96 protein-coding genes, 5 tRNA genes and 5 pseudogenes (1 of these 106 cut by a window edge) are annotated in these 114,349 nt (G+C 66.0%); 54 read left to right on the forward strand and 52 right to left on the reverse strand.

Features of this window, described 5'->3' with window-relative positions; translation table 11 throughout:
• On the reverse strand, positions 1–450 hold a 450-nt coding region (locus tag G369_RS0123090; RefSeq protein WP_019656417.1), incomplete at its 3' end, for an ABC transporter permease.
• A gap of 103 nt (positions 451–553) precedes the next feature.
• Here G369_RS0123090 and G369_RS0123095 point away from each other — a divergent pair.
• Positions 554–841: a YfhL family 4Fe-4S dicluster ferredoxin gene (locus G369_RS0123095; protein ID WP_019656418.1), complete on the forward strand. Its 288-nt coding sequence runs from the start codon at positions 554–556 to the stop codon at positions 839–841.
• Here G369_RS0123095 and G369_RS0123100 read toward each other — a convergent pair.
• The 8 genes from G369_RS0123100 to G369_RS0123135 form a co-directional block, all read right to left on the reverse strand.
• Positions 838–1,323, reverse strand: a complete 486-nt coding sequence (locus G369_RS0123100; protein ID WP_019656419.1) for a hypothetical protein — start codon at positions 1,321–1,323, stop codon at positions 838–840. The genes G369_RS0123095 and G369_RS0123100 overlap by 4 nt on opposite strands.
• Before the next feature lie 36 nt (positions 1,324–1,359).
• A complete protein-coding gene (pth, locus tag G369_RS0123105; protein ID WP_019656420.1) occupies positions 1,360–1,992 on the reverse strand; it encodes an aminoacyl-tRNA hydrolase in 633 nt (210 codons plus the stop codon).
• An 87-nt stretch (positions 1,993–2,079) separates the two neighbouring features.
• Positions 2,080–2,757: a 50S ribosomal protein L25/general stress protein Ctc gene (locus tag G369_RS0123110; protein ID WP_019656421.1), complete on the reverse strand. Its 678-nt coding sequence runs from the start codon at positions 2,755–2,757 to the stop codon at positions 2,080–2,082.
• A gap of 84 nt (positions 2,758–2,841) precedes the next feature.
• Positions 2,842–3,816: a ribose-phosphate pyrophosphokinase gene (locus G369_RS0123115; protein ID WP_019656422.1), complete on the reverse strand. Its 975-nt coding sequence runs from the start codon at positions 3,814–3,816 to the stop codon at positions 2,842–2,844.
• Positions 3,817–3,954: 138 nt separating this feature from the next.
• Positions 3,955–4,031 (reverse strand) — tRNA-Gln (locus G369_RS0123120).
• A 70-nt stretch (positions 4,032–4,101) separates the two neighbouring features.
• Positions 4,102–4,983 carry a 4-(cytidine 5'-diphospho)-2-C-methyl-D-erythritol kinase gene (gene ispE / locus G369_RS0123125; protein WP_019656423.1) on the reverse strand — a complete coding sequence of 294 codons (882 nt, stop codon included), beginning with the start codon at positions 4,981–4,983 and terminating at the stop codon, positions 4,102–4,104.
• On the reverse strand, positions 4,980–5,507 hold the full coding sequence (locus G369_RS0123130) for a lipoprotein insertase outer membrane protein LolB (protein WP_019656424.1): 528 nt from the start codon (positions 5,505–5,507) through the stop codon (positions 4,980–4,982). The genes ispE and G369_RS0123130 overlap by 4 nt, the downstream gene beginning before the upstream one ends.
• A gap of 1 nt (position 5,508) precedes the next feature.
• A complete protein-coding gene (locus G369_RS0123135) occupies positions 5,509–7,368 on the reverse strand; it encodes a tetratricopeptide repeat protein (protein ID WP_019656425.1) in 1,860 nt (619 codons plus the stop codon).
• 81 nt (positions 7,369–7,449) lie between these two features.
• On the opposite strand from G369_RS0123135, the gene mutM reads away from it, so the two are divergent.
• The 3 genes from mutM (at position 7,450) to mutY (ending at position 11,397) form a co-directional block, all read left to right on the forward strand.
• Positions 7,450–8,262 (forward strand): bifunctional DNA-formamidopyrimidine glycosylase/DNA-(apurinic or apyrimidinic site) lyase, encoded by an 813-nt coding sequence (mutM, locus tag G369_RS0123140; protein WP_019656426.1) that lies wholly within the window; start codon positions 7,450–7,452, stop codon positions 8,260–8,262.
• A 101-nt stretch (positions 8,263–8,363) separates the two neighbouring features.
• Entirely contained in the window at positions 8,364–10,325 is a 1,962-nt protein-coding gene (locus G369_RS0123145; protein ID WP_019656427.1) for a dynamin family protein, read from the forward strand.
• A 37-nt stretch (positions 10,326–10,362) separates the two neighbouring features.
• Positions 10,363–11,397, forward strand: coding sequence for an A/G-specific adenine glycosylase (gene mutY, locus G369_RS0123150; protein WP_019656428.1), 1,035 nt, complete (start codon positions 10,363–10,365; stop codon positions 11,395–11,397).
• A gap of 12 nt (positions 11,398–11,409) precedes the next feature.
• Here the strand turns inward: mutY and rapZ are convergent, their stop codons facing one another.
• The 3 genes from rapZ to G369_RS0123165 all read right to left on the reverse strand — a co-directional run bounded on the left by rapZ (position 11,410) and on the right by G369_RS0123165 (position 15,048).
• On the reverse strand, positions 11,410–12,288 hold the full coding sequence (gene rapZ / locus G369_RS0123155; protein ID WP_019656429.1) for an RNase adapter RapZ: 879 nt from the start codon (positions 12,286–12,288) through the stop codon (positions 11,410–11,412).
• On the reverse strand, positions 12,285–13,967 hold the full coding sequence (recN, locus tag G369_RS0123160; protein WP_019656430.1) for a DNA repair protein RecN: 1,683 nt from the start codon (positions 13,965–13,967) through the stop codon (positions 12,285–12,287). Before recN ends, rapZ begins: the two co-directional genes overlap by 4 nt.
• A 166-nt stretch (positions 13,968–14,133) precedes the next feature.
• Positions 14,134–15,048, reverse strand: coding sequence for an NAD kinase (locus tag G369_RS0123165; protein WP_019656431.1), 915 nt, complete (start codon positions 15,046–15,048; stop codon positions 14,134–14,136).
• Positions 15,049–15,079: 31 nt separating this feature from the next.
• Here G369_RS0123165 and hrcA point away from each other — a divergent pair, with 31 nt between their 5' ends.
• The 5 genes from hrcA to greB all read left to right on the forward strand — a co-directional run bounded on the left by hrcA (position 15,080) and on the right by greB (position 17,195).
• Positions 15,080–16,087: a heat-inducible transcriptional repressor HrcA gene (hrcA, locus tag G369_RS0123170; protein WP_019656432.1), complete on the forward strand. Its 1,008-nt coding sequence runs from the start codon at positions 15,080–15,082 to the stop codon at positions 16,085–16,087.
• Positions 16,088–16,118: 31 nt separating this feature from the next.
• Positions 16,119–16,195 (forward strand) — tRNA-Ile (locus tag G369_RS0123175).
• 81 nt (positions 16,196–16,276) lie between these two features.
• Positions 16,277–16,353 (forward strand) — tRNA-Arg (locus G369_RS0123180).
• 130 nt (positions 16,354–16,483) lie between these two features.
• Positions 16,484–16,560 (forward strand) — tRNA-Arg (locus G369_RS0123185).
• Between the two features lie 56 nt (positions 16,561–16,616).
• Complete coding sequence (greB, locus tag G369_RS0123190; RefSeq protein WP_019656433.1) at positions 16,617–17,195, forward strand: transcription elongation factor GreB; 579 nt, start codon at positions 16,617–16,619, stop codon at positions 17,193–17,195.
• A 6-nt stretch (positions 17,196–17,201) separates the two neighbouring features.
• On the opposite strand, the gene G369_RS0123195 is transcribed toward greB, so the two are convergent.
• From G369_RS0123195 to G369_RS0123210, 4 genes are all read right to left on the reverse strand, one after another.
• On the reverse strand, positions 17,202–19,457 hold the full coding sequence (locus tag G369_RS0123195) for a RelA/SpoT family protein (RefSeq protein ID WP_019656434.1): 2,256 nt from the start codon (positions 19,455–19,457) through the stop codon (positions 17,202–17,204).
• 93 nt (positions 19,458–19,550) lie between these two features.
• Positions 19,551–19,754, reverse strand: a complete 204-nt coding sequence (gene rpoZ, locus G369_RS0123200) for a DNA-directed RNA polymerase subunit omega (protein WP_019656435.1) — start codon at positions 19,752–19,754, stop codon at positions 19,551–19,553.
• 43 nt (positions 19,755–19,797) lie between these two features.
• A complete protein-coding gene (gene gmk, locus G369_RS0123205) occupies positions 19,798–20,418 on the reverse strand; it encodes a guanylate kinase (protein WP_019656436.1) in 621 nt (206 codons plus the stop codon).
• Between the two features lie 20 nt (positions 20,419–20,438).
• The gene (locus G369_RS0123210; protein WP_019656437.1) at positions 20,439–21,362 is read right to left on the reverse strand and encodes a YicC/YloC family endoribonuclease; all 924 of its coding nucleotides are present in this window, start codon (positions 21,360–21,362) and stop codon (positions 20,439–20,441) included.
• 91 nt (positions 21,363–21,453) lie between these two features.
• On the opposite strand from G369_RS0123210, the gene G369_RS0123215 reads away from it, so the two are divergent.
• The 7 genes from G369_RS0123215 (at position 21,454) to G369_RS0123245 (ending at position 27,092) form a co-directional block, all read left to right on the forward strand.
• On the forward strand, positions 21,454–22,461 hold the full coding sequence (locus tag G369_RS0123215) for a serine/threonine protein kinase (protein WP_019656438.1): 1,008 nt from the start codon (positions 21,454–21,456) through the stop codon (positions 22,459–22,461).
• Positions 22,462–22,465: 4 nt separating this feature from the next.
• Complete coding sequence (locus G369_RS0123220) at positions 22,466–23,371, forward strand: PP2C family protein-serine/threonine phosphatase (RefSeq protein WP_019656439.1); 906 nt, start codon at positions 22,466–22,468, stop codon at positions 23,369–23,371.
• A 41-nt stretch (positions 23,372–23,412) separates the two neighbouring features.
• On the forward strand, positions 23,413–24,144 hold the full coding sequence (rph, locus tag G369_RS0123225; RefSeq protein WP_019656440.1) for a ribonuclease PH: 732 nt from the start codon (positions 23,413–23,415) through the stop codon (positions 24,142–24,144).
• A gap of 19 nt (positions 24,145–24,163) precedes the next feature.
• Positions 24,164–24,763: a non-canonical purine NTP pyrophosphatase gene (locus G369_RS0123230; protein ID WP_019656441.1), complete on the forward strand. Its 600-nt coding sequence runs from the start codon at positions 24,164–24,166 to the stop codon at positions 24,761–24,763.
• Positions 24,764–24,777: 14 nt separating this feature from the next.
• On the forward strand, positions 24,778–26,040 hold the full coding sequence (gene hemW / locus G369_RS0123235; protein WP_019656442.1) for a radical SAM family heme chaperone HemW: 1,263 nt from the start codon (positions 24,778–24,780) through the stop codon (positions 26,038–26,040).
• Between the two features lie 32 nt (positions 26,041–26,072).
• Positions 26,073–26,160: transfer RNA gene (locus G369_RS0123240), tRNA-Ser, on the forward strand.
• Between the two features lie 560 nt (positions 26,161–26,720).
• Positions 26,721–27,092, forward strand: coding sequence for a hypothetical protein (locus G369_RS0123245; RefSeq protein ID WP_038115620.1), 372 nt, complete (start codon positions 26,721–26,723; stop codon positions 27,090–27,092).
• Positions 27,093–27,117: 25 nt separating this feature from the next.
• Here the strand turns inward: G369_RS0123245 and G369_RS37745 are convergent, their stop codons facing one another.
• Complete coding sequence (locus tag G369_RS37745) at positions 27,118–27,516, reverse strand: helix-turn-helix transcriptional regulator (RefSeq protein WP_019656444.1); 399 nt, start codon at positions 27,514–27,516, stop codon at positions 27,118–27,120.
• A 119-nt stretch (positions 27,517–27,635) separates the two neighbouring features.
• On the opposite strand from G369_RS37745, the gene G369_RS0123250 reads away from it, so the two are divergent.
• From G369_RS0123250 to G369_RS39920, 7 genes and pseudogenes are all read left to right on the forward strand, one after another.
• Positions 27,636–28,772, forward strand: coding sequence for a hypothetical protein (locus G369_RS0123250; protein ID WP_157773765.1), 1,137 nt, complete (start codon positions 27,636–27,638; stop codon positions 28,770–28,772).
• Between the two features lie 138 nt (positions 28,773–28,910).
• Positions 28,911–29,801, forward strand: coding sequence for a hypothetical protein (locus G369_RS0123255; protein ID WP_019656446.1), 891 nt, complete (start codon positions 28,911–28,913; stop codon positions 29,799–29,801).
• Positions 29,802–30,427: 626 nt separating this feature from the next.
• Positions 30,428–30,649: a hypothetical protein gene (locus G369_RS0123260; protein ID WP_019656447.1), complete on the forward strand. Its 222-nt coding sequence runs from the start codon at positions 30,428–30,430 to the stop codon at positions 30,647–30,649.
• Between the two features lie 110 nt (positions 30,650–30,759).
• Positions 30,760–31,029, forward strand: coding sequence for a hypothetical protein (locus G369_RS39255; RefSeq protein ID WP_099047486.1), 270 nt, complete (start codon positions 30,760–30,762; stop codon positions 31,027–31,029).
• A 94-nt stretch (positions 31,030–31,123) separates the two neighbouring features.
• The gene (locus G369_RS38695; RefSeq protein WP_157773766.1) at positions 31,124–32,068 is read left to right on the forward strand and encodes a hypothetical protein; all 945 of its coding nucleotides are present in this window, start codon (positions 31,124–31,126) and stop codon (positions 32,066–32,068) included.
• 193 nt (positions 32,069–32,261) lie between these two features.
• Positions 32,262–33,809 (forward strand): annotated as a pseudogene (locus G369_RS36195) (IS3 family transposase).
• A gap of 79 nt (positions 33,810–33,888) precedes the next feature.
• A pseudogene (locus tag G369_RS39920) lies at positions 33,889–34,044 on the forward strand (hypothetical protein); the annotation flags it as partial.
• Between the two features lie 144 nt (positions 34,045–34,188).
• Here G369_RS39920 and G369_RS37370 read toward each other — a convergent pair.
• The 5 genes from G369_RS37370 to G369_RS38705 form a co-directional block, all read right to left on the reverse strand.
• Positions 34,189–37,071 (reverse strand): TrlF family AAA-like ATPase, encoded by a 2,883-nt coding sequence (locus G369_RS37370; protein ID WP_038115623.1) that lies wholly within the window; start codon positions 37,069–37,071, stop codon positions 34,189–34,191.
• A 221-nt stretch (positions 37,072–37,292) separates the two neighbouring features.
• Positions 37,293–38,849 (reverse strand): 3'-5' exonuclease, encoded by a 1,557-nt coding sequence (locus G369_RS0123280; RefSeq protein ID WP_019656455.1) that lies wholly within the window; start codon positions 38,847–38,849, stop codon positions 37,293–37,295.
• A gap of 314 nt (positions 38,850–39,163) precedes the next feature.
• Positions 39,164–39,988, reverse strand: coding sequence for a hypothetical protein (locus G369_RS0123285; RefSeq protein ID WP_019656456.1), 825 nt, complete (start codon positions 39,986–39,988; stop codon positions 39,164–39,166).
• 205 nt (positions 39,989–40,193) lie between these two features.
• Positions 40,194–41,129 (reverse strand): hypothetical protein, encoded by a 936-nt coding sequence (locus G369_RS0123290; protein WP_157773768.1) that lies wholly within the window; start codon positions 41,127–41,129, stop codon positions 40,194–40,196.
• 277 nt (positions 41,130–41,406) lie between these two features.
• A complete protein-coding gene (locus tag G369_RS38705) occupies positions 41,407–41,709 on the reverse strand; it encodes a helix-turn-helix transcriptional regulator (protein ID WP_167333975.1) in 303 nt (100 codons plus the stop codon).
• A 252-nt stretch (positions 41,710–41,961) separates the two neighbouring features.
• Between G369_RS38705 and G369_RS37750 the strand changes: the two are divergent.
• Positions 41,962–42,687, forward strand: a pseudogene (locus G369_RS37750) (ShlB/FhaC/HecB family hemolysin secretion/activation protein); the annotation flags it as partial.
• On the opposite strand, the gene G369_RS39925 reads toward G369_RS37750, so the two are convergent.
• From G369_RS39925 to G369_RS36205, 7 genes and pseudogenes are all read right to left on the reverse strand, one after another.
• Positions 42,673–44,025 (reverse strand): phospholipase D family protein, encoded by a 1,353-nt coding sequence (locus G369_RS39925; protein ID WP_026346566.1) that lies wholly within the window; start codon positions 44,023–44,025, stop codon positions 42,673–42,675. The pseudogene G369_RS37750 and the gene G369_RS39925 overlap by 15 nt on opposite strands.
• Positions 44,026–44,122: 97 nt before the next feature.
• Positions 44,123–47,515 carry a DEAD/DEAH box helicase family protein gene (locus tag G369_RS0123305; RefSeq protein WP_019656459.1) on the reverse strand — a complete coding sequence of 1,131 codons (3,393 nt, stop codon included), beginning with the start codon at positions 47,513–47,515 and terminating at the stop codon, positions 44,123–44,125.
• Positions 47,515–50,661: a site-specific DNA-methyltransferase gene (locus G369_RS39545; protein ID WP_019656460.1), complete on the reverse strand. Its 3,147-nt coding sequence runs from the start codon at positions 50,659–50,661 to the stop codon at positions 47,515–47,517. The genes G369_RS0123305 and G369_RS39545 overlap by 1 nt, the downstream gene beginning before the upstream one ends.
• Positions 50,662–50,697: 36 nt before the next feature.
• Positions 50,698–53,613, reverse strand: coding sequence for an SNF2-related protein (locus G369_RS0123315; RefSeq protein WP_019656461.1), 2,916 nt, complete (start codon positions 53,611–53,613; stop codon positions 50,698–50,700).
• Positions 53,610–53,813 (reverse strand): methylation-associated defense system helix-turn-helix domain-containing protein MAD1, encoded by a 204-nt coding sequence (mads1, locus tag G369_RS0123320; RefSeq protein WP_019656462.1) that lies wholly within the window; start codon positions 53,811–53,813, stop codon positions 53,610–53,612. The genes G369_RS0123315 and mads1 overlap by 4 nt, the downstream gene beginning before the upstream one ends.
• Before the next feature lie 395 nt (positions 53,814–54,208).
• Positions 54,209–54,607: pseudogene (locus G369_RS0123325) on the reverse strand (transposase); the annotation flags it as partial.
• A gap of 305 nt (positions 54,608–54,912) precedes the next feature.
• Complete coding sequence (locus tag G369_RS36205; protein ID WP_019656464.1) at positions 54,913–56,190, reverse strand: tyrosine-type recombinase/integrase; 1,278 nt, start codon at positions 56,188–56,190, stop codon at positions 54,913–54,915.
• Positions 56,191–57,247: 1,057 nt separating this feature from the next.
• On the opposite strand from G369_RS36205, the gene G369_RS0123335 reads away from it, so the two are divergent.
• The 5 genes from G369_RS0123335 to G369_RS38710 all read left to right on the forward strand — a co-directional run bounded on the left by G369_RS0123335 (position 57,248) and on the right by G369_RS38710 (position 60,964).
• Positions 57,248–58,027: a hypothetical protein gene (locus G369_RS0123335; RefSeq protein ID WP_157773770.1), complete on the forward strand. Its 780-nt coding sequence runs from the start codon at positions 57,248–57,250 to the stop codon at positions 58,025–58,027.
• A 5-nt stretch (positions 58,028–58,032) separates the two neighbouring features.
• Positions 58,033–58,551 (forward strand): GTP-binding protein, encoded by a 519-nt coding sequence (locus G369_RS0123340; RefSeq protein WP_019656466.1) that lies wholly within the window; start codon positions 58,033–58,035, stop codon positions 58,549–58,551.
• Between the two features lie 53 nt (positions 58,552–58,604).
• Positions 58,605–58,988, forward strand: coding sequence for a roadblock/LC7 domain-containing protein (locus G369_RS0123345; protein WP_019656467.1), 384 nt, complete (start codon positions 58,605–58,607; stop codon positions 58,986–58,988).
• Between the two features lie 84 nt (positions 58,989–59,072).
• Complete coding sequence (locus G369_RS0123350; protein ID WP_019656468.1) at positions 59,073–59,432, forward strand: hypothetical protein; 360 nt, start codon at positions 59,073–59,075, stop codon at positions 59,430–59,432.
• 311 nt (positions 59,433–59,743) lie between these two features.
• Positions 59,744–60,964 (forward strand): hypothetical protein, encoded by a 1,221-nt coding sequence (locus tag G369_RS38710; RefSeq protein ID WP_157773771.1) that lies wholly within the window; start codon positions 59,744–59,746, stop codon positions 60,962–60,964.
• Between the two features lie 46 nt (positions 60,965–61,010).
• On the opposite strand, the gene G369_RS0123360 is transcribed toward G369_RS38710, so the two are convergent.
• Positions 61,011–62,042 carry an AraC family transcriptional regulator gene (locus G369_RS0123360; RefSeq protein WP_019656469.1) on the reverse strand — a complete coding sequence of 344 codons (1,032 nt, stop codon included), beginning with the start codon at positions 62,040–62,042 and terminating at the stop codon, positions 61,011–61,013.
• A 238-nt stretch (positions 62,043–62,280) separates the two neighbouring features.
• Here G369_RS0123360 and G369_RS0123365 point away from each other — a divergent pair, with 238 nt between their 5' ends.
• The 5 genes and pseudogenes from G369_RS0123365 to G369_RS0123380 all read left to right on the forward strand — a co-directional run bounded on the left by G369_RS0123365 (position 62,281) and on the right by G369_RS0123380 (position 67,382).
• On the forward strand, positions 62,281–63,072 hold the full coding sequence (locus tag G369_RS0123365) for an SDR family oxidoreductase (protein ID WP_019656470.1): 792 nt from the start codon (positions 62,281–62,283) through the stop codon (positions 63,070–63,072).
• A 30-nt stretch (positions 63,073–63,102) separates the two neighbouring features.
• On the forward strand, positions 63,103–64,341 hold the full coding sequence (locus G369_RS0123370; RefSeq protein ID WP_019656471.1) for a styrene monooxygenase/indole monooxygenase family protein: 1,239 nt from the start codon (positions 63,103–63,105) through the stop codon (positions 64,339–64,341).
• A gap of 13 nt (positions 64,342–64,354) precedes the next feature.
• Positions 64,355–65,593, forward strand: a pseudogene (locus G369_RS39800) (styrene monooxygenase/indole monooxygenase family protein); the annotation flags it as partial.
• Positions 65,588–66,088 (forward strand): flavin reductase family protein, encoded by a 501-nt coding sequence (locus tag G369_RS39555; RefSeq protein ID WP_244164377.1) that lies wholly within the window; start codon positions 65,588–65,590, stop codon positions 66,086–66,088. The pseudogene G369_RS39800 and the gene G369_RS39555, both read left to right, overlap by 6 nt.
• Before the next feature lie 55 nt (positions 66,089–66,143).
• The gene (locus G369_RS0123380; protein WP_019656473.1) at positions 66,144–67,382 is read left to right on the forward strand and encodes a dienelactone hydrolase family protein; all 1,239 of its coding nucleotides are present in this window, start codon (positions 66,144–66,146) and stop codon (positions 67,380–67,382) included.
• 19 nt (positions 67,383–67,401) lie between these two features.
• Here the strand turns inward: G369_RS0123380 and G369_RS0123385 are convergent, their stop codons facing one another.
• Positions 67,402–68,316, reverse strand: a complete 915-nt coding sequence (locus G369_RS0123385) for a LysR family transcriptional regulator (protein ID WP_019656474.1) — start codon at positions 68,314–68,316, stop codon at positions 67,402–67,404.
• 159 nt (positions 68,317–68,475) lie between these two features.
• Here G369_RS0123385 and G369_RS0123390 point away from each other — a divergent pair, with 159 nt between their 5' ends.
• On the forward strand, positions 68,476–69,468 hold the full coding sequence (locus G369_RS0123390) for a Bug family tripartite tricarboxylate transporter substrate binding protein (protein WP_019656475.1): 993 nt from the start codon (positions 68,476–68,478) through the stop codon (positions 69,466–69,468).
• A gap of 138 nt (positions 69,469–69,606) precedes the next feature.
• Entirely contained in the window at positions 69,607–71,157 is a 1,551-nt protein-coding gene (locus G369_RS0123395; protein WP_019656476.1) for an amidase, read from the forward strand.
• Here G369_RS0123395 and G369_RS0123400 read toward each other — a convergent pair.
• Positions 71,154–72,578, reverse strand: coding sequence for a short-chain fatty acyl-CoA regulator family protein (locus G369_RS0123400; protein ID WP_019656477.1), 1,425 nt, complete (start codon positions 72,576–72,578; stop codon positions 71,154–71,156). The genes G369_RS0123395 and G369_RS0123400 overlap by 4 nt on opposite strands.
• 121 nt (positions 72,579–72,699) lie before the next feature.
• On the opposite strand from G369_RS0123400, the gene G369_RS0123405 reads away from it, so the two are divergent.
• The 7 genes from G369_RS0123405 (at position 72,700) to G369_RS0123435 (ending at position 80,716) form a co-directional block, all read left to right on the forward strand.
• The gene (locus G369_RS0123405; RefSeq protein ID WP_019656478.1) at positions 72,700–73,125 is read left to right on the forward strand and encodes an acyl-CoA thioesterase; all 426 of its coding nucleotides are present in this window, start codon (positions 72,700–72,702) and stop codon (positions 73,123–73,125) included.
• Positions 73,122–74,291, forward strand: coding sequence for a bifunctional 2-methylcitrate synthase/citrate synthase (gene prpC, locus G369_RS0123410; RefSeq protein ID WP_019656479.1), 1,170 nt, complete (start codon positions 73,122–73,124; stop codon positions 74,289–74,291). The genes G369_RS0123405 and prpC overlap by 4 nt, the downstream gene beginning before the upstream one ends.
• A gap of 140 nt (positions 74,292–74,431) precedes the next feature.
• The gene (locus tag G369_RS0123415) at positions 74,432–75,415 is read left to right on the forward strand and encodes a tripartite tricarboxylate transporter substrate binding protein (protein WP_019656480.1); all 984 of its coding nucleotides are present in this window, start codon (positions 74,432–74,434) and stop codon (positions 75,413–75,415) included.
• Positions 75,416–75,506: 91 nt separating this feature from the next.
• Positions 75,507–78,146, forward strand: coding sequence for a Fe/S-dependent 2-methylisocitrate dehydratase AcnD (acnD, locus tag G369_RS0123420; protein WP_019656481.1), 2,640 nt, complete (start codon positions 75,507–75,509; stop codon positions 78,144–78,146).
• A gap of 27 nt (positions 78,147–78,173) precedes the next feature.
• On the forward strand, positions 78,174–79,364 hold the full coding sequence (gene prpF, locus G369_RS0123425) for a 2-methylaconitate cis-trans isomerase PrpF (RefSeq protein WP_019656482.1): 1,191 nt from the start codon (positions 78,174–78,176) through the stop codon (positions 79,362–79,364).
• Positions 79,365–79,414: 50 nt separating this feature from the next.
• On the forward strand, positions 79,415–80,278 hold the full coding sequence (locus G369_RS0123430) for an isocitrate lyase/PEP mutase family protein (RefSeq protein WP_019656483.1): 864 nt from the start codon (positions 79,415–79,417) through the stop codon (positions 80,276–80,278).
• A gap of 87 nt (positions 80,279–80,365) precedes the next feature.
• A complete protein-coding gene (locus G369_RS0123435) occupies positions 80,366–80,716 on the forward strand; it encodes a FlxA-like family protein (RefSeq protein WP_019656484.1) in 351 nt (116 codons plus the stop codon).
• Between the two features lie 13 nt (positions 80,717–80,729).
• On the opposite strand, the gene G369_RS0123440 is transcribed toward G369_RS0123435, so the two are convergent.
• A complete protein-coding gene (locus G369_RS0123440; protein ID WP_019656485.1) occupies positions 80,730–81,278 on the reverse strand; it encodes a MarR family winged helix-turn-helix transcriptional regulator in 549 nt (182 codons plus the stop codon).
• A gap of 225 nt (positions 81,279–81,503) precedes the next feature.
• On the opposite strand from G369_RS0123440, the gene G369_RS0123445 reads away from it, so the two are divergent.
• Positions 81,504–82,490, forward strand: a complete 987-nt coding sequence (locus G369_RS0123445; RefSeq protein WP_019656486.1) for a tripartite tricarboxylate transporter substrate-binding protein — start codon at positions 81,504–81,506, stop codon at positions 82,488–82,490.
• Between the two features lie 123 nt (positions 82,491–82,613).
• Here the strand turns inward: G369_RS0123445 and G369_RS0123450 are convergent, their stop codons facing one another.
• The 4 genes from G369_RS0123450 to G369_RS0123465 are packed head-to-tail and all read right to left on the reverse strand — an operon-like array spanning position 82,614 to position 86,482.
• Positions 82,614–83,780, reverse strand: coding sequence for a mandelate racemase/muconate lactonizing enzyme family protein (locus G369_RS0123450; RefSeq protein WP_019656487.1), 1,167 nt, complete (start codon positions 83,778–83,780; stop codon positions 82,614–82,616).
• Positions 83,781–83,819: 39 nt separating this feature from the next.
• On the reverse strand, positions 83,820–84,530 hold the full coding sequence (locus G369_RS0123455; protein WP_019656488.1) for an SDR family NAD(P)-dependent oxidoreductase: 711 nt from the start codon (positions 84,528–84,530) through the stop codon (positions 83,820–83,822).
• Positions 84,520–85,491, reverse strand: coding sequence for a Bug family tripartite tricarboxylate transporter substrate binding protein (locus G369_RS0123460; protein ID WP_019656489.1), 972 nt, complete (start codon positions 85,489–85,491; stop codon positions 84,520–84,522). Before G369_RS0123460 ends, G369_RS0123455 begins: the two co-directional genes overlap by 11 nt.
• A gap of 52 nt (positions 85,492–85,543) precedes the next feature.
• The gene (locus G369_RS0123465; RefSeq protein ID WP_019656490.1) at positions 85,544–86,482 is read right to left on the reverse strand and encodes a dihydrodipicolinate synthase family protein; all 939 of its coding nucleotides are present in this window, start codon (positions 86,480–86,482) and stop codon (positions 85,544–85,546) included.
• Positions 86,483–86,601: 119 nt separating this feature from the next.
• Between G369_RS0123465 and G369_RS0123470 the strand changes: the two genes are divergently transcribed.
• Entirely contained in the window at positions 86,602–87,537 is a 936-nt protein-coding gene (locus G369_RS0123470) for a LysR family transcriptional regulator (protein ID WP_019656491.1), read from the forward strand.
• A gap of 39 nt (positions 87,538–87,576) precedes the next feature.
• On the opposite strand, the gene G369_RS0123475 is transcribed toward G369_RS0123470, so the two are convergent.
• Together G369_RS0123475 and G369_RS0123480 are read right to left on the reverse strand one after the other, a co-directional pair.
• Entirely contained in the window at positions 87,577–88,368 is a 792-nt protein-coding gene (locus G369_RS0123475; protein ID WP_026346568.1) for a fumarylacetoacetate hydrolase family protein, read from the reverse strand.
• Between the two features lie 155 nt (positions 88,369–88,523).
• Positions 88,524–88,967, reverse strand: a complete 444-nt coding sequence (locus tag G369_RS0123480) for an Lrp/AsnC family transcriptional regulator (protein ID WP_026346569.1) — start codon at positions 88,965–88,967, stop codon at positions 88,524–88,526.
• A gap of 139 nt (positions 88,968–89,106) precedes the next feature.
• On the opposite strand from G369_RS0123480, the gene G369_RS0123485 reads away from it, so the two are divergent.
• Positions 89,107–90,009, forward strand: a complete 903-nt coding sequence (locus G369_RS0123485) for a DMT family transporter (RefSeq protein ID WP_026346570.1) — start codon at positions 89,107–89,109, stop codon at positions 90,007–90,009.
• 13 nt (positions 90,010–90,022) lie between these two features.
• Here G369_RS0123485 and G369_RS0123490 read toward each other — a convergent pair whose 3' ends face one another.
• The 7 genes from G369_RS0123490 to G369_RS0123520 form a co-directional block, all read right to left on the reverse strand.
• The gene (locus G369_RS0123490; protein WP_026346571.1) at positions 90,023–93,148 is read right to left on the reverse strand and encodes an efflux RND transporter permease subunit; all 3,126 of its coding nucleotides are present in this window, start codon (positions 93,146–93,148) and stop codon (positions 90,023–90,025) included.
• A gap of 10 nt (positions 93,149–93,158) precedes the next feature.
• Positions 93,159–94,298: an efflux RND transporter periplasmic adaptor subunit gene (locus tag G369_RS0123495; protein ID WP_019656493.1), complete on the reverse strand. Its 1,140-nt coding sequence runs from the start codon at positions 94,296–94,298 to the stop codon at positions 93,159–93,161.
• A 239-nt stretch (positions 94,299–94,537) separates the two neighbouring features.
• Positions 94,538–95,080 (reverse strand): Rrf2 family transcriptional regulator, encoded by a 543-nt coding sequence (locus tag G369_RS0123500; protein ID WP_019656494.1) that lies wholly within the window; start codon positions 95,078–95,080, stop codon positions 94,538–94,540.
• Positions 95,081–95,114: 34 nt separating this feature from the next.
• Entirely contained in the window at positions 95,115–95,813 is a 699-nt protein-coding gene (locus tag G369_RS0123505; RefSeq protein ID WP_019656495.1) for a Bax inhibitor-1/YccA family protein, read from the reverse strand.
• Positions 95,814–96,003: 190 nt separating this feature from the next.
• Complete coding sequence (locus tag G369_RS0123510; protein WP_244164373.1) at positions 96,004–96,432, reverse strand: hypothetical protein; 429 nt, start codon at positions 96,430–96,432, stop codon at positions 96,004–96,006.
• An 84-nt stretch (positions 96,433–96,516) separates the two neighbouring features.
• On the reverse strand, positions 96,517–98,736 hold the full coding sequence (gene yccS, locus G369_RS0123515; protein WP_020723230.1) for a YccS family putative transporter: 2,220 nt from the start codon (positions 98,734–98,736) through the stop codon (positions 96,517–96,519).
• 63 nt (positions 98,737–98,799) lie between these two features.
• The gene (locus G369_RS0123520) at positions 98,800–100,122 is read right to left on the reverse strand and encodes an NUDIX hydrolase (RefSeq protein WP_019656498.1); all 1,323 of its coding nucleotides are present in this window, start codon (positions 100,120–100,122) and stop codon (positions 98,800–98,802) included.
• Positions 100,123–100,261: 139 nt separating this feature from the next.
• On the opposite strand from G369_RS0123520, the gene G369_RS0123525 reads away from it, so the two are divergent.
• Positions 100,262–101,479 (forward strand): acyl-CoA dehydrogenase family protein, encoded by a 1,218-nt coding sequence (locus G369_RS0123525; protein ID WP_019656499.1) that lies wholly within the window; start codon positions 100,262–100,264, stop codon positions 101,477–101,479.
• A 26-nt stretch (positions 101,480–101,505) separates the two neighbouring features.
• On the opposite strand, the gene G369_RS37375 is transcribed toward G369_RS0123525, so the two are convergent.
• Together G369_RS37375 and G369_RS0123535 are read right to left on the reverse strand one after the other, a co-directional pair.
• Entirely contained in the window at positions 101,506–102,834 is a 1,329-nt protein-coding gene (locus G369_RS37375; RefSeq protein ID WP_157773772.1) for a PhzF family phenazine biosynthesis isomerase, read from the reverse strand.
• A gap of 2 nt (positions 102,835–102,836) precedes the next feature.
• Positions 102,837–103,826, reverse strand: coding sequence for a Bug family tripartite tricarboxylate transporter substrate binding protein (locus tag G369_RS0123535; protein WP_019656501.1), 990 nt, complete (start codon positions 103,824–103,826; stop codon positions 102,837–102,839).
• 103 nt (positions 103,827–103,929) lie between these two features.
• Between G369_RS0123535 and G369_RS37195 the strand changes: the two genes are divergently transcribed.
• From G369_RS37195 to G369_RS0123565, 6 genes are all read left to right on the forward strand, one after another.
• Positions 103,930–104,778 (forward strand): AraC family transcriptional regulator, encoded by an 849-nt coding sequence (locus G369_RS37195; RefSeq protein ID WP_019656502.1) that lies wholly within the window; start codon positions 103,930–103,932, stop codon positions 104,776–104,778.
• Positions 104,779–105,048: 270 nt separating this feature from the next.
• On the forward strand, positions 105,049–105,732 hold the full coding sequence (locus G369_RS0123545) for a response regulator transcription factor (RefSeq protein ID WP_020723231.1): 684 nt from the start codon (positions 105,049–105,051) through the stop codon (positions 105,730–105,732).
• The gene (locus G369_RS0123550; RefSeq protein WP_019656504.1) at positions 105,729–107,096 is read left to right on the forward strand and encodes a sensor histidine kinase; all 1,368 of its coding nucleotides are present in this window, start codon (positions 105,729–105,731) and stop codon (positions 107,094–107,096) included. Before G369_RS0123545 ends, G369_RS0123550 begins: the two co-directional genes overlap by 4 nt.
• A gap of 117 nt (positions 107,097–107,213) precedes the next feature.
• Entirely contained in the window at positions 107,214–107,702 is a 489-nt protein-coding gene (locus G369_RS0123555) for a tripartite tricarboxylate transporter TctB family protein (protein WP_019656505.1), read from the forward strand.
• 37 nt (positions 107,703–107,739) lie between these two features.
• Positions 107,740–109,251: a tripartite tricarboxylate transporter permease gene (locus tag G369_RS0123560; RefSeq protein WP_019656506.1), complete on the forward strand. Its 1,512-nt coding sequence runs from the start codon at positions 107,740–107,742 to the stop codon at positions 109,249–109,251.
• Between the two features lie 148 nt (positions 109,252–109,399).
• Positions 109,400–109,879 (forward strand): hypothetical protein, encoded by a 480-nt coding sequence (locus tag G369_RS0123565; protein WP_244164374.1) that lies wholly within the window; start codon positions 109,400–109,402, stop codon positions 109,877–109,879.
• Positions 109,880–109,922: 43 nt separating this feature from the next.
• Here G369_RS0123565 and G369_RS0123570 read toward each other — a convergent pair whose 3' ends face one another.
• Both G369_RS0123570 and G369_RS0123575 read right to left on the reverse strand, forming a co-directional pair.
• Complete coding sequence (locus G369_RS0123570; protein ID WP_019656508.1) at positions 109,923–111,503, reverse strand: hybrid sensor histidine kinase/response regulator; 1,581 nt, start codon at positions 111,501–111,503, stop codon at positions 109,923–109,925.
• Positions 111,500–112,981 carry an ATPase domain-containing protein gene (locus G369_RS0123575; RefSeq protein ID WP_019656509.1) on the reverse strand — a complete coding sequence of 494 codons (1,482 nt, stop codon included), beginning with the start codon at positions 112,979–112,981 and terminating at the stop codon, positions 111,500–111,502. Before G369_RS0123575 ends, G369_RS0123570 begins: the two co-directional genes overlap by 4 nt.
• A 270-nt stretch (positions 112,982–113,251) precedes the next feature.
• Between G369_RS0123575 and G369_RS0123580 the strand changes: the two genes are divergently transcribed.
• Positions 113,252–113,431, forward strand: coding sequence for a DUF3606 domain-containing protein (locus G369_RS0123580; protein ID WP_019656510.1), 180 nt, complete (start codon positions 113,252–113,254; stop codon positions 113,429–113,431).
• 78 nt (positions 113,432–113,509) lie between these two features.
• Here G369_RS0123580 and ureG read toward each other — a convergent pair whose 3' ends face one another.
• Positions 113,510–114,160 carry an urease accessory protein UreG gene (gene ureG, locus G369_RS0123585; RefSeq protein ID WP_019656511.1) on the reverse strand — a complete coding sequence of 217 codons (651 nt, stop codon included), beginning with the start codon at positions 114,158–114,160 and terminating at the stop codon, positions 113,510–113,512.
• A 16-nt stretch (positions 114,161–114,176) separates the two neighbouring features.
• Positions 114,177–114,349, reverse strand: partial view of an urease accessory protein UreF gene (locus G369_RS0123590; RefSeq protein ID WP_019656512.1) — the final stretch only. 496 nt of this gene lie beyond the right edge of the window; only the last 173 of its 669 coding nucleotides appear in the window; the start codon falls outside the window, past its right edge; its stop codon occupies positions 114,177–114,179.

Consider the following 114,349-nt stretch of genomic DNA (forward strand, 5'->3'; position numbering starts at 1 on the left):
CAGGATGGCGAACCAGAAGTTCGGAATGGCGATGCCGACCTGGGCCATGCCCATGAGGCCGACGTCGCCGAGCTTGTTGTGGCGGGCCGCGGCGGTCACGCCCACCAGCAGCGCGATCACGACGGTGAAGGCCATCGCCAGCACGGCCAGGGGCACGGTCAGGGCGAGGCGTTCGAGGATCAGGTCGAGCACCGGCGAGCTGTAGGCGTAGCTGTCGCCGAGGTTGCCGGTGAGCAGGCCGCCGATCCAGTGCCAGTAGCGCGTCCATGCGGGCTGGTCGAGGCCGAGCTTGGTGGCCAGGGCGGCGACGGCCTCGGGCGAGGCGTCGGGGCCCATGAGCATCTGCGCGGCGTTGCCGGGCAGGATCTCGAGCACGAGGAAGACGATGACCGAGGCGCCGATCAGGGTGCCGATCAGCGTGGCGAGGCGCTTGACTAGGAACAGGCTCATGGGGCGGGGCGCAGCATAACTGACTCCCGCAACAAATGTGCCGCGAATGTGGCCTTTGTCATTCACCGCCGGCCCGTTCCGCCCGAGCCGCGATAATCGGGGGATGGCCCTCATGATCACCGACGAATGCATCAACTGCGATGTCTGCGAGCCCGAGTGCCCGAACGACGCGATCTACATGGGCGCGGAGTTCTATGAGATCGATCCGCACAAGTGCACCGAGTGCGTGGGCCATTTCGATGAGCCGCAATGCGTGCAGATCTGCCCGGTGGCCTGCATTCCGGTGAACCCCGAGCATGTGGAAAGCCGGGAGACGCTGATGCAGAAATACCAGCGTCTCACGGCGATCAAGGTGACGGCTACCGCAGCAGCAGCTTCGTCCGGCGCCTAGTCGGCAGACTTCCGCTTCTTTTTCCTGCGCTCCGGTGCGTCGGCACCCGGCCCGCTGCTGAAGCTCAGGCTCGATTTCCGCGGCGTATTGGCTTCCTTGCGGGCGCGATCGCGCTCCCTCTGTTCGGCCATGGCGAGCCGCCTTTCCGCCAGGGCCGCGCTTCTTGCCTCCCGCGCTGCGCGCTGGTCGCGGTCGTACGCAGCCTTTTCCAGCGACAGGCGGCTGCGTTCCATGCGGTCGGCCTGGGTTTGGGCGCTGCGGATGCCGGCCTCGGCGGCCCGGCGGTCCTCGTCGCTGCGGCGATCGTCCACCTTCACCGTCCTGCCGCCTTCGCAGGGCTGGTCGGAATAGGTGTTGCCGCAACGCCAGGTGCCTGTGCCCTGGGCGGCAGCGCCCGTCGAGCATGCACCGATCGCTACTGAAAGGATAGCGGCTGCGGCTTTCGAAACCGTCTTTCCGTCCTTCTTTCTCTTCTCGCTCATTCTTGTTTCTCTCCCTCCCTGCACTTCAATGGCCGGCTAGGTGGCGGCAGGCGTGCCCCCTTCGCCGGGCTCCCTCCGCGGCGGCTTGGGCCGGGGCGGTTTGCTCGTGTGAATGACCAGCGTCGCCTTTTCCATTTCGCCCGCGATCAGCGCGGGAATCGCATGCAGCGTGCGGGTGATGGCGTCGTCGATCGCTTCGCGCTGTTCCTTGAGCGGCTTCTTGAGCACCCAGTTGACGACCTCCGACTTCACGCCGGGATGCCCGATGCCCAGGCGCAGCCGCCAGTAGTCGCCGGTGCCCAGTTGCGCATGGATGTCGCGCAGGCCGTTGTGGCCCGCATGGCTGCCGCCGAACTTGAGCTTGACCTGGCCCGGGACCACGTCGAGTTCGTCGTGCACGACGAGAATTTCCGCGGGCGCGATCTTGAAGAAGCGCGCCAGCGCAGCCACGGACTTGCCCGACAGGTTCATGAAGGTCTGCGGCTCCAGCAGCCAGATGCTCTGGCCGCCGATGTTCGTGCGCGCGGCCAGGCCGTGGTAGCTGCGCTCGGGCACGAGGTTGAGCTTCCATTCGCGCGCAAGGGCGTCGATCCACCAGAAGCCGGCGTTGTGCCGCGTGGCTTCGTACTCGGGGCCCGGGTTTCCGAGGCCGACAAACAGCTTGATCATGGTCGTGGATTATCCGGTCGCCGTAAAAGCAAAAAGGCCCGCACGAGGCGGGCCTTCATCGAGAAGCAACGGATGCGAAGAAGCGGATTACTTCTTGGCAGGTGCCTTGGCAGCGGGCGTCTTGGCCGCGGCCTTGCCACCCTTGCCAGCCGGAGCGGCGGCTGCGTCGGCAGCTGCTGCGCCTTCGGCGGGAGCTTCTTCTTCGGCAGCCGGGGTCACGGCCGAAGCCAGCACCGGGTTCGGCTTGCCGTGGCTGACCCACTTCACGCCGCGGGGCAGCTTGATGTCCTTCAGCGTGACAGTGCCGTTCTTCTTCAGGCCCGACAGGTCGACTTCGATGAACTCGGGCAGGTCGGTCGGCAGGCAGTTCACTTCCAGTTCGGTCGTGACGTGGTTGACCAGGTTGTGGTCGAGCTTGACGGCTTCGGACTCTTCCTCGCCCTTGAAGTGCACCGGCACCTTCAGGGTCATGCGGGTCTTGGCGTCCACGCGCTGGAAGTCGATGTGCTGCACCAGCTGGCGGAAGGGGTGGTATTGCACGTCACGCAGCAGAACCTTGCTGACGTTGCCGCCCAGTTCCATCTCGAGAACGCTGGAGTGGAAGGCTTCCTTCTTCAGGGCGTGCCACAGTGCGTTGTGATCGAGTTCGATCAGCTGGGGTTCGACGCCACCGCCGTAGACGATGCCGGGGGTCTTGCCCGTGATGCGGAGACGGCGGCTCGCACCCGTGCCCTGCTTTGCGCGCTCAAAAGCGACGAATTTCATAACTAGCTCCTGTAAGAGTCCACCGCGACCAGTGCGACTCCGGTTCAAAAAGGCTTCAGGGGTGAAGCCCGCTTTTTGCCCAGGTCAGAACAGGTTGTCCTGATCCGAGAACAAACTCATCACCGACTCGCCCTTGGCAATGCGCTGGATCGTCTCGGCGATCAGCGGTGCCACGGAGAGCTGGCGGATCTTTCCGCAGGCATTGGCGCCGTCGGAAAGGGGGATGGTGTTGGTCACGACCACTTCATCAAGGGCCGAGCCCTTGGTGATGCGCTCGATGGCCGGGCCCGAGAAGATCGGGTGCGTGCAGTAGGCGTACACGCTCTTGGCGCCGCGCTCCTTCAGCACCTCGGCCGCTTTGACCAGCGTGCCGGCGGTGTCGATCATGTCGTCCATGATCACGCAGTTGCGGCCGTCGATCTCGCCGATCACGTTCATGACTTCGCTGACGTTGGCCTTGGGGCGGCGCTTGTCGATGATGGCGAGGTCGCAGTTCAGCTGCTTGGCCAGCGCACGGGCGCGAACCACGCCGCCCACGTCGGGCGAGACCACGATCAGGTCTTCGTAGTTCTTGGCGCGCAGGTCGCCCAGCAGCACCGGCGAGGCGTAGATGTTGTCGACGGGAATGTCGAAGAAGCCCTGGATCTGGTCAGCGTGCAGGTCCATGGTGAGCACGCGCTCGACGCCGACGGTTTCCAGCAGGTTGGCCACGACCTTGGCGGAGATCGGCACGCGGCTGGAGCGCGGGCGGCGGTCCTGGCGGGCATAGCCAAAGTAGGGGATCACGGCGCTGATGCGTTCGGCCGAGGCGCGCTTGAGCGCGTCGACCATGATCAGCAGCTCCATCAGATTCTCGTTCGTCGGAGCGCAGGTCGACTGGACCACGAACACATCGCGTGCGCGGACGTTCTGGTTGATCTCGACGGTGACTTCGCCGTCGGAGAAGCGGCCGACGCGGGCGGCACCCAGCGAGGTGCCGAGGTTGTGCGCGATTTCCGCGGCAAGGCCCGGATTGGCGTTGCCGGTGAAAACCATGAAATCAGGGTGATTAGCCTGCATGAGCGCGTCCCGGCAGTGCAAGTGGGCTTAGGAAGCCGCCAAAAGGTTCGTGTGCATGGCGGCCGGTGAGCCGCCGATTATTGCAGCGGGTGGGCTGCAAATGAAGACTGCGGCCATCGGGCCGCAGTCGTGAAGATTTGGCAGGGGAGAAAGGATTCGAACCTTTGCATGCTGGAATCAAAATCCAGTGCCTTAACCAGCTTGGCGACTCCCCTACACGGGTCGACGGCTTTCGCCATCAACCGATATATGTCGCATCGAACCGAATGAACGATCCGATTATCTTCAGGTTGCCCATCCCCAGAGTGGATGAACTTCCAGATTGCTGCATTGACGAACCTGCCAGCCCTCGGGGGCGTCGAGCAGTTCCGCTTCATGCGGCGATTGCGGCAGCCTTGCGAACACCGAGCTTCCGGAGCCGGTCATCCGGGCTTTCAATCCTTGGGTGCCGAGCCATTCGATGGCGTCGGTGACCGCGGGACAAAGTCGCTGGGCAACCGGCTGCAGGTCGTTGTGGCCGAACTCGAAAACCCGGTTTCCCAAGTTTGTCGCTTCCGACGATTCGCTGTCTGCAGCAAAGCCTGAGATTATAGCAACAGGCGTAGCGCGTTGAAGGCCTGAGTCCGAAAAAATTAATCGGGTATCGAGTCCTTCGGGTGGTTTGACCACCACGAAGCGCGCGGACGAGAGTGTAACCGGTGTGATCTCCTCTCCGACGCCTTCCACCCACGCATTGCGCCCGCCAAGGAAGAAAGGAACGTCGGCACCCAGCTTCAGGCCGATGTGGGCCAGGCGGGACAGCGGCAGGTTCAACCCCCACAGGCGGTTCAGCGCGAGCAGGCAGGTGGCGGCATCCGACGAGCCTCCGCCCATGCCCGCCTGCGCCGGCACGTGCTTGGCGACGCCGATGTGCGCGCCCTGTCCGGGCGCGGCGAACGGCTGCAGGGCACGCGCGGCGCGCAGGATCAGATCGTCCGCCGGCAGCTCCGTGGTCAGGTCCTCGCGGCTGAGCTGGCCGTCGCGCCGCAGTTCGACGTGCAGCATGTCGCACCAGTCGATCAGCATGAACACCGACTGCAACAGGTGATAGCCGTCGTCGCGCCGGCCGGTGATGTGGAGAAAGAGATTGAGCTTGGCCGGCGCTGGAAGGTCGTAGATCGCCTTCATGACCGCTCGAACACGATGCGCAGGTCGGCGCGCGGGCTGGGCGACTCGCGCACGGCGTTCAGCCGCCCGGCGCCGAGTTGCGCGAGGTCGGCCTTCCAGCCAGGCACGGCCTCGTTGCGGCCGTCCAGCCAGCCGAACAGGGCGCCGACCGGAATGGCCGCGCCGGTGGCGGCCTCGATCAGCTCGTCGACGGAGTCGAAGCGCCGCGTCCTGCTGCCGTCCTTCAGCAGCGCCTCGCCCGGTGCCCAGTGCAGCTGGGCGAGCGTGCTGCCGATGGGCGTGGTGAGCGTCAGGTCGCCCGTCTCGGCCGAGCCGCGCAGTTCGAACAGCGCGGCGAAGGTCTGCACGGGCTCGCTCTCGATGCGCAGCGACATGCGGCCGCTCCAGCTGCCCGTGGGCTTCGGTGCCGAAGAGCCGCCGGACAGCTGCGCGCAGCCGGCAAGCAGCAACACCGCGGCACCGCCCGCCGCCAGAAGGGCTCGCCGGCCGGCCTGCATCGGCGCGAGTGCTCCTGCGTGCGCCATCTCAGGGCTTCACTCGCAGGCGCTTGAGCGTTTCCTGCAGCGTCTCGTTCTCGGCGTCGCTCAGCAGGGCTTCCTTCCAGATCGTGACCGCGCGGTCCTTCTGGCCGGAGGTCCAGAGGACTTCACCGAAGTGCGCGCCGATCTCGGGATCGGGCCGCGTCTTGTAGGCCGCCTCGAGGATGCGGATGGCCTCCGCCGTGTTGCCGAGCCTGAACTCGACCCAGCCCAGGCTGTCTGCGATGAACGGGTCTTCCGGTGCCAGCTGCACCGCCTTCTGGATCAGCGTGCGTGCCTCCTCGAGCCTGATCTTGCGATCGGCCAGCGAGTAGCCCAGCGCGTTGTACGCGTTCTGGTTGTCGGGCTTGAGTTCGATGAGACGGCGCAGCAGGCGCTCCATGTCGTCGAGGCGGTTGAGCTTCTCTGCGACCATGGCCTGGTCGTACACAAGGTCGCCGTCGTCCGGCGACGCCGCAGAAGCCTGCGCAAGCATGTCGTAGGCCGCCTGGAACTGCTTCGCGTCGCGCAGCAGCTGCACTTCGGCGAGGAATTTCTGCTTCTTGTCGTCGGCCGTGCGCTCGGGCAGGCCGCGGATGATCTCGCGGGCCTGCGGCAGCTTGCCCTGGCGCGCCAGCAGCGTGGCGCGGCGGGTCTGCGCGGCCACCAGTTCGTCGGCGCCGTCGACGCGGGAGAGCCAGCGCTCTGCGGCCGCATAGTCCTTGCGCCGTTCCGCCAGCTGCGACAGCGCGAAGTAGGCCTGCGAGATGCCGCGCTTGCGGTCGGCGGCATCGTCGGCATCCTTGCCGGCGCCGCTCTTCGGGCTGCTCGACAGCTCGATGAAGCGCTTGATCGAGGCTTCGGCCGCAGCGTCCTGCCGCGCCTGCATCTGCAGGCTGCCGAGCAGCAGCCAAGGCTCCGCGAGTTCGGGGCGCGAGGTGGTCAGCGTCTGCAGCTGGGCGGAGGCATCGCTGAAGCGGCGGTTCTCGACCAGCGCGCGCGCATAGGCGACGCGCAGGTCGGGCGAGGCCTTCGGGTTGTTGTTCAGGAAGCGCGTGACGATCGGCTCGGCCAGCGGCTGGCCGGGGTCGATCATCTCGAGCGCCAGCGCGGCGGGGGCCTCCGAGGCCGGATCGATCTCCTGGCCCTTGCGTGCCGCTTCCAGCGCACCGGAAGCATCGCCCGCATTCAGGCGCATCCGGCCGACGGTGGCCCAGGCCAGCCCGCCGGTCGTCGGGCTCTTCAGTTCGTCGACAAGCGCCTGCTCGACCACCGAGGCGGCCAGCTTCTTGTCGGAGGCGCGCGAGTAGTTGCGCACGATCACGGCCATGAGCAGCGGTCGCTCGATCTGCGAGGTGGCCGCCACTTCGGCGCGCAGCGGCTCGACGGTTTCGCTGATGCGGTTGAGCGCGATCAGGATCTGCAGTTCGATGCGGCGTGCGTCCCGCGAATTAGGCAGGGTCTCCTGCCAGGCACGTGCCGCGGCGAGCGCCGCATCGCCCGAGCGCGACTGCAGCGCGATCTCGACCGCGCGCTGGAACAGCTTGCCGTCGCGCAGCCGGCGGGCGGCGTCGAGCACGAGCGCATAGCCGGAGCCGGGGTCGCCGGAACGGGCGGTCATCTCGCCCATCAGGATCTCGTAGAACAGGTCGGCCGTGAGTGCGGACTGCAGCGGCGCGGGCTCGGCGGCCTCCTTGGCCGCGGCCGGCCGTGGCCTGGCTGCGGGCTTCGACTGCGCCGGCCGTTCGATGGCGGGAGTGGGGCTGACGGGAGCTGCCGGATCGGAAGATTGCGCGTGGGTGGCGCAGGCCAGCAAGGCGAGAGACGCGGCCGCCGCAAGGCGGTGTCGGCGGGGCGAAAAGTTCATGCAACCATAATAATCCAGCCTTTTGTACGAGCATCGCGTGGGGCTTCGCCGCCGCGGGCGTTTGCCGAAGATTTACCTTTCATGCCCGAGCTACCCGAAGTCGAAGTCACCCGCCGCGGATTCGCAGAGCGCATTGCGGGAGGCCGCATCGAGGCGGTGCGCATCGGCAAGCCGCTGCGATGGGCGCTGATGGTGCTGCCGGAGGCGTTGGTCGGCCGGCAGGTGCGCGAGGTGCGCCGCCGCGGCAAGTACCTGCTGATCGACCTCGACCGCGGCATCCTGCTGCTTCACCTGGGCATGTCGGGCAGCCTGCGCTTCGATGCCGCACTGCCGCCACCCGGGCCGCACGATCACTTCGATCTTGTTACCAACCTGGGCACCCTCAGGCTCAATGACCCGCGCCGTTTCGGCGCAGTTGTTTACGTGGAGGACGAATCTGCTCCATGGGCGATCAAGCTCCTGGGCGGCCTGGGCATGGAGCCGCTGGACGAAGGCTTCGACCTCGACGCCTTCCACGCCGGCCTGAAGAAGCGCAGGACGGCGGTCAAGCAGGTGCTGCTGGCGGGCGACGTGGTGGTGGGCGTGGGCAACATCTATGCGTCGGAGGCGCTGTTCCAGGCGGGCATCCGGCCGACGCTGTCGGCGGCGCGCATCAGCCGGCCGCGGGCGGCCAGGCTGCATGCGGCGGTTCGGGAGATCCTCGCGAGGGCGGTGGAGAAGGGCGGCAGCACGCTGCGCGACTTCTCCAACATCGACGGGCAGAACGGCTACTTCCAGCTCGAGGCGACCGTCTACGGCCGGGCGGGCGAGCCCTGTCGGGTTTGTGCAACGCCGATCCGGCTGCTGCGACAGGGGCAGCGTTCCACCTATTACTGCCCCAATTGCCAGAAGTAGGTGCAGGCTCGCCTGCCGGGGCGGAAAAATAGAAACAATCCGGAAACGTCAGTGGCGCGCATGCCGATGTATATTTGTAAATTGTTTCTTACACATTCCCCTTGAGCCGCTCCTTCAATCAACAACTCGATCAGCACGGTGCGTGGCGGAGCAATTTCGCCCACCGGCTGCAGTGGCTGTCCCGCTGGCTGACCGAGAACGAACTGCTCGACCAGGCGGTGGCTGAGCGCCTGCGCGGCCTCGAGACGCAGATCCGCACCAGCAAGGTCATGGTCGCCTTCGTGGCCGAGTTCTCGCGCGGCAAGTCGGAACTGATCAACGCCATCTTCTTCGCCGGCTACGGGCGGCGCATCATGCCCGCCAGCGCCGGCCGCACCACGATGTGCCCGACCGAGCTGGGCTACGACGCCGCGCATGCGCCCAAGCTGCGCCTGCTGCCCATCGAGACCCGGCTGGAGCCCCATTCCCTGGCCCACTGGCGCGACAAGCCCACCCGCTGGACCGAGATCGCCATCGACGTCGGCAATGCCGAACAGCTGGCGCAGGCCATGGGCAAGGTGGCCGAGGTGCGCTGGGTCGGCAAGGACGAGGCCCGCACGCTGGGCTTCTGGAACGACGAAACGCCCGACGACAACCCGGTGCAGGACGCCGAAGGCCGCGTGGAAATTCCGCGCTGGCGCCATGCGGTGCTGAACATGCCGCACCCGCTGCTTGAGCAGGGGCTGGTGATCCTCGACACGCCGGGCCTGAACGCGATCGGCGCCGAGCCCGAACTCACGGTGAGCCTGATCCCGCAGGCGCACGCGGTGGTCTTCATCCTGGGCGCCGAGACCGGCGTGACGCGCTCCGACCTGTCCATCTGGCGCGAGCACCTGATCACCGAGGACGAAGGCAACGACACGCGCTTCGTGGTGCTCAACAAGATCGACACCATGTGGGACACGCTCAGCACGCCCGCGCAGATCGAACTGCAGATCGAGCGCCAGCGCGAAGGCGCGGCCCGCCTGCTCGATGTGCCGCTGGCACAGGTGCTGCCCGTGTCGGCGCAGAAGGGCCTGCAGGCCAAGATCCAGCGTGACGGCCAGCTGCTGCAGGCCAGCCGCCTGCCGGCGCTCGAATCGCTGCTGGCCGAAGGGGTTCTGGGCAAGCGCGAGACCATGCTGCGGCTCGCGGTCGATGCCGGCATGACCGCGCTGCGCGCCGAGGCCGAGCGCATCCTGAAGGTGCGCCAGCGCGACCTGGCCGAACAGGCGCTCGAGCTGCAGGGCCTGCGCGGCAAGAACGTCTCGGTGATCCGCCACATGCGCGCGCGCATCGACCAGGAGCATGCCGAGTTCGAAGGCAGCAACACGCGCATCCTGGCGCTGCGATCGGTGCAGGGCAAGCTGCTGCGCGAGGTGTATGCCGTGCTGGGGCGCACCGCGCTGAAGGCCGACATGGTGAAGCTGTCGGCCGCGCTCAAGCGCCCCGGCGTCAAGTTCAACGTGCGCAAGGTGTACGCCGAGACTTTCGACTCGCTGCGCAACAACCTGCGCGAGGTGCAGGCGACCACGGCCGAGATCCAGTCGATGCTGCACGCCACCTTCCGCCAGCTCAATGCCGAGCAGGGCTTCACCCTGCAGGCGCCGGCCGAGCCCGATCTCACCGGTTTCGAGCAGGAGCTCGCGCAGATCGAGCGCAGCCACATCCACTACCTGGGCGTGGGCAACCTTCTGAAGCTCGCGCAGGCCGACTTCTGCGACAAGCTGGTCCGCGCGCTCGCCAGCCGGCTGCGGCTGGTGAACGAGGCCGCGATGACCGAGGTCGAGCGCTGGAGCAAGGGCGCGAGCGCGCAGATCGATGCCCAGCTCAGGGAGCGCCGCCGCAACTTCAGCAAGCGCATCGAGGCGATCGAGCGCATCCAGAGCGCGGCGGGCAATCTCGACGAGCGCCTCGTCGAACTGGCCGCGCAGGAGAGCAACCTCGCGGAGCTCCATGTGCAGCTGCGCGAGTTCACCTCGCTGATCGCGCAGCACGGACGGCCGCAGCCTGCGGCCACCATCGGCGAACTGCGTGCGGCCTGAACGAAGCGCTTCCAAGGCGGCGACTGCAACCCTGTCATTGCCTCCGGACTTCGCAGCGCAGATCGTGAGCTGGCAGCGCAGCCACGGCCGCAGCCAGCTGCCGTGGCAGAACACGCGCGACCCCTACCGCGTGTGGCTGTCGGAGGTGATGCTGCAGCAGACGCAGGTGTCGACGGTGCTCGGCTACTTCGCGCGCTTCCTCGAACGCTTTCCCGATGTGAAGGCCCTGGCCGCCGGCACCGAGGACGAGGTGTTCGGCCTGTGGAGCGGGCTGGGCTACTACAGCCGCGCCCGCAACATGCATCGTTGCGCGCAGGAGGTCGTCGCGCGATTCGGCGGCGAGTTTCCGCGCACCGCTGCGGAGCTTGTCACGCTGCCGGGCATCGGACGCTCGACATCGGCGGCTATTGCGGCCTTCTGCTTCGGCGAGCGTGTCGCGATCCTCGACGGGAACGTCAAGCGCGTGCTGACGCGCGTGCTCGGTTTCGCGGGCGACATGTCCTCCGCGGCGCAGGAGCGCGCGCTGTGGGATCTGGCAACGCAGCTGCTCCCGCCCGCCGACGACAAGGAAGCCATCGCGTCCTACACGCAGGGCGTGATGGACATGGGCGCCACCGTGTGCCTGCCGCGCAAGCCGAGCTGCATGATCTGCCCGGTGCAGCAGAGCTGTGTCGCCCTGCGCGAAGGTGCGCCCGAGCGCTATCCGGTCAAGACGCGCAAGCTCAAGCGCAGCGCGCAGTCGCTGTGGGTGCTGCTGGCGCGCGACGAGCAAGGCCGCGTGTGGCTGGAGAAGCGGCCGGCGAAGGGCATCTGGGCCGGTCTCTACTGCCTGCCGGTGTTCGACAGCCGCGAGCAGCTTCTCGAAGCCTTGCCCCCAGCTGCGCGGCGCGGCGCCCATGACCTGCCGGCCTTCGTGCACGTGCTGACCCACAAGGACCTGCACCTGCATCCGGTGCAGATCGACGGCGGCCAGCCGCAAGGCGATGCCGCGCGCTGGTTCGATGCGGAGGAATGGAGCAGGCTGGGCCTGCCGGCCCCGATGCGCAAGATGCTGGAAGACGGCGAGGCCTGAGCCGCCGGCCGGTCAGATCGCGTCGAGCTCGCGGTGCCGCTTCAGCGCGCCCCAGCGCGCACCGAACGAGCGCGCCAGCTGCTCGACCAGGAATACCGAGCGGTGCTGCCCGCCCGTGCATCCGATGGCCACCGTCACGTAGCTGCGATGGTCGCGCGCCAGAGCGTCGAGCCAGTGCGTCAGGAACTGCTCGATGTCGTCGTACATGCGCGCCACGTCGTCGTGCTCGCGCAGCCATTCGATCACCGGCTCGTCGCGGCCCGTCAGCGGGCGCAGCGCCGGCACGTAGTGCGGATTGGGCAGCATGCGCACGTCGAAGACATAGTCGGCATCCAGCGGCACGCCGCGCTTGAAGGCGAAGGATTCGAACACCAGCGTGAGCGGCGTCTGCGGCGCGGAGATCAGCGACTTGATGTAGCTCTGCAGCTGCGCCGGGCGGATCAGGCTGGTGTCTATCACGTCGGCGCCGTCGCGCAGGTCGGCCAGCAGCTCGCGCTCGAGCTCGATCGCCTGGGTCAGCACGCGGTGCTGCTCGGGCACGTCGGTGCGGCCTTCCTGGCGCGAAAGCGGGTGGCGGCGGCGGGTTTCCGAATAGCGGCGCAGCAGGGCATCGGTGGTCGCGTCGAGGAACAGCGAGCGCAGCGAGATGCCGCCGTCGCGGCGCAGTGCCTCCAGCTGCTGCGGAACGATGGGCAGCGAGACGCCGCTGCGCACGTCCATGGCAATGGCCACGCGCGTGGCCTGCTGCTCGTGCTGCAGCGCGATGAACGAGGTCAGCAGCTCGGGCGGCAGGTTGTCGACGCAGTAGTAGCCCGCGTCTTCCAGCGCATGCAGGGCCACCGACTTGCCGGAGCCCGACATGCCCGTGATGAGCACGAGGTCGAGATTCATTGCGCGGTCGCCGAGGTCTTGTGGCCGAGCATCTCGCGCGCGTGGGCGAGCGAGGTCTGTGAAACCTTTTCGCCGCCCAGCATGCGGGCGATCTCCCGGGCGCGGCTGTCGTCGTCGAGGCGCGACACGCCGCTTTCGGTGCGCGGGCCGTCGCTGTCGGTCGCTGCCGTCTGGCGCTTGGCCACCACCAGGTGGTGGTCGGCGCACGCTGCAACCTGCGGCAGGTGGGTCACGGCAAGCACCTGACGATCGCGGCCGAGCTGCTTCATCAGGCGGCCGACCGTCTCGGCGACCGCGCCGCCCACGCCGGAATCGACCTCGTCGAAGATCAGCGTCTGCGCCGCGCCGAGCTGGCTGGTGGTGACCGCGATGGCCAGCGCGATGCGCGAAAGTTCGCCGCCCGAAGCCACCTTGCCGATGGCCCGCGGCGTGCTGCCGGTATGGCCCGCCACGAGGAAGGCCACGTCTTCGAGGCCAGCGCGGCTCGGCTGCGCGAGCGGCTGCAGCTCGACCTCGAAGCGCCCGCCCTGCATGCCCAGGCCCTGCATGGCCTCTGTGACGGCCTGCGAGAGGCGGGGCGCCGCCTGCTTGCGGACCTTGCCCAGCGCCTTGGCTTCCTTCATGTAGGCCTGCTGGGCGGCCTGCTCCGCACGTTCCAGGCCTTCGAGATCGCTCTGTGCGTCGAGCGCCTGCAGCTCGGCCTGCCAGCCGGCCAGCAGCGCCGGCAGCTCGGCCGGCGGTCGCTTGTAGCGGCGCGCGAGCGACATCCACAGGCCCATGCGCTCGTCGAGTTCGGCGAGGCTCTGCGGGTCGGTGTCGGCATCGCGAAGGTAGCCGTGCAGCGTGTGCGCCGCGTCGGAGGCTTGCGCCACACAGGAGGCGAGCACCTCGCCCAGCGAGCGGAACTCGGGCTCGATGTGCTCGCAGTTCTGCAGCAGCGTGGCCGCGCGCTGGAGCGCGGAGAGGGCGCCGTTGTCGTCGTCTTCCAGTGCCTGGCTGGCGCCCTGGGCCGCGTCGATCAGCGCCTGCGCATTGGAGATGCGCGAGTGGTTGGTCGAAAGTTCTTCCCACTCGTCGACGCCCGGCGCCAGCTTGGCCACTTCGGAAATCTGCCACTGCAGCCGTTCGCGTTCGCGCTGCAGCGAGTCTTGCGCGGAGCGGGCGTGCTCGAGCGCGGAAAGCGCCTGCCGCCACGCCTGCCATGCGGCATCGAGCGCGTCGGTGCGCACGCCCGCGTAGGCGTCGAGCAGGCCGCGCACCGCCTCGGGCCGCGTCAGGCTCTGCCAGGCGTGCTGGCCGTGGATGTCGAGCAGGCGGTCGCCGAGTTCGCGCAGCTGGGTCGCGGTGGCGGGGCTGCCGTTGATCCAGCCGCGGCTGCGGCCCTGCAGGTCGACGGTGCGGCGCAGCAGCAGCGCGTCGCCGGCCTCGAAGCCGCCTTCGTCGAGCCAGCTGTCCAGGGCCGGGTCGGCATCGAACTCGGCGCTCACGTCCAGGCGCTCGGCGCCTTCGCGCACCGCGCCGGCGTCGGCCCGGTTGCCCAGTGCCAGCTGCAGCGCGTCGATCAGGATGGATTTGCCCGCGCCCGTTTCACCGGTCAGCACCGTGAAACCGCCGGACAGGTCGAGTTCGAGTGATCGCACGATCACGAAGTCGCGCAGTGCGATGCGTCGCAATGCCATCTCAGTTGTTCCTCAAGTTTCCGGACACGGGGCGTTGTTGTGCGAAGTCGTGGCAGGCAGGCCGCGAAACACCGCGGAACCGGCTTCGCCGGGCCGCCGGTGTTGCCCCCTGCAAGGGGATTGGCGAAGCGACACGAAGTGCGCGCAGCCTGGGGGTGTGCTTCATTCAGGAGCCCCCTTCGTTCCAGTGAAGTTTCTTGCGCAGCGTGTCGAAATAGCTCCAGCCGCGTGGATGCAGGAAGCGCACGCGGAAGTCGGAGCGCCGTACCACCACGCGGTCGCCGATGGCGAGCGAGGCGAGCGACTGCATGTCGAAATTGGCGCTGGCGTCGCGTCCGCCGACCAGCTCGATGACGATCTCGTCCGCATCAGGCAGCAGCACGGGCCGGTTCGACAGCGTGTGCGGCGCGATCGGCACCAGGACCCAGCCCGGCACCGCGGGGTGCAGCAGCGGCCCGCCGGCGGAGAGCGCATAGGCGGTCGAGCCCGTGGGCGTGGCGATGATCAGTCCGTCGGCGCGCTGGTTGGCCACGAAGTGCCGGCCCACCGAGACGCGAAGCTCGACCATGCCCGAGGTGGCGCCGCGGTTGACGACCACGTCGTTCATGGCGAAGGCGTCGAACACCGAGGCGCCGTCGCGCATGACCCTGGCCTGCATCAGGCTGCGATGGTCTTCCTCGTATTCGCCGGCCAGCATGGGGATCAGCGTGGACTGGTAGTTGTCGAGCGGAATGTCGGTGATGAAGCCGAGCCGGCCGCGGTTGATGCCGATCAGCGGAATGCCGTAGCTCGCGAGCTGCCGGCCGATGCCCAGCATCGTGCCGTCGCCGCCGACCACCAGGCCGAGGTCGCAGCGCTGTCCTATTTCCTCGACGCTGAGAGCCTGGTAGCGTGGGTTGGCGGGTGCGTCGGCAGCGGCGTCGTCTTCGCATGTCGGGCGCTCGACGTAGACTGCGCATCCTTGCGATTCGAGGAAGGCGCCGATGCCTTCCATGACGCCGTCGCGCGCATCCGCCTGCGACCTGGCGCCGGAAGCCTGGTATTTGCCGATCAGGGCGACGTGACGAAAGCGAGAGGTCATATCTCACAAATTACAACACTAAAATCTTGCAATGCTGGACGACCGTGCCAAGTTGCTGCTCAAGACGCTCGTTGAGCGCTACATAGCCGACGGGCAGCCCGTCGGGTCCCGGACTCTGTCGCGCTCCTCGGGGCTCGACCTGTCGCCCGCGACCATCCGCAACGTCATGTCCGACCTCGAGGCGCTGGGGTTGATCGCCAGCCCGCACACTTCGGCCGGCCGCATTCCCACGCATCGCGGCTATCGCCTTTTCGTCGACACCATGCTGACGGCCAAGCGCGAGCAGATGACCGCGCCCAGCCTCCCGCCCGACCAGCCCCAGAAAGTGATCGCCAACGCGGCGCACCTGCTGTCGAACATGTCGCAGTTCGTGGGCGTGGTGATGGCGCCGCGGCGCGCGTCGGTGTTCAAGCAGATCGAGTTCCTGCGGCTGTCGGAGCGCAGGCTGCTGGTGATCATCGTTTCGCCCGACGGCGACGTGCAGAACCGGGTGATCTTCCCCGAGGCCGACTATTCGCAGTCGCAGCTGGTCGAGGCCTCGAACTACATCAACGCGAACTACGCCGGGCTGACCATCGAGCAGGTGCGCGACCGGCTGCAGTCCGAGATCGAGAAGCTGCGCGGCGAGATCGCCACGCTGATGCAGGCCGCGGTGCAGGTCAGCTCGGAAGTGCTGACCGAGGCACAGGAGGACGACGTCGTCATCTCCGGCGAGCGCAACCTGCTGTCGGTGAGCGATTTCTCCAGCGACATGGGTCAGCTGCGCCGCGCCTTCGAGCTCTTCGAGCAGAAGGCGCAGCTGATGCGGCTGCTCGACGTGTCGAGCAAGGCGGATGGCGTGCGCATCTTCATCGGCGGCGAAAGCCAGGTGGTGCCATTCGAGGAACTCTCGATCGTCAGCGCGAACTACGAGGTCGACGGGGAAGTCGTGGGCACCCTCGGCGTGATCGGGCCGACGCGCATGCCCTACGAACGCATGATCCAGATCGTCGACATCACCTCGCGCCTCGTGACCAACGCGCTGAGCCATCGCAAGTAGGCTCGTCGGCGCGCATAGAATCGTGCCGCGTGGGCCGTTAGCTCAGTTGGTTAGAGCAGCGGACTCATAATCCGTTGGTCGCTGGTTCAAGCCCAGCACGGCCTACCACCCTCCCTTGGCGATTCAATCCTTCGATGTGTTGCCGTGCTTTCGGGGGCAGCCAAAAATCAGGCTATAATCGAGAGCTTAGCGGCTGTAGCTCAGCTGGATAGAGTACTTGGCTACGAACCAAGGGGTCGTGGGTTCGATTCCTGCCAGCCGCACCATCTTGAAATGCCCGGGAGATTCGTCTCTCGGGCATTTTCTTTTTCGGGTCTCTATTTATCTTTCGATTTATTCAATCTGCCCGAATAGTTCGAAAGATGGCTTCGAAAGCGGTCTATAATCGCAAGCTGTGCGGCTGTAGCTCAGCTGGATAGAGTACTTGGCTACGAACCAAGGGGTCGTGGGTTCGATTCCTGCCAGCCGCACCACTATAAAGAAAGCCCGCAACGCAAGTTGCGGGCTTTTTTCTTTTCGGAGGATCAGCGTGAACAAGGCATTCACCAAGGAAACGGATTCCGACGGAGACGACGATGGCGCAGATGGCGCCTCGCCACCGATTCCCGCGGGCGGCAAGAACTACATCACCCCCCAAGGCTACGCACGCCTGCGCGACGAGCTGTTGCACCTGATGGACGAGGAGCGCCCGAAGATCGTCGAGACCGTCCACTGGGCCGCCAAGAACGGCGACCGATCGGAAAACGGCGACTACCTCTACGGCAAGAAGCGCCTGCGCGAGATCGATCGACGCATCCGCTTCCTCACCAAGCGCCTCGAGATCGCCGAGGTCACCGATCCATCGGTGCATCACGGCCGCGACCAGGTCTTCTTCGGTGCCACGGTCCTCTATGCCGACGAGGCAGGCGAGGAGCGCAGCGTCACCATCCTCGGCATCGACGAGGCGGAGAGCGCGAAGTCGCAGGTCAGCTGGATCTCTCCGATCGCGCGGGCGCTGCTGAAGGCGCGCGAGGGCGACGTCGTGAAGCTCGTAACCCCGGGCGGGGCGCATGAGGTCGAGATTCTGTCGGTGAGTTACCCGGCGCCAGGCTCGGCCGGCACGGCGTAGCCCCGCTCAGGGCGCCGGAACCGTCCTCGAGGCGGTCAGCACCGATGCCGTGCGCCGCGCCGCGCGCAACACAGCATCCAGATGGGCACGGTCGCGCACCGCGATCACGAAGCGCAGGTCGGTCGAGTCCTGCGGGGTCTCGTCGGCCATCTCCACGTGCGTGATGTCGGCTTCGGCATCGGCCAGTGTGGCCGCGACGCGCGCCAGCACGCCCTTGTCGTTGCGCACGGTAATGACCACGCCAGTCTCGAAGGCGCGCGTGGGCTCGTCGGCCCATTCGACGGCGAAGAAGCGCTCGCTGTCCTTGTGGCGCAGCCGCTGGCCGACGCCGCATTCCTCCGTGTGGACCACCAGGCCTTCGCCGTGGCCGAGATAGCCGACGATCGGGTCGCCGGGAATCGGGCGGCAGCACAGCGCGAAGCGCACCGACGAGTTCTCGCTGCCGTCCAGCGTCACGGCGCCTTGCGACACCGTCTCGTGCGAAATGAAGCGCTCGCGGCTCAGAAGCAGCGCGTCGGGCCGCTCGCCGAGTTCGGTGAGCATCGCCACCAGCCGCTTCGCGACGATGCTCGCGATGCGCTTGCCCAGACCGATGTCGGTCAGCAGCTCCGAGCGGGTGCGGTTGCCGGTGAAGCGCAGCAGTTTTTCCCACAGCGCCTGGTGCTCTTCGTCGTTCTCCGGCAGCTTGCTCAGGCCTTCGGCACGCAGCGCCTGCGCGAGCAGCTTCTCGCCCAGGCCCTCGGACTCGGCGTGCGCAAGGGTCTTGAGGTAATGGCGGATCTTGGAGCGCGCACGGCCGGTGCGCACGAAGCCGAGCCAGGCCGGATTGGGCGTCGACACCGGCGCGGTGATCACCTCGACAACGTCGCCGTTCTTGAGCTCGGTGCGCAGCGGCACCTGGTCGCCGTTGATGCGCGCGGCCGAGGTGTGGTCGCCGATGTTGCTGTGGATGGCGTAGGCGAAATCGACCACCGTGGCGCCGCGCGGCAGAGCCATGATCTGGCTCTTGGGCGTGAACACGTAGACCGCGTCGGGAAACAGGTCGACCTTGACATGGTCCCAGAACTCGGCGGCGTCGCGGGTCTCGTCCTGGATGTCGAGCAGCGACTGCAGCCACTTGGTACCCAGGCGGTCGTTGCTGGCGGCGTTCGGCTCGGCGGCCTTGTAGAGCCAGTGCGCAGCCACGCCTGATTCGGCCACCACGTGCATGGCCTCGGTCCGCAGCTGGAACTCGACGCTCACGCCAGCCGGCCCCACGAGCGTGGTGTGCAGCGACTGGTAGCCGTTGAGCTTGGCGATCGCGATGTGGTCCTTGAACTTGCCCGGCAGGGGCTTGTACATCTGGTGCAGGATGCCGAGCCCGGTGTAGCAGGCGATCACGTTCGGCACGATCAGGCGGAAACCGTAGATGTCGGTCACCTGGGCGAAGCTCAGGTGCTTTTCCTCCATCTTGCGGTAGATGGAATAGAGCGTCTTCTCGCGCCCGGCGATGCGCAGTGTCATGCCGGCGGCGGAGAAGGCGGCTTCGACTTCCTTCTGAACCTTCTGGATCAGGTCGCGCCGTCGGCCGCGCGCCTTGGCGACGGCTTTCGAGAGCGTGGCATAGCGCCACGGTTTCAGATGACGGAACGACAGCTCCTGGAGCTCGCGGTAGGTCTGGTTCAGCCCCAGCCGGTGGGCGATGGGCGCGTAGATGTCCAGCGTCTCGCGCGAGATCCGGCCCCATTTCTCACGGGGCGCGTCGGCCAGCGTGCGCATGTTGTGCGTGCGGTCCGCCAGCTTGACGAGGATGACGCGCACGTCGCGCGCCATGGCCAGCAGCATCTTGCGGAACGACTCGGCCTGATTCTCCTCGCGGGTATTGAACTGCAGCTTGTCGAGCTTGGTGAGCCCGTCGACCAGTTCAGCCACCGGGGCGCCGAAGCGCTCGATGAGTTCTGGCTTGGTGACGCCGCAATCCTCGATGGCGTCGTGAAGCAGGGCGGCCATCAGCGCCTGCGCATCGAGCTTCCATTCGGCGCACTGCGCCGCCACGGCAATGGGGTGGGTGATGTACGGCTCGCCGCTGTTGCGCAGCTGCCCGAGGTGCGCTTCGTCGGCGAAGCGGTAGGCGCGGCGGACCAGCTCGGTGTCTTCGGGGCTCAGGTAGTCCAGCCGCGCGGTCAGTGCGGCAAAGCTCGCGGCGGCCGCATTCAGCGCCGCCGGGCTCGGCTTCGGCGTGCCTTTGGGGGCATGGGACTGAGATTTGGCGACCGCGCTCATGCCTATCACTTTAGCGTGACCGATGTGTGGACGCCTCCGGCCATAAAAAAAGCACCGCTTTGCGGTGCCTTTTCGTTGCAGGGCTGCGTCAGATCAGCCCGGCACCTTCTTGAGCATTTCGAGGCCGATCTTGCCTTCGGCGATCTCGCGCAGCGCGGTCACGGCGGGCTTATTCTTGCTCTCGATCTTGGGGGCGTGGCCCTGGCTCAGCATGCGCGCACGGTAGGTGGCGGCCAGGACGAGCTGGAAGCGGTTCGGAATGTGGACGAGACAATCTTCGACGGTGATGCGGGCCATGATAAGGATCTTTCGGTCGGTCTGGAGCGGGTGGGCTCGGAAATCAGGGGATGTTCAGTGCGGCGAAGGTATCGGCACGCGCTCGGCGTTGCGCGGAGTACCGAAGCCGCTGAGCGTGGACGATCGCCTTGAGATCGAAAAGTGCCCGCTCAAATAACTCGTTGATTATAACGAAGTCGAATTGTCCGGCCTGGGACATCTCTTCCGCGGCGTTCTTCAGGCGCAGCTCGATGACCGCGGCGCTGTCTTCCCCGCGCCGTTCGAGGCGGGAGCGCAGCTCTTCCCAACTGGGCGGCAGGATGAAGATCATGACCGCGTTGGCGAAGGTCTTGCGGATCTGCAGCGCGCCCTGGAAGTCGATCTCGAGGATGACGTCGGCTCCCTGGGCGATACGTTCTTCCACGGCCTTCTTCGAGGTGCCGTAGCGGTGGCCGTGCACATGGGCCCATTCCACGAAGCCGTCTGCGGCGATCATGGCGTCGAACTCGCTCGGCGAGGCGAAGAAGTATTCGCGGCCGTGCTTTTCCTGCCCGCGCGGCGAGCGGGTCGTGTGCGACACCGAGGGCTGCACCGCCGAATCGAGTTCCATCAGCGCCTTGACCAGGCTCGACTTGCCCGCGCCGCTGGGCGCCGCCACCACGAAGATATTGCCGGGGTAATCCATTCTTTCGCTCGTCTTCGTCGTCATTCGATGTTCTGGACCTGCTCGCGCATCTGCTCGATCAGCACCTTCATGTCCACGCCGATGCGCGTGAGTTCCAGCGCCGCCGACTTCGAGCCCAGTGTGTTGGCCTCGCGGTGCAGTTCCTGGATCAGGAAGTCCAGGCGCTTGCCGATCTCGCCGCCCTTCTTGAGCAGGCGCTCGATCTCGTCGAGGTGCGAAGCCAGCCGGGTGAGTTCCTCGGCCACGTCGATGCGGATCGCGAAGGCGGTGGCTTCGGTCAGCGCGCGGTCCTGTGCGGCTTCGGGCGGCGTGCCGCCGGCTCCCGCGCCCAGGCCCATGGCCTCCTGCCAGCGTTCCAGGAAGCGGGTGCGCTGCTGCTCGACCAGTTGCGGCACCAGCGGGCCGGCCTGCTGTGCCAGTGCGCGCAGTTGCTCCAGATGGCCTTCGAGCATCTTGGCCAGCCGGGCGCCTTCGCGCTGGCGGGCGGATACCAGGCCTTCGAGCGCCTTGCCCGCAACTTCGAGCAGGTCGGGGCCCCAGTCGCCGCGGACGGCGCTTTCGCCGCCGGCCAGGCGCAGCACGTCGGCCACGCTGAGTTCGCGCGCGCCCGGCAGCCAGGCCCGGATGCTGTCCTGCACGCCGTTGAGGCGCTGCAGCAGCTTGACGGAGGGCTCGACCACGCCGGAGGACGAGGTGCTTTCGATGGCCGCGCGCACCTCGACCTTGCCACGCTTGAGCTTAGCGGTGAGCAGTTCGCGCAGGGCGGTTTCGTGCTGGCGGAGTTCTTCCGGCAGCTTGAAGGTCAGATCGAGGAAGCGACTGTTGACCGAGCGGATTTCAACCCCGAGCCGGCCCGCGGCGGAAGGCCGTGCATCGGCTTCGGAGTGGCTGCCTGCGGGCCCGTTCTGGCCGCTGGCGTAGCCGGTCATGCTGTAAACTGGCATTGCGCCTCACTGTGGTTTTGCTTGCATGCTCCGAGGCGTCGGCACGGCGTTCGCTTGCCGCACCATCGCCTTCGGGCGAAACTCCCGGATTATGTCAAAGGTCAAGCCTACGCCCCTGCCGCCCGATACGGTCATTGGTGGTTACCGTGTTGTACGCCGGCTTTCCGCGGGCGGATTCGGCGTGGTCTACCTTGCGATCGATTCCAGCGGGCAGCAGGTGGCCATCAAGGAATACCTGCCGTCGTCGCTCGCCACGCGGGGCCCGGGTGAGCTCGCTCCGCAGGTGCCGCCGGAGAAGCTGTCGCTGTACCGGCTCGGCCTGAAGAGCTTCTTCGAGGAAGGGCGTTCGCTGGCGCAGATCTCGCACGCATCGGTGGTCAGCGTGCTCAACTTCTTCCGCGAGAACGAGACCGTCTACATGGTGATGAACTACCTGGAGGGCGCGACCCTGCAGGACTTCGTGGTCACCGCGCGCGACCTGAAGAAGCAGAAGGTGTTCCGCGAGTCGACCATCCGCTCGCTCTTCGACGAGATCCTGCGTGGCCTGCGCATCGTCCACCAGTACAAGATGCTGCACCTGGACATCAAGCCGGCCAACATCTTCGTCACCGACGACGACCGCGCCGTGCTGATCGACTTCGGCGCCGCGCGCGAAGTGCTCAGCAAGGAAGGCATCTTCATCCGCCCGATGTACACCCCCGGCTTCGCGGCGCCTGAAATGTACCGGCGCGATTCGTCCATGGGCCCGTGGACCGACATCTACGCCATCGGCGCCTGCATCTATGCCTGCATGCAGGGCTATCCGCCCAACGACGCGCCCCGGCGCATCGAGAAGGACCGCCTCAGCCTGTCGCTCTCGCGGCTGCGCGGCGTCTATTCCGACAACCTGATCGAAGTGGTCGAGTGGTGCATGTCGCTCGATCCGCTGTCGCGTCCGCAGTCGGTCTTCGCGCTGCAGAAGGAACTCAGCCGCGAAGGCGAGCGCCGCTATACCAAGCTCACGGTGGGCGAGAAAGTGCGCCTGTCGATCGACAACATCCGCTCCTTCGACAAGAAGGGTCTGCCCAAGGCTGCCGCGCCCACCACGCGCCCTGCATGACATCATGAAATTCTCCGTCTTCCAGGTCAGCCGCAAGGGCGGGCGTCTCAAGAACGAAGACCGCATGGGCTATTGCTACACGCGGGAATCGGGGTTGTTCGTGCTCGCCGACGGCATGGGCGGCCATCCGGAAGGCGAAGTGGCGGCGCAGCTCGCACTGCAGACCATCGCCGCGCTCTACCAGCGCGAGGCACGCCCGATGGTCAAGGACGTGAAGTCCTTCCTCGCCGAATCGGCCATGGCCGCGCACCAGCAGATCATGCGCTACGCGAGCCACAAGGCCATGCTCGACACGCCGCGCACCACCGTCGTCGCGGCCGTGCTGCAGAACAACACCGCCACCTGGATGCACTGCGGCGACTCGCGCCTGTACGTCGTGCGCGATGGCCGCCTGCTGGTGCGCACGCGCGACCACTCGCATGCCGAGCGCCCGAAGCCGAACGGCTCCGACATGCCCGTCAACCGCAACCTGCTGCTCACCTGCCTGGGCTCGCCGACGACGCCGCTCTTCGATGTCTCGGCACCGCTGCAGCTGCAGCGCGGCGATCGCATCATGCTGTGCTCCGACGGCGTCTGGGGCGTGCTGGACGACGAACTCATCGTGCACACGCTGTCCTCCGGCAAGCCCGTGTCCGACGCCGCTCCCGACCTCGCCGAGATGGCGCTGCGCAAGGGCGGTTCCCACAGCGACAACGTCACGCTCATCGCGCTCGAATGGGAAATGCCCGACAGCGCGGACGACCGCAGCGGCGTTTCCACCGAGACCATCGAGGACGGTGTCTTCGCCTCCACCATCCAGGCCGGCATGCCCTCCGACAACGAGATCGACGACCTCGACGAAGATGCCATCGAGCGCTCCATCGCCGAGATCAACGAGGCCATCCGCAGATCGGCGGCGCGCAAGACCTGAGCGCAGCCTTCTTTCCTTTTTCCTTTTCCGGTTCTCGAACAATGACTGCTTTCACACGAAGCGGCGGCCGTGCCGCCGACCAGCTGCGCCCGGTGCGCATCACCCGCGGTTTCACCATCCATGCCGAAGGCTCCGTGCTCATCGAGTTCGGCCAGACCCGCGTGCTGTGCACCGCCTCCGTCGAGGAGAAAGTGCCGCCGCACAAGAAGGGCAGCGGCGAGGGCTGGGTCACCGCCGAATACGGCATGCTGCCGCGCGCCACCCACACCCGCAGCAGCCGCGAGGCCGCCAAGGGCAAGCAGACCGGCCGCACGCAGGAAATCCAGCGCCTCATCGGCCGCTCGATGCGCGCCGTGTTCGACCTCGCCGCGCTCGGCGAACGCACCATCCACCTCGACTGCGACGTGCTGCAGGCCGACGGCGGCACGCGCACCGCGGCCATCACCGGCGCCTTCGTCGCCGCGCAGGACGCCGTCAACAAGCTGCTGGCGTCCGGCGCCATCGCCGCCTCGCCCATCAAGGGCCACGTGGCGGCGATCTCGGTCGGCATCGTCGGCGGCACGCCGCTGCTCGACCTCGAATACACCGAAGACTCCGCCTGCGACACCGACATGAACGTCGTCATGACGGGCGCCGGCCATTTCGTCGAAGTGCAGGGCACGGCCGAAGGCGTGGCCTTCACCCGGGAAGAAATGAACATCCTGCTCGGCCTGGCCGAGAAGGGCATCGGCGAGCTCGTGGACCTGCAGAAGCAGGCGCTGCTCTCCAACTGACGCATCCACTGGCGAATTCATGAAACTGGTCCTGGCTTCCAACAACGCAGGCAAGCTCGCCGAGCTCCAGCAGCTGTTCGCCGAGCTCGCCGTCACCCTGGTGCCGCAGTCGGCGCTGGGTGTGAGCGAGGCCGAGGAGCCTTTCCGCACCTTCGTCGAGAACGCGCTGGCCAAGGCGCGCCACGCGAGCGCAGCCACCGGTCTGCCCGCCATCGCCGACGACGCCGGCCTGTGCGTCGACGCCTTCGGCGGCCTGCCCGGCGTGGACACCGCCTTCTACGCCACGCAGTTCGGCTACACCAAGGGCGATGCCAACAACGTGAAGGCCCTGCTCGAGCAGCTCGACGGCGTCGTCAACCGCCGCGCCGCGCTCGTCAGCACGCTGGTCGCGCTGCGCAGCCACGACGACCCCGAGCCGCTCATCGCGGTGGGCCGCGTGGTCGGCGAGATCGCGCCTGCACCCGTCGGCGACAGCGGCTTCGGCTTCGACCCCGTCATGTACCTGCCGTCCTTCGGCAAGACCTTCGCGCAGCTGCCGCCCGAGGTGAAGAACGCCAACAGCCACCGCGGCCGTGCGGCGCAGGCCATGCTGGCGCTGATGCGCGAGCGCTGGTTCTGAGCGGTACGCGATCGATGGCCACGACCTTCCCCATCCTGCCGGCGCAGGCTGCCGGCGCGCCGCACGCCAACGACGTGCTGCACTGGATGCGTCCCGGTCCGCTGCAGCTCAGCGCGCTGCCCCCGCTGTCGCTGTACATCCACCTGCCCTGGTGCCTGCGCAAGTGCCCGTACTGCGACTTCAACTCGCATGAATGGCGCGCCGCCAGCGAGGCCGACATCGACGGTATTCCCGAAGCGGCCTATATCGACGCGCTGGTGGCAGACCTCGACGCCGCGCTGCCGCTCATCTGGGGCCGCAGCGTCCACACCATCTTCATCGGCGGCGGCACGCCCAGCCTGTTTTCACCGCAGGCCATCGACCGCCTGCTGAGCGACGTGCGCGCACGCCTGAAGCTCACGCCCGACTGCGAGATCACGCTCGAAGCCAACCCCGGCACCTTCGAGCGCAACCGCTTCCGCGCCTACCGCTCGGCCGGCGTCACGCGCCTGTCGGTGGGCGTGCAGAGCTTCAACGACGAGCATCTCAAGGCGCTGGGCCGCGTCCACGACCGCGCGCAGGCCATTGCCGCGCTCGAGGAAGCCGCGAGCAACTTCGACACCTTCAACCTCGACCTGATGTACGCGCTGCCGGGCCAGACCCTGGAAGACCTCGAGGCCGACCTCTCGCAGGCCCTCGCGCTCGCGCCGCCGCACCTCTCGGTTTACCACCTGACCATCGAGCCCAACACCTGGTTCGCCAAGTTTCCGCCCACGCTGCCCGAGGACGACATCGCCTATGCCATGCTCGACCGCATCACCGAGCGCACCGGCGCCAGCGGCATGTCGCGCTACGAGGTGTCCGCCTATGCGCGCGAAGGGCACCAGTGCGCGCACAACCTCAACTACTGGCAGTTCGGCGACTACCTCGGCATCGGCGCGGGCGCGCACAGCAAGCTGAGCTTCGCCCACCGCATCGTGCGGCAGGTGCGCTTTCGCGAGCCGCGCCTGTACATGGAGAACGCACGCGCCGGCGCGGCCGTGTCGCAGAGCGACGAAGTGGCCCTGGCCGACCTGCCGTTCGAATTCATGCTCAATGCATTGCGGCTGAAGCAGGGCTTCACGCTGCCGCAGTTCAGCGAACGCACCGGGCTTGCGATGACGTCGATCCAGCGCGGCCTCGAAGAAGCCGAGCGCAAGGGCCTTGTCGAGCGCGACCTGTTCCGCGTATGGCCGACCGAACGCGGCCTCGACTTCCTGAGCGACCTGCAGTCGATGTTCCTGCCCGACGAGGAGTAGGGCGCCGCCGTCGGCATAAAATCGTTGGTTCCGGAGAGTTGGGTGAGTGGTTTAAACCAGCAGTCTTGAAAACTGCCGACGTGAAAGCGTCCGTGAGTTCGAATCTCACACTCTCCGCCAAACTCAAGCCCCTGTAGCAGCCCCTGCCATAGGGGCTTTTTGCTGGGCGCGGGGCTTGTGGTGCCGGTGGGCAGGCTGCTTGCCATGGGTTTGCCCATGTTTTGGTTTGGCCCGGGGCGCGATGGGCGGCAATGGGCGGCAGTGGCCTTTGCTGGGCAAGCTGCTTGGCTGTCCCGCGCTGCTACCGGCCTTTCTGAGCCCTGCCAACGGCCGTGCGGGCTACCTTTGACAACGTGGCCATGCACCCCTGCGCGGCACGCCAAAAAGCCGTCAAAAACAGGGCTTTTCGGTCCGGCAAAGAGGCCGGCGCTGCGCCTGATTTTGTTGCTTTTATGCTACAATATACCACGGGTAGAAACCTGCTGTGCGTAAGCTAGGCAAGACCATGCCCGTGTGCAAGCGCCTGCCGCTTGCATGTCGCAGCCGCAGTAGGAGCCGGACCAACCGGTAGCCCCTGCGGCTGTTTTTCTTTCTCCAACCCCTTCGCCCTCCGTCAGTGCGCCTTGCCTTCCGGATCTAGGCGCGCCGCCGCATGGGCGTTTCACTTTGAGCAATCAACCATGAAGAACCCTCTCTCCGGCAACATCGGGCGCGATGGTGCACCGCGTTTCGATCTCGGTCGTATCGTTGCCACGCCAGGTGCCCTCGAACTCATGCAACGCACGGACACCCATCCGCTGACTCTGCTGGCGCGGCACGTCTCGGGTGACTGGGGCGAATGCTGCCCTGAGGATGCACAGACCAATGAGGACGCTCTTGTGCACGGCTCGCGCGTGATGTCGGTCTATCGACTGCCGCTCCGAAGCGCGTCGGAAGGCAGCGAGAACGCGGAGCAGGCATCAACTCAACAGGACGTGGGCGACGACCGAATCTGGTTGATCACTGAAGCGGATCGCAGTGTCACGACGCTGCTGTTGCCCGAAGAGTACTGAGCGTCGCGGCCGCAAATGGACGCATTCAGCGCAGTCGCGACTTCCTAGCGACGCGAGGCGGGGTGGCGCCGTTCTTTCGCCTCACAGGCGTCTTCGGATCAACCCAGCTTGGTTTGACGTTCTTCTTGACCGGCTCAAGCAGCTCGGAAAGGGTGATCTTCAAGCAGTAGCAGATGACTGAAAGCGTTAGGAGCGAAGGATTCGAAACGCCTCGTTCGATGCGGCTGAGCAGTGTGCGGTCCACCTCGGCCTCACCCGCGAGTTGTTCCTGTGAGAGATCGCGGGCTATTCGCAAAGCCTTAAGGGATTGGCCCAACGCGACGGACACCGCATTGGCCTCACGAGGGGTGCTTGCGGCCTTCGGCGTCTTGCTCGACTGGGCAGGGCGACGCGTTGTCTCATTGTTGCCGTCAGCTGTCGTCATCCGTTGGATCGTCGATGCTTGAGGCATTCATATCCACGGATCAAATGCATCTAAAAACGATGCATATACTCCACATAAACAAAACCACTTTTATCAACGAGGAAGTTGGAGAACCAACCATGTCTTACAAGATTCCCTCCCTAGTCCTTCGAAAAATGCTTGCTGCAGTAGCGGCCCTTTCCGGGACGGCATTGCTTGTCGGCTGCAGCCCCGAAGCGCCTGCGTGCAACGATCCCCAGCGCATCGAAGCCGTGCTGAGAATGGTCGGCAAAGGGCACGACGAAGACCTTGGCAGCTACAAGTTCAAGACAGCGGATACCGTGTCTCTTGAGGCCGGGACGCCCGCCGTGACGTCCTACGACGAATCGATCAAGCGCCGCTCGTGCGAGGTGCACCTGACGCTCGCGTTCAAGCCTGCAGTGGTTCAGAAAATGAACTTCTTTATGGACTGGATGGGCAACCCGCTGGGCTCGGCCCTCAAGTACGGCATTCCCCCCGAGCTTTACTGGAACATCGACAGACCGCAGCAATATCAGACAGACGCCACCGTGATACGGGTCGTGACCGGCGACCAGGTCAGTGAAGCGCCATTGCGGCTATCGGTTGCGTACAAGATCGTCAAGGATGAGGGGGCGAATACCTTCAGCACGTCTGTCAGCTACAGCACCGCGACCACGACGCCGTATCTGAAAGTCGCATCCGACGCTCTGGCCTTCGACGAACACATGCGCAGTGTCCTGCGGGCCCACGGCAAGGCCATCCCGTCGTCGATGCAGTACGGGCAGCTTGCAGCGCCCTCGGCTGGCGCGCAGCCCACTACCTCCGCTCCCGCACCGGCGGCGACTCAACCTGTTGCCGCTGGACCGGTTGTGGCCCCCGCTGCGGCAGAGCAGGCGGAGCAAGCCAAGCTGCAGAAAGCGGCGGACATGATCGCGGCCGGCAATCCGCAGCGAGGCTCTGATGCTTCGGCATCTCTGTCCCCGGCCTCTGCTCCTCCTGCGTCATCCACCGCTGCCAGTGGTGGTCCCGAGAACCTCATGTCGCTTATCACCAAGTACGAGCCCTGCGGCGAAGAAGCCGTGTGCCTGCACACCGGCAAGGGCAACACGGTGTGGATGCAGGCGACGCAGATGCGCCGCATGGACTATGCGTTGCTCGACCGGGCCATCAGCAGCAAGACGCAGGTGTGCCTGCGCGAGCTGACCCGAACCAAAGGCCGGAACTTCACGGCCGAGAGCCTGGACAGCCAATGCTGATGTAGTCCTCCCCCGCGCATTCACACACACGCACGCGCAAAGCGCCGCACTGGCTGAGAGGCTGGTGCGGCGCTTTTGCGTTTCCCTTTCCTTTTCACTCAACGCCGCCGCCCAACATGCGGCGTCCCAGGTCATTCCATGAACGTTCTGCACACCCCTGTAGATGGCGAACCGATCGCCGCCGTCCGCCTAATCGGCATTGGCGCTTCTGGTCGCCGTTTCGCTCAACAGTTTCACACCCACATCGATGCGCCTGCGCACACGCCGCTGGCCGATCTGCTGAGTCAGCAACCGACCAGTATCAAGATTGGCATCGGCATGGCCGATTCCGGCGAACACGTTGACGGCGACCAAATTGACCTCAAAGACACCTGCATCCTCTGTCTGGCCTTCGGCTCGGATATGACGCCCGCCGAGATTGAAGCGGCCATGCACCTGATCTGGCGCATGTGGGACCAGCACGGTCACGTTATCGGCATCGTGCTGGGCGTGCACAACCGGCCGCCGCCGGACCCCGATTCGATGCTCGGCATCCTCTGCGAATCGATTGACGCGCGCATCGACATTGCGGACCTGACCGACGCCGCCGAGCTGGCACCCTTGCAGTGGTTCTATGTCGCGCTGCAGCGCTCGGTGCTAGAGGGCCTGTCCATTCTGGAGGCCGCCTGGGATCACTCGGATGTGGCCGAAGCGCTGGACTTGGGCCACGTGCAGTTGGAGCTCTTCACGCAACCACTAGATGGGCCCACGCAGCTGGATGCGGCGATGGTCGAAGTGCTGGAAGCGTTCAGGCACCGTGGGGTTTGGTTGGAGCAGGCGCGGGGCGCGGTGCTGGTGCTTTGGGCGCCTTCGGAATACCAGATCACCGTGCGCATGGTGCGCGGCCTGGGGCGCAGTTTGGGCGAGGCGCTGGGGGAGGGGGGCTTGCACCTGATCATCCGTTTGAAGAGCCGTCCTGCTGCTGGAGACCAGACGGCCTATCTAACCCTAGCGGTCAGCACGCCGCGATCACAAACGCGCTTTCAGTAAGTCAGTCTGTTTTGACAGTAATGCGGAGCGTCAGAATCAGAAGGATCTACCGCTCGCGAAGGCGACCGGCGAGACCACGTATACCCGGGCGCTTGCCGATATCGGACTCGTCGTATCAGGTCATGGTAGGTACCATCATCCTGCCCCACGAATAGGTGCGAGTTGAAAGATATTCAAACAACGAAGCGCTTCTGTGACCAGACCTTACACTGCATGTGAATTTTTAAGGGGCGGGTCTGCTTGTGAGTCTGCGCGCATTTTTTGGCGGTAGTGCAAGCAGTTAAAACTTGTGGATCCATCGAGACACAAAGGGGTCGCATGTCAAGCCATTGGATAGTCACGCCATCGGATCAAACGCTTTCAGCCGCGTTTGGATGGGAGCGAACTGGAAAGCATAGCTACACGGGTGTGCGCAACCTGTTGCTGGTCGTTGAGTCGAAAGACAAGCAAACCGTGAACGGACCGGTGGTTTCCTCCAGGGAATGGCCGGCCAATGTTGAGTTCACGCTTTCGAAGAAAAGTCTTGGGTTACAAAATCGTCGATCGGACTGCAGGAGTCCATCACCTCGACCGTTGCTGCGAAGATTTCTCGTGAATCCATATCGAGGCTAAATTCGAGTTTGGATATGGGAGCGGTCCCCAAAGGCAGCTTTGCGGCAAACTTTCAGGAAAAGCTAGGGTCGGAGCTGACGCAGACGCTGCAGGAGCACCTGGCATTAACTAGCACTTTTACGCTGGAGGCCGCCGACGAAGATATGCAGCAAATCAAAATGATGGTGCCGTCGCCAAAAAAGAACGTGGCAATAAACCGAGTAACGCTGTACTTCAAGCTGCGAAAGGTTATTTGAGACGTCTATGTTTACCGCACTGATCGTCTTCAATTTGAATTCAAAAAAACTGGTACTGGCGGCAGGTTAGAGAAACAATTCAGGCGGAACAAATACTTGTCAAACAACCGTTGTTCAGAATCGAATTTTACGAACCTGATGAGTTCCCGTCTGTTGCGCTGGGTCCCTATACGCCTGACGTTGAGGATGCGCAGGGTGCGAAGGCCTTGGCATTGACAGACCCTTGCCCGACCGCCGAGCCATCGACGCAAACCCCGTTGCTGCGTCTTGCGCAGAAGGCGCTTCCGACCAAGACTGAAGCAAAGGCTGCAGCCAAGAAAGCGGCACCGGCAAAAAAGGCTGCAGCCAAGAAAGCTCCCGCCAAGGCGGCTCTTAAATAACCCTTGTCCCCGTCTTGGTGACAGTTCAGTCAAAACATTGGTGCGGCTCAATACCCAGAGGTCCAACTGCTCATGGTCCAAAAATTAAACAACCATGTCTGAGGAAGAGAAATATAAGGGGCAACGACTAAAGCGTACGCCGATTCAAGAGTCAGCCATTGCGGGAAACAAGGCGTGCGTTGCGGTGTTTTGCCAACGAATGTATATCATCGATTGTCTGCCAGACAGTGAGCGCTCATTCGACACAAACATCAGACAGCAGGTCATAGACATTCACAATGCAAAAAAATACATGCAATGGGGGATGTGCTATATACGTGTATCAGATGCGGCTGGCCTACTGAAAGCACTGTCACTTGTTTGTGAGCAAGCCACTGAACGTATCCCGTTAATTCACTTCGAGGCGCATGGTGATCCGGTCAAAGGCCTGGAAGTGAGCACCTCGAGCGAGTTTGTCGACTGGAAAACACTTTCAGATCAGCTGAGGAAAATCAATCTTGCCTGCCGCGGCTTCCTTGGCGTAGTGGCCGCTTCATGCTACGGATTTCGCCTTGCTCAAGATGTTGATATCAAGAAGCCTTCGCCGTTTTCCTTTCTGCTCGCAAGCCCAGAAACACCGACTATTGGCTATTTGCAGGAGAATTTCCCAGGGTTTTATAAAACACTTTTTGAAACACGCAACCTCGACGCAGCGTGTGTTCATTTTGCAAAAGGCAAGGAAAGCAATTCAATGTTGCCTTTGTTTTTGTTGTTTACGGTCGAGAACTTGGTGGCAGAAAAATTTCTGGAATACTTGAGGGAGAATTGCTCCGCAAAGGATAGGAATGGCCGGGTGAACGACATGATCACCCGGTACCGCGGGGATTTTGGTGAATTTGCAGGGAGCAAGCTTTCTGAAGTTCGAAAAGCTGCGAAGACCGTCACGGCGCCGGACAACCAGATTTCGCTGTTTAAGAAGCTTGCTTCCGGATTTCTGGCCGGCCGCCCTTGGTTGATCTCCTTGGAAGAGATCAGCGAAACGTTCTACCGAAGAAACTGATGGCGTGGAGGTTGTCGGTGCCCAGACCGACTCTCGCTGGCACGCTCAAGCACAGAGCCGCGAGGCTTGGCCTGCGTCAGCCTCTGCGCATGACGTTTGTTGCGCGCGACGGCGTCGAGTGTCTCTACTCATCGACGTCGCTGAAGACGGAGCGGGGTTGCGGACGAAAACTTGGACTACCAGGAGGTAGTTCATGTATTCCTACGAAGATCGAATTCGAGCGGGTGAGCTCTATATCAAGCTGGGCAGGCGCGTCAGGCCCACGATCCGTCAGCTAGGTTATCCAACAAAGAATTCTCTGAAGGGCTGGTACAACGAATACGAGCAGAAGCTCGACCTGCCAGCGGGCTATGCGGGCCGACAACCCAAGTTCTCGCAGGAACAGAAAGACGCAGCGATCGATCACTACCTCGCCCACGACCGCTGCATTGCTGCCACCATGAGGGCATTGGGCTACCCCGGAAGAGGGACACTGACCGCTTGGGTGCGCGAGGCCGCTCCTGAGGCCAGAAGGGCCGCCGTTGGCAGTGTGGGCCGAAGAAGGCACTCCGGGAAGCTGATGCAAGCGGGAGTCATGGAGCTTTGCACGCGCGAGGAAAGTGCGCAGGCAGTAGCCAACAAGTTCGGCGAGTGTCGGCCAACGCTGTACAACTGGAAGAACCAACTTCTGGGACGTGAGACACCCGCATCCATGAAACGCACCCATCCATCCTCGCCTTCGCAGGAGCGCGACGAGCTGGAGCGCCAGGTCGAGTCGCTGCGCCGCGAAGTCAGGCAACTTCGCCTTTAACAGGATCTCTTGAACAAGGCCAATGAACTGTTAAAAAAGGGCCTGGGCGTCGACCTGCAGCTCCTGTCCAACCGGGAGAAGACACTGCTGATTGACGCCCTCAGGGAGCACTACGGCCTACCGGAGCTCCTTGCACAGTTGGATCTGGCGCGTAGTTCGTACTTCTATCATCGGGCTCGTTCAGCGGTGGGCGATAAGTACCTGGAGGTACGTCAATCGATCACCGAGATCTTCGAATCAAACCATCGCTGCTATGGCTACCGCAGGGTGCAGGCATCCCTGAGCAGACAGGACGTGGCGATCTCCGAGAAGGTGGTGCAGCGGCTGATGAAGCAAGAGAGCCTGGTTGTTCCGAAGCCCAGGAAGCCCAGGAAGCGCAGGTATGCGTCATACCTGGGCGAGATCAGTCCAGCGCCTGAGAACCTCATCAACCGCGACTTCCAGGCCGCGGTCCCCAACAAGAAGTGGCTCACGGACATCACGGAGTTCCAGATCCCGGCTGGCAAGGTGTACCTCTCGCCCATGGTCGATTGCTTCGATGGGATGGTGGTCAGCTGGACCATCGGGACCAGCCCGGACGCTGAGTTGGTCAACACGATGCTGGATGCAGCCATCGAGACGGTGGCGAACACAGCTGATCGGCCCGTGGTCCACTCCGACCGAGGGGGCCACTACCGCTCGCCGGGCTGGCTATCAAGAATGAGCGACGCGAAGTTCACCCGCTCGATGTCTCGCAAGGCATGCTCACCTGATAACGCAGCTTGTGAAGGCTTCTTCGGGCGGCTGAAGAACGAGCTGTTCTATCCTCGGGACTGGAAGAACGCCAGCATTGAGCAATTCATCGAGGCGCTCGACTCGTACATCCGCTGGTACAACGAGAAGCGGATCAAGATCTCCCTTGGCTCCCTCAGCCCTATCGAATACCGGGTGAGCCTTGGACTTGCGGCATAAACCAGTCCAAGTTTTTATCCGCACCCCCAAATCAACAGACCGGGGCCTTGCAGCACATCGCTAGACTTACGGCGTCGAGTGCGAGTTGGCCTTGATGACCGCCGACGCTCGGTTGGCTGGAAGGCTCACCAGCACGCGGGCGCTGTGGGGGCAACTGCATGTATGGCTTGAAGTGGAGCGAGGTCGCGTGCTCGACAGCAGCGCCACGGCCAAGGCACTCGACTACAGCCTCAACCACTGGCCGCGCTCACGCACAACCTGCTCGATGGCGAGTGAGCGTGGACGGCAGCATCGAGAATCTCGTCCGGCCATGGGCAATGGGACGCCGCGCATGGCTGTTCGCGGACACCCGGTGGACACCGTCGTAAGTGCCTTCAACTCAAAAGTGATATTTGTCGCTGCGGCGTTTGAATGCCTCCTCGGAGCCTTCCATGATTTCCAGCACGGCACCCGCCACTTCCAACCGATCGAGCCCACCTTGGGCCAGAGGCTGGCCACGCCCGCTCCGAGCTTCCAACGCATAGATGAACTCTGCATCTCCGTTCACAGGTAGATTCGCGTTGTGCGTTGCCACGATGAGTTGCCGCTTCTCCTTGGTTGCGCGCAAATCTTTGACCAAGGTCTTGTAGATGAAGCTCGAATCCAACTCATCCTCGGGCTGGTCAATCACGATCGGACCGATGCCTCGCGCAAGCATGAGATTCAGCAGCACGGTATTTCGTTGCCCCTCTGAAAGAGCACCGCTCATGGAGCCTGCTGCGGTGCCGTCGTCTCGGCGCAGTTCCACGTCTACGCCATCATCGATTCTGTTCAGGCGAACGGATTCCCAGATCGGCCGAACGTCTGTGCTGTCCAGGTGCTTCATCAATGCAGGCTGTAGGTCTTCCGCAATGTCGCCATACAAATAGGGAATCGCCTGCTGATCGGTCCGAGCCGCCTCGACAGTCTCCCAAGGGGATGCCTCCGTTTGACGACGCTTCCAGGAGGCAAAGAGATCATCGCCTAGTTCCTCCCAGCGACGCGCGAGCTTCCCGCGCCCGTCCCTTGGCGCGAGTCGTTGCCATGCGGCTGCGAATGAGGGCTTGTCCGCCATGAACTCGGTCGAAATGCGCACGGTCTGTGAGACGACTGACGCCTCCATGGCTCGGGCGGTGTCACGTCGAAGTTCGAATTGCTCACGCCAGACGTCATGTAGCTCTTTCAGAACCACGGGGAATTCGTCAGCGCGACGCTTGACCTCGATCAGCTCCCGTTGTCGCGTATCGACCAGCTCAAGCTTGCTCTGCCTTGCTTCCTCCAGTTCTTGCAGGCGCGCGATGTCGTCTGGCTGGATGCCTTTCTCCGCACACGCGGCCTTGAAACGATCCTGTGCAGCTTGGATTGCGTTCCGGGTGGCCTGGGCTGCATCAGTGCCAGTTGCCTTCGAAAGTGCAAGTTCAAAACGCTGCGCCGAATCTGCGAGTTCTTTCATGAAAGCTTGCCGAGCGGCGTTTGCCTGGGCGACGGCGGTCTGGAACCAGACTGCTTGGGGCCAATCTTTTCCCGCATCAGGCGGCAAGACCTCTTCCCGGTCGAAGAACGTAATCAAGTCCACAACTTGCTGCACATCTCGCTCGCCCACTTTGACGAATTCATCAAGAAAGCGTTTCGCACTAAGTGCAGCCTGGTTCTTGACCGAATCCTCCTGCACAGATTCGCGCGCCTTGAGCTGTCGCTGCAACTCTGTCGCCTCTTGGGTTGCGACTTTGATTTCATCAAGGAGGCGTGACTCGTCGCGTTGTGTCTGGAATAGCGATGTCAAACGCGCTTGAATATCCCGCTGTTTTAGCTGCAGTTCAATAAGCGCGGGACCACATGATGAATCGATGAGTGCCAAAACTTGGCTTTGCCCGGCACCGTCCCCGGTCATTCTACTCAGCTCTCCTTGACCGAAGAACTGAGCCTGCAACTGTCTGAGCACGGTCGCAAGGTCATGTACATCGCGGCCTTCGATTCGTCGTCGTTGGTCGCTGGGTTTCGATGGCATGTAGATGAGCGTGTCGGGAACACCGCCTTCGGCTTGGAACTCAATACGGACCTCGGCTGCGGCATCGATGAGCGTCGCCAATAACTGCTCCCGCTTTCTTCCAAGCGAAGTATCTCGCCCGTTTTTAGGGCTAGGGTCTGTTTCAAGTGCGAATCGCAGGTATTCGAGCAACGAAGATTTTCCACTTCCTCGGCCACCAATGATGCAGTTCAGGTTTTCCGAGAAGTGCACTTTTTGATCGGCTAAGAACTTGGCGCCCTTGACAGCAATACTGTTGATCCGCGGGTGCTTTTGCGCCTCGCTCGGTCGCGGCCCCAGCACCCGAACCCGAGAGCGAGGGTCAAGAAAGGCTTGCCGCAGCGCCTCCGTTGAAGGCTTGGACATCCTGACCCAGGTATGGCGGTATCCGAGGGAGTTCGCTAGTGGCAGACCTGTTTTAGGATCAGTCTGCAGGGATTTCGCATCCGAAGACATAACGTAGGCCGGCTGGCGCTCTTGACGCGACCATTGCGCGTTGCGGCCATCGAGAATGTCAAGATAAGGTTGAGCCGGCGGATTAGCCGTCACCTCCACCGCGAAGAGGTTCAGATTTTGGTAGTCAGCAATGTTCCGCGGTTGCGACAGGATGCCATCGTTCTGGTCTGCGTGAGCGGCAATGCTGATGCCTCGGTGTTCATTCTGAACGACCTCCAGTAGCTTCTTGAGGCTGACGTTCTCCCCTGCCATGCGCAGGGGTTCCGGCCGTCCATTCTTAAAGCGATGGCCTTCACCGAGGCCGAGCTTCGTTAGAAGCATGTTTACCCGGCGTACATGAGAAAGCTTCCGGGCCGGATCAAAAAGGCAAAGCACATGGTATCCAACGTCCACTTCAAAGCCTGGCAGGATGTAAAGCGGAGGTCGATTCAGCTCCCGGGCCACAGACTTGTTCTGTTCGACGAGATGGCAGAGAAACCAGTCTCGCGGCTCGGCCTTCTGTGAAAAATTGTGGTCGGTAACGCCAATCACCTCTAAGTCCAGCGCGTGGCATCGGCGCAGATATGTGCGAGCCGCCTCTTGAATCTTGCTTTCATCCGGCACGTTTGGTCCAACGTTGCCATGAACGTCAGGGGGCGGTGGATTCAGCGGTCGTCGGGGATCACCTAGCCTGGTTTCAGGATCAGCCCAGTTGCCGTTGTCGTCGGGGGTTTGGACTTGAAAGTCGCATTTGAACCAACGCATTCCCTGATATTCAGTCATACGTATTGCCCCTCCAGGCCATTTTTGCGTGCGATTTTTCGACCACCAAAGTATGCATCAGCTTGTTTGGTTTTCCGCCGCCCACTGGCGGAGTCAGTGCTTCGATCGTTGACCGGTGCAATTCCTTCATTCAAAGCCGCACCTTGATAGCCCCTTTGTGCCCTGCTCGTCATAGATTCATTGGGCCGACGATGCGTCGCCAACGCCCGATTACGCCAACTTCACTTCCGCAGTGCGGCTTTCACGGCCTTGCTGGTCATGAAGCGCGATTCCTCGGTGAACGACTGGCGCGCGTGTCGGCTCCACATTGGGGCATGGTGTAGCCAAAGGCGGCGGCGCGCGCGTGTCACCGCTACATACAGAATCCTCCGTTCCTCGTTCAACTGCCCCTTCAACTTGCTTCGGCTGTCGGGCAATACGCCATCCGTAACTCCAACCACGAACACATGGTCCCATTCCATGCCCTTCGCCTGGTGGATGGTGGTAACGGTGACTGCGTCGCTCGCTACATCCTGAAGAGCGCGCGCTTGTAGCTCGGCAGCCGTCCCAAAGGCTCGGCACATGGGCTGCCAGGCGTTCAGGTAGTTGCGCAGATCCTTGTCGGCCCGTATGCCGCCGCGCAGTCGCAGGTAGGCCTGAGCACAGCCCATGTAGCGCGTTTCCAGATAAGGGGACTGGGCCGAAGCTACCTTGGCGGTCTCGGACACAAAGGTGTTCCATCGTTTGGATCGCAGCGTGTCAGTCAGGTCGTCCTCGGCGATCACGTCCTCCAGCACAACACCAAGTTCATCGCGATACCGGCCCCGTCGTTCGCGCACACCGGCACCGCTGCCAGCGGCAAGCGACGGGTCAGGTAGATGCTGCTCAACAGCTCCGACCACCCGAATCAGTTCGAGCAACCGTTCGTCGAGCAGTGCGCCGGCTCCGAGGAGCGTGGACGGCACGGCCACCGAGCGCAGCGCCTGCGCCACGGGCCTGACGGTCGAGCGGTAGGGGCCCAGCACGGCGATGTGGGAGGGGGACACCCCACTGGCGACCAGCTTGCGGATGCGGGTAGCAACGCGCTTGGCCATCGTGGTCGAGTCTGCCGATTTGGTGTATTTCGGTTGCTTGCCCGTTTTCTTGGTCTTGATGGCAGGACCACCCATCGGCTTGGAAAGGGCCTCGGCCAGATCGGCGGTCTCTCGGGTTAGCCGGAAAGAGGTAGACAGCGGCAGAGTTTTCACACCCTCGATCATCGATTCCAACGGTGTGTAGGTAACGCCGGCGAACCCGTATAGGACCTGCATCCTGTCGCCCAGCGCGACCATCGACTGCACCTGGCGAGCGAGCTGCACGATGAATTTGAGTTGGAGCGCGCTGCAGTCCTGGTACTCGTCAATGATCAGGTGATCGGCATCTACGGCCTGCTGCCCTCGCTTCTTCACGGCCTGCATGCCTCGGCGCAGCATCTTGTCGTAGGCTTCGCGCTCAAGGCCCGTGGGGACCGAGATACCACCTCCAGCGGCCCGAAGAGCACAGGCATGGCAGGTCAAGACGGTGACACCAGCGTGATTGCCCAGGCCCACCGCATGCAGCCGAGCCTTGAAGTTGTCGACCGTGGCGTTGGAATGCGAGAGCACCAGGATCTTGGTTCCGCGCTCCGCCTGCAGGAGATGGGCGACACGCGCAATGGCCGCCGTGGTCTTCCCGCTGCCGGGACACGCCTGTACCTCAACGTATCGGCTGGTGCCTTCGGCAATGCGCCGAATCTCTTCGGAAAGCTTGTTTCTCTTCATGTTAACGACAGGCAGAGAACGCAGACTCGTGTTGAATGACTCCGCGTCGGATGTGTGATGGGGGACGGTGCGCGTAGGTATCGGTCATCCGTTTTCGGTGAGACGCGAAGAAACGGAATTCTGAAAAGAGAGATTTTTCGGCTCTGTAGGGCTCAGCAGCGCAATGCCGGATTTGTAATGTTTTGGCAGCTGCGCTGATGAGCCAAAACTGCTGAGAAGCATCGAAAACGATAAGAGAAAGTCATGTTTTCGATGCTCACCACAACGAGCAAAAGAAAAAAGCCTGTACCTATACCAATAGGGGAAGTAGAGACTTAGCGCTTGTCCGGGAAAACCCCGCTCAGTGCTGCGCTTCGTGCGTTTTTCTCCCAGGTTTTCGCACTGATCCGGTTGAGCGCGCGAATCATCGACGGATTCGCTGTCTTCGCCTTTTGCAGCACAAACATCGTGCCGACGAGATAGCGCTTGGAACTGAACATCCTACGCGCGCGCGCATGAGCGGCCTGGGCGCTGGTCGACTTTCCTTTCAAGTTCTTGCCGAGCGCGCGGCGAGTACCAAACTCCCAGAACCGCACGTTCCGGTTCCAGAAGCCATCAAAATCGTAGTTGTGAAATTCGGCGACCGTACCGAGTTGCGCTGCGCGAAGTGCAGCGCTCCCTTGCAGCCGCACTTCTGTGTGCAAGCCATGCTGCCCCTTGGAAGGGGTGGACAGTTTCGTTGGCTGATCAGCGTAGAGGGCCAAACGGCGCATCTGTTCGCGACCACCGAAGTAGACGGTCTCCTTGAACTTCTTGATCTTCTTCGGGCTGTGGCGCAAGGTGACCGTTTGGAGGAAATAGCGCAGCATTCGGAGCGCCTCGATGCGAAAGCGCGTCGTGTAGTCCCTGGCCACCTCCGCGCCTGCCGGCTCGGACGCGATGGTCGTCCCGAGCGTCGACATCAGAGTAAGAAAGAAGCTGGCAGCAGGCTGGCTCACCTCGAGGACATATGGCCAGTTCGGCATGAAAGGGACGCTGACGCCATGGTACCCGAGCTTATGGCAGTGCTGTTCCAACTCGGTGCATTGCGCTCTGGAGAGCGGCCCGCTGAGGCGAATCTTGACGTGGTCGAATGCATCGACCCGGGTGGGTTTGCGCATGATGGTGATTGGTATTCTTGGCGTGAAGGTTGGGTTGACTGGCCGGCGGCGTTGCGCGAGTTGCGCGGTAGCGCGAGAAATGCCGCAACGCTGGTACGGCGCGAGAGTTGCCGAGGCAGGAGAGATGGCGTTGCCGCAAACGCGGCGCCGCCAATCGAGGCCAGTAGGGTGGATCTGACCCGCCGATCGGGCACTTGGCCCAGGGCTAACCCGGAATGTCGAAGAGCCTGTTACGTCGGGGTGGAAGGTCGAGCAGGCTGGCGTAGGTCTTACGCCAGCCGTCATCGCCTTTGGCGGGGGGAAGTGGGTGCATCTTGTCGAGACGGCGTTTGACGCTCGACTTGTTCAACTCCATGACGACGCCGATTTGGGCAAGCGAGTCACCGTCGCGGCGCATCTTCAGCATTACGCGATCAGAAATTTGCGCTGCAATGAATGCTTCGGTCAAGAAATTGTGGCGACCGTCTTCGACGCCCACTTGAACCATGATGTCCTGGGGGCCAACGAGAAGACCCGACTCCGCAGTCGAACTGCGAATCGAGAAGGCCGCGTGAGAGAGAGGATCGGGCTCACAGACAGCAACATCGAAAAGCTCGCTCGTCACATCCCGGAAGCGAACGGCATCGTCCTCGTCGTCGAAGTGCGCGAACATGAGCACGTAGTAGCCCTGGCGCTTGGCCTCCATGTTCAGTTGGCTGATGCCCTCGAACATGTGCAAAGGGATCGGGTGGGGAATGCGCTGCATGATCGCCAGTGCTTTGTGCGACATGATGCCGATCGTCTTGCAGTACAGCAGCCCTTCGTTGCTCGCCCAGTCGAATGCGCGCTCACTGACATGACGGAAGGTATGGTCGGCCGCATCTGCAGGGGCAGGAAACAGCGTTGACTGCGCTTGCAGTTGGTGAAGCACGCGGCTGGGGGCTGTGAGCAACGTTTCGACCGCGTTGCGCTGCATCTGCACGCCGGCGATCGGTTGCCCGGTGCGTACCTGCTGGATCGAGTACGCGTTGAGGTAGCCGAGGGGCAGCGCGGGGGTGTACGCGAACATCAGCACGCCGTTTTCCGCAGAAAGCGACGCTGTGGCATCTGGTACTGCTGCGGTAGGCGCGAACTTTGGCGACGGAGAGGCGGGCACGTTCACGGGGAGCTTGCCAGAGGGAGGGGAGGACATGTGTAATGCCGTATGAATGGGTTGAAGATGCCTTGCCCCTAGGCCACCTGTGCGGGCTTTGGAAGCAAGGTCAAAACGAAGTCAGCTCGATGCTTGCCACCGGCTAAAGCCCAGGCATGATCAAACTAAGGACCGATAAAGGTGAGGGCGACGGCGATCTCAATGCCGCATGTTGCCAAGGTCGCTTGAGGCGGCAAGCAGGCCGTCACTGGATGGTTGTCGGGCTGCTTGGTAGGGATGCCGCTGCCTAGGTCGGCTTCGTGTGGCCTTGGGCACGCGATGGGTCGATCATCAGCGCTTGCTGCATCGCTACCACCTCGCTCGCGAAGTAGCCACGCGTTCTTGGGCCGTTAGCGCGCGCCGCCGGAACGATTCCGGCCGAGACGCGGTTGTAATAAGTAGACCGCGACCAGCCCATCAAGGCGATAAATTGATTGAGCCGGACGAACTGTTCCGGGGTTTGTCGGGCTGTTGTGCAGATTTCCTGCAAGACGTCGACAGGGCAATGTTGCGACGTTGGATCGTTGTGGACTTTCTTCACCATACGCATTTCGAAAACGCATTGGGGCGCTTCCCCTAGCGAGTTGACGAAGTCTGGTCGAATCTGGGCGAACCCACAACCGAGCCAGTAAGCGAACGATCGTAAAGAAGTCCCGAGCAACAGACTTGGAGCGACAAGCCTTCCGAAGTCATGAGTTGCCGACGTGATGCCGCAAAACCTTCGGGGAACGGTGCCCGGCCAATATAGCAAGGAGTTGGAAGCCGCGCAATGCTTGATGAAACGCTGATGAGTGCAGGCCATTCAAACAGCGACCTCGTCGTCAAGTACGTCCAATCAAAGAAGTGGCGCGTCACCCTCAGCCTCGACGACAGCGGCATCGAAGCCACCGGCCGCTATCAGGCCGGCGCCACCTTGTCCCTGGACAACCCCTTCGGCCTGAACGACCTGTTCTACGTCAGCGCCAACCACAACATCAGCAACCACCTCTTCGGCGACCCGGCCAAGGGCACCGAAGGCCAGACCGCTCACTACTCGCTGCCATACGGCTACTGGCTGCTGGGCCTCACGGCCTCCAACAGCCAGTACCACCAAAGCGTGGCCGGTCTGAACCAAAACTACGTCTACTCCGGTAAGAGCAACAACGCCGAGGTCAAGCTCTCGCGCCTCGTCTACCGCGACCAGAGCCGCAAGACAAGCTTTGCGATCAAGGGCTGGCGCCGCGAGTCGCGCAACTTCGTGGATGACACCGAGGTGGAGGTGCAGCACCGCGTGGTCGGTGGCTGGGAGCTCAGCCTCAATCACAAGGAGTACATCGGCGAGGCGACACTCGAAGGCACGCTGGCCTACAAGCGCGGCACCGGCGGCTTCGGTTCGCGCACCGCGCCGGAAGAGGAGTTCGGCGAAGGCACGTCGCGGCTGAAGCTCTACACCGCCGACATCAGTCTCAACGCACCGTTCAAGCTCGGCGAACAGAAGCTGCGCTACTCCGGCCGGACGCGCTCGTGGTTAAGGTCACACACCAATCCTGACGTTGTACCCAAGCGCCCGCAACCCCTTACTCGTGCGCATGTTCCGTGGTGGAAACTCGTCGGGGCGCGCCCAGCCGACGATCTCTCCGAGACTGCTCAGGCCGATGTGAGGGATCGCCCATTGGTCGCTGCGGATCGCATTCCAGAGTCGTGCCGAAACACTGCCGTTACCCCAGACGACGTAGTTCAACAGATCGAGCATCGTTTTTCCTTCGCTGGATCGTTGCCGCCAGAGCCATTCGCCGAACTTCTGGACCTTGTCATCGCCAGCCTGCGGTCGGTCCGGCAAGCCCAGGTGCTCGTTCTCCTGCTTGATCGCGTGGTCGCGGATCGCGTGCACCCGGGAGACTGCATCGACGAACTCTTCCTCGCTCAGTTTCAGAATACGGTCTCGTGCCAGTAGCTCGCGCAGTCGCGGCGACCAATCGTAGATCGTACGTTCCTCAAACGAGTGGTCGAAGTCGGCAGCATGCCACCACTCCAGCGCGTCCCGTAGAGCCAGCTCCGGGTTCTTGGAGTTCCTGGCGAAGAACTCTTCGTAGGGATGGCGATTCCCTTCCTTTACCTGCTTGTAATAGTAGGCGTGCAGGAACTGGTCTGCCTGAACCCCCGGAGCAACCGACGCGTCGATCCAGTCGGGTTTGATGCCCAGCGCCGAGACTCTTGATGCGATGGATCGCATCACCTGCAGCGTGTCGTTCCAGTCCTGCTCGAACTTCTGGAAGCGCTTCTCGGATGACCGCTTTGTGTCGACAAACACCAGCCCCTGGTTCTTCGGCAACAGACGTTCCTTGTCGAACTGCTGTTCAAGCCCGTATTCGCGCTTCGACAGTTCTGATCGCCGGTATGCCAGGCGCAACTGCTCTTGGTAAATCTCTTTGGTCAGTGGCCGTGCGCGGTCATCCACTTCCTCGAAGAAGCGCAGCAGCTCTCGTTCCATGCCAGTCTCGACGAGTTCGTCATGCGGCAGGAAGGTGCCCGCTTCGATGTTCGAGATCCAGGCTCGGTCAGAAAGGTTGGCGGACCCGATGTACGCGCCCGCATCCACCCACCAAATGACCTTCGCATGCAGGATGTCGGGCACCAGCTTACAGTCGAAATTCGGGCTGGCCTTGTCGAGGAACCACTTCAGCACCGCTGGGTCGATGGCCACGGTGTGGTCATAGCGGCCGAAGAACTCCAACGGTTTCAAGTGCCGCGCGCATGCCTCGAACAACTGCATGTTGTCGCGGCTGGCGTAGGCGACCGCTGCACGAACGCGCGTGCAGGACTCGATCACTTCGCCCAACAGGTTCTGTAGAAGTTGCTTGTTGAGGGGGCCGGCGACGAAGCGCATAGCAGCTCGCGCCTAGCCTAGCAAACCGCTAAGTGCTGATGGCGCCGTGCCATCCGCAGCGAGCGAGCTGTAACGGAGACTTCAGCCTCGTGTTCAGTCATGCGGTGCCCACCTTGGCAAACAGCTTCTTCAGGTAAGCGGCTCCGCCGTCCTCCATGAATAGCACATGGCGGCTTTCCAGGTCGGCCTTCTTCGTGGGATCGCCCACGTTGAGCAGGTCGGCGAACTTGGTTGGCGACAGGACGAAAGCGTTCAAGACCAGCGGCGGTTCGCTCGCCTTGGCCTGTTCTGCCAGCGTCGTCTCCAGCGTCTTCACTTCCTTGTAGAGGCCCAGCTTGGGGTGCGACAGATCGAGATTGCGCAGGCCCTTCGGATCGACGAAGGTCAGCCACTGCTTGCCGCTGACATCGTCCACCAGCCAAAGCAGGAAGTCCGGGTAGAAGTTGCCAGCCAGCGCGAAGCCCAGCCCTTTTTCCTCCCGATCCGCATTGCGCAGCAGGTAGAGGCTGCGCGCCCCAATCGCAGCCTTGCCGTCCGGGGAGTTGTAGAAAGCCTCCAGGTCACGGACGAAATCCCATTCGCTCGGTGCATCGAAGGCCAGCGGGCGCAGCTTTAACGGCACCGCGTCCTTGTCTTCCAGCGCCAAAAGTGGGTAGTACAGGTGACGGTCGAAACTGATGGCGACCATGTGCGGCGCGTTCCACTGGCTCGCCTCGCCGATCTTGCCGTCGGCCACCAGCTTGTTCAGCACTTCCAGCTTGGCTTGATATTCCAGCCCGTCGTCGGTATTCTCGATCTCGAACTGATACAGCTTGAGCATCGAGCCGTGGTCTTCATCCATGTGGATGATGTCGTAGAACTGGCCCTCGTAGCCGGTCTTCAACGCCTTGTAGAAGCGGTCGGTGTAGTCGGTGAGCAGCCGGATCAGGATGTCTTCCTGCTCGCGGATGTCCGCAAACGTGGTCACGTTCAATTCCACCGCCGGGATGAACAGCGTGTACCAGTCCGACGCGCCCGCGCAGAAGTCGATCAGCTTCTGCCGATCCAGCCGCAGGTTGCTCCAGCTTCGTTGCAGCTTGTAGTCCTGCAAGGCCAGATAGACGCGATCCCAATCGAACACCGGGAACAGGTTCGAGTTCAGCTTTCCCTTGTTGCGCGCTTCCGTCGTGGGTGTCGCGCCCTTGTCCTTGCTGGACAGCGCCTCGACGCGAGGGTAAAGGTCGAGCACGACGTGCGGCGACTTGATCTTGCCTTGGAACTGCGCTGGGATTTCGTACAGCCACGGGAAGTGCGTGCGCTTGAAACCCAGCTTCTGGTTGTCCTTGTAGCCGTCCTTCAGCGCCAGCGTCTTGAGTTTGCCCTTGGGCAGGTTGGCTCGCGTCGGGAAGTCCAGCTCCAGCACTTCGTCGCTGGGCGTGATGCCTTCCTCGCGCAGGTAGTCCTTGAACGCGGCCATGTAGCTGGCGCGCACGCCGAAGATGTTCAGCGCCTCCAGCTTGTCCAGATGCGCGCCCTTGGGCCTGTCCTGCGGCAAGGTGCGCTTGAGCGAGAAACCCTTGCCCTTCAGACGCACGCCGCGCCCGAACAGCTGGATGATCTGCGAACCCTCGCCTTGGCCCATGTTCAGCAGGCCCATCGTCGAGACACGCCAACTGCTCCAGCCCTCGGTGAACTTGCGCGAACCGATCAGCACGTTGAGGCGGCTGTCCTTGTTGTTCAGCGTGCCGAACAGCGCACCGCCGAAGTCGTCGCGTTCGCTGTCGAAGGCTTCCACGTCCTCCGCCATCCCGAAGAGGCCCGCGTCGTCGCCGATGTTGATGAGGCCGAAGGGCTCAGCGTCGCCCACCCGCAGCGCCAGCTCACCCTTGCTGCTACGGATGTTCACCAGCTTCAAACGCTGCTTGGCCGGGGCATTGAACACGCGCAGCAGGATGTCAGCATAGAGTTCGTCCTCCTCACCGGAGAAGGCCATCAAGGGCGTGAAGCGCCCGGTGAAGATGTTGTTGCCCTTGGCGTCCAGAATCTGCGCGCGGTCGGCAATCAGGTCGGCCAGCCAGGTCTTGATCTGCGCATCGTTGTTGAGGAAGGCCGCGAGGAAGGTCACCACTTCCAGAATGTCCGACTCCTCTCCCGACACCGTGTTGCCCACGAACACCCATAGCGGCTTCTCGATGTTGAAGTCCGCCAGCTTGTCGCGGTGCGTGCTCCACAGCCAAAGCTGCTGATAGAAGGCCAGCAGGCAGGCGGTGAAGTATTTGGCGGCGTTGTCGGCCTGCTCGTAGGCGTCGCCGTTCATGTTGAGGATCAGCGATTCCTTGCCGTAGCCGTCCTCGTAGAAGAACTTGTACGAGTAGTCGAACAGGATGCACTTGGCGTAAATCTCGCGCGTGGCGGTAATGCGCGCGCGGCGCTTGTCCTCCGCCGTCAGCGCAAGCTGCGCCTTCTGGCCGTCATCCAGATTGCGCAGGCTGGTGGTGTTAAACAGCATCTTGGCGCGCTTCTTCTGGATGTCCTCCTCGGCCTGCGCCACCGTCATGCCCTTGGCCACCGCCTGCCCGAAGGTGGCCGAATACTCGAAGGCGAAACCGCCGCGCACCAGCGCATCGCGCCTTGCCATCCACGCGCCCGCCGCCGTGCCCGTGCCGCGATGTCCTTCGTCCACCAGCACGAGGTTGTTGCCCTCGAAGGCATCCACGGCGACGGTCTTGTCGCCCATCTCGTCGCCGAGCTTGTTGATGTCGATGATCTCGATGGTGCCGCGCGCCGGAGTCTGAGCCTTGTTGAAGAACTGCGAAAAGCCAAAGCCGGACAGGTGCAATTCCTCCAGGTGCTGGCGCGACAGCCCCTCGTTGGGCGTGAGCAGGATGATCTTGCTTGGATAGTGATCGCTGCGCCCCGCCTGGAAGTAGTGCAGGTACTGGCGGATGTTGACGTGCAGCAGCAGGGTCTTGCCGCTGCCGGTGGCATTCCAGAAGGCGATCTTGTTCAGGTCGTCCGCCTCAAAATCGCGGAATGGCTCCGAGCCTGTTTCGGCACGGTAACGCGTCATTGCCTCGTTCAGGCCGTCGAGCAAGTCCTGACGGTGGTTGAAGTACCAATCCAGATACAGCTCGGTGAACAGCAGCGAGAGGTACTGGAAGTACTTCATCTGCAATTCGTGGCCTTCCAGCTTGTTGCGCTGGGCGGTGATGGCCTGCCAGTGCGCGACCACGTTCAAGTCGTAACGGCGCAGGTCGGCCTCGGGTACCTTGTTCGGGTCGAACAGGCCACGGACAAGTTCGTGGAAAAACTTGGTCTGACCGTCTTCGTCTATGCCCTCGAAGCGGTCGTCGCCCAGCCGCATTTTGAGCGCCGCCAGCGTGCCGCCCTGGAAAAAGCCCAGCACCCAGCGGTTGAGCACCAGCTCTTGATGGAAGCTGCGCTTCTTGCCTGCGGTTCGCGGGGCTGCCGCGCCGCCTGCGGCGGCTGTGTTCTTGCGGGGGCGTGCCATCAGACATCCTCCACCGAGAACATGCGCTCCAGAAACTCCGGCTCGATCTGGCGCAGCTTGAGCACGCGGGTCGCACCGCCTTCCTCGGCGGTCTGGGTCAGCACGGTCGGGATGTTGTGGTCGCCGTTGATATAGACCACGTCGAACTCGTTGTCCGCCGGGTTGATGGCGAGCTTGTCGCACAGCTTGCTGACGCCTTCGTAGTCCAGCACGTCGCAGTCGCGCCAGAGCACGAGGCAGGTTTCGCCGCCGGCCAGCGTGCCAGTGACGGTGATGAATCCACGCTCCGGCTGGGCGTCGATGTGCTTGACGCGCAGGCCGATCAGGAAATTGAAGGTTTCGACCAGATCGATCTTGCGCGGCTCGAAGGCGCCCGCCGAATCCACGGCCACGTTGAGGGTGTAGTCGAAAGGTTTTTTGAAGTCTTCCACTGACAACAGCGAGCCACGGCTTTCCACGTCCAGCAGGTAGTTGAGCAGGAAGTCGTCCTTGGCCTGCTGCGGCAGGGTGTTCAGCAGATCGCCCTGCGCTGCGGTGCGGCTCAGTTGCAGGTTGTTCAGGGTGTCTTCGTAGCTTTCTATTTTGAGGACTTTGAAGCAGTGGGAGATACCGGTGTCAGGTGCAGTCGGCTTTCCGTTTGCCCACTCGGCAGAGAACACGACCTTCTGCAAACGTGGCTTGAGCACGGTATCGAAATACTCGCCCTGCTCAACAAGTAGGTACTGCCGCTTACCCCCATCCCTGCGGTTCAATGTGATGGTGGCGTGTGCCGTTGTTCCGGACCCCCCGAAATAGTCCAGCACCAGTGCGTCCGTTTTGGATGCGCCAGCGATATAAATGGCGTCCACAACTGCGTGAATCGACTTCGGATATGAAAAAGGGTTGACTCCAAAATGAGCTTTCAGCAGCGCTGTTCCATGCTCAGTCGCTGAGTGCTTGGCATCTGCCCATGTCGACACGCAAACCACCCCGTCTTCATTCGGCCGCCTTTTGCAGTACACATAGCTCTCACCCGAACGATCATTTCGTACAGCGAGTTCAGACTTCTTTGCTTCAACTGTCTTCCACTCCCATCGCCAACGTTTTTGAACGCCGTCTTCGTTGTCTGGAAAAACAACCGACTCATCACTTCGAGGCTGCTCAAGCGCCAACCACTCTTCCGTGTCTTCCTTCCACTCAAGCGGTGGAACCCTGAGGGATTTACCGGATATGTAGATCGGGTAGTACATAGAACGGCGCGCATTTCTGTCAGAGTCTGACCCCTCACGGCGGAGGTTGCGCCATTCGAATACTCCCTTCTCATCCCGTTCCCTGAAGCGCGCCATCTGCGCCGGAGTGGGCGGCAATCGCTGTATCTTGGATTCTTCTGAATTTCCAGCGTACAAAAGGTACTCGTGCGATACGGCATATCCGCTTTGCGTCGGCCGACCAGACGGGTTCGCGCGCACTGCTATAACTCCGAGCATTTGGTTGTCGAAGATTTCAGATAGAAGGAAGCTCAATTCTCTTTGTTGAGCATCGTCAATTGCTGCGACCAAAATCCCAGCTTCCTTCATCAGTGGACGACTCCGCTGGAGGCGGCTCTGCATTAAGGAAGCCCAGCTAGAAGACTTGTACCCATTCTTGTACAAGATGGCGCTTGCATCCGAGTTGTAAGGCGGGTCGATATAAATTGAATCTATTTGCCGCTGGTATCTGCCCTGCAGCAGGCCCAGTCCTTGAAAGTTATCACCGTCAATTAATAGACCGTCAACGGTTGATTCAAGATCCCCAATGCTGCTTAAAAGCAGCCGAGCGAAGTCATTGCTGAACAAGCTCGTATCAACCATTCGATACAGCGCAGCCTTCAAATCCTCCAGCGTCCCCGACGCGTCGCCATCCCAAACGCCCAGTTGCTTCCACCGCGCCCATTGCTGCTCGTTCGCCACCACTTCTGGCCACAGCGTTTCCGGCACCCGATCCAGGGTGATGCAGTAATGGCTGGACACCACGAACTTCTTTTTCAGCCACAGCTTCTTCTGAAAGTCCTCCAACTGCGCGAGGAAGGCGATCAGCTCCAGCGCGATGGCGCGCAGGCACTGGATCATCCGCAAGTTCTTCTCGATGTCCGCAAACGCGCCAGCGTTCTGCACGTCGTCAAGGCGCATCACTTCGTTCTTGATGTAGAAGTCCAGCTCGCGCCGCAGGAATCTGCCCAAGTCCTTGTGGATGAAGTAGTCCGCCGTGTTCTTGGTGGTGTAGTCGGTCAGGTGCTTTTCCAGCAGCGTGCGCTGGGGGTTCTTCTCCGTCGGCGCGCGGTTGCCCAGCGCCAGCCAGCGCGCCTTCACCGCCGCATCGGCCAGCACGGCCTCCACCGCCTTCGTGACCAGCGCCTCCTGTTTGGTGCCCTTGGGCTGGGCTGCGTAGTCGAAACGGACGATCAGTTCCTTCGTCTCGTTCGCGCCATCCACTTCCTGCACCGGCAGGATGTCTTCTTCGTACTCGGCGCCCTGATCGTCAATGCGGGTGACGGTCTTCTTTTCGACCAACGCGAAGCGGCGCTCCTTGTCGTTGTCCTTGCGGTTGTCCTTCGCCGTGTCGGCGGCCACCAGCCGGAAATGCACGGTGCGGCCATCGTCCAGCTTGAAGCTGTAGTTGGCAAAGTTCTCGCCGCTCTTGGTGTAGTACTGATCCTTGTTGGCCCAGTGCAGCATCACCTCCTCGCCCGCATAGGGGATGGCGTAGGTGTCGCCCTTGTAGCGGCGCTGGCTGATGAAGTCACCCTGCTCGTAGTAGCGGGAGAAGAAGGACAGCAGTTGCGAGAACACGGCGTTTTCGTATTCGCTGCTGCCTGCGGTGGCTTCCTTCAGCCGGGCGCGCAAATCCTTGACCTTGGGCAGGTCGTCGGGATTCGCGCCCAGCGCCTGTGCCTGCTTGATCGCTTCGTCCAGATCGGTCTGCAATTGCTGGGCGCTGGCGGCGCTGCCTGCGGACAGGGCGGCCTGCACCTTCTCGGCCAGCCGGTTCTCCAGATAGTCGTTGATCTCACCCGCGCGGGCGTTGAGGATGCGGTAGATGCCGAAGTCGAGTTCCGGGCGGTCGATCTGGAAAATCTCGCGCAGCTTGGCGACGAGTTCCTGATATTTGGGGTTGTGTTTGTTGGTCATGGCGTGCCCTGATCTCGAGGTTTTCTGATTCTTTGCTTACGTGACCTGCCAGCGGATGCTGAACAGGGTTTCGTTTTTGGTCTTTTCTTGCAGGCGGCGCTGGAGCGAGGCGATGAGTTCGTCGCGCTTGGCGATGATCTCGTCCTCGACGGTGAAGATTTCCTGCCGCAGGCGACGCTGCTTGCGTTCCAGTTCCGACAGCTCGCGCTGTATGCCGTCCTGCTCCTGCAAGGTGGCGGCCTTGCGCCCGTCGCGCTTCAACTGGGCGATGCGTGCCTTGGTCTTCTTCAGGGCTTCCTCGGCGGCCAGCAGCTTGTCGTCGGCCCAGCGCTCCAGCTTGTCGCGCTCCTCGTTGAACAGGCGCTGGTTGGCTTCCAGCACCTGCGCGATGGTGGCGGCGACCGCGCGCTGGCTGTTGGCGGCCAAGGCTTCCGGCGCAGAGGCGGAAAGCGCGGCAGGCTTGCCCGCCGACGCGATGCTCATCAGCTTTTCGCAGGTTTCCTGATCCAGCGGCTCGCCGTCGTCGGTTAGGCCGGAGAACAGCAGCGCCTCGGTGGTCTCGTAGGCGGTGACTTCCAGCCGCGCCAGCGTGAGCCAGCCGGATTTGCCGCGCAGCTTCTCGACCACGGAAATGCGCGCGCCGTGCTTGCCGTAGTCCAGCTTCACGGTGGCGGCGGGTGTGGCTGCGGCAAGGCTGGCGTCGATGCTCCATTCGCCCAGCGGATGGCTCAGGCGGTAGGCGTGGGCCAGCATGTCTGGCTGGGCCGCGCCGCGAATGAGTTGGTACCGCCCCGGCGCGATGCCATCCGGCGGCGTGCTCAAGGAAAAGGCGTAGGACTGCTCGTCAAAGCGGGCGCGCTCGCTCAAGGCGTAGCGGGTAACGCCCCAGAACCAGCGCCCCAGCTTGTCCAGCCGCGCTTCGGCTTCGTCCAGCCGCAGCTTGAGACGGTCGTGAACATCCTCGTCGAAGTTCTCCAGCAACTGGGTCTGGGTTTCCTTGATCCGGTCGGCGATGACTTCTTCCAGTTCCGTTTGCAACTGGTTGAAGGCGGCTTCGATCTGCTCCGGCTGGCGGCAGGTGTCGTAGATCTGGAGGATGCGCTTCTCGAAGTCGAGGCCGCCCTCGATGCGGCCCAGCACTTCGTCGGACGCGCCAAACACGCCGGAGAACAGGTTGAACTTCTCGGTGAGCAGTTCCAGCACGCGCTGGTCGGCCTGGTTGCGGGTGTTGAGGAAGTTGATGACCACCACGTCGAAGCGTTGACCGTAGCGGTGGCAGCGGCCAATGCGCTGCTCGACGCGCTGTGGGTTCCACGGCAAGTCGTAGTTGATGATGAGCGCGCAGAACTGAAGGTTGACGCCCTCGGCGGCGGCTTCGGTGGCGATCATGATTTCCGCGCCGGTGCCGTCATCCTTGCGGAAGTGGTCGATCAGCGCGGTGCGCCTGTCCACCTGCGGCGAGCCGGTGACGCGATCCGTGCCCTTGAACTCCGTAAGCCACTGTTGATAGACGGCGGCGGATTCCTCGTGGGCGTTGGTGCCGGAGAACAGCACCAGCTTGCCCGCGTAGCCGTTGGCGGACAGGAAGCGATGCAGGTATTCCTGCGTGCGCTTGGATTCCGTGAAGATGATGGCTTTGCGCGGCGCGCGCAGTTCGGCCATCTTGCCGAAGCCCAGCGTGAGCGCCTTGAGCAACGCCTGCGCCTTGGTGTCGGTTTGCAGCGCCCGCGCGGCATCGATGAAGGCAGTGAGTTCCTCGATCTCGGCGCTGATGGCGGCGCGGGCGGCGTTGGGGTTGGGCTTGCCGTCGTCTGCTGACGCGGGCACGAGGGCGTTGGAGGCTTCTTCGTCCTCGCTGGCTTCCTCTTCCAAATAGTCCTGCTCCAGATCGTCCTCGGCGATGAGCTGCTCGACCAGTTCCGTGCCGTCGTCTTCCGTCGCGCCCGCCGCCAGCAGGTTTTGCAGGCGTTCGCGGATGGTGACGAGCGTGGCCGCAACCGCGTGCGAGCTGGAGGCCAGCAACTTGCGCAGGATGAGCGCCGTGAGATGGCGCTGCTGCTTGGGCAGAGCGTAGGAATCTTCCTTTTGCAGGAAGGCCGAGATGCGCTCGTAAAGCGCCTGCTCGTCGTCAGTGGGGTTGAAGGGCTGGGTCAGTGCCTTACGTTCGGTGTACTTGATGTATTCCAGCACGTCGCGCCGCAAGGTGCGCTTGGCAAAGCTGCCAATGCGCTCGCGAAGTTCGTCCTTGCCGGTGTCGCTGTTCATGAACTGCTTGCGGAAGGCTGTCTCGTCGCCGAACAGGTGCTCGTCGATCAATGTGGACAGGCCATACAACTCGATTAGCGAGTTCTGGAGCGGAGTGGCGGTGAGCAGCAGCTTCTTACGGCCTTCCAGCGCGCGCTTGAGCGCCTGCCCAGTGCGGTTGCTGGCTCGGTGCGCGTTACGAAGCTTGTGGGCCTCGTCGATGACGACCACATCCCACGACACAGCGCGCAGTTCCGCCTCCAGCTTGGCGGCAAACTGGTAGGACATGATCACGACCGACTTGCCGACAAGCCCCTGCAAGGAGGCAAGGATGTCGCCTGCGGATTTCTTGCGCAGGGAGACGGCATCCACCACGGTGCTGGGCACGGCGAACTTGTCGTGCAGCTCCTGCGCCCATTGCTTGCGCAGGCTGGCCGGGCAGATCACCAGCAGGCGGCGGCGGCGCTCGGCCCAGTGCTGACAGACCACCAGCGAGGCTTCGATGGTCTTGCCGAGGCCCACTTCGTCGGCCAGCAACACGCCTTCCTGCAAGGGGTTGCGCAGGGCAAACAGCGCCGCCTCGATCTGGTGGGGGTTCAGATCAACGCTGGCATCGAACAGCGACTGCGACAGGCGATCTACGCCGTCGGCGGCGTGCCGACGCGTCAACTCGTGGGCGTAGTACTTGGCGTGGTAGGCGGAGATCAATCCGATGCCTCCGCCTTTTCCGACTGGGCTGCGATCCAGCTGTCGATGTCCGCCGTCCGGAAACGCCACGTCCCACCGACCTTGAAGGCCGGAATTTTCTTGGCGGCCGCAAGGCGGTAGATCGTCCGTTCCGTGACCTTCAGGTACTCGGCGACTTCCTTGATAGTGAGGATTTCGCCTTCGCTACTGTTGATGGTCATGGACTGGTCGATCTGCGGAAAAATTCGACAGGATAGTGCAGAATTTTCAAAGCAAAGACGACAAGTGCCCCTCCTGCCTAGATTTGTCAGGGAGATGTAGCTCAGTCGACGTTCGCCTTGGTGTTCTCGCGCGGCACGAAACAGGTCGCTTTTTTTCCAAGTCAACGTGCTCCCAGCGCGCCTGGAGCAACTCACCAATCCGGCTGGCGATCCCTAGTGTCGTGAGTTGAAGCTGTAGATGGACCCGTTTTTCGCTCGCGCGGACGCGCTCGTGATCGTGGCAATTCGATCAGCGTTTGACCGGCGCAGAAGTTGTCAGCGAGACGATCTCGTCGCCTCACGACACAATGACGGCGCTGCCCGCAGCGCGATGCGGCATCTCGGCGCTAGGGCCTTCACTGCGCGTAGCCGTGGTGTGCGAGCTTCTCGATGTTGTGCACCAGGGCGCACAGGTTCCACTGCCCATCGACCTTGGCCTGCCCGCGCAGCGTGAAGCGGTTGAGCTGCTTGTTGTGGCGCAGGTTGGCGAACACCGGCTCGACCGTCGCGAAGCGTCGTCCATACAGTGCCCGGCCTTCGGCGCTGTCGATGCGCTGCTTCATCCGTTCGGTGTGCAGGCTCTTGCCCGGCAGCTTGCCGATGAAGAACGCCACCTGTCGCGTCTTTGTCTTGGCCGGCGTGCGCAAGCATTGGTCGCGCAGCACGCAGGGTACGCAGGCCTTCTCGCTGCCGCGGAATTTGATGGCGATGTAGCCACCGATCTTGCACTCGCGCCCATTGGCGTACAGCGCCTGCCCGGCCGGGCAGGCGCAGGCGTGAGTGCTACGGTCGAACGTGAAGTCCTGCGGCCCCTACAGTGAGCCGGTCTTCCATGAGACGGCGGCACGACATGGGCCTGATTCAACCCCTTGCCAGTCCCATGCGGTGCTCTCTGGCGTAGTGTCCTGTGCTCTGCGGCAGGGCTGACTGGCAACACTGCAGATTCTGGCAATAGTCTGGCAACGGCCGAGATAAAGAAAAAGGCACCTAGAGCAATCTGCGCTAAGTGCTTGATTTATATTGGTATTTTGGTGGGACCTGAGTGACTCGAACACTAGACCTACGGATTAAGAGTCCGCTGTCCGGCTGCTGCCTGGATGTAGATAGCCCAGTCTTCCATCAGCTGCCTGCGCTTCTCTACCATGTCGCTGCGAGCATAGGCGCGGACCGTCTGGTCGCCGACCAAGTGCGCCAGTGCAAACTCAAGCATTTCGGCGGGGTATTGCGTGTTGTCCATACCCCAGGTCCGAAACGTCGCGCGAAAGCCGTGCATGGTGTACGGCTGTTCGAGGCGGCGCAGTAACTGCGTGAACACCATGTCGCTGTACGTCTTGCGGCGGGGGGAGGGGAACACCAAGTCGTTGGCGTCGGTACCGTGTACTGCGGCGCTGCTTTTTCTTTCTGCTTCTCGCTCGGCCTGCAAGGTGCGCGCAGCTCGCAGCACTTCGGTGGCCCGGTTCGACAACGGCACGCGATGCTCGCGCCCGGCCTTCATGCGCTCAGCGGGGATCGTCCAGTTGCGCAGCGACTCATCAAACTCCGACCAGCGGGCACCGCGGATCTCGCCCGAGCGGGTGGCCGTGAGCACGCCGAACTCGAATGCCAGTTGCACCGTAGCGGTGGCCGTGCTGGCGTGCACCTGGGCTAGCAGCTCGCCGACTTGAGGATGAGGGCAGGACGGGTGGTGCTCGACCTTGCGCGCCTTCTCGTTGGCACCCAGCGCGATCCTGACCTGCTCCCAAAATTCACTGTCCACCCCATGGCAATAATCTTTTGCGGCCCCGTAATTGATCACCTTGCGAATTCGCTGCAAAAGACGATCAGCCGTCTCCGCTTTTTCCTTCCAAATCGGTTTCAAGGCCTTCAGAATTTCGTGCTTGCCGATCTCACGAATAGGAAGTTTTCCGAAATGCGGGAAAGCGTAGGTGGTCAGTGTATTGATCCACTGCGCCTTGTGCTTGGCATTTTTCCAATCATCGGCATGTTCCTTGTGGTATTCCTCGGCGCATGCCTTGAACGTCACGCTCGCCTGCGCCAGTTGAATTGCAGTGGTTTTGAGTTCGATTTTCTTTTGCTCGCGGTGCTCGATGGGGTCAATACCTTCGGCGATCTGAATTCGGTGTTCTTGAGCGCGTTCGCGGGCGCGTGCCAAGCTCACGTCAGCCAAGGAGCCTAGCCCCATATCACGGGTGCGGCCCAGGAAGGTGTAGCGCAAGATCCAGGCTTGGCTGCCACCCGGGGCCACCCGGAGGTACAGGCCCCGGCCGTCGAGGTGGTAGCCGGGCTTTTTTGCTTTGGTTCGGATGCTGGTAATGGTTAAAAGGTTGTGGCGGGTCATGTTTTGGGCGTAGCTGCGCCTTGTTGGGCGGGTGCCCTTTGCGGCACTATTTGGTAGACCAATTTTACCAAGTAAAGCCCTAAAAACCTGCCTATGTTTTTGCCCATTATTTAAGCTGGACGCCAAAAAACCTGGTTGGGCGTTATTGGAGGCTGGGTTTTTCGTAAGTGCTTGCAGCCAAAGGTTTTTTTGTACTTTGCTGGTTGCTATTGGGCGGCAATGTTTTTATAATTGGCGGCCACACTCTCCGCCAGAATCAATCTCTGGCAGTTTTTGAAAGTCCCGCGCAGCCTCTGCGACGGGACTTTTTCTTTGATCCGTCCCTGCTTGCCGAGAGGGCTGCAGCGGATCCGCTGATGACGTCTTCCGGCAGCTGCTGCGCCTGAAACCATCGGCGATTGCTGTCGCCAGCGATTCAGCGTCCATGGCCTCCGCTGCGGCAGGTCGCTCTTCGGAGAAAAAAGCGGCGGTTGCATGTGCTCATGACAATGCGGACGCCCTCGGTGGTCGGCTTCGACGCAGCTGCATCGGTGCAGGCGTCGTAGTTCCTGCGCGCCGCAGGAGACAGTTGCTCGAAGCGCGTCTGAGCACGAGCGGTCATGGCGGCCAACAGAACTACGAGAAGACTGGCGCCGGTTTCAACTTCTTTTTTCACGTTCCGATGGTAGTTGCCGGTGCTCCTGGCTTGCCTTGATGGAAGCCCATGCGCTGGCCAGCCGGCGTGTTCTCACCCGGCCTCGCCGCAGCCAACCCGGGTGCCTCTTCGCCTCGCCTGAACAGCGGCCCATCGGCACTGCCGTCGCCCTGCCGCCACACCCCTCACCACCGATTCCCGTAGGTAGCAGTCGGGCTTTGTAATCTAGTGTTTTTATTTGCAACGGATGTTATATTTTCCCAGAAACATTCTCATAACACTTAGGGCTTCAGTACAGGACTGACGGGCGTCTTCCTGTGGATGCCCATCATGGGGAGCTCTGGAATTGCAGTTCAAGCCGCAAGAAAGCCCCAATCTGGTGCGACTGGCCTCGGGCGTCGCTTGGCCGATCCGGAGCCGCCTGTGAACACGCCGGCCGCTGCCCCTCGCGCCCGTCGCCCGTTGCTGAGCTTCAGCGTGGAGGGCCTGCCGGCCCGCGACGAGTTGCTCTTCAAGTCCCTTGTCCGGCTGCTTGACCATCGCACCCACCAGCACTGGGACTGGCAGGTCCAGGACGCTGATCTGCGCGTGGTGGGCGACAAACTTTCAGCGCCACCCGAGCAGGATCCGGCGGAGCGTCCGGTGCCGCTGCTGACGATCGGCGACACGCCGCCGCCGCACGGTCCTTTCCTGCGCCTGCCGCTGCATGCCGATGCGCTCGAGGCGATGCTCAACCGCCTCGGTGCGATGCTGGTCCACGCCCGTGAACTGGGGCTGGCCGCGGCCTCCCGCAGCCGCAGCGAGCAGGTCGCGCGAGGCGAGGAATACCGCCTGCTGCGCTGGCCCTCGTCCACGCTGCTCGACACGAGCATGCGCATGAAGCTCGCGACGCTGCTCGCGACCCGTCCGGCAACGCCGCAGGCCTTGCAGCAACGCTCGGGCGCCAGCGCGCGCGAGTGCGCGGACTTCATCTCGATGCTGGAACGCGCAGGCTTCGTCGCCAGCAGCAGCGGCAGTGGCGCCACCGGCTTCGCCAACAGCCGAGCACCCGAATCGATCTGGCCCGATTCGCACATCTCCTCCGGCAGCGAGGCGCATCACCCCGCTGCCGCCGGTCCGGCGGCCCGCGCCAATGTGGAGCCGGGCCTGCTCGCCCGCATCCGCAACCGGCTCGGCTTGCTGGCTTCCGGACCGAGGGCCTGAAGAGCGTGGAACACAAGATTCTTTTTACCGGCACCATGGGTGCGGGCAAGACCACCGCCATCGCCGCAGTGAGCGAGATTCCCCCGGTGCGCACCGAGGTGCGCAACAGCGACACCTCCGTCGCCAAGGCCACCACCACGGTCGGCCTGGATTACGGCGAACTCACGCTCGACAACGGCGAGAAGCTGCGCCTGTACGGCACGCCGGGGCAGATGCGCTTCGACTTCATGTGGCGCATCCTCGCGCGCGGCGCGCTGGGCCTCGTGATCCTGGTCGACAACAGCCGCCCCGATCCGCTGGCCGACCTGGAGGTGTACCTCGACGGTTTCGCCGAGCTGATCGAGAGCACGGCCTGCGTGGTCGCGGTCGGCCGCATGGAAGCGCACCCAGAGCCCGGCCTCGAAGCCTATGCCCAGCGCATGCAGGACAAGGGCGTGCTGTGCCCCGTGCTGCCCGCCAACGTGACCGATCCGCAGCAGGTGGTGCAGCTGCTGGAACTGCTGCTGATCCAGCTCGAGGCCTGAGGGCCGGACGGCTTCCCCTTTCTTTTTCACCGCAACGCCGGACCCCCAATCACATGAACATCGCACCCCGCATCAAGGACGCCGCCGAGACCGTCGTCGACACGCTCATGCGCGAGATCAAGGGCGTGAAGGCCGTGGTGATCGCGACCGAGGACGGCCTCGAGCTCGCTGCGCGGGCGCAGAACACCGCCCAGGTCGCGCGCATGTCGGCGATCGCGAGTTCGCTCGCGGCGCTCGGCGCGGTGGCGGGCGAGGAAAGCGGCCTCGGGCAATGCGAGAACGTCGCCATCGAAACCGCACTGGGCCACATCCTGATGCTGCAGGCCCGCCACCAGGAAGCCGGGCTGATCGTGAGCGTGGTCACTGGCAAGGACGCGGTCATCGGCCAGGCCCTGTACTTCTCCAAGCAGGCGACGCTGGCGCTGCAGCGGGCCTGAAGGCTTTCACCAGCGGCTGCCGCTCATCATTCGCCCGGGCGGCGGCCGATCATCAGGGCGATGGAATACCTACGAAAGACTCCGATGGCAAACATCAAGCAATCCATGGACGAACTCATGACCATCGACGGCGCGCTGTGCGCGGCGCTCGTCGACTCGGGCAGCGGCATGATCCTTGGACAGATCGGTTCGGGCGTCGACCTGGAAGTGGCCGCCGCCGGCAATACCGAAGTGGTGCGCGCCAAGCACAAGACGATGCGCGCGCTGGGCCTGAACGACGTGATCGAAGACATCCTGATCACGCTCGGGCGCCAGTACCACATCATCCGCCCGCTGCAGAAGCACGAAGGCCTGTTCATCTACCTGGTGCTCGACAAGTCGAAGTCGAACCTCGCGCTCGCCCGCCGCAAGACGCAGGACGTGGAGCAGACGCTGGCGGTCTGACCGACGCGCCCCCATCCTCCGCGCAGAATGCGCCAGAGCCCGCCCGGCTGCGAGAACCTGGCGGGCTTTTTCTTTGCCGCTCACCTGCTGCCCTCGAAAAGCGGGCGGTGCAGGGCCTCGGCGAAAGCGGCCACTGCTCGATCGCAGTGCCTACCGAATTCTCGGTATTGATTGCACCCGGATTGAGCCGGATATTGAAGCCACACCGCGGGGGGGGCTGGCGCCTACGGGAGTTGGCCGGAGCGGCGCGGGAAACGGACGGCAGTCTCGTGCTCCCGTTTTCTCATCTTTTTGGCTGAGGAGTCATGCCAATGCATAAAGCTGCGCTAGACCTGTTTCTTGCCGAGTGCACAGCCACCGCGCTGAAATCTGAAGTTGAACTCAGAGGCACATTGGCGAGCGCCCTGCAAGTCCGCCACAAGATCCGGGACACCGATCTCCAGACCCTGTTCAAGCTGGCCGACGGTGCGCCGCCGAACACATTCAAGCGGGCCTACTACGCCCTGACGTTGCAGTTGTTCGCGGGCTCGGCCTACAAGGACTTCAGACCGATCTTCAGCGCTTTCAGCGGCAACCTGTCGCACACGCAGGTCACTCCCCACTGGGACTCCCAAAAGCCTCACAAGCTGGGCTCGATCTACGCGGCGGAGCCGATGAACCTGTTCGCCGGATGGTCGCTGACCAACACGCGCAACAACCAGACCATGCTCGATCCCCACGTGCTGATGGAGCATCTCGACGGATCGATCTCCAGCGACCTGAATGGGGTGTCGTCCAGCTCGACCACCCCGACGGTCGGCATGAGGATCTCGGGTGCGCTCGACCGGCTGGACGCGAAGGCCACGACGCAGCGCCTGCAGGGGGCAACGCCCCTGGGTCTCAAGCGAAGGTATTCGGCATACAGCCTGAACCTGAAGAGCGACGAAGCCCGGATGCAGAACACCTTGGGCAAGCTGTCCGGCGGCCATGCGCGGGACTACGACCGCGAGCAGGCACTCAAGAAGTTCGAGAAGCTGCTGCGGGACATGCGCAACAGCACCCGCGCCGGCCTCGAGCACTATAAGGAGCTGTACAAGAACGTGCCGCAGGACAGTGCGATCAGCGGCCATCTGGCGGATGCGTACCACGCCTGGAAGGCCCATCGGCTGACCGCGGAAGCCGAGATCGAGGCGCTTTGCAGCGATCTGAAGAGTCCTCACCGGGGTGGATCGAACATCATGACGCTGCCCCACAAGGACGCGTCGCGACCGGTACCGCAGCCTGTGCACCAGGTGCCGCAGTACTTCCTGCCGCAGCAGCCGTCCGGCCATCAGCAGGCGCAGCACTATCCGCAGCAGCATCAGCCGTCCGGTCATCAGCAGGCGCCGCACTATCCGCAGCAGCATCAGCCGTTCGGGCAGCAGCAGGCGCCGCACTATCCGCAGCAGCATCAGCCGTTCGGGCAGCAGCAAGCGCCGCACTATCCGCAGCAGCATGGTCATCAGCAGCAGCTGCAGACCTTCCCGTCGCAGACCTGGTTCTTTCAGAAGTAGCAGAGAAGAGTCCGGCCGCGCACCTTGCCAGCGGCCGGCCGATGGATCAGCGGCTGCGCGACGCCATCGTCTCTGAAGGCCTTTCCCCGAAGCGCGCGCGGTACTGCGCCGCGAAGTGCCCCAGGTGGAGAAAGCCGTACTTCTGCGCCACCTCGCGCACGCCGGTGCCGTTTGTGCCACTGGTGCCATTGGCGCCTGACGAGGTGCGCTGCTGCAGTTCGTTGCGCACCCTGTCGAGGCGCGTCTCCCGCAGGAATTCCATCGGCCCCTGGCCCACGTGCTGGCGAAAGGCCAGCTGCAGCGCACGCGCACTGCAGCCGACCTCGCGGCAGACGTCCGCCAGCGACAGGGGCTGGTCCGCATGCGCCGACATGTATTCCTGGGCCCTGCGGACCACGCGCGGCAGCAGGCGCCGCTGGTTGTCGCCTGCCAGGGCCTTCGAGTGGTTGTGGCCCGCCGACATCAGCAGGCTGGAGATCAGGTAGGCCTCTGCGTGCTCGGCCAGCGGGCCGCCGCCGTGCAGGCCGGTGCCGGCATCGAGCGTGAGCCGCAGGTAGTCGATGAAGTGCACCAGCGGCGCGAGCGTGGGGTTGTCCAGCGGCACGCCCAGGTCGAACACCAGCGGCTTTCCGACGGGCGCCTGCAGCAGCGATTCGAGCCGCGAATGCAGCGCGGAGCGGGCCAGTTGCACGATGAGGTGCGGGCTGCCGTCGGCCCAGCGCATCGACAGCGGCTCGGTGGGCGAGGGCAGCGACGCGAGGCGGGGCGTGGCGTCGATCTGCTGAGCGCCGCAGCGGATTTCGGCGCCGCCGCGCAACGGAATCTGCAACAGGAAGAAATCCTGCAGGTAGCCCGGGTCGATCTGCACGCCGGGGCCGTACTGCACGTAGTTGAGGCTCACGTCCCGGTGCAGCTTCGCGCTGTGGTGGCAGGCGTCCAGTCTGGTGCGCGGCTTCAGCATGACGAGGCCGTGCGGGCAGAACACGCGGGCCACGCTCTCACGCGCCTCGTCCACGTCGTGGCTCTCGAAAAGCCGGTAGCGCTGCAGCGGCAACGGTGGGGTCGTGAGGGTTTCCATGAGGCGAGGACAGGGCGAGGGCACCGTAGCAAAAACCGTCCCCGCCCACAATTCGGACCTCCCCGCGGCCATCCCTCGGCCCTGACCCAGGAGCCGGCGCAGGCCATCGCCACAAGAAATCTGCGCGCCAGGGACAGCGCCTGCGTTTGCGGGACTCGTCCGGCGCACCCTTGCCCATAACGTTCGCTCCACAGGCACCAGCCGGGCCTGCCCGATCAAACCGAGGAGAGCAAGCGTCATGTTCAAGGGACTCGAAGGCAAGAGCGCCATCGTCACCGGTGGCTCCACACTGATAGGCGCGGGCGTGGTGCGCGCCCTGCATGCGGCGGGGGTGAAGGTCGTCATCGCCGACATCGACGCCGGCAACGGCCAGGCGCTGGCCGATTCGCTGGGGGCCGGCGTGCGCTTCGTGCGCACCGACATCACCGACGACGCGCAGGTGAAGGCCTGCGTGGCCGAGGCGGCCGAGCATCACGGCGGGGTGCACTTCCTCGTCAACCTGGCGTGCTCGTACGTGGACGACGGCTTCAAGTCGCCGCGCGCCGACTGGCTCACCTCGTTCAATGTGAACGTGGCCAGCGCCGTGGCGATGCTGCAGGCGGTGCATCCGCACATGGCGGCTGCCGGCGGCGGGGCGGTGGTCAACTTCACGAGCATCTCCTCGAGCGTGGCGCAGACGGGCCGCTGGCTCTATCCGGTGAGCAAGGCGGCGATGGCGCAGCTCACCCGCAACATGGCGATGGACCTCGCGCCCGACCGCATCCGCGTGAACAGCGTGTCGCCGGGCTGGACCTGGTCGGCGGTGATGAACCAGCTCACGAACGGCGACCGCGCCAAGACCGATCGCGTGGCAGCGCCTTTCCACCTGCTCGGGCGCGTCGGCGATCCCGACGAGGTGGCGCAGGTGGTGCTCTTCCTGTGCTCCGACCACGCAAGCTTCGTGACCGGTGCCGACTACGCGGTGGACGGCGGCTACTCCGCCATGGGACCCGAGCAGGCCGTTCCCGCCATTCCCAAGTTGATGGACTGAGCTCCAGCCGGAGCATCGAAGGAGCAGCAAATGAAGCGAATCGCCATCGTCGGCGCGGGCCAGTCGGGCCTGCAACTGGGACTCGGCCTGCTTGCCGCGGGCTACGAGGTCACGATGTTCAGCAACCGCACGGGCGAGGACATCCGCCAGGGCAAGGTCATGTCTAGCCAGTGCATGTTCCACACCTCGCTGCAGATCGAGCGCGACCTGGGGCTCGACCATTGGGCGAGCGCATGCCCCACGGTGGACGGCATCGGTCTGGCCGTGCCGCACCCGGAGCAGAAGGGCGCCAAGGTCATCGACTGGGTCGCGCGGCTCGATTCGAGCGCGCAGTCGGTCGACCAGCGCGTGAAGATTCCGGCGTGGATGGACGAGTTCAGGAAGAAGGGCGGCGAGCTCGTCTTCAAGGACGCGGGCATCGACGAGCTCGAGACCTGCACGCAGACGCACGACCTCACGCTGGTGGCCAGCGGCAAGGGCGAGATCTCGAAGCTCTTCGAGCGCGACGCCCACAAGTCCACCTACGACAAGCCGCAGCGCGCCCTCGCGCTGACCTATGTGAAGGGCATGAAGCCGCGCGAGCCGCACTCGGCGGTGTGCTTCAACCTGATTCCGGGCGTGGGCGAGTACTTCGTGTTCCCGGCGCTGACCACCACGGGGCCGTGCGAGATCATGGTGTTCGAAGGCGTGCCCGGCGGCCCTATGGACTGCTGGGCCGACGTGAAGACACCCGAGGAGCATCTCGCGCGCAGCAAGTGGATCGTCGACACCTTCACGCCATGGGAGGCCGAGCGCTGCCACGACATCGAGCTGACCGACGACAACGGGATCCTCGCCGGCCGCTTCGCGCCCACGGTGCGCAAGCCGGTGGCGACGCTGCCGTCGGGCCGCAAGGTGCTCGGCCTGGCCGACGTGGTGGTGCTCAACGACCCGATCACCGGGCAGGGATCCAACAACGCGGCCAAGTGCGCAGACACGTATCTCAAGAGCATCCTCGCGCGCGGCGACGGCCCGGCCGATGCCGCCTGGATGCAGCAGACCTTCGACCGCTACTGGTTCGGCTATGCACAGTGGGTCACGCAGTGGACCAACATGCTGCTGGCCCCGCCGCCGCCGCACGTGCTCAACCTGCTCGGTGCGGCCGGCGCGGTACCGCCGCTGGCCAGCGCATTCGCCAACGGCTTCGACGATCCGCGCACCTTCTTCCCTTGGTTCGCGGACCCGACCGAGTCGCAGCGCTTCATCGACACCTGTGCAGCGGTTGCATAGCGGGAGCGGCACCATGAAGCGACGCGTGGCCATCGTCGGCGCCGGCCAGTCCGGCATGCAGCTTGCGCTCGGCCTGCAGAGCGCGGGGCACGAGGTGACGGTGTTCTCCAACCGCAGCGCACGGGAGATCGCCGAGGGGCCGGTGATGTCCAGCCAGTGCATGTTCGAGACCGCGCTGCAGACCGAGCGCGAACTGGGGCTCGACTGGTGGGCCGACGAATGCCCGGAGGTGGAAGGCATCGCCGTCGCGGTGCGCAACCCCGAAGGCGGCAAGGCCGTCGAATGGAGCGCGAAGCTCGACGGCCCCGCGCAGTCGGTCGACCAGCGGCTCAAGATACCCGCGTGGATGGCCGAGTTCGAGAAGCGCGGCGGGCAGCTGGTGCTGCGCGACGTGGACATCGACGATCTGGAGACCTGCACGCAGATGCACGACCTGGTGGTCGTGGCGAGCGGCAAGGGCGAGATCTCCAGGCTCTTCGAGCGCGACCCCCAACGCTCGCCCTACGAGCAACCGCAGCGCGCACTCGCACTGACCTATGTGAAGGGCATGAAGCCGCGCGAGCCGCACTCGGCGGTGTGCTTCAACCTGATTCCGGGCGTGGGCGAGTACTTCGTGTTCCCGGCGCTGACCACCACGGGGCCGTGCGAGATCATGGTGTTCGAAGGCGTGCCCGGCGGCCCTATGGACTGCTGGGCCGACGTGAAGACGCCCGAGGAGCATCTCGCGCGCAGCAAGTGGATCCTCGAAACCTTCCTGCCCTGGGAGGCCGAGCGCTGCAGGCACGTCGAGCTGACCGACGACAACGGCATCCTCTCGGGCCGCTTCACGCCCACGGTACGCAGGCCGGTGGCGACGCTGCCGTCGGGCCGCAAGGTGCTGGGCCTGGCCGACGCGGTGGTGCTCAACGACCCGATCACCGGCCAGGGATCGAACAACGCGGCCAAGTGCGCCGACATTTACCTCAAGCGCATCCTCGAGCATGGCGACGCGCCCTTCGACGCCGCGTGGATGCAGCAGACCTTCGAGCGTTACTGGGAGGGCTATGCCCGCTGGGCCACCGGCTGGACCAACAGCCTGCTCGCGCCCCCGGGGCCGCATCTGCAGAAGCTGCTGCAGAGCGCCTCCAGCATGCCGGCGGTCGCGAGCATCGTGGTCAACGGCTTCGACGATCCGCGCGCCTTCGCGCCGTGGTGGTTCGACGCGGCCGAGGCCGACCGCTTTCTAGAAGCGCGTGCACGCGAGGCCGTGGTCGACCGCTTCGACCGGCGCGACTTCCGCAAGGCCCTCGGGCAGTTCAGCACCGGCGTGACCGTCATCACCGCCCGCGCGATGGACGGGCGGCGCGTGGGCATGACGGCCAACTCGTTCTCGTCGGTCTCGCTCGATCCGCCGCTGGTGCTGTGGAGCCTCGCGCGCCAGGCGCCGAGCCTGTCCGACTTCACCGGTGCCAGCCATTTCGCGATCAACGTGCTGGCGGCGAACCAGCATCACCTGTCGCGGCAGTTCTCGACACCGCAGGCCGACAAGTTCGGCGGCGTCGACTGCTGCGAGGGCACGGCCGGCGTGCCGCTGCTCAACGGCGTGATCGCGCGCTTCGTGTGCCGCAACGTCAGGCAGTACGATGGGGGCGACCACCTCATCTTCATCGGCGAGGTCGAGCGCTACGACCGCTTCGACGGCGAGCCGCTGGTCTTTCATTCGGGCTACTACCAGGTGACCACAAGACATCCGGAATGCATGCAATGAGCACGTGGCCCGCCACACTTATCCCGTGAACCACCCCATGAACGGAGCAACACACATGCAGCAGAAAGCACCCCAGGCCGCACCACAGCGCATCCGCATCGAGGCCACCGACGCAAGCGGCAGCTTCAGCGGCTACCTCGCACTGCCCAGCTCGGGCACCGGGCCCGGCCTGGTCATCGCGCAGGAGATCTTCGGCGTGAACGACACGATGCGAGAGGTGGCCGACTACTACGCGGAAGAAGGCTACGTGGTGCTCGTGCCCGACCTGTTCTGGCGCCAGCAGCCAGACGTCGAACTCGGCTACACGCCCGAGGACTGGCAGCGCGCCTTCGGCTTCTACCAGGGCTTCGACGAGGCCAAGGGCATGGAGGACATGCAGGCCGCGATCACCGCCCTGCGCCAGCGGCCCGAAGTGCAGGACGCCAAGGTCGGCGTGCTCGGCTTCTGCCTCGGCGGCAAGCTGGCCTACCTCGCGGCGTGCCGCACCGACGCGGACGTGGCCGTGGGCTACTACGGCGTGGGCATCGATGCCGCGCTCGACGAGGCCGACAAGATCAAGCGCCCGCTCACGCTGCACATCGCAGAGCTCGACAAGTTCTGCCCGCCCGAGGCGCGCGACCGCATCGTGGCGGCGCTCAAGGGCCGCCCCGGCGTCTCGCTGCACGTGTACCCGGGCATGGACCACGCCTTCGCGCGCCTGGGCGGCGAGCACTACCACAAGCCCTCGGCGCTGATGGCGCACGAGCGCAGCATCGCCACGCTGAAGGACGCCATCGGCCCGCACTACGACCTCTCGGCGCTGTGGGACAAGCACTGCGAGTACGAGTTCGGCACCCGCAACGTCGACGACACCATGTCGACCATGGTGGCCGAGCCCTACGTCAATCACATCCCGACCATGACCGGCGGCGTGGGCTACAGGAACCTGCACGCCTTCTATTCGAACCACTTCGTCAACAGCAACCCGCCCGACACCTCGCTGGTGCCGATCTCGCGCACCATCGGCGCCACGCAGGTGGTCGACGAGATGCTGTTCTGCTTCACCCACACCACCGAGATCCCGTGGATGCTGCCGGGCGTGGCACCGACGGGCAAGCGCGTGGAGATCCCGCTGCTCGCGGTCATCAAGTTCCGCGGCGACAAGCTCTACCACGAGCACATCTACTGGGACCAGGCCAGCGTGCTGGTGCAGGTGGGGCTGCTCGATGCGAAGCTGCTGCCGGTGGCGGGCGTGGAGACGGCCCGCAAGCTGCTCGACGAGACGCTGCCGTCGAACACGCTGATGCAGCGTTGATGCCCTGAAGCCCTGAGCCCTAGTCCGAAGCCTTCACCGCATCCACCAGGAAGCGCACGAAGGCCTTGCCCGCGTCGGACAGCGAGCGGCCCGCCATGGTTTCGATGGCGAGGTGCCGCTCGTGCATCTCGCGGTCCTTCAGCGGGATCGCGACCAGCGCCTTGCTCTGCAGCAGCGCGCGGATCGACAGCGGACCGTAGAACGCGATGCTGCCGCCGCCCGCGGCCGCGAAGCTCAGCAGCGCGTTCGCATGGTTGCTCGACATCGCCAGCTGGTAGCGCAGCTCCTGGCGCGAGCAGCTCGCATCGAGCAGGCGGCGGATCGAGCTGTCCTCCTGCGGCAGCCCCAGCGGATAGGCCACTACCTGGCGAAGCGAGAGCTGCCGCTGGCGTGCGAGCGGATGGTCCATCGCCATCACCGCGAGGATGGGGCTCGGATGCCGCAGCTCCACCTCGATGCCCGGCTCGGGCAGCGCACTGAGCGTGATGCCCACGTCGGCCTCGCCGTCGCGCACCAGCCGCGAGATGTCGGAGGGCGCGCAGACCTCCAGGTGGAAGCGGATGCCCGCGTGCTTGAGGCGGAACTGCGCGATCAGCCTCGGTATGAAGTCGAAGGCGAAGCCCTCGGTGCTCGCCACGCGGACGTGGCCGCTGCGCAGTCCGCGCAGCCCGGCGATCTCGTTCGCGACGCGCTCGATGTCCTGCTGCGCCCGCTTGGCGTGCGCCGCGAGCAGCTCGCCCGCGGCGTTGGGCACCATGCCGCGGGCATGGCGTTCGAAGAGCAGGGTGTCGAGCTCCCGCTCCAGCCGCGCGACCTGCCGGCTCACGGCCGAGGGCGCGACGTTGAGCTTGAGTGCGGCTTCCTTCACCGAGCCGGTCTTCACGACCTCGAGAAAGTAGCGCACCGCTGTTTCCTGCAAGGCACGAGGCGCCATGGATCGCTCCTGCACGTGGTCCGGACGGTTGCTGAAGATTGCCGATTCGGCAACGAAGAATTCTAAACATTGCGCTTGTGGCACCGGCGTGACGATCCTAGGATGAACTCGTTCGCACCTTCGAACCCCTGTCATCCAGTCGAAATTCCAGGAGTCCCGATGAACCGTCTTCCGCTCGTGGCGCGCATGGCATTGCTGTGCTGCAGCCTTGGATTTGGCGCCGTGCCGCTGACTTCGCTTGCCGCCGAGACGGGCTTTCCCGCGCGGCCGGTCACGCTGGTGATTCCCTTCCCGCCGGGCGGCGCCACCGACGTCAACGGCCGCGTGATCGCGCAGAAGCTCGGCAAGGAACTGGGCCAGCCGGTGGTGATCGAGAACCGCGGCGGCGCCGGCACGGTGGTGGGCGCGAGCTACGTGGCGAAGTCCACGCCCGACGGCTACACGCTGCTGCTGAGCTCGGGCTCCACCTTCACCGTCAACCCCGCGATCCGCAGCAACCTGCCCTACGACCCGGTGAAGAGCTTCGAGCCGATCGGCATCGCCGGTCGCGTGGCGCTGATCCTGCTGGCCAACAGCGAAGTGCCGGTGCAGACCGTCAAGCAGTTCGTCGAGTACGTGAAGGCCGCGCCGGACAAGTACTCGTACGGCTCCTTCGGCACCGGCACCACCGCCCAGTTCGCGGGTGAAACCATGCTGCGCGCCACCGGCCTGAAGATGACGCACGTGCCCTACAAGGGCAGCGCTCCGGCCATGACCGACCTGATGGGCGGGCAGATCCCGTTCACCATCGACACCGTGAGCGCGACAGTTCCGCAGCTCAAGAGCGGCAAGATCAAGGCGATCGCGCTCACCACCGCGAAGCGCTCTGCGCTGCTGCCTGACGTGCCCACCTTCGCCGAGAGCGGCTATCCCGACGTCGACATGGATTCGTGGCTCATGCTCGCGGCTCCCAAGGGAGTGCCCGCCGACGTGAAGGCGAAGCTGGAGAAGGCGCTCGCCGCGACCATCGCCGACCCCGAGACGAAGAGCAAGCTGCTGGCCGCGGGGCTGGAGCCGAGCTACAGCAATGCGGCCACGAGCGTGGAGCTGATCAACCGCGAGCTGCCGATCATGCGAGCCATCGCGGCGAGAGCCAACATCACTGCGGACTGAACAGGTTCTCCCCCAGGCTTCGCGCACTTCGTGTCGCTGCGCCTACCCCCTCGCCGGGGGCGACACCTACGGCCCGGCAGAGCCGGTTCCGTGGTGTCTTGCGAATGTGCAGCGCCATGGCCAGAACAAGAGACATCGATGACCTTTGCCAGAGCAACCCACGATTCCGCCGACGAACTCGTCGAGAAATCCGCCGTCGAACTGCGCCGCCTCATCGGCAGCAAGCAGGTCTCGCCCGTCGAGCTGCTGGAGGCATGCATCGCGCGCATCGAGCGCGTGAACCCGTTGGTCAATGCGGTCACCGCCACCTGCTTCGATCGGGCGCGCGCCGAGGCGAGGGCGGCCGAAGGCGCCGTCATGCGCGGCGATGCGCTGGGCCTGCTGCACGGCCTGCCGATGGGCGTGAAGGACCTCGAGCCCACAGAAGGCCTGCTCACCACCTGGGGCTCGCCCATCTACCGCGACCACGTACCCACGGAAGACATCGAGCTCGTGGCGCGCTTGCGCCGGGCCGGCGCCATCGTCGCGGGCAAGACCAACGTGCCCGAGATGGGCGCGGGCGCCAACTCGCGCAACGACGTGTGGGGCGCCACGGGCAACCCGTTCAACCCGAACCTCAACGCGGGCGGCTCCTCGGGCGGCTCGGCGGCCGCGCTGGCCTGCGACATGCTGCCGGTGTGCACCGGCTCCGACACCGGCGGCTCGCTGCGCATTCCGGCCGCGAAGTGCGGCGTCGTGGGCTTCCGGCCCTCGCCGGGCGTGGTGCCCAGCGTGCGCAAGCCGCTGGGCTGGACGCCGATCTCGGTCGTCGGCCCCATGGGCCGCACCGTGGAAGAGGCCTGCCTGCAGCTGGCGGCATCGGCCGGCATGTGCGCGGGCGACCCGCTGAGCTATCCGCTCGACCCGATGTCCTTTCTCGTGCCGCCTCCGGTCGACCTGGGCCGGCTGCGCGTGGCATGGACCGAGGACTTCGGCATCTGCGCCGTGGACAACGGCATCCGCGCCACCTTCCGCCGCAAGATCGAAGCGATGCGGCACCTCTTCGGCCGCTGCGACAAGGTCGACTTCGACATGGGCGAGGCGCATCGCTGCTTCGACGTGCTGCGCGCCGAGGCCTTCGTGGCCGGCATGCAGGCGGCCTACGAGCGCGACCCCGACAGCCTCGGCCCCAATCCGCGCGCCAACTACGAGATGGGCGCGAGGATGAGCCTGCTCGACAGCGCCTGGGCACAGGCCGAGCAGACGCGGCTGCTGAAGCGCTTCCAGGCCACCTTCGCCGACTACGACCTCGTGCTGTCGCCGACCACGCCGGTCTCGCCCTTCCCGTGGACCCAGCTCTACGCCGCCACCATCAACGGCGAGCCGCAGGCCAACTACTACCGCTGGCTGGCGCTGACCTATGTGGTCACGCTGACCACGCACCCCGCGATCGCGCTGCCCTGCGGCCTCGACCACGCGGGCATGCCTTTCGGGCTGCAGGTGGTGGGCGGGTTCAGGGCCGACCACCAGGTGCTGGGCGCGGCGCATGCGATGGAGGCGGCGTTCTCGTCGAACCCCGAGCTGCGGCGGCCGCGTCCCGACCTCGCCGCGCTGCGCGTGGCCGAACCTGCGCTGACTTCGATCGTCAGGATGCCGCCCGTCTTCGGCGATGGCCGTGCTGCCGCATCGGCCGCCGTGTCGGCCGTCTAGGAGTTCGCCACCGCATACGGCGTGAACCTGCTTTCGTTCTCGTTCACGTCCAGCGCCCGCCCGATGAACGGGAACGCCCGTTGCGGGCAGGCGGTGCGTTCGCACACCTTGCAGCCCATGCCGATGGGCGTGGGCGCTTCCTGGTCCGCGAGGTCGAGGCCCTTGGAATAGACCAGCCTCGGCGCATGGCGGATGTCGCAGCCCAGGCCGATGGCGAAGGTCTTGCTCGGTGAGCCGAAGCCGCGCTGCCCGTGCGAGACGGTGCGCGCCACCCACAGGTAGGTGCGCCCGTCAGGCATGCGCGCGAGCTGCCGCAGCACGCGGCCCGGCTGCGCGAAGGCCTCGTACACGTTCCACAGCGGGCAGGTGCCGCCGGTCTTCGAGAAGTGGAAGTGCGTGGCCGACTGCCGCTTCGAGATGTTGCCCGCGCGGTCCACGCGGATGAAGAAGAAGGGCACGCCGGGCGCGCCGGGCCGCTGCATCGAACTCAGGCGATGGCACACCGTCTCGAAGCCCACGCCGAAGCGGCGCGCCAGCAGGTCGATGTCGTAGCGCAGGGCTTCCGCCGTCTTCAGGAACAGGCCGTAGGGCAGCAGCACGGCGCTCGCGAAGTAGTTCGCCAGGCCGATGCGGGCGAGCGCATGCGTGGGTGCGTCGTCGATCAGGCTGGCGCCCTGCAGCAGCGATTCGATGAGCTGCGTCTGCTCAAGCAGCGCCAGCTGCGTCGCGAGCTGGAAGGCCTGCTGGCCCGGCTCCAGGCCCGACGACAGGCGCAGCACGCGGCTGGTCGGGTCGTAGCGGCGCTGGCTGTCGATGGTGTCGTCGTCGGTGGGCACCACGTGCACGCCGTGCTGCCTCGAAAGGCGCTGCTGCAGCCATTCCGACAGCGTGCCGCCGTGGCCGCGCGCCTCGTCGGCGAGCCTTTCCGCCTGCAGGTCGAGCTCCTCGAAATGGTTCTGGTGGGCGAAGAAGAAATCGCGCACCGCCTCGAAGGGCATGGGCCGCGCGTTCGTGAGTTCGCCGCGTCCGTCGCCGAGCTCGGCGGCCATGATCTCCAGCCGCTCCATCGCTTCCTGGTGGCGGCGGTGCAGCGCGAGCAGCGCGCGCGCCACGGCGGGCATCTGCGAAGCCACCTCGCGCAGTTCAGGCAGGGCGATGGCTTCGCCGCCGGGGTTGTCGGCCAGCGCGTCGCGCATGCTCGAGACGAGGCGGGCCTCCTCGTCTTCCGAGAACTGCTGCACGTCGACGCCGAGCGTGCGGCTGATCCTGAGCAGCACGGGCACGGTGAGCGGCCGCTGGTTCTGTTCGAGCTGGTTCAGGTAGCTGGGCGACAGGCCCAGCGCCTGCGCGAGTGCCACCTGCGTCAGGCCGCGCTCGGCGCGCAGCTTGCGCAGGCGAACGCCCATGAAGGTTTTGCTCATCGTGCGGCTCCTTGCTGGCTCAGTTTGTTCGCAATATTTGCAAATCCGGTGTTTTCCATTCGCAATGATTGGCAAATTCAGTCCTTCATTATGGGCAGGCAATTGCGTAAATTGCGAATCCATGACTGACGAGCGCACGGCCTTCGAACTCACGGAAATCGTGTTTCCCGAGCACGCCAACCACTACGGCACCCTGTTCGGCGGCAATGCCCTGCTGCTCATGTCGAAGGCGGCCTTTCTCGCTGCGCGTGCCCATGCCGGCACCGACGTGGTGATGGCCCGCTGCAGCGACGCGCAGTTCCTCGCGCCCGTGCCCGTGGGCAGCGTGCTGAGGCTGCGGGCGTGGATCGGCCGCGCCGGCCGCAGCTCGCTGACGGTGCGTGTCAGCGGCACGGCGCATCAGCTGGGGCGCGAGCCGGTGGCGGTGCTGCAGTCGCTGTTCGAAATGGTCGCGGTCGACCGCAACGGCCGGCCCGCGCGCATACCCGCCTCGTTTCCGAAGCAGGAAATGAAGGACAAGGAAACCAAGGAGAAGGAAGCAGCATGAACGACATCGCCACCCCCGCCGAAGCCAAGGCCGGCTTCCGGCCGAAGAAGTCCGTGGCCCTGTCCGGCGTGACCGCCGGCAACACCGCGCTGTGCACGGTTGGGCGCACCGGCAACGACCTGCACTACCGCGGCTACGACATCCTCGACATCGCCGAGGTCTGCGAGTTCGAGGAGATCGCGCACCTGCTGGTGCACGGCAAGCTGCCCACGGCCGCGGAGCTGCGCGCCTACAAGGCGAAGCTCAGGTCGATGCGCGGCCTGCCCGCGAGCCTGAAGGAAGCGCTCGAGCAGTTGCCCGCCGGCGCGCACCCGATGGACGTGATGCGCACCGGCGTGTCGTCGCTGGGCTGCATGCTCCCCGAGAAGGAAGACCACAACCTGCCGGGCGCACGCGACATCGCCGACCGGCTGATGGCTTCGCTGGGCTCGATGCTGCTGTACTGGTACCACTGGTCCACGCAGGGCAGGCGCATCGACGTGGAGACCGAAGACGACTCCATCGGCGGCCACTTCCTCCACCTGCTGCATGGCCGCGAGCCTTCCGAAGCCTGGGTGCGCGCGATGCACACGTCGCTCAACCTCTACGCCGAGCACGAGTTCAACGCATCGACCTTCACCGCGCGCGTGGTGGCGGGCACCGGCTCCGACATGTACTCGGCCATCACCGCCGCCGTCGGCGCGCTGCGCGGGCCTAAGCACGGCGGCGCCAACGAGGTGGCCTTCGAGATCCAGAAGCGCTACGACTCGCCCGACGAGGCCGAGGCCGACATCCGCCGCCGGGTCGAGGCGAAGGAGGTCGTGATCGGCTTCGGCCACCCGGTCTACACGGTGAGCGACCCGCGCAACGTGGTCATCAAGGGCGTGGCGAGGTCGCTGTCGCAGCAGGCGGGCTCGACCAAGATGTTCGACATCGCCGAGCGGCTCGAAGGCGTGATGTGGGAGGTGAAGAAGATGTTTCCGAACCTCGACTGGTTCAGCGCGGTGAGCTATCACATGATGGGCGTGCCCACGGCCATGTTCACGCCGCTCTTCGTGATCGCGCGCACCGCGGGCTGGGCGGCGCACATCATCGAGCAGCGCATCGACAACAAGATCATCCGGCCCAGCGCCAACTACACGGGGCCCGAGGACCTGGCCTTCGTGCCCATCGAGGCGCGCGCCTGAGGCGCGGGGTTCGCCGGTCCAGGGTTCATGCAGTCTCCGGGTGGTCAGGGCGGGGTCGGCGGACAGGCGCAAACTAGCGCCTGCCGACGCGACGGCACGCCGTTGCGGAACGCATGACAACAACACTGGAGACAAACCGCATGACCTTGAATCGCCGCGCCTTCTCGTCAGCCGCCCTGGCCGGGCTGGCACTCCCTCTCGCCCGCACGGTCCGGGCCCAGGATGCCTTTCCGTCCAAGCCGCTGCGCATCGTCTGCCCCTTCGCGCCCGGAGGCGGCTCCGACTTCATCGCCCGCATCGCCGCCAACGTGCTGACCCAGCAGCTCGGCCAGTCGGTGGTGGTGGACAACCGGCCCGGCGCCGGCGGCACCATCGGCACCGAGTACGCGCTGCACACGCCGGCCGACGGCTACACGCTGCTGCTGATCGCCGGCAGCTACACCGTCAATCCCTCGCTGTACAAGCTGCGCTTCGATCCGGTGGGCGACATCAGCCCGGTGATCCAGCTGTCCAAGGGCGCCTACGTGCTGTGCGTCAACCCGTCGAAGGTGCAGGCGAAGAGCCTGCGGGAGCTGCTGGCCTTCGCGCGCCAGAACCCCGGCAAGCTGAGCTTCGCCTCGGCGGGCAACGGCAGCCACCTGCACATCGTGAGCGAGTACATGTTCGGCATGGCGAAGGTGAAGGCCACGCACATCCCGTACCGCGGCACCGGGCCGGCGGTCACCGACCTGGTGGCGGGCAACGTCGACATGCTGATCGCGGGCACCGAGGCGCTGATGCCGCACGTGCAGTCGGGCCGGCTGCGCGCCCTGGCCGTCACCACGGCGCAGCGGCTGCAGGCCTATCCCGACATTCCCTCGATCGCCGAGGCCGGCGGGCTGCCCGACTACGACGTGGTGGCCTGGCACGGCCTGGTGGCGCCCAAGGGCGTGCCGCCCGCCGTCATCGCGAAGCTCAACGGCGCGCTGGCCACCGGGCTGAAGGCGCCCGAACTCGGCGCCAAGCTGGACCCGACCGGCGTGTCGCCGGCCGGCGGCACGCCCGAGCAGTTCGGCGCGCTGATCCGTGCGGAGATCCCGCGCTATGCCAAGGTCGTGAAGGACAACGACATCCGCTCCGAGTGAGCCCGTTCAAGCAAGAGAGAAAGCAGAAAGCCCAGTCGGCGCGGCCCGCCATCGCCGCTGCCGCGCCGACGCCGCAGACAGATCCGCCACGATGAACACACGATTCCGAAAACCGCTGCCCGGCACCACGCTGGACTACATCGATGCCCGGGCCGCCGTCGATGCGCTTCGCCCGGGGGCCTGGAGCACGCTGCCCTACACCGCGCGGGTGCATGCGGAGAACCTGGTGCGCCGCTGCGACCCGGCCATCCTCGACGAGTGCCTGCTGCAGCTGGCCGAGCGCCGCCGCGACCGCGACTTTCCGTGGTTTCCGGTGCGCGTGGTGTGCCACGACATCCTGGGGCAGACCGCGCTGGTCGATCTTGCGGGCCTGCGCGATGCGATCGCGGCCGAGGGCGGCGACCCCGCGCGCGTGAACCCGGTGGTGCCGGTGCAGCTCATCGTCGACCATTCGCTGGCCGTGGAGTGCGGAGGGTTCGACCCGCAGGCCTTCGAGAAGAACCGGCAGATCGAGGATCGCCGCAACGAGGACCGCTTCCACTTCATCGACTGGACGAAGCGGGCCTTCGCCAACGTCGACGTGATCCCGGCGGGCAACGGCATCATGCATCAGATCAACCTGGAGAAGATGTCTCCGGTGGTCTGGGTGCAGGACGGGCTGGCCTTTCCCGACACCTGCGTGGGCACCGACAGCCACACGCCGCACGTCGACGCGCTGGGCGTGATCGCGGTCGGCGTGGGCGGCCTGGAGGCCGAGAACGTGATGCTGGGCCGCGCCTCGTGGATGCGGCTGCCCGAGATCGTCGGCGTGGAGCTCACCGGCCGCCGCCAGGCCGGCATCACGGCCACCGACATCGTGCTCGCGCTCACCGAGTTCCTGCGCAGGGAGAAGGTGGTGGGCGCCTACCTGGAATTCTTCGGCGAGGGCGCGCGCAGCCTGACCATCGGCGACCGCGCCACCATCTCCAACATGTGCCCCGAGTACGGCGCCACCGCCGCGCTCTTCCATGTCGACGAGCAGACGCTGGCCTACCTGAGGCTCACCGGCCGCGAGGAAGAGCAGGTCGCGCTGGTCGAGACCTATGCGAAGACCGCCGGCTTCTGGGCCGATGCGCTTGCGACGGCCAGCTACGAGCGCGTGCTGCGCTTCGACCTGTCGGGCGTGGTGCGCAACATGGCCGGCCCCTCGAACCCGCACCGGCGGCTGCCGACCTCGCAGCTGGCCGAGCGCGACATCGCCGTCGGCCTGGCGGAGGCGCGCAGGCAGGAGGCCGAAGGGCTGATGCCCGACGGCGCGGTGATCATCGCGGCCATCACCTCGTGCACCAACACCTCGAATCCGCGCAACGTGATCGCGGCCGGGCTGCTGGCTCGCAACGCCAACCGGCTGGGGCTGCGGCGCAAGCCCTGGGTCAAGTCCTCGCTGGCGCCGGGCTCGAAGACCGTGGAGCTCTACCTGCGCGACGCGGGCCTCCTGGGCGAACTGGAGCAGCTGGGCTTCGGCATCGTCGCCTTCGCCTGCACCACCTGCAACGGCATGTCGGGCGCGCTCGATCCGCGGATCCGGCAGGAGATCGTCGAGCGCGATCTCTACGCCACGGCGGTGCTTTCGGGCAACCGCAACTTCGACGGCCGCATCCATCCCCATGCGAAGCAGGCTTTCCTGGCCTCGCCGCCGCTGGTCGTGGCATATGCGATCGCGGGCACGATCCGCTTCGATATCGAGCGCGACGTGCTCGGCGTGGCCGGCGACGGCCGCGAGATCCGCCTGGCCGACCTCTGGCCGGCCGACGAGGAGATCGACGCCATCGTCGCGGCCTCCGTACGGCCCGAGATGTTCCGCAAGGTCTACGAGCCGATGTTCGCGATCCACGCGGACCGCGGCGAGAAGGTGAGCCCGCAGTACGACTGGCGGCCGCAGTCGACCTACATCCGGCGCCCGCCCTACTGGGACCGCGAGGGCGTGGGCGCGCTGGCGGCCAACCCGCGCACGCTGCGCGGCATGCGGCCGCTGGCGCTGCTGCCCGACAACATCACGACCGACCACCTGTCGCCCTCCAACGCGATCCTGCCCGACAGCGCCGCCGGCGAGTACCTCGCGAGGATGGGCCTGCCGGAGGAAGACTTCAACTCCTACGCCACGCACCGCGGCGACCACCTGACGGCCATGCGCGCCACCTTCGCCAATCCGCAGCTCGTCAACGAGATGGCGGTGGTCGACGGCGTGCAGCGCAAGGGCTCGCTCGCGCGCATCGAGCCCGAGGGCAGGGTGGTGCGCATGTGGGAGGCGATCGAGACCTACCTGCAGCGCAGGCAGCCGCTGATCATCGTGGCGGGCGCCGACTACGGCCAGGGCTCCTCGCGCGACTGGGCGGCCAAGGGCGTGCGCCTCGCGGGCGTGGAGGCCATCGCGGCCGAAGGCTTCGAGCGCATCCATCGCACCAACCTGATCGGCATGGGCGTGCTGCCGCTCGAGTTCAAGCCCGGCACCGACCGCCTGAAGCTGGGCCTGGACGGCACCGAGACCTACGACGTGATCGGCGCGCGCGAGCCGCGTGCCGATGTGACGCTGGTCATCCACCGCCGCAGCGGCGAACGGCTCGAAGTGCCGATGACCTGCCGCCTCGACACCGCGGAGGAGGTGTCGATCTACGAGGCCGGCGGCGTGCTGCAGCGCTTCGCGCAGGACTTCCTCGCCACGAACGCAGCGGCGGCGCCCGCGGCCGCCTGAACCGACAATCCCGACAATCGCACGACCATGGCCTTCGCACCACAGATCAGGATTCCCGCCACCTACATGCGCGGCGGCACCAGCAAGGGCGTGTTCTTCCGCCTGCAGGACCTGCCCGAAGCCGCGCAATTGCCCGGCAAGGCGCGCGACGCACTGCTGCTGCGCGTCATCGGCAGCCCCGACCCCTACGGCAAGCAGATCGACGGCATGGGCGCCGCCACCTCCAGCACGAGCAAGGCGGTGATCCTCTCGAAGAGCGAGAGGCCCGGCCACGACGTGGACTACCTCTTCGGCCAGGTGTCGATCGACCAGCCCTTCGTCGACTGGAGCGGCAACTGCGGCAACCTCTCGGCGGCGGTCGGCCCGTTCGCGATTTCCAACGGCCTGGTCGATGCGGCCCGCGTGCCGCGCGACGGCGTGGCGGTGGTGCGCATCTGGCAGGCCAACATCGGCAAGACCATCGTCGCGCACGTGCCGATGACCGATGGCGCGGTGCAGGAGACCGGCGACTTCGAGCTCGACGGCGTGACCTTCGCGGCCGCCGAGGTGCAGCTCGAATTCATGGACCCCGCGGCGGAAGAGGAAGGCGCCGGCGGCGCGATGTTCCCGACCGGCAACCTCGTCGACGAGCTCGAGGTGCCCGGCGTCGGCAGGCTGCGCGCGACGATGATCAACGCCGGCATCCCGACGATCTTCGTGGAGGCCGAAGCCATCGGCTACAAGGGCACCGAGCTGCAGGACGCCATCAACGGCGACGCCGCCGCGCTCGCACGCTTCGAGGCCATCCGTGCGCACGGCGCGGTGCGCATGGGGCTCATCGCGAACGTCGGCGAAGCGGCGGGGCGGCAGCACACGCCCAAGGTCGCGTTCGTCGCGCGGTCCGCGGACTACACCGCCTCCAGCGGCAAGCCGGTCGCGGCAGGCGACATCGACCTGCTGGTGCGAGCCCTTTCGATGGGCAAGCTGCATCACGCGATGATGGGCACGGCGGCGGTGGCCATCGGCACGGCGGCTGCCATTCCGGGCACGCTGGTCAACCTCGCGGCCGGCGGCGGCGAGCGCTCGGCGGTGCGCTTCGGCCATCCCTCGGGCACGCTGCGCGTGGGTGCGCAGGCGGCGCGGGTCGATGGCGAATGGCGCGTGACCAAGGCCGTCATGAGCCGCAGCGCCCGCGTGCTGATGGAAGGCTGGGTGCGCGTGCCCGGCGATACGCTGTGACCCTGCTGAATCAACAACACCACACCCCACAACACAACAAGGAAGAACCGATGTCGACTCGCAAGACCCTCCGATCCCTGGCCGAGGCGCGCCGGGGCGTGCTGGTGCCGGGTGCCTTCAACGCGCTCTCGGCGCGCGTGATCGAGGACCTGGGATTCGAGGCCATCTACGTCACCGGCGCGGGCGTCACCAACATGTGGTTCGGCATGCCCGACCAGGGCTTCATGGGGCTGCACGAGATCGCCGACCACACGGCGCGCATCCGCGACGCGGTAGGCCTGCCGCTGATCGTGGATGCCGACACCGGCTTCGGCAATGCGCTCAACGTGCGCCACACGGTGCGCGTGCTGGAGCGCGCGGGCGCCGACTGCATCCAGTTCGAGGACCAGGTCGCGCCCAAGCGCTGCGGCCACTTCTCGGGCAAGGACGTGATCTCCACCGAGGAGGCCGTGAGCAAGATCAAGGCGGCGGTCGATGCGCGCACCGATCCCGACCTGCTCGTGATGGCGCGCACCGACGCGGCCGCCACGCTGGGCTTCGAGGCCGCCATCGAGCGCGCGCAGCAGTTCAGCGAAGCGGGCGCCGACATCCTCTTCGTGGAGGCCGTGACCACCGCCGACGAGATCCGTGCGCTGCCGCAGCGGCTGAAGAAGCCGCAGCTCATGAACATGGTGATCGGCGGCAGGACGCCCATCTTCGGCGCGGAAGAGCTCGCGCAGCTGGGCTACGGCATCGTGCTTTACGCCAACGCGGCGCTGCAGGGCGCGGTCGCCGGCATGCAGAAGGCGCTGACGGTGCTGCGCGACACGAAGCGCGTGGACGAAGACCCGGCGCTGGTCGTGCCCTTCGCCGAGCGCCAGCGGCTGGTGGGCAAGCCGGAGCTCGACGCCCTGGAGAAGCGCTACGCGAGCTGAGCCCGTTCGGCGACGGCGGCGGCCCTCAACTTTTCGCGCGCGCTGCCGATAGACGTTCTTACCCATGTGCAAGAACGGAGGAACGGGATGCTGAATGCCATCGGCGCCAGCAGCGGTGCGGCAAGGAGCGGGATCGACGTCAACGTCGAGATCGCGAAGATCCAGCGGCAGATCGCCGCGACGCAGAAGCAGATCGGCGAGACGCAGGCCCAGCTGATCGATACGCCCGAGGGCGATGCGCGCGACGCGATCCGGATGCAGCTCGAGGCGCTCGCGGCGAAGCTCGCGATGCTGCAGCAGCAGATGAACGCGCTGCGCAACGCCGGCGTGCAGCAGAGCGCGATGGCCTCGCTGGAGGAAAGCGCTGCGGGCACGTCGCGCCCCGGCCGCACCGGCGGGTCCGGAACGATGGGCAGCGTGGTGGACGTGCAGGCCTGAGCGGTCGGCCGCCTCAGCGGCTGCGCTCCGGCCAGCGGTGCCGCGTGCCGCCCGAGCGCCGGTCGGCCTTTTCCGCCACCACGCCGCGCGCGAGCAGTTCCTCGCCGCGCTGTTCCAGGTGCTGCAGGCAGCGCAGGAAGGCGTCGAGGTCGGCGGGCGACACGCCTTCGAGCAGTTCGGTGTTCAGCCCTGCGATGCGCGGAAAGAGCCCACCGAAGAGCTGCTCGCCCGATGCGCTCAGCCGCACGTGCACCTCGCGCCGGTCTTCCGCGTTCTGCCGGCGCAGCACCAGCTTCTTGTCGACCAGGCTGCGCAGTCCGCGCGAGGTGCGCACGCGGTCCAGGTGAAGGTGCGCGGCCAGCGCGGAGGAGGTCATCTCGCCCTCCTGCGCGAGGGTGGCGATCATTCCCCACTCCCGGCGCGTGATGCCGAAGCCGCCTTCGACCAGCCGCGTCGCCATGCCGTTGCCGGCCCGCACGGCGCGCACCATGCGATAGAGCACCAGGTCGTCCAGTGAGCGGGGCGCGCGCAGCGCGCCGGCATCGGGGAAAGCTTGTCGCATACGGGCTGAGGGTGACGGCGTGAGGTGACGTGGTTGCGGAAACGTCGGGAGTGTGGCTCGCCCGCCGCGGCAGGCAGTTGGTTGATTAGATCAACTGTTTCCCCATACGTATAAACCAGTAACAAATTTGAACGAGCGGAAACAGTCTTGACGTGCGGATTTTCGCCGCGAAACCGCGCCTGTCCCCGTCCGCTCGCGCCCATCGTCCGCAGGAGACCCGATCCGATGCCCGCATTCCTTTCACGGCGCAAGCTCATCATGGCAGGAGGCCTCGCCCTTGCCGCTTGCGCTCCCCTGGCCCAGGCCCAGGCGCCCGCCGCGCTCGACGGCGGCCCGCTCACCCTCGTGGTCGGCTACGCGCCCGGCGGAAGCACCGACCGCATCGCGCGGCTGATCGCCGAGCGGCTCACGCCGAAGCTCGGCGTGCCGGTGAGCGTCGAGAACCGGCCGGGCGAGGGTGGCCGCCTCGCGGCCAAGGAAGTCAAGCGCGCCCCCGCGGGACAGAACGTGCTGATGCTCGGCAACCCGGCCGTGATGGTGGTCGCGCCGCTGGTCATCAAGGACGCCGGCTACGACCCCGACAAGGACTTCGTGCCCGTCTCCCAGGTCAGCAGCTACGACTTCGCGCTGGCCGTGGGCAGCAAGCTCCAGCTCGACCGCGCGATGTTCCTGGTGGGCCGCCTGTGGGCGCACCCCGAGGAAGCCATCTTCGGCGTGCCCGCCACCGGCAGCCTGCCGCACTTCTTCGGCCTGATGGTGGGCGACGCGCTGAGCGTGCAGCCGCAGATCAAGGGCTATGGCGGCTCCGCACCGCTGGCGGCCGACCTCGTCAACGGCAGCCTGCCGATCGCCATCGACACGCTCGATTCGCTCTATCCACAGCACGTGGCCGGCAAGATCCGCATCCTGGCGACATCGGGCAAGAAGCGCGCGAGTTTCGCGTCCGGCATTCCCACCTTCAGCGAGGCCGGCATGAAGATCGACGCCGACGGCTGGAACACCTTCTTCGCGCCCGCTTCGATGCCGCCCGCCAGGGTGCAGCTGCTGGCCAACTCGATCCGTGACGTGATGAAGGACCCGGGCCTGCAGAAGGTGGCCGACTCGCTCTTCATCACGCCGGTGGTGAGCAATGCAGCGGAAACGACGCAGATGCTGAAGGCCTACCGCGCGCAGTGGGAGCCGGTGGTGCGCCGCTCCGGCTTTCATCCTTGAGCCTGGTACTCCCCCCAGGCTTCGCGCACTTCGTGTCGCTTCGCCAACCCCCCTCGCCGGGGGGCGACGCCTGCGGCCCGGCGGAGCCGGTTCCGCGGCGTCCCGCGAAAAGGCAGGGATCGCTCAGGCCGCGAGGGCCCTCATCTCGGCGATCAGGTCGGCCTTGCCTTCGAAGCCGATGCCGGGCAGCGGCGGCAGGGTGACGTAGCCGTTGTCGACCTTCACGCCGTCGGGGAAGCCGCCGTAGGGCTGGAACAGGTCGGGGTAGCTCTCGTTGCCGCCGAGGCCGAGGCCGGCGGCGATGGCCAGGGACATCTGGTGGCCGCCGTGGGGGATGCAGCGCGAGGGCGACCAGCCGTTCTCCTTCAGCATGTCGAGCGTGCGCAGGTATTCGACGAGGCCGTAGCTCAGCGCACAGTCGAACTGCAGCCAGTCGCGGTCGGGGCGCATGCCGCCGTGGCGGATGAGGTTGCGCGCGTCCTGCATCGAGAACAGGTTCTCGCCCGTGGCCATCGGACCGGCGTACACCTCGCCGAGCCTGGCCTGCAGCTCGTAGTCGAGCGGGTCGCCCGCTTCCTCGTACCAGAAGAGCGGGTATTGCGAGAGCGCGCGGCCGTAGTCGAGGGCGGTGGGCAGGTCGAAGCGGCCGTTGGCGTCCACCGCGAGCTGCTGGCCGGGGCCGAGGATCTTCAGCACCGACTCGATGCGCTCGCAGTCTTCGGCGAGCGTGGCGCCGCCGATCTTCATCTTCACCACCGAGTAGCCGCGCTCCAGGTAGCTGGTCATCTCGCGCTGCAGGCCTTCGAGGCCCTTGCCGGGGTAGTAGTAGCCGCCGGCCGCGTAGACGAACACGCGCGGGTTCGGCTTGCCGTTGCCATAGCGCTCGGCCAGCAGCTGATGGAGCGGCTTGCCGGCGATCTTGGCGGTGGCGTCCCAGACCGCCATGTCGATGGTGCCCACGGCCACCGAGCGCTCGCCGTGGCCGCCGGGCTTCTCGTTGATCATCATGCGGGCCCAGATCTTGTGCGGATCGAGGTTGTCGCCGGTCTCGTCGAGCAGCGAGGCCGGGTCGGCCTCCAGCAGGCGCGGCAGGAAGCGCTCGCGGATCAGCCCGCCCTGGCCGTAGCGGCCGTTGGAATTGAAGCCGTAGCCGACGACGGGCCGGCCGTCGCGGATCACGTCGGTGACCACCGCGACGAGGCTCAGCGTCATCTTCGAGAAGTCGATGTAGGCGTTGCGGATGTCCGACTTGATGGGGCGGGTGGATTCGAGGATGTTGACGATTTTCATGGTCGGGTTCCGGGTGGAAGGAAAGGAAGCGAAAGAGGGTCAGAGATGCAGCGAGGAGCCGCCGCAGATCGGGATGTCCTGCCCCGTGATGGCCGCCGCCGGCGGCGACAGAAGAAAGCCGGTGAGCGCGGCGATCTCCTCGGGCTGGATCAGCCGGCCGATGGGCGGCAGGCGCGGCGCGCTGCCCGCGCGGGCCGGGTCCTGCAGCATCGACGTCTGCGTCGCGCCGGGCGACACCACGTTCACGGTCACGCCGCGCGCCGCGACTTCCGCGGCCCAGCTTCGCGCGAGCGCGATCAGCGCGGCCTTGGTCGCGGCGTACTGGCCGCGCCCCGGCAGCCCCTGCGCAACACGGCTGCCGACGAACACCACGCGGCCGTGCCCGCGCGCCGCCATCGCGGGCACGAGCGCGTCGGCCAGGCGCGTGGCCGCGTCCACGTGCAGGCGCCACATCAGCTCGCCGCCCGCGTGATCGAGTTCGCCCAGCGGACCGACGCGCAGCACACCGGCCGCGTGCACCAGCGCGCTCGCATCCTGCAGCGTCGAGGCGATGCGCGCGATGGCTGCGGCGTCGCCCAGGTCCACGGCCACGTGGGTGAAGCCGGCATGGGACGACAGCGTGGGCGCGGCCAGGTCCAGCCCGCTCACGCGCCAGCCCGCGTGCAGCAGATGCGAGGCGATGGCGCGGCCGATGCCGCCGCTGCTGCCCGTCACCACCGCATGGGGCGCCGTGGCGAGCTCATTCGACATGGATGTTGCCCTCGGTGATGATCTTCTTCGAGCGCGCCATGTCCTCGGCCTGGAACTTCGCGAAGTCCTCGACGCTGCCCGGCGTCAGCAGCAGGCCCTGCGCGTTCAGCGTCTCGCGCATGTCGGTGCCCAGCGCCTTGTTGACCTCGGCGTTCAGCCGCTGCGTGATGGCTGCCGGCAGCTTCGCCGGGCCCCACAGCCCGTACCAGCTGTAGAACTCGTAGCCCGGGATGCTCTCGCCCACCGTGGGCACGTTCGGCAGGCTTGTCGCGCGCGTGGCCGAGGTGACGGCGATCACCTTCAGCATGCCGCTCTTGTGGTACTGCAGCGAGCCGAGGATCGGGTCGATGAAGCCGTCGATCTGCCCGCCGATCAGGTCCTGGAACGCAGGCGCCGTGCCCTTGTACGGCACGATCAGGTAGTCGAGCCCGCCGCCCGCGCGCTTGAGCAGCTCGGTCGACAGGTGCCCGGCCGAGCCGATCGAGCCGACCGCGAAGGTCATCTTGCCGGGATGCGCCTTGGCGTAGGCGATGAGCGACTTCACATCGTTCACCGGCAGGTTCTTGTTGACCGCCACCGACAGCGGTGCCTTCGCCACCAGCGCCACCGGCGTGAAGTCCTTCACCACCTCGTAGGGCACCGACTTCATGGTCATCGGCGCGGTGGTGAAGGTCGACGCGTTGAACAGCAGCGTGTAGCCGTCGGCCGGCGCCTTCGACACCACGTCGGCGCCGATCACGCCGTTGCCGCCGGGGCGGTTCTCCACGATGAAGGTCTGGCCCGTCTGCTCGCCGAGCTTCTGCGCCAGCAGGCGGCCGATGGTGTCGAGCGTGCCACCGGGCGGGAAGGGAATCACCATGCGCACCGGCCGGGCGGGCCAGTTCTGGGCGAGGCCGGCGGTCGATACGGCGGCCAGCGCGAGCGCGGCCAGTGTGGCGCGCAGGAAGTGCTTGCGTTGCATGTCTCTTGTCTCCTTGTGTTCTCTTGGCCGGGGCGCAGCGGCCCCTGGCGCTTCAGCGCCTCGACAGGCCGGCCTGCTCGACGGCGGCGCGCAGCGCGTCCATCTCGCGCGCGTTCGGCGCCTCGGTGGGCGGGCGCACGGTGGCGTTCTCCAGCACGCCGGCCAGGTACATGCCGCCCTTCATGCGCGCATGGGCCTCGCCGGTGGGCTCGCCGCCGCCGTACACCGCGTCCTTCAGCGGCGTGATGAGGGCCTGCACCGCCATGGCCTTCTTCAGGTCGCCGGCCTTCACCGCATTCCACAGGTCGATGATGAGTTGCGGGATGAAGGTCGCGAAGCCGACCAGCGCGCCGTCCACGCCCTGCACCATCGAGGCGAGCAGGTATTCGTCGTGGCAGGTGAGGATGGCCTTGGAGGCATCGGCCTCGCGGATCGCCTGGATGTCGCGGGCGTACTTGTTCATGTCGCGCTGGCCCACCTTGAAGGCCTGCAGGTAGCGCAGCCGCGCCAGGTCGGCCAGCAGCTGCGAGGAGTACGAGGCGCGCGTCCAGGCCGGGTACACGTGGCAGACCAGGTCCAACTCGGGCGCGGCGCGGTGGATGGCCTCGAAGTACTGCAGCGCGTGGCCGGGCGTGAAGCCGAAGCGCAGCCAGTGGTGCGGCGGCATCACGTCCAGCGCCACCGCGCCGGCGGCCTGCGCGGCGCGGGCATGCTCGGCGGCCTCGGCAAGGCCCTCGCAGACGATCGACGAGATCACCGGCGTGCGCCCGCGCAGCTCGTCGGCGACGATGCGCGTCACCTCGGCGCGCTCCGACGGCGTGAGCGAGAAGACCTCGCCGGTGTGGCCGTTGGTCATGACCGCCACCACGCCGTCATGGCCGGCGAGCCACGAGGCCAGCTTGCGCAGCGCGGGTTCGTCGATGCGGTGGTCGCTGGTGAAGGGGCAGGAAATGGCGGGAATGATCCCGCGATAATTCGCGATGGAAGGCATGCTGTGTCTCCGTGTGGTTCAAGGTGCAGGAATGGGTGCATCTTTTGCCGGCGGGGTGCGGACCGTCCAATACTCGAATCGCATACAACTATTCAACCGACCGACCGACCGAGCAGCGCATGGGCCCCGGCAACAGACCGCTCGACCTCGAATGGCTGGAAGACTTCCTGGCCCTGGCCGAGACCGGCAACTTCTCGCGCGCCGCGCAGGCCCGCTCCATCGCACAGCCCGCCTTCAGCCGCCACATCCGATCGCTGGAGGAATGGGTGGGCGTCGACCTGTTCGACCGCAGCGCGCATCCCACTGCGCTCACCGCCGCGGGCAAGCGCTTCCAGCCGCTGCTGCAGGAAGTGCTCGCTGGCTTGGAGGCCGCACGCATCAAGGCCCGCGCCGCGCACGACCTGGCCGCGGCCAGCCTGAGCTTCGCCGCCACGCACGTGCTCTCGCTGACCTTCTTTCCGCGCTGGCTGGCGAGCGTCGAGTCGCGGCTGAGCATGGGCCCGATCCAGACCATCTCCGACAGCTCCTACGCCTGCGAAGACCTGATGCTGCAGCGCCGCGTGCAGTTCGTGCTGTGCCACGGCCACGCCGATGCGCCGGGCCGGCTCGACGAGGCGCAATACCCTGTGCGGCGGCTCAGCGACGACGTGCTGGTGCCGGTGAGCACGCCCGGTGCCGACGGTGTTCCGCTGCATGCACTGGGCGGGGGCAAGTCGCCCGCCGTGCTGGCCTACAGCGAGGCCTCGGGCCTGGGCCGGATCATGCGCGCCATCCAGGACATCGAGTTCGGCAAGGACTTCGCTGCGTCGCTGTCCGTCGTCTTCACCGCCCACCATGCCGCGCTGCTGCGCACCATGGCCCTCGAAGGCCGCGGCCTCGCATGGCTGCCGATGAGCCTGGTGGCCGACGACCTGCGCAGCGGCGCGCTCACCGATGCCGGCGCGGGCGGCTGGCGCGTGCCGGTGGACATCCGCCTGTATCGCCAGCAGGCGCAGATGGCGCCGGTGGCGGAGGCGCTGTGGGGGCTGGTCGGCGAGGCGGCCGCCGGCTCCTGAAGCCGCGGTGCGGCCCGCGCATCGGTGGGCCTTTTTTCCTCAGACGATCCGCACCGACAGCTCCGGCAGCCGGTCGATGTGGATCTGGATCAGGTCGCCGCGCACCACCGGCCCCACGTTCTCCGGCGTGCCCGAATAGATGATGTCGCCCGGCTTGAGCTCGAAGGCCTGCGACAGCCGGCTGATCTGCTCGGCCACCGACCAGATCATGTGCCTGAGCGTGGCGCTCTGCTTCGTCTGCCCGTTCACCTTGAGCCAGATCGCGCCGTCGCTGAAATGCCCGACCTTCGCCACCGGGTGGATCGGCCCCACGGGCGCCGAATGGTCGAAGCTCTTGCCGATCTCCCAGGGCTTCTTCTGGTCGCCCATCTCGCGCTGCAGGTCGCGGCGCGTCATGTCCAGGCCCAGCGAGTAGCCGTACACGTGGTCGAGCGCGGCGCTCGTCGGGATGTCGCGCCCGCCCTTGCCCAGCGCCACCACCAGTTCGACTTCGTAGTGGTAGTTCTTCGTGAGCGTGGGATAGGGGTGGTCGGCCACCACGCCCGGCGTCACGACCTGGATCGCATCGGCCGGCTTCTGGAAGAAGAAGGGCGGCTCGCGGCTAGGGTCCGATCCCATCTCGCGTGCATGCGCCTCGTAGTTGCGGCCGATGCAGTAGATGCGGCGCACCGGAAAGACCTGGTCGCTGCCGACGATCGGAATGGTCGACGCAGCGACATCGAAGGGCGTGGCGGCCGAGCGGCCGGCCCCGGCGGGCAGCGCGCAGCCGGCGATGGCGCCGGTGGCCATGGCGGCGGAACCGGCCAGCAGGCCGCGGCGGGAAGTGATCATGGGCATGTGTCTCCTTGGTCTTGTGGATCGGCGTCTCGGGCCGTGCCTCTCACGGCCGGTCGATTCTGGGAGGCCCCACCGCGTGGCGATGGTGCGCATCTACGCAAAAACAGGACACAACCCACCCGCAGGCGCCGCCGATCGGCTGCGGCGCCTCACCGCGCCGAGAAGGGCGGCAGCCGCCTCTGGATCGTCTGGGCCTTCACGATGGAGGTGTTGGTCTCCGCCCTGGCCGCGATGCGGTCGAGGATGCCGTCGAGCTGCTCGAGCGACTGCAGATGGAGCCGCGCGACGAAGCAGTCTTCTCCCGTGACCTTGTCGCACTCGCAGAACTCGGGCGTGGCAGCGATCAGTTCCTGCACAGCCTTCAGCTGCCCCGGCAGCGGGCGGATGCGCACGATGGCCTGGAACTGGTAGCCCAGCGCCTTCGGGTTCAGCTCGAGCGTGTAGCCGCGGATCACGTCGCGCTCCTCGAGCCGCCGCAGCCGCTCCGACACGCTCGGCGACGAGAGCCCCACGTGATGGGCCAGCTCCTTCAGCGACATGCGGGCATTGCCCGCGAGGGCGAGCACGATGGCTTCGTCGGTTGCGTCGAGCATCTTCCTGTTCTCCGGTGGAGGGGCTTGGATGCCTTCGTTTCGAAGGCCGTCGGCGGTTTTCGCCTTCTTCCAAGCATATCCAGGCGACGCGATAAGTGGCACTCTTGTTTCCCCTGAACAGCGGCGACAACGGACCGACATGCAGACACAGCTTCGCGGCGCGCTGGAGATGAGCGCGGCCATGGCGATCTCCGGAACCATCGGGTGGTTCGTGGTGCATTTCGACCAGCCGCTGGCCGACCTGCTGTTCTGGCGCTGCGTGTTCGGCGCCGCGACGCTGCTGGTCGTGTGCTTCGCGCTGGGCCTGCTGAAGCGGGGCATCGCGCCGCGCAAGTTCGCGCTCGCGGCCTTGGGCGGCGTGGCGCTCGTCGTCAACTGGGTGCTGATCTTCGCGTCGTTCTCGCGCGCGTCGATCTCCATCGCCACGGCGGTCTACAACACGCAGCCCTTCATGCTGGTGGCGCTGGGTGCGCTGCTGCTGTCGGAGCGGCTGACCGCGATGAAGGCGATCTGGCTGTGCATCGCATTCGCCGGCGTGGTGCTGGTGGCGCAGGCCAAGTCCGGCGGAGGGGCCGACGGGTCTTCCTACTTCGTCGGCGTGCTCATGGCGCTGGGCGCTGCCTTCTGCTATGCGTTGGCCGCCTTCGTCGCGAAGAAGCTCGACGGCATCGCGCCCCACCTCATCGCGCTGATCCAGGTGTGCGTGGGCATCGTGATGCTCGCGCCCTTCGCGAACCTCAGCGCGCTGCCCGCCGACGCGGCCACCTGGGGCGTGCACCTGACGATGGGCGTGGTCTACACCGGGCTGGTGTTCGTGCTGCTGTACGGCGCGCTGCAGAAGCTGTCGACACCGGTGGCCGGGGCGTTGTCGTTCATCTATCCGCTGGTGGCGATCGGCGTGGACTACGTCGCCTTCGGCCAGCGGCTGGGCGCGTTGCAGGTGGTGGGCGCGGCCGCCATCCTGATCGCCGCGGCGGGCATGACCTTCGGATGGACCTTGCCGGGCCTGGCGCGACGCTCGCCCGTTGCCGGAAAGAGCTGACGGCGACGGCTCCTCAGGAGGCCGCCGCCACGCCGCTGCGTTTGTAGAACCGGGCCGCCAGCCGCTTCACCAGCAGATAGAACAGCGGCACGAAGAAGATGCCCAGCGCCGTCGCCGCCAGCACGCCGCCGAACACGCCCGTGCCGATGGCCACCTGGCTCGCCGAGCCTGCGCCGGTGGCCAGTGCCAGCGGCACCACGCCGGCCAGGAAGGCCAGCGATGTCATCAGGATCGGCCGCAGCCGCAGGCGCGCGCCTTCGGCCACTGCGTCGAGCAGCGGCATGCCCCGGCGCAGCGCCGCTTCGGCGAACTCGATGATCAGGATCGCGTTCTTCGCAGACAGTCCGATGGTCGCGAGCAGGCCGACCTGGAAGTAGATGTCGTTCGACAGGCCGCGCAGCGACGTGGCGATCACCGCGCCGAGCACGCCCAGCGGAATCACCAGCATCACCGAGAACGGCACCGACCAGCTCTCGTACAGCGCCGCCAGGCAAAGGAACACGACGAGGATCGACAGCGCGAACAGCAGCGGCGCCTGCCCGCCCGAGAGGCGCTCCTGGTATGAGAGCCCGCTCCACGCATGGCCGGTGCCGCGCTGCTTCTTCGCGATGGCTTCGACGGCCGCCATCGCCGTGCCCGAGCTCGTGCCGTGCGAGGCCGCGCCCTGGATCTGCACCGCCGGCAGGCCGTTGTAGCGCTCCAGCTGCGGCGCGCCCTGCGACCAGCGCGTGGTGGCGAAGGCCGAGAACGGCGTCATCGCGCCGGTGGAGCCACGCACGAACCACTCGCGGATGTCGTCGGGGTCGGAGCGGTAGGGCGCGTCGGCCTGCACGTACACGCGCTTGACGCGGCCGCGGTCGATGAAGTCGTTGACGTAGCTGCCGCCCCAGGCAATGCCCAGCGTGGTGTTCACGTCGTCCAGCGACAGGCGCAGCGCCGAGGCCTTGAGCTGGTCGATGTCGATCTGCAGCTGCGGCGTGCCGGCCACGCTGTTGGCGCGCACCGATTGCAGCCGCGCGTCCTTGCCCGCGTCGCGCAGCAGCGACTCGCGCGCCTGCACCAGCTTCTGCGCGCCCATGCCCGAGGTGTCCTGCAGCCAGAACTCGAAGCCGTTCGACTGCCCCAGCCCCTCGATGGGCGGCGGCACCATGCCGTAGACCTCGGCGTCGCGCTGCTGCCTGCCGAGCACGGTGCCGGCGCGCTCCACGATGGCCTGCGCGCGCTGGTCCGCATGCCCGCGCTCGGACCAGTCCTTCAGCGAGACGAAGGCCATGCCCATGTTCTGCCCCGAGCCGCCGTAGCTCCAGCCCGAGATGGTGAAGATGGTGTCGGTCGTGTCCTTCTCCGTTTCGAGGAAGTGCTTCTCGACCAGGCGGTTCACCGCGTCGGTGCGGCTGATCGTGGAGCCCGCCGGCAGCGTGAGCTGCACCATCACGCTGCCCTGGTCTTCCTCGGGCAGGAAGCCGCCGGGCAGGCTCAGGTAGAGCGCGCCCATGCCGGCCGCGATGGCCGCGTACACGACGGCGAAGCGAAGCGGCTTGCGCAGCATGCGCCCCAGCAGGCCCGCGTAGCGGCCCTGCGCCGCGTCGAAGCGGCGGTTGAAGGCGCCGAGGAATCCACGTGTGCGCGGCGCGTCGCTGGCCCGCAGGAAGCGCGCGCACAGCGCCGGGATGAGCACGATCGCCACCACCACCGACAGCACCATCGACGCGATGATCGTCACAGAGAACTGCCGGTAGATCACGCCCACCGAGCCGCCGAAGAAGGCCATCGGCAGGAACACTGCCGACACCACCACCGCGATGCCCACCAGCGCGCCGGTGATCTCCTGCATCGACTTGACGGTGGCCGCCTTCGGGTCGAGCCCTTCCTCGTGCATCACGCGCTCGACGTTCTCCACCACCACGATCGCGTCGTCCACCAGCAGGCCGATGGCCAGCACCATGCCGAAGAGCGTGAGCACGTTGATCGAATAGCCGAAGGCCGCGAGCACGCCGAAGGTGCCCAGCAGCACCACCGGCACCGTGATGGCCGGGATGACCGTGGCGCGCCAGTTCTGCAGGAACAGGTACATCACGACCACCACCAGCGCGATCGCCTCCAGCAGCGTCTTGATGACCGACCTGATCGAGATCTTCACGAAGCGCGTGGTGTCCTCCGCGTAGGCCACGCGCAGGCCGGCCGGCAGCGAAGGCTCCATCTCGGCCATGCGCGCCTTCACCGCGCTGGCCGTGGTCAGCGCGTTGGCGCCGGGCGCCAGCATGACCGCAGCGCCCGCGGCGGGATGGCCGTTCAGGCGCGTGGTCTCGGCGTACGACTCGCTGCCCATCTCCACCCGCGCCACGTCGCCCAGGCGCACCACGGCGCCGTCGGCCTGCGTCTTCAGCACGATGTCGCGGAACTGCCCGGGCGTCTGCAGCCGCGATAGCGCCGTCACCGTGGCGTTGAGCTGCTGCCTCGCGGGCGAGGGCCGCGCGCCGATCTCGCCGACCGACACCTGCGTGTTCTGCGCGGCGATGGCGGCGGTCACGTCCGAGGGCATCAACTGGTAGCTCGCGAGCCGGTGCGGGTCGAGCCAGATGCGCATCGCATACGAAGCGCCGAAGGCCTGCACCGAGCCCACGCCGTCGACGCGGCTGATGGAGTCGCGCAGGTTGCTGGCCATCCAGTCGGCCACGTCGGTGTCGGTGCGGCGGTCGGTCTCGTCGTAGAGGGCCACGATCAGCAGGAAGTTGTTCTGCGACTTCGCGACCGTCACGCCCTGCTGCTGCACCGCCTGCGGCAGCCGGCTGGTGGCCTGGCTGACCTTGTTCTGCACCTGCACCTGGGCGGTGTCGGGGTTGATGCCCTGGCGGAAGGTGACGCTGATCTCGGCCCAGCCGGCCGAGCTGCTGGTCGACTTGAAATACAGCAGCCCGTCGATGCCCTTGAGCTGCTGTTCGAGCACCTGCGTGACGCTGCTCTCCACCGCCTGCGCCGAGGCGCCCGGGTAGTTGGCCGAGACGACGACGGTGGGCGGCGCGATGTCCGGGTACTGCGACACCGGCAGCGTGCGGATGGCCACCCCGCCGGCCAGCATGACGAGGATGGCGATGACCCATGCGAACACGGGCCGCTGGATGAAGAAATTGGCGATCACTTGCGTTGTCTCAATCTGCCGATGAAGGCGACGCCGCGGCCGCTATCGGCACCGGCTTCACCTTGTCGCCAGGGTGGGCGCGCTGCAGGCCGTCGACCACGAGCCGGTCGCCTTCCTGCAGGCCGCCGGTCACGATCCACTGGTCGCCCGCCGCGCTGCGCACTTCGAGCGTGCGCAGCTCGACCTTGTCGTCCCTGCCCACCACGAGCGCGGTCGGCTCACCCTTCTCGTTGCGCGCCACGCCGCGCTGCGGCGCGAGCACGGCCTGCCGTTCAACCCCGGACTCGACCTGCGCACGCACGTACATGCCGGGCAGCAGCAGTCCCTGCGGGTTCGGAAACTCCGCGCGCAGCGTGACCGAGCCGGTGGCGGCATCGACCGCCACTTCGGCGAACTTCAGCGTGCCGGGGTGCGGGTAGGGCAGGCCGTCTTCCATGCGAAGGCTCACGCGCGTGCTCGCGGGAGCCATGTCGCCCGAGATGAAGCGGCGCTTGAGCCGCGTGAGCTCGAGGCTGGACTGCACCACGTCGACGTAGATCGGGTCGATGCGCTGGATGGTTGCCAGCGCCGTGGCCTGGCCCGGCGCCACCAGCGCGCCCTCGGTCACGCTGGAGCGGCCGATGCGGCCCGAGATGGGCGCCTCGATGCGGGTGAATTCGAGGTTGATGCGCGCGGCCTTCAGCGCCGCCTTGGCAGCCTTCACGCCGGCCTCGGCCTGCACGAGCGCGGCCTGGGCTTCCTCGTGCTCCTGCCGGCTCACCGCGTTGGCCTTCACCAGTTCGCCGAAGCGCTCGGCCTTGCCGCGCAGGCTCGCGATGCTCGCCTGGGCCGTGGCCAGCGCGGCCTGCGCCTGCTCGTGCGCCGCCTCGAAGGGGCCGGGCTCGATCTCGTACAGCACCTGGCCCGCGCGGACCATGCTGCCTTCCTCGAACAGCCGCTTGCGCACGATGCCGTTGACCTGCGGGCGCACCTCCGACACGCAGAATGCGGCCGTTCGGCCCGAGAGTTCCGTGTGCACCGGCACGTCGCTCGCGTGCATTGCCATCACGCCGACTTCGGGCGGCGCGGTGCCGGCCTCCGGGGCCTGTCTGGCGCCGCATGCGGCGAGCACGAGCAGGGAAAGAGGAAGAAGCAGGAGCTTGGAAGTCATGGTCGTCCGGAAACGCGATGCGGCGCGAGCCGGGGTCGCCCGGGTCGCGCGCCTGTATTGTTTTGCACTGTTATGGTGCATTCTGCCTGCCGTGCTGCGTCGCAACATGAAGAAATCCTGAGGCTTCCGAGGGAGAAGCCGACGACAAAAAGGCCCATGCGGGCGAGAGCCCGCCGCCACGTCGATCCGTGGCGGCAGGCCCTGCCGCATGGGCCGGGCGGGCTGGCTGGCCTGGGGAGCTAGCTGGCGCTTTGCTGTCGCCGTCCCAGCGCGAACACCGAGTTCGGCGCATCGACGACGAAGGGCTTGCGCGTGACGGGCTGCCCGCTGGGCGAACGCCGCACTTCGCTGCGCACCGCGGCCTGCACGCCCTTGGCCTTCTGCTCGTCGACCAGGCTCTGCAGCGAGATCGAGCGGAGGAACTCGACCGCCCGCAGGTTCACGGTGGCCCAGAGCTCGTCGATCTCGCAGCGGCCGGCTTCGTCCGGCGCGTCGGCATCGCGCCGACGGGTGGTCTCGGCATCGTGTTCCTCGATCGACAGGACGATGTCGGCCACGGAAATCTCGGCCGCCTTGCGGCTGAGCGAATACCCGCCGCCGGGGCCGCGGGTCGATTCGACCAGGCTGGCGCGGCGCAGCTTGCCGAACAGCAGTTCGAGGTACGACAGCGACACGCGCTGGCGCAGGCTGATCGAGGCCAGCGTGACGGGGCCCGATCGCCCATGAAGGGCGATGTCGATCATCGCGGTGACCGCGAAGCGGCCTTTGGTGGTGAGACGCATGGGATGTTCCTTCCGTTTCTTCCTTCGTGGGGAATCACTCGTCCCGGCCGCCGGCGATGCCCAGCAGGGCCAGCAGCGACTGGAAGACGTTGTAGATGCTGAGATACACACCCAGCGTGGCGGAGATGTAGTTGGTCTCCAGGCCGTCCTTCACGCGCTTGAGGTCGTGCAGGATGAAGGCCGAGAAGATGCCGATGGCCAGCACCGACAGCGTCATCATCAGCGCGCTCGACTTGATGAAGAAGTTGGCGATGCCCGCCACCAGCAGCAGGATGGCGCCGATGAAGAGCCACTTGCCCATGGCGGACAGGTCGCGCTTGATCACCGACGACAGCGTGGCCATGCCGAAGAAGATCGCGCCGGTGCCGGCGAAGGCCGTCATCACCAGGCTGGCGCCGTTGGCCAGGCCGAGCACGGTGCCCACCAGGCGCGACAGCATCAGGCCCATGAAGAAGGTGAAGGCCAGCAGCACCGGCACGCCGGCGGCCGATTCCTTCGTCTTCTCGATGGCGTACATGAAGCCGAAGGCGCCGCCGAGGAAGACCATCAGGCCGATGCCCGGCGACATAGCGCGCGAGAAACCGGTGGAGACGCCGATCCAGGCGCCGAGCACGGTGGGCAGCATCGACAGCGCGAGCAGCCAGTAGGTGTTGCGCAGGACGCGGTTGCGCTCCTGCGGCGAAGCGATCGGCAGCTCGATGCTGTCGTGATAGGCGGTAGGGCTGTTGTTCATTTCCTGTTGTTCCTTGAAGCTGGACCGGCGCCGGGGGCGCGCAATGGATGGCGCGCGGGAAGGGCACAGGGCCGTGAATGTGAGAGAGCGAGTGGCAGCGGTGCGATGCGGGCGCCGCCAATGGCGGCCGTGCCGGATCGCAAGGGGGCGGGAGCCATGGCGGCCCCCGGTCGCGAAGGCCTTGGAGGGCCTAGGCGACGAAGGCAGCGGCGCGGGGTGGCCGCTTGGGTCGCGCCAGGAACGGCGAGACGATGGTGGTCAGGCCGAGTTTCGGCGGCTGTTCAGTGAAGCGCAGCAGCGCGGGCGCGCCGTTGCGGGCATCGACCAGCTCGGCGTGTTCGGAGCCGGCTTCGTCGAGGGAGAGGGTGTCGTCCGAGGAATTGTCGACATCGCCTGCGGCCGGGGCCTTCTGGGCTTCGGCGGGCGCTGGAATGTCGGAGGAGGCGGAGCGGTCGGACGTGTCCGGGAAGGCGACGCTAACGATCAGCGTCTGCGTGGCCTGGGCGGTCTGCGGTTCGCTGTGCGAATGGCCGACACCGAGCATGTTGTGCGCAAGCACGGCGAAGCCGTAGCAGGACAACATGATGGCAAGAACGGTAGCGGCAAACCAGCGGGACATGTAGGGGTATTTTACCTGCCGCGCGGGAGGGTGCCCGCAGCGGCGCTTTCAACCGACCTGATCGCACGGATGTTCACTCGCCCCTCAGGCCGGCGCGGTCGTGTTTTCGCTGCCTTCGGGCTGCAGCCATTCGCTCGCATGGGCGCGCAGGGCGTCTATCTGCAGCCAGATCAGACCGAGTTCGGTGTGGAAAGTTCGCGCATGCGGATCGCCGCGTTCGCCGCTGTCGGCCGCCGCCTGCGCCAGCGCTGCGCGCGCGGCGGCTTCCGATTCGATGCGGCCTGTTACATCCACCACGCCCTTTTCCAGCCCGGCCGCCAGCGCCTCCAGCGCCGCGATCGCCCCCTCGGCCGATGCATGCAGCACCGCCATCTGGGCCGAATCGGGCACTGCGGCACGGTGTGCGCCGAGCGCCGACAGATAGCTCAGCAGCGTGTGCGAGCGGATGAGGAAGCGCAGCGCCACCCCCGCGCGCGGCCGCACGTAGCCCGGCTCGCGGAACATGTCCGACACCGCGGTGGACAGCGCCGCGTCCGCGTTGTGGTCGTTGCGCCGCGCCAGTCGGTAGTCGAGGTGGTCGCGCGCGCCGGTGCGGTACTGGCCGACGATCTGCCGCAGGTAGCCCGCATGACCGCGCATGGCGGCCGCCGCCAGTTCGTTGATGCGGCGGGCCTGCCAGTGAGGCAGCACCAGCAGCACCGCCAGCCCGGCGATCGCGCTGCCGATGGCCGTGTCGACCAGCCGCGGCACCAGCAGCACGCCGCTGTCGCCGACCTGGTTGAAGCACATCAGCACCAGCAGCGTCATGGATGCGGTGGCCAGCAGGTAGCGCGTGGCGCGGGTCGCGAAGAACAGCACCCCGGCGATCACCGCGAGCACCGACTGCACCAGCGGCTGCGGAAAGAGCTGCAGCAGCGCCCAGCCCGCCACCACGCCGAGGGCTGTGCCGGCAATGCGCTGCCCCATGCGCGCGATGGTGTCGCCATACGTCTGCTGGCAGACGAAGAGCGTGGTCAGCAGGATCCAGTAGCCCTGCGCCGGATGGATGAGCTGCATCACCCCGTAGCCCGCCACCAGCGCGATCGACAGCCGCAGCGCATGCCGAAAGAGCGGCGATCGCACCGTGAGCTGGCGCCGCACGCGCTCGACGGCGTCGCGCCAGGAGCGCGGCGAGCGGTCGAACAGGCCCATCTCGGTACGACCCGCGCGCGCCGAGGGCTGGCTGGCCCCCGCGAGCTGTCCGTCGAGCAGCGCCAGATTGCGCGCCAGCGCCTCCACCGAGGCCAGCAGCGCCAGCCGTGCGGGCGTGCCGGCCCGCGCGCGCTCGTGCTCGATGGCGCTGCGCAGGTCGGCCAGCGCCTGCACGGTCTCCGTTCCCACCTCGAAGGGCTCGCGCCGCGCGATCGAATCGGCCAGACGCTGGCAGGCCAGCCCCTGCAGGCCCAGCACGCGCTGGCAGCGGTAGAGCAGGTCGCTGTGGAAGAAGGCGTCGGCCAGCGCGTTGTAGTCGTCGTGCGAGGAGCTGGCGCGCTCGTGCACGTCCTGCGCGATCAGGTACAGCCCCCGGTAGCGCGAGATGCGGCCAGTCGGCGCCCGCGCGCCGATGCGGCGGAAGATGCTCTCCTTGGCCGCGTTGAGCTCGGTCACCACCTCGGCGTTGAGCTGTGCGAGCGCGAGCCGCTTGCGCTCGATGTCGATGCCGCGCAGCGGCTCGAACAGCGACGCCTTGTAGCGCACATAGTTGCCCAGCACGGTGAATAGCGTCACCAGCCGCGCCTGCACCGGCTGTGCCGGAAAGGCCGCGCACCACAGCACCGAGAACACGCCGTACCAGGCCGCGCCGGCCACCAGCAGCAGGGGCTCGCGTCCGCGATGCACGACGCCGTGCTCGCCCATGTTCTCGATGCCCAGCGTGGCGTACATCGCGAGGATCAGCGTCGCATATGCGATCGCCTTGTAGCGCGCCTCCACCGCGCCGAGCATGGTGAGCCAGAAGGCCGCCAGCGCGAACCCGGCGATGAACAGCAGCGGCATGCCGAAGGCCGCCTCCACCGCGAAGGCGATGGCCGCGAAGCAGACGAGCGTGACCAGCTGCGCGCGCAGCCGGCCGCGCCAGCTGTCGTCGGTCTCGGCCAGCGCGCTGGCGATGGCGCCGAGGAAGAGGGGAATCACCGCATCGGTGTGGCCGGTCCAGGCGCAGCCCGCCATGAGACTGCCGAGGGTGAGAAGAATGCGCACGGGCTGCGCGCGCGATGCGAAGGACCGCAGCCGCTGGCGCAGCGCGTCGGGAGACAGGGGAAGCATGATGTGCCGATCTTGCACGATGCATGCCACGGCCGTGCGGCGCGATGAGGCGCTGCGCGGCGGTCAGCGCCGGCTGTGCAGGAAGCCTTGGCGCGGCGCGATCCAGCGAACCTGCTCTTCGCCGGCCGCGGGCGCATCGGAAGCGCCCGTGAACAGGGTCCCTTCCTCGACCAGCAGGAACCGGCGCGATTGCGCCTCGCCATCGCCCGGCAGCACGCGCAGCGTGGCGTCGCCGATGCGGATCTGTTCTCCAGGCGCCGGTGCCGCGGCGGAAGCATCGGGCCAGAGTTCGCGCAGGCCGTCTTCCGAAGGCGCCTGCGTCGACAGAAGCCATCGCACATGCCCCGGCGCCGCAGCGGCAAGCGCCTCGGCATGCGCGCGGCCTGCGGGCGATGCGTAGATCAGGGCGCAATCGCCGCCCGCCGTTCCCACGAAATAGCCGTGCACCAGCGTGCCCGATCCGTCGCCGGCTTCCCCGGTCACCCGGAGAACCCGTGCCGAAAGCCGCATCGCCAGCCCGGCCTCGTGCGCATAGCGCCCGCCGCCTTCGCCGTCCGGATCGACGAAGCCGACTTCCTCGTAAGAAGGCTCCTCCATGTTCACCGGCCGCCTTCCCTTCGGACCGTCCGCCAGCCGCGGCATCACGCGGGGAATGTGCTTGAGGTCGCGCGCATGCGCCATGAGCTCCTGCACGCTTTGGAATCGCGCGAGCTCCAGCAGGATGCGGCGCGTCACGTTCATCAGCTTGAGCCCGCGTGCCGGGTCGACCGCATCGGCGGGGCGCAGCCACATGTGCTCGACCGTCTCGCGCCCGTCGGGCCGAACGCTCTGCGCCTCGGGCATGGTGGCCAGGAAGAAGCGCGTGTCGAAGCGGCGCGGCATGCCCGGCGGCGTGAGCCAGTGCGAGAAGTACGCGAGCCGGTCGGCCGCGAGCTTCCAGCCGTGCTGCGCGCACAGCGAGAGCAGCGCGTCGGTGCCTTGTTCCGCCGCATGGCGCATCTCGGCGAGCTGGTCTGGAGGCAGGCCGTCGAGCGTCACTGGCCGTCCGGCGGAATCGGTCGCGAACAGCAGCCCGGCCTCCTCGAAGCATTCGCGGATCGCTGCCGCGTAGTAGTCGAGGCCGCCATCGGGCACTTCGAGCCGCTCGCTCGCGGCACGGTCGTCGAGGCCGCTGCAGCAGCCGTGCAGGCCGCGGTCGTGCGCGTCGATCACGCCGCCCGGGAACACGCTCGCGCCGCTGTTCTGGTCGTTGGCCTTCTCGGCCCGCCGCAGCATCAGCACCTCGAGGCCGGCGTTCGCGTCGCGCAGCACGATGAGGGTCGCGGCCATGCGCACGGGGCGCGGCGAGGCGGGAGAAGAAGAAGCGTCCGTGGGGCTGGCGGTCATGCCCGCATTGTCGCGCCGGCCGCTGCTGCGAAGGTGACAGCACGGGTGCTGCGCTGTCACCCGGAAGACCGTGCGAAACACGGCGTGCGACGTACCTTCAAGCCACACCTACACATCGACTCTTGCCGAAGGACGCACCATGCATTTCGAATTCACGCCCCGGGTGATCGCGCTGCGCGAGGAACTGCTCAGGTTCATGGACGAGCACGTCTACCCCAACGAGAAGCGCCATGAGGAGGAGCTGGCCGCCAATGCCCGCGCGGGCCGGCCGTATGCCGAGCTACCGATGATGGCCGGCCTCAAGGCCAAGGCGCGCGAGCGCGGGCTGTGGAACCTCTTCCTGCCCGAGTCGGAGCACGGCCCTGGCCTCAGCAACGTCGAGTACGCGCCGCTGTGCGAGATCATGGGCCGGCGCTACTGGTGCTCGGAGATCTTCAACTGCTCCGCGCCCGACACCGGCAACATGGAAGTGCTGGCGCGCTACGGCACCAAGGCGCAGCAGGAGCGCTGGCTCAAGCCGCTGCTGGCCGGCGAGATCCGCTCGTCCTTCGCGATGACCGAGCCCGAGGTGGCCTCCAGCGACGCCACCAACATCCGCTGCAGCATCCGCCGCGAGGGCGACGAGTACGTCATCAACGGCCGCAAGTGGTACATCACCGGCGCGATGAACGAGCGCTGCGAGATCTTCGTGCTCATGGGCAAGACCGACCCCGACAACGCCGATCGCCACAGGCAGCAGTCGATGATCCTGGTGCCGAAGAACACGCCCGGCGTGACCATCGTGCGCGACATGGCGCTGCTGGGCGTGTACGACCCGCCCTTCGGCCACCCGGAGATCGTGTTCGAGAACGTGCGCGTGCCGGTGGAGAACATCCTGCTGGGCGAAGGCCGCGGCTTCGAGATCGCACAGGGCCGCCTCGGGCCCGGCCGCATCCACCACTGCATGCGCGCCATCGGCATGGCCGAGGCCGCGCTGGAGATGATGTGCCGGCGCCTGGTGTCGCGCACCGCCTTCCACAAGCCGCTGTCGGAGCAGGGCGTGTGGCGCGAACGCATCGCCGAGTCGCGCATGCTCATCGAGCAGTCGCGCTGGATGGTGCTCAACGCTGCCTACCGCATGGACACCGTGGGCAACAAGGTCGCCGCGAAGGAGATCGCGATGATCAAGGTGCTCACGCCCAACAACTGCGTGAAGGTGATCGACTGGGCCATGCAGGCCTACGGCGCCATGGGCCTGAGCCAGGACACGCTGCTCACGAACTTCTACGCCTACGAGCGGCACCTGCGCGTGGCGGACGGTCCCGACGAGGTGCATCGCAACGCGATCGCGAAGCAGGAGCTGGCGGCGTACCAGTAAGCGCTGAGAAGGCCGCCGCACGCCGGTCAGTCGCGTACTTCCAGCGTCAACGACACCTCGGCCGCGCCGCCGCGCGGCAGCGACGCGACGCCGACGGTTGTGCGGGCCGGCAGCGGTGCCTCGGGAAAGACGTGCCGCAGCAGGTCCGAGGCCGCGTCCATCACCTTCGCGTGCTCCGCGAAATCGCTGCCTGTCTGGAGGTATCCGTTCAGCGCGACAGCGCGGGCGACGCGCGAGAGGCTGCCCAGCTCTTCCCGTGCGGCGCGCAGCAGAGCGGCCACTGCAGCCACCGCCGCGCGCTGGCCGCGCTCCACGTCGTCCGGCCCCCGCAGCGGCCCGGCGATGACTTCGCCGTTCTCGCGCCCGACGACGCCGCTGGAGTGCCACAGCCCGCCCGCCTTCGAGAAGGTGGCGTAGGTTCCGGAAGGGCTGGCTCGCGCCGCTTCCGGCGGGCAGAGCACGTCCAGGCGCAGATCCTCCGGCGGTTCCTCGCAGCACTCGCCGCCGACCCGGCAGCCTTCCTGCGCCATCGCTTCCGACGGCAAGCCGACATGGATGGCGGAAGGCGAGCCCATGGCTTCGCCCTGCCGCACCGTCACCGTGAGCGCATCCGTGCCCACCAGGCCCAGGTGGCGCAGGCCCCATGCGAGTGCCGCTGCGGCGATGCCCGTGGCCGCATCTTCGGGATAGCCGGAGGACTTGGGGAACTGCCGCGCGCTGACCGTGCAGACTTCGCCTTCCCCATCCGAAAGCGCGTACGGATACAGCCCGGTCGAGCCCAGCCGCTCGCACAGCGACTCGACGCGGGCGAAATCCACGCGCAAGCCGTGGAGCCGCGTCGTATCGGGCAGCCGCACCAGCGTCTTCACGCGGCTGGTCGCGGCGTTGAGCACGGGCCCGACGACGCTTGCCGCATCGATGCCCAGGCAACGTGCGATCTCCTCGACCAGCGCCCGCTGCCTCACTTCCTCCACCACCGCGCGAGGCTGGCTGATCTGTACCGTGCCGTCGACGCGGCGGCCGGTCACGGTGCCGCTCAGCGTCTCGATGGCGATGGGCGAGCCGTCCCATTCGCCGCGCCGGTGCAGCAGCCAGAGCGCGCCGACGGTGGCGTGGCCGCACATCTCCATTTCGTGGTTGGGCACGAAGTAGCGCATGCGCAGGGCGTGCGCGGGCGTTGCGGGCTTCAGCACGAAGACCGATTCATGGCCGCTGCGCCGCGTGTATTCCTGCATCTGCGCGGTGGAGAGCGCATCGGCATCGAGCCAGACCGGTGCGGGGTTGCCGCCGATCCTCGGGTCGGACCCCACGAAGACGCGGATGTTGTGGGCGTGCGGAGGGCGGGGTGTCGTCATCGTCATTCGGCCTTCGCATTCACCGAGCGCGCGATGCCGCCCCAGAGCTGGATGTCGCTGCGGATCTGTGCCTGGAACGCATCGGGCGTCACGGTCCACGGCGTCACGCCCTTGGACTGCATGTCGGCGCGCAGGCCTGCATCGCGCATGGCGGTGTCGAGCGCGGCGCGCAGGCGCTGCACCACTGGCTGCGGCGTCGCTGCGGGTGCCATCAGGCCGTACCAGAGCTGAGGCCTGAAACCCTTGATGCCGGCCTGCTCGAAGGTCGGCAGACCCTCGAATCCGGCCGAGGGCTCGCTGATCGCCAGCGCCCGCATGCGGCCGCCACGCACCTGCGCGAGCAGGGCAGGCGGGTTGTCGAACAGCGCCTGGATCTGGCCCGCCATCAGGTCGGCCTGCGCGGGCGCCGCGCCGCGGTAGGGCACATGGGTCATCTCGATGCCGGTGCGCTGCTTGAAGAGCTCGCCCGCCAGGTGGCTCAGGCTGCCGTTGCCGATGCTGCCGTAGTTGAGCGCCTGCGGATGGGCCTTGGCGTGGTCGACGAAGCCCTTCACGTCGCGCGCTGCGAGCGAGGGCGTCACCACCAGCACGAAGGGCGTGGTGCCGATGGTGCCGATGGGCACGAGGTCCTTGACCGGGTCGTAGGGCAGCTTGGGGTAGACGGCGTCGGCGGAGGCGATGGTCGAGGTGGTGGCGGCCACCAGTGTGTAGCCGTCGGGGTTCGCCTTCGCGCCGAAGCCGGTGCCCACGGTGCCGCCGGCGCCGGAGCGGTTGTCGATGATCACCGACACGCCGAGCGCGGCCTGCAGCCGCTGCTGCACCGAGCGGAAGATGACGTCGGTGCCGCCGCCGGCGGGGAAGGGTACGATGATCGTCACCGGCTTGGCCGGGTAGGCCGTTTCCGGAGCCGACCATGAGGCGGCAGGGCCGTACAGGAGGCCGGCGGCTGCCAGCCCGAGGAGCGCGCGGCGGCGCAGTGCTTGGGGTTTCATGTTTCTTGCTGGCGGGAGTGGTGTTTCCCGATTCTGTTGAGCGTGCGCGGACGCGCGCGGCCGATTGCGACATGCACGAGTTCAAATGCGACAAGGAGTGGCCATGCACCTGAACACCCCGACCCCGGCACTGGCCCCGATGCCGCGCCAGTCGCTGTTCGTCGAGCGCCTGTCGCACCACGCCACCATGGTCGCGAACGCCCGCGAGCGCTACGCCACCGACACGCACGTGCACGACTGCGACATGCTGTTCGTGCCGCTGGCGGGACGCTTCAGCGTCGGCGATGCGCAGGGCGGCGCGCAGACCCTGGGCCCCGGCCATTTCCTCTGGTTTGCGGCCGGCAGCGCGCATTCGACCACCACGCTCACGGCGGGGCAGACGCACATCGCGGTCTATGTGGACCCCGCGCTGTGGGCCACCGCGCTGCAGGCGCAGGGCGTTTCCGCTCCATCGCAGGGCATGCGCGCCGGCAGCACGGCGCTGCGTGCGCTGTCGCAGCGCATGTTCGAGTCGGCCAAGGCCGGCACCGCGGAGAACTATGCGCTGTGCGGCGCGCTCGTCATGGAAGCTGCAAGGCTCAGCGGCCAGCCGCTGTCGGACGGCGATCCCGCATCGGCCCTGCTGGTGGCAGAACTGCTGGCGGAAACCATCGAAGCCGATCTTTCCCGGCCGCTGATGCTGGAGGCCTTCGCGCAGCAGCACCGTGTTTCGCGCCGGCAGGTGGAGCGCGTCTTCCGCGCGAAATACGGCGTGTCGCCGCTGGCCTACCTGCAGCGCCGGCGCCTGGAGCGCGCGGAGTTCCTGCTGAGGAACACGCGCGACTCGGTGCTGTCCATCGCGCTGCAGGTGGGCTGGGAATCGGGCTCGTACCTGTCCCGGATGCTGGAGAAGACCTGGGCGAAGACCGCGACGCAGATCCGCGCCTCGGGGCCCCTCCAGGGCATGGACTGACCCAGGCCGACAACCATGCCGTCCAAGGATCGCCACGGCGGGCGCGTCCGAGCATGGCGGCCCAACATGGACAAACGGTAATGAAGCAGCCGCGCCTTCTCTGATCCAATGCCGGCTAGGATGGCCCCGGCGGCACCCGCGTGAACGTGACGGCGGGGCGCCGGCCGACTCCATCGCCATGAGCATCAGAACGCAGCTTCCTCGGAAACCCTCTCTTTCATCTGTCGCTCCGTACCGGGGCGCCGCACCGGCGTGCTAGGCAGCACCGCCATGTGGCGCTGCCTCATCGTCGAGGACGACGCCGACAACGCGCGCTACATCGCCGAAGGATTCCGCTCGCTCGGCCACGTGGCGGTGATCAGCCGTGACGGCACCGACGCGCTCGCGCGCGCCACCGGCGAGCAGTGGGACATCGTCATCCTCGACCGCATGCTGCCCAACGAGGTCGACGGCCTGTCGATCCTCTCGACCATGCGCGCGCTCGGCAGGAAAACGCCGGTGCTGGTGCTCAGCGCGCTGAACGCGCTCGACGAGCGCGTGCGCGGCCTCAAGGCCGGCGGCGACGACTACCTGGCCAAGCCTTTCGCCTTTTCGGAACTCGCGGCGCGCGCCGAAGCGCTGGTGCGGCGCTCGCGCACCGGGCCCGAGATCCGCATGCTGCAGGTGGCCGACCTCACGCTCGACCTCGCGCGCCGGCATGTGGAGCGCGGGGGCCGCGCCATCGCGCTGCAGCCGCGCGAGTTCCGCCTCCTGGCCTATCTCATGATGCATCCGGGCCAGGTGGTCACCCGCACCATGCTGCTGGAGGCGGTGTGGGACTACCAGTTCGACCCGCAGACCAACGTGATCGACGTGCAGGTCAGCCGGCTGCGCGGCAAGCTCGACGCGGGCGGCGCACCCACGCTGATCCACACCGTGCGCGGCGTGGGCTACACGCTGTCGGCGCCGCAATGACGGCGGCCCTGCGCCGGCTGTGGCGCTCGGTCGGCTTCCGGCTCGCCTTCTACTACGGGCTGCTGGTGGCGATCACCATGCTGGCGGCGCTGGCCATCGTCTACATGCAGACGGTGGGCGTGCTGCAGCAGCGCATGGTGCGGCAGGTGGCCGCGAGCATGCAGCAGCTGATGGTGCGCTACGACGCGCGCGGCGCCGACGGCGTGGCCGGCGAGATCTCGAACGCGCTCTCCGACGGACGCAACTCCGACAACGAGATCTACCTGCTGACCGACCGCGAAGGCAACAAGCTCGCGGGCAACCTCGACCAGATGCCCTCGCAGGCCCCCGATGCCGGCGACGGCGTGCACCGCCGCGTGGTGCGTTCGGGGCAGACCGTCATCGCCTACCTGGTGATGCGCTCGCTGCCCGACGGCGGCATGCTGGTGGTGGGGCACGACCTGCGCGACCAGGAGTCCATCGAGTCGCTGGTGGCCAGCGCGAGCGCGGCCGCGGGCATCGTGGCGGTGCTGCTGCTGATCGGCGGGACCTTCGTCTTCCGGCAGGAGCTGGAACGCAGCGTGGGTGCGGTGCGGCGCACGGCGGTGCGCATCGCTGCGGGCGAGCTGCAGGAGCGCGTGGAGCCTTCGGGCGAGGAGGACGAGTTCGCGCTGCTGGAGCACGACATCAACGCCATGCTCGACCGCATCCAGTCGCTGATGGACGGGGTGCGCCACGTCTCCAACACCATCGCGCACAACCTGCGTACGCCCCTCACGCGCGTGCTTGTGCGGCTGCGCGCCGTGGAGGCCGGACTCGATGCCGGCGACCCCCAGCGCGATGCGGTGAGCACCGCCATCCGCGAACTGGAAGAGCTGGCCGTGGTGTTCGAGAAGCTGCTGCAGATCGCCGAGGTGGAAGCCGGCGCGCGGCGGCAGCAGTTCGCGCCGGTGGCGCTGCACGTCATCGCCGACGACGTGGCGGAACTCTACGAGGCCGTGGCCGAGGTGCGGAGCATCGCGCTGCTGCGCGAGCCCGCCGACATGGCCGTCGCGCTGGGTGACCGCGACCTGCTGGCGGGCGCTGCCGCCAACCTTCTCGACAACGCGCTCAAGTACGCAGGCACCGGCGCCACGGTGCGCATCGGAACCCACACGGTGGACGGCAGGGCGCAGCTCTTCGTGCAGGACGACGGGCCCGGCATCCCGAGGACGGAGCACGAGCGCATCGGCGTGCGCTTCCACCGGCTCGACCGCAGCGTGCCGGGCCACGGCCTCGGCCTTGCGAGCGTGCTCGCCGTGGTGGCGCTGCATGGCGGGCGGCTCGACTTCGCGGACGCGAAGCCAGGGCTGCGCGCGTGCATCGACCTGCCGATGGCGGACTGAGACCGCAAGCATTGCCGAATGGCAATGTTCTGTTCATGCACGGCGGGGCCGTGAATTCCTAGGATCGGCTGGGCGCACATCTCGTGCGGATCAACGCAGTTCCAGGAGACATCTACTTTGAGAATCAAGAGCCAGAGAGACTTCTGCTCGGGCGTGCTCTTCAGCGCCTTCGGCGTGGCCTTCGCATGGGGCGCCACGACCTACAACGTCGGCACCGGGGCACGCATGGGTCCGGGCTACTTCCCCCTGATCGTGGGCATCCTCATCGCCCTCATGGGCGTACTCATCACGCTCAAGGCGCTGGCCGTTGAGACGGAGGACGGCGAGCCCGTCGGGCGCATCGCATGGAAGCCGCTGGTCTTCATCATCGGCGCGAACCTGATGTTCGGCGTGCTGCTGGGCGGCCTGCCGAGCATCGGGCTGCCGTCGATGGGCCTCATCGTCGCCATCTACGCGCTGACCTTCATCGCCAGCCTTGCCGGGGACAACTTCGGCTGGAAGGGCGTGACCATCCTCGCGACCATCCTCGCGCTGGGCAGCTACCTGGCCTTCGTGGTCGCGCTGAAGCTGCAGTTCCAGGTGTGGCCGACCTTCATCTCGGGTTGATGCGCGAAGAAGAACAACAAGACCTGACACAAGACACATGGACCTGATTACCAATCTCTCGATCGGCTTCGGCGTCGCCTTCACGGCGCAGAACCTCGTCTATGCCTTCGTGGGCTGCCTGCTGGGCACGCTGATCGGCGTGCTGCCGGGCATCGGCCCCGTGGCGACCATCGCGATGCTGCTGCCGGCCACGTACGCGCTGCCGCCGGTGTCGGCGCTGATCATGCTCGCGGGCATCTACTACGGTGCGCAGTACGGCGGCTCGACCACCGCGATCCTTGTGAACCTGCCCGGTGAGTCTTCATCGGTGGTGACCGTCATCGACGGCTACCAGATGGCGCGCAAGGGAAGGGCAGGGCCGGCGTTGGCTGCGGCCGGCCTGGGCTCGTTCTTCGCGGGCTGCGTCGGTACGCTGATCCTGGCTGCCTTCGCGCCGCCGCTGACCGAGCTGGCCTTCAAGTTCGGCCCGGCCGAATACTTCTCGCTGATGATCCTGGGCCTGATCGGCGCGGTGGTGCTGGCCTCGGGCTCGCTGCTGAAGGCCATCACGATGATCCTGCTGGGCCTCGCGCTCGGCCTCGTGGGCACCGACGTGAACTCGGGCGTGGCGCGCTACAGCTTCGACATTCCTGAACTGACCGACGGCATCGGCTTCATCGCCATCGCCATGGGCGTGTTCGGCTACGGCGAGATCATCGCCAACCTCGCGGTGCCCGAGCACGAGCGCGAGGTGTTCACCGCCAAGGTGAAGGGCCTGTGGCCCACCAAGCAGGACTTCAAGGACATGACGCCCGCGGTGCTGCGAGGCACGGCGCTGGGCTCGGCGCTGGGCATCCTGCCCGGCGGCGGCGCGCTGCTGTCGGCCTTCGCGGCCTACACCATCGAGAAGAAGATCAAGCTCAAGCAGGGCGAGACCGACTTCGGCAAGGGCAACATCCGCGGCGTGGCGGGCCCCGAGTCGGCCAACAACGCCGGTGCGCAGACTTCCTTCATCCCGCTGCTGACGCTGGGCATCCCGCCCAACGCGGTGATGGCGCTGATGGTGGGTGCGATGACCATCCACAACATCCAGCCGGGTCCGCAGGTGATGACCAGCAACCCCGAGCTCTTCTGGGGCCTGATCGCCTCGATGTGGATCGGCAACCTGATGCTGATCGTGCTGAACCTGCCGATGATCGGCATCTGGATCAAGCTGCTGACCATTCCCTACAAGTGGCTCTTCCCGTCGATCGTGCTGTTCTGCGCGGTGGGCGTCTACTCGGAGAACAACAACACCTTCGACGTGTGGATGGTGGCCATCTTCGGCATCGTGGGCTATCTGTTCCTCAAGCTGAAGTGCGAGCCCGCGCCGCTGCTGCTGGGCTTCATCCTCGGGCCGATGATGGAAGAGAACCTGCGCCGGGCGCTCTTGCTGTCGCGCGGCGACTGGAGCGTGTTCGTGTCGCGGCCGCTGTCGGCGGGCCTGCTGGTCGCGGCCGCGCTGCTGCTGATCGTGGTGCTGCTGCCCTCGGTGAAGGCCAAGCGCGAAGAGGCCTTCGTCGAGGACTGACGACCAGGCAAGGGCAGGGGTAGGGCAGGGGAAAGGTGGCGGACCGGAACTCCGCGCGATACTTGCGGTCCCACGCTGCCGCCGCCCCCTTCCTCCGATGCCCGACGTGAGACTTCCCCGCTTTCCGATCATTCTTCGCGCGCTCGCCATGAGCGCGGCCCTTCTCGCCGCAGGCGCCCTGCACGCGCAGGCCCTGCCGCCCGGCGTGCGCCTGGGCATGTCGGCGGAGGAACTGCAGGCCGCCTTGCCTGCCGCCGAACGCGTGCAGAGGCCGCAGCGCCTGGGTGGCGGCCTCGTGGGTTCGTGGCGTGCGGCGCCCGTCGAGATGGCCGGCCTGCTGTTCGAGCCGACCTTCTTCTTCGCCGCCTCGGAGCTGCGGCGCGTCGAGTACGTGGCCTCGGCGCAATCGACGCCCGATGCCGGCGCGGCAGCCTTCGCGGCACTGGTGCAATGGGGCCGCGGCGCGTTCGGCAACGAGCTTTCGTCGCGCGACCCGGGCAGCGCGTATGCGGCATGGGTGAGCAACGACACCGACATCTACGTGCAGCAGCAGTCGGGCGACCCGCGGCGGGCGAGCGTGCGGCTGGTCTACAAGGCGCGGCAGCTGCGCGACGGCAGCGAGCTCTGAGGAAAAGGGAAGGGCTGCCAGAGCCCTTCCTTCGCGGGGCGCCTCAGCCCGCGGCGCGCCGCTCGAGCTTCTGCAGCGCCAACGTCAGTTCGTCGACATCGACCGGCTTCAGCAGGTGATGGTCGAAGCCTGCCTGCGCGATACGAAGCCGATCGTCGGGCTGGCCCCAGCCCGTGAGCGCGATCAGGCCGATGCCATGCAGCCGCGGATGCGCCCGCAGGCGGCGCGCCAGCTCGCAGCCATCCATGCCGGGCATGCCGATGTCGAGGATGGCGAGCGACGGATCGAAGAGTTCGGCCTTCGCCAGCGCGTCCGGGCCATTGAACGCCACCGCGACCTTCGCGCCGAGCAGCCCCAGCAGCGTCTCCAGCGATTCGGCCGCATCGCGGTTGTCGTCCACCACCAGGATGCGATGGTTCACCGCCATCGCGGCTTCGGGCGTCGTCGACTCCGTACTGGTTCGCGCGCCGTGGCCGAGCAGGGGCAGGGACACGGTGAACTCGCTCCCGCGATCCGCCCCCTCGCTCCTGGCGCTGACCGTGCCGCCGTGCAGTTCCACGATGCTCTTCACCAGCGTGAGCCCGATGCCCAGCCCGCCCTGCGCTGCGCGCGCGGTGCCGCTGACCTGCACGAACATGTCGAAGATCGCGTCCAGCATGGCGGCCGGGATGCCGGTGCCGCTGTCCTTCACGCGCACCACCGCATGGCCGTGGCCGTCGTGCTCCAGGAAGACGTCGATGCGTCCGCCCTCGGGCGTGTACTTGGCGGCGTTGTTCAGCAGGTTCGAGAACACCTGGGTGAGGCGCACGCCGTCGCCTTTCACCGCCAGCGAGGCGTCGGCGATGTGCAGCCCGAGGGTGTGGCGGCCGGCGTCCATCAGGGGTCGGCTGAGCTCCACCGCGCCGCGGATCACCTTTTCCAGCGCGAGCTCGTCCAGCTGGAGTTCGATCTTGCCGCGCGTGATGCGCGAGACCTCCATCAGGTCGTTCACCAGCCGCACCATATGGTCGAGCTGGCGGCCCATGAGTTCGTAGTAGGGCAGTGCGGCTTCCGACGTCAGCGGCTTGCGCTTGAGGATGGCCAGCGCGGTGCTCAGCGGCGCCATCGGGTTGCGCAGTTCGTGCGCCAGGGTGGCCAGGAACTCGGTCTTGCGCCTGTCTGCCTCGTTGAGCTCGTCCAGCATGCGGCGCAGTTCGTACTGCCGCCGGCGCGCACGCAGCGCGCTGCGCAACGCGCTGACCAGCGAGGCCACGCGCAGCGGACGCTCCAGCACGGTGACGTTGGCCATGCCTTCCATCGCGGTGGAGATGGCGCGCGAGTCGGCGCCCTGCCGCGCGAGTATCAGCACCGGCAGGTCGGACCACGGGGGCTGGGCCGCCACGGCCGCGGCGAGTTCGGCGGCGCCGCTGCCCGAGAGCAGTTCCTCGGACACCAGCAGCGCGCCGGCGCCCTCGGCCATTTCTCGCAGCACCTCGGGAAGATCGGCGCAGGTACGGGCCTCGATGCCGGCGCGTTCGAGCACGACCGCCGTCATCGCGGCGTCCTTCGCGGTCGCAGGTCTCATCAGCACGCGCAACTGCGGATCTCGCAGCTGCGGCAGCTGGATCGTCAGGCTCTCGGTCACGGCGGGGGTGTGGCCGGGCCGTCGATCGGCACCGGCACGCCGGTCAGGATGCCTCTGAAGCGGCGCAGCGGATCGCCCACGTGCAGGCCGTGCTGGTCCATCGAGAAAGCGCGGATGGAGCGCTCGTGCACGCCGCCGCGTTTCTTGAGCACCGAGATGGCCTGCCGCACTTCCCCTTCGGCCTCGTAGTAGCGCAGCAGCACCACCGCGTCGGCAAGGTAGCTGGCGTCCACCGCCGTCTGCATCTGCGCGCCGATGAGCCCGTGCTGCGCGCCGACCAGCAGCGTCGCCACGCCGGACTGCCCGAGGTAGGTGAGCAGCTCGTGCAGCTGCACGATGAGAAAGCGCTCGTCGGGCATCGCGTTGAGGTAGCCGTTCAGGCTGTCGATCACGATCACTTTCGCGCCGTGCTGGGTCACCGCCTGGCGGATCTCGTGCACCAGCTCGCCGGGCGACAGTTCGGCCGGGTCGACCTGCTTGAGGCGGATGAGGCCCGATCGGAGATGTGGCTCCAGCTTCATGCCCAGGCCGTTGCAGCGCGTGCGCAGGGTGTTGACACTCTCGTCGAAGATGAAGAGGCCCGAAGCCTCGCCGCGCTCGGCCGCCGCGACGGCGAACTGCACCGCGACCGACGACTTGCCCGTGCCCGGCGCGCCGATGAACAGGGTGCTGGTGCCCTTCTCGAGACCGCCGCCCAGCAGCGCATCGAGCGCCTCCAGGCCGCTGGGCAGCTTGGTCAGCGCGGTGTCGTTGAGGTGTTCGGCCGCCACCAGGCGCGGAAACACCTGCAGGCCGCCGCGGCCGATCTTGTAGTCGTGGTAGCCGCCGCGAAACGATTGGCCGCGGTACTTCACGACCAGCAGGCGGCGGCGGGCGGCGCCGTAGTCGGAGTTCGACTGCTCCAGCCGCACCACCGCGTGCGCGATGCTCTGAACCTGCAGGTCGTGCTCGGTGGCGGTCATGTCGTCCAGCAGCAGCACCGTGCACTGGCGCCCTGCGAAGAACTGCTTGAGCGCCAGGATCTGCCGGCGGTAGCGCAGCGAGGTGCCCGAAAGCAGCCGCAGCTCGGAGAGCGAATCGAACACGATGCGCGAAGGCTTGATGGCCTCCACGTCGCGCAGCAGGCGCAGCGTGGTTTCGCTCAGCTCCACCTCCGAGGGGTGGAACATGGTGTACTGCTCCTCGGGCTGCAGGCTGTCCTGGGTGGGCAGCATCTCGCGCACGTGGACGTTGGAAATGTCCCAGCCGTGCGAGACGGCGACGCCGCGCAGTTCGTGCTCGGTCTCCGACAGAGTCACGTACAGCACGGACTCGCCGCGCGCCACGCCTTCGAGCAGGAACTGCATCGCGATGGTGGTCTTCCCGGCACCTGGCGTGCCTTCGAAAAGATAAAGCCGGTTCGGCTCGAGGCCGCCGCCGAGCACGTCGTTCAGGCCCGGCACGCCCATGCTTAGCAGCCGCTGGTCATGAGGCTCCATGTCGCTTCTCCGCGAATGAGTAAGGTCACGGGCGAATTCAAGCACCCCGGCCGGGGGCGGCTTGCAGGACGGCACCGCATGGCGCTCCCATGCGTTCGACTATGGCTGTTGTCCTGCAAGGGGGAGCGGATTCGTCCGGCCGGTCCGGCAAGGCAGGCGGAGAAACTCCATTTCCGGCCACCGAAGCGGGCACGCGGCGGCCATTGCAGCCGCGGCCCCTCACTCAGCCATCAACCGGTCAACCAATTTCTTGCTCTTCAGGAGAAGACGATGCGCGAAGACACCGAGATCCGCATTCCAAGGGACGATGAACGGATCGACGTCACCGACCTCAAGGAGGTCGACTACTGGACCCAATGGTTCGGTGTGAGCGAGGAGCGCCTGCGCACCGCCGTGGCCTCCGCCGGCACTGTGAAGGACGACCTGCGGGTCTATCTCGGCCTTCCTTGACTTGATACCGCTGCTTCGGGGCAGGCGCGCGGCCGGCCCGCAGCCGGCCCGCAGCCGGCCCGCAGCCGGCCCGATCGCTCAGGCGGCGGTGAGCATGCCCCGTTCCTCGATGAACGCGACCACGTCGGCCACGCCCGAGAGCGTCTTGAGGTTCGTCATCACGTAGGGCCGCTGGCGGCGCATGCGCTGCGTGTCCTGCTCCATCACGTCGAGGTTGGCCCCCACGTAGGGCGCGAGGTCGGTCTTGTTGATCACGAAGAGGTCGCTCTTGGTGATGCCCGGGCCGCCCTTGCGCGGGATCTTCTCGCCGGCCGCCACGTCGATCACGTAGATAGTGAGGTCCGACAACTCGGGGCTGAAGGTGGCCGCGAGGTTGTCGCCGCCCGACTCGACGAACACCACGTCGGCGTCCGGAAAGTCTTCAAGCATGCGGTCGATGGCCTCGAGGTTGATCGAGGCGTCTTCGCGGATCGCAGTGTGCGGGCAGCCGCCCGTCTCCACGCCCATGATGCGCTCGGCCGGCAACGCGCCGGCCACCGTCAGCAGGCGCTGGTCTTCCTTGGTGTAGATGTCGTTGGTGATGGCGATCAGGTCGTACTTGTCGCGCATCGCCTTGCACAGCATCTCCAGCAGCGTGGTCTTGCCCGAGCCGACCGGGCCGCCGATGCCCACGCGCAGCGGCGGAAGTCTCTTGGTGCGGTTGGGAATGTGGTGCAGGGCGGAAGTCATGGCAGTGGTGTCCGGTTCAGCTTCTGAAAAGGCGGGAATATTGTGTTTCATGGCGGGCCGACAGCACCGCCAGCGAGGGCGCGAAGGCCTGGCGCTCGTCGTCGCCCAGGGCCATGGCGCGGGTCACGGCATCGGGAATCTCCTGCGCCAGCCGCCCCAGGATGCGCTGGCCCGCGCTCTGGCCCAGCG

Source organism: Variovorax atrisoli 110B (genome assembly GCF_000382045.1).
Classification (GTDB): domain Bacteria; phylum Pseudomonadota; class Gammaproteobacteria; order Burkholderiales; family Burkholderiaceae_C; genus Variovorax; species Variovorax atrisoli.

Bases quoted from the DNA above. Each gene is read 5' to 3' on its own strand.
- G369_RS38695 (WP_157773766.1), top strand. From the start codon at position 31,124: ATGTCTGAGGAAGAGAAATATAAGGGGCAACGACTAAAGCGTACGCCG.
- G369_RS0123440 (WP_019656485.1), bottom strand. From the start codon at position 81,278: ATGCGACAAGCTTTCCCCGATGCCGGCGCGCTGCGCGCGCCCCGCTCA.
- G369_RS0123560 (WP_019656506.1), top strand. From the start codon at position 107,740: ATGGACCTGATTACCAATCTCTCGATCGGCTTCGGCGTCGCCTTCACG.
- G369_RS0123100 (WP_019656419.1), bottom strand. From the start codon at position 1,323: ATGAGCGAGAAGAGAAAGAAGGACGGAAAGACGGTTTCGAAAGCCGCA.
- G369_RS0123445 (WP_019656486.1), top strand. From the start codon at position 81,504: ATGCCCGCATTCCTTTCACGGCGCAAGCTCATCATGGCAGGAGGCCTC.
- G369_RS0123110 (WP_019656421.1), bottom strand. From the start codon at position 2,757: ATGAAATTCGTCGCTTTTGAGCGCGCAAAGCAGGGCACGGGTGCGAGC.
- G369_RS0123535 (WP_019656501.1), bottom strand. From the start codon at position 103,826: ATGAAACCCCAAGCACTGCGCCGCCGCGCGCTCCTCGGGCTGGCAGCC.
- G369_RS0123260 (WP_019656447.1), top strand. From the start codon at position 30,428: ATGGGAGCGGTCCCCAAAGGCAGCTTTGCGGCAAACTTTCAGGAAAAG.
- G369_RS39545 (WP_019656460.1), bottom strand. From the start codon at position 50,661: ATGACCAACAAACACAACCCCAAATATCAGGAACTCGTCGCCAAGCTG.
- G369_RS0123130 (WP_019656424.1), bottom strand. From the start codon at position 5,507: ATGGCGCACGCAGGAGCACTCGCGCCGATGCAGGCCGGCCGGCGAGCC.
- G369_RS0123220 (WP_019656439.1), top strand. From the start codon at position 22,466: ATGAAATTCTCCGTCTTCCAGGTCAGCCGCAAGGGCGGGCGTCTCAAG.
- G369_RS0123575 (WP_019656509.1), bottom strand. From the start codon at position 112,981: ATGGAGCCTCATGACCAGCGGCTGCTAAGCATGGGCGTGCCGGGCCTG.
- prpF (WP_019656482.1), top strand. From the start codon at position 78,174: ATGGCCTTCGCACCACAGATCAGGATTCCCGCCACCTACATGCGCGGC.
- G369_RS0123435 (WP_019656484.1), top strand. From the start codon at position 80,366: ATGCTGAATGCCATCGGCGCCAGCAGCGGTGCGGCAAGGAGCGGGATC.
- G369_RS0123215 (WP_019656438.1), top strand. From the start codon at position 21,454: ATGTCAAAGGTCAAGCCTACGCCCCTGCCGCCCGATACGGTCATTGGT.
- G369_RS37195 (WP_019656502.1), top strand. From the start codon at position 103,930: ATGCACCTGAACACCCCGACCCCGGCACTGGCCCCGATGCCGCGCCAG.
- G369_RS0123405 (WP_019656478.1), top strand. From the start codon at position 72,700: ATGACTGACGAGCGCACGGCCTTCGAACTCACGGAAATCGTGTTTCCC.
- G369_RS0123400 (WP_019656477.1), bottom strand. From the start codon at position 72,578: ATGAGCAAAACCTTCATGGGCGTTCGCCTGCGCAAGCTGCGCGCCGAG.
- G369_RS0123495 (WP_019656493.1), bottom strand. From the start codon at position 94,298: ATGACTTCCAAGCTCCTGCTTCTTCCTCTTTCCCTGCTCGTGCTCGCC.
- G369_RS0123430 (WP_019656483.1), top strand. From the start codon at position 79,415: ATGTCGACTCGCAAGACCCTCCGATCCCTGGCCGAGGCGCGCCGGGGC.
- G369_RS0123095 (WP_019656418.1), top strand. From the start codon at position 554: ATGGCCCTCATGATCACCGACGAATGCATCAACTGCGATGTCTGCGAG.
- G369_RS0123380 (WP_019656473.1), top strand. From the start codon at position 66,144: ATGCAGCAGAAAGCACCCCAGGCCGCACCACAGCGCATCCGCATCGAG.
- G369_RS0123165 (WP_019656431.1), bottom strand. From the start codon at position 15,048: ATGACCTCTCGCTTTCGTCACGTCGCCCTGATCGGCAAATACCAGGCT.
- mads1 (WP_019656462.1), bottom strand. From the start codon at position 53,813: ATGACCATCAACAGTAGCGAAGGCGAAATCCTCACTATCAAGGAAGTC.
- G369_RS0123285 (WP_019656456.1), bottom strand. From the start codon at position 39,988: ATGCGCAAACCCACCCGGGTCGATGCATTCGACCACGTCAAGATTCGC.
- hemW (WP_019656442.1), top strand. From the start codon at position 24,778: ATGGCCACGACCTTCCCCATCCTGCCGGCGCAGGCTGCCGGCGCGCCG.
- G369_RS0123525 (WP_019656499.1), top strand. From the start codon at position 100,262: ATGCATTTCGAATTCACGCCCCGGGTGATCGCGCTGCGCGAGGAACTG.
- G369_RS0123475 (WP_026346568.1), bottom strand. From the start codon at position 88,368: ATGATCACTTCCCGCCGCGGCCTGCTGGCCGGTTCCGCCGCCATGGCC.
- acnD (WP_019656481.1), top strand. From the start codon at position 75,507: ATGAACACACGATTCCGAAAACCGCTGCCCGGCACCACGCTGGACTAC.
- G369_RS0123370 (WP_019656471.1), top strand. From the start codon at position 63,103: ATGAAGCGAATCGCCATCGTCGGCGCGGGCCAGTCGGGCCTGCAACTG.
- G369_RS38710 (WP_157773771.1), top strand. From the start codon at position 59,744: ATGCATAAAGCTGCGCTAGACCTGTTTCTTGCCGAGTGCACAGCCACC.
- G369_RS0123510 (WP_244164373.1), bottom strand. From the start codon at position 96,432: ATGTCCCGCTGGTTTGCCGCTACCGTTCTTGCCATCATGTTGTCCTGC.
- G369_RS0123545 (WP_020723231.1), top strand. From the start codon at position 105,049: ATGTGGCGCTGCCTCATCGTCGAGGACGACGCCGACAACGCGCGCTAC.
- G369_RS0123360 (WP_019656469.1), bottom strand. From the start codon at position 62,042: ATGGAAACCCTCACGACCCCACCGTTGCCGCTGCAGCGCTACCGGCTT.
- ureG (WP_019656511.1), bottom strand. From the start codon at position 114,160: ATGACTTCCGCCCTGCACCACATTCCCAACCGCACCAAGAGACTTCCG.
- G369_RS0123255 (WP_019656446.1), top strand. From the start codon at position 28,911: ATGAACGTTCTGCACACCCCTGTAGATGGCGAACCGATCGCCGCCGTC.
- G369_RS0123505 (WP_019656495.1), bottom strand. From the start codon at position 95,813: ATGAACAACAGCCCTACCGCCTATCACGACAGCATCGAGCTGCCGATC.
- G369_RS36205 (WP_019656464.1), bottom strand. From the start codon at position 56,190: ATGACCCGCCACAACCTTTTAACCATTACCAGCATCCGAACCAAAGCA.
- gmk (WP_019656436.1), bottom strand. From the start codon at position 20,418: ATGGATTACCCCGGCAATATCTTCGTGGTGGCGGCGCCCAGCGGCGCG.
- hrcA (WP_019656432.1), top strand. From the start codon at position 15,080: ATGCTGGACGACCGTGCCAAGTTGCTGCTCAAGACGCTCGTTGAGCGC.
- rpoZ (WP_019656435.1), bottom strand. From the start codon at position 19,754: ATGGCCCGCATCACCGTCGAAGATTGTCTCGTCCACATTCCGAACCGC.
- G369_RS38705 (WP_167333975.1), bottom strand. From the start codon at position 41,709: ATGCGTATGGTGAAGAAAGTCCACAACGATCCAACGTCGCAACATTGC.
- G369_RS37745 (WP_019656444.1), bottom strand. From the start codon at position 27,516: ATGACGACAGCTGACGGCAACAATGAGACAACGCGTCGCCCTGCCCAG.
- G369_RS0123365 (WP_019656470.1), top strand. From the start codon at position 62,281: ATGTTCAAGGGACTCGAAGGCAAGAGCGCCATCGTCACCGGTGGCTCC.
- G369_RS0123455 (WP_019656488.1), bottom strand. From the start codon at position 84,530: ATGTCGAATGAGCTCGCCACGGCGCCCCATGCGGTGGTGACGGGCAGC.
- G369_RS0123245 (WP_038115620.1), top strand. From the start codon at position 26,721: ATGAAGAACCCTCTCTCCGGCAACATCGGGCGCGATGGTGCACCGCGT.
- G369_RS0123485 (WP_026346570.1), top strand. From the start codon at position 89,107: ATGCAGACACAGCTTCGCGGCGCGCTGGAGATGAGCGCGGCCATGGCG.
- G369_RS0123470 (WP_019656491.1), top strand. From the start codon at position 86,602: ATGGGCCCCGGCAACAGACCGCTCGACCTCGAATGGCTGGAAGACTTC.
- G369_RS0123395 (WP_019656476.1), top strand. From the start codon at position 69,607: ATGACCTTTGCCAGAGCAACCCACGATTCCGCCGACGAACTCGTCGAG.
- mutM (WP_019656426.1), top strand. From the start codon at position 7,450: ATGCCCGAGCTACCCGAAGTCGAAGTCACCCGCCGCGGATTCGCAGAG.
- G369_RS0123460 (WP_019656489.1), bottom strand. From the start codon at position 85,491: ATGCAACGCAAGCACTTCCTGCGCGCCACACTGGCCGCGCTCGCGCTG.
- G369_RS0123550 (WP_019656504.1), top strand. From the start codon at position 105,729: ATGACGGCGGCCCTGCGCCGGCTGTGGCGCTCGGTCGGCTTCCGGCTC.
- G369_RS0123115 (WP_019656422.1), bottom strand. From the start codon at position 3,816: ATGCAGGCTAATCACCCTGATTTCATGGTTTTCACCGGCAACGCCAAT.
- G369_RS0123390 (WP_019656475.1), top strand. From the start codon at position 68,476: ATGAACCGTCTTCCGCTCGTGGCGCGCATGGCATTGCTGTGCTGCAGC.
- recN (WP_019656430.1), bottom strand. From the start codon at position 13,967: ATGGCATTGCGACGCATCGCACTGCGCGACTTCGTGATCGTGCGATCA.
- G369_RS0123520 (WP_019656498.1), bottom strand. From the start codon at position 100,122: ATGACCGCCAGCCCCACGGACGCTTCTTCTTCTCCCGCCTCGCCGCGC.
- G369_RS0123280 (WP_019656455.1), bottom strand. From the start codon at position 38,849: ATGAAGAGAAACAAGCTTTCCGAAGAGATTCGGCGCATTGCCGAAGGC.
- ispE (WP_019656423.1), bottom strand. From the start codon at position 4,983: ATGAAGGCGATCTACGACCTTCCAGCGCCGGCCAAGCTCAATCTCTTT.
- prpC (WP_019656479.1), top strand. From the start codon at position 73,122: ATGAACGACATCGCCACCCCCGCCGAAGCCAAGGCCGGCTTCCGGCCG.
- G369_RS0123480 (WP_026346569.1), bottom strand. From the start codon at position 88,967: ATGCTCGACGCAACCGACGAAGCCATCGTGCTCGCCCTCGCGGGCAAT.
- G369_RS0123345 (WP_019656467.1), top strand. From the start codon at position 58,605: ATGAACATCGCACCCCGCATCAAGGACGCCGCCGAGACCGTCGTCGAC.
- G369_RS0123135 (WP_019656425.1), bottom strand. From the start codon at position 7,368: ATGAACTTTTCGCCCCGCCGACACCGCCTTGCGGCGGCCGCGTCTCTC.
- G369_RS37370 (WP_038115623.1), bottom strand. From the start codon at position 37,071: ATGACTGAATATCAGGGAATGCGTTGGTTCAAATGCGACTTTCAAGTC.
- G369_RS0123465 (WP_019656490.1), bottom strand. From the start codon at position 86,482: ATGCCTTCCATCGCGAATTATCGCGGGATCATTCCCGCCATTTCCTGC.
- G369_RS37375 (WP_157773772.1), bottom strand. From the start codon at position 102,834: ATGACGACACCCCGCCCTCCGCACGCCCACAACATCCGCGTCTTCGTG.
- G369_RS0123210 (WP_019656437.1), bottom strand. From the start codon at position 21,362: ATGCCAGTTTACAGCATGACCGGCTACGCCAGCGGCCAGAACGGGCCC.
- pth (WP_019656420.1), bottom strand. From the start codon at position 1,992: ATGATCAAGCTGTTTGTCGGCCTCGGAAACCCGGGCCCCGAGTACGAA.
- G369_RS0123565 (WP_244164374.1), top strand. From the start codon at position 109,400: ATGAGCGCGGCCCTTCTCGCCGCAGGCGCCCTGCACGCGCAGGCCCTG.
- G369_RS0123350 (WP_019656468.1), top strand. From the start codon at position 59,073: ATGGCAAACATCAAGCAATCCATGGACGAACTCATGACCATCGACGGC.
- G369_RS0123415 (WP_019656480.1), top strand. From the start codon at position 74,432: ATGACCTTGAATCGCCGCGCCTTCTCGTCAGCCGCCCTGGCCGGGCTG.
- G369_RS0123230 (WP_019656441.1), top strand. From the start codon at position 24,164: ATGAAACTGGTCCTGGCTTCCAACAACGCAGGCAAGCTCGCCGAGCTC.
- G369_RS0123250 (WP_157773765.1), top strand. From the start codon at position 27,636: ATGTCTTACAAGATTCCCTCCCTAGTCCTTCGAAAAATGCTTGCTGCA.
- G369_RS0123385 (WP_019656474.1), bottom strand. From the start codon at position 68,316: ATGGCGCCTCGTGCCTTGCAGGAAACAGCGGTGCGCTACTTTCTCGAG.
- G369_RS0123305 (WP_019656459.1), bottom strand. From the start codon at position 47,515: ATGGCACGCCCCCGCAAGAACACAGCCGCCGCAGGCGGCGCGGCAGCC.
- G369_RS0123580 (WP_019656510.1), top strand. From the start codon at position 113,252: ATGCGCGAAGACACCGAGATCCGCATTCCAAGGGACGATGAACGGATC.
- G369_RS0123195 (WP_019656434.1), bottom strand. From the start codon at position 19,457: ATGAGCGCGGTCGCCAAATCTCAGTCCCATGCCCCCAAAGGCACGCCG.
- G369_RS39925 (WP_026346566.1), bottom strand. From the start codon at position 44,025: ATGCGCTTCGTCGCCGGCCCCCTCAACAAGCAACTTCTACAGAACCTG.
- rapZ (WP_019656429.1), bottom strand. From the start codon at position 12,288: ATGAATCTCGACCTCGTGCTCATCACGGGCATGTCGGGCTCCGGCAAG.
- yccS (WP_020723230.1), bottom strand. From the start codon at position 98,736: ATGCTTCCCCTGTCTCCCGACGCGCTGCGCCAGCGGCTGCGGTCCTTC.
- rph (WP_019656440.1), top strand. From the start codon at position 23,413: ATGACTGCTTTCACACGAAGCGGCGGCCGTGCCGCCGACCAGCTGCGC.
- G369_RS0123450 (WP_019656487.1), bottom strand. From the start codon at position 83,780: ATGAAAATCGTCAACATCCTCGAATCCACCCGCCCCATCAAGTCGGAC.
- G369_RS0123500 (WP_019656494.1), bottom strand. From the start codon at position 95,080: ATGCGTCTCACCACCAAAGGCCGCTTCGCGGTCACCGCGATGATCGAC.